At 71.4% G+C, this 113716-nt stretch carries 92 protein-coding genes (1 of these 92 cut by a window edge); 48 read left to right on the top strand and 44 right to left on the bottom strand.

The window, feature by feature from the left end:
- The first annotated feature begins 409 nt into the window (after positions 1-409).
- The 4 genes from AC3IF3_RS10420 to rnhA all read left to right on the top strand — a co-directional run bounded on the left by AC3IF3_RS10420 (position 410) and on the right by rnhA (position 4086).
- On the top strand, positions 410-1255 hold the full coding sequence (locus tag AC3IF3_RS10420) for a C40 family peptidase (protein WP_489228637.1): 846 nt from the start codon (positions 410-412) through the stop codon (positions 1253-1255).
- A gap of 130 nt (positions 1256-1385) precedes the next feature.
- The gene (ispH, locus tag AC3IF3_RS10415) at positions 1386-2387 is read left to right on the top strand and encodes a 4-hydroxy-3-methylbut-2-enyl diphosphate reductase (RefSeq protein ID WP_489215724.1); all 1002 of its coding nucleotides are present in this window, start codon (positions 1386-1388) and stop codon (positions 2385-2387) included.
- A 240-nt stretch (positions 2388-2627) separates the two neighbouring features.
- Positions 2628-3593: a homoserine kinase gene (locus AC3IF3_RS10410; protein ID WP_489228635.1), complete on the top strand. Its 966-nt coding sequence runs from the start codon at positions 2628-2630 to the stop codon at positions 3591-3593.
- Positions 3594-3600: 7 nt separating this feature from the next.
- Positions 3601-4086, top strand: a complete 486-nt coding sequence (gene rnhA, locus AC3IF3_RS10405; RefSeq protein ID WP_489228634.1) for a ribonuclease HI — start codon at positions 3601-3603, stop codon at positions 4084-4086.
- Between the two features lie 361 nt (positions 4087-4447).
- On the opposite strand, the gene zwf is transcribed toward rnhA, so the two are convergent.
- From zwf to AC3IF3_RS10375, 6 genes are all read right to left on the bottom strand, one after another.
- Complete coding sequence (zwf, locus tag AC3IF3_RS10400) at positions 4448-5974, bottom strand: glucose-6-phosphate dehydrogenase (protein WP_489228632.1); 1527 nt, start codon at positions 5972-5974, stop codon at positions 4448-4450.
- A 100-nt stretch (positions 5975-6074) separates the two neighbouring features.
- Entirely contained in the window at positions 6075-7625 is a 1551-nt protein-coding gene (locus AC3IF3_RS10395) for an efflux transporter outer membrane subunit (RefSeq protein WP_313900890.1), read from the bottom strand.
- 176 nt (positions 7626-7801) lie between these two features.
- On the bottom strand, positions 7802-11266 hold the full coding sequence (locus AC3IF3_RS10390; protein WP_243973060.1) for an efflux RND transporter permease subunit: 3465 nt from the start codon (positions 11264-11266) through the stop codon (positions 7802-7804).
- Positions 11263-14388: an MdtB/MuxB family multidrug efflux RND transporter permease subunit gene (locus tag AC3IF3_RS10385; RefSeq protein WP_489228630.1), complete on the bottom strand. Its 3126-nt coding sequence runs from the start codon at positions 14386-14388 to the stop codon at positions 11263-11265. The genes AC3IF3_RS10390 and AC3IF3_RS10385 overlap by 4 nt, the downstream gene beginning before the upstream one ends.
- Before the next feature lie 220 nt (positions 14389-14608).
- Positions 14609-15973 carry an MdtA/MuxA family multidrug efflux RND transporter periplasmic adaptor subunit gene (locus tag AC3IF3_RS10380; protein WP_489228628.1) on the bottom strand — a complete coding sequence of 455 codons (1365 nt, stop codon included), beginning with the start codon at positions 15971-15973 and terminating at the stop codon, positions 14609-14611.
- A gap of 324 nt (positions 15974-16297) precedes the next feature.
- Positions 16298-16456 (bottom strand): hypothetical protein, encoded by a 159-nt coding sequence (locus AC3IF3_RS10375; RefSeq protein ID WP_489228626.1) that lies wholly within the window; start codon positions 16454-16456, stop codon positions 16298-16300.
- 558 nt (positions 16457-17014) lie between these two features.
- On the opposite strand from AC3IF3_RS10375, the gene AC3IF3_RS10370 reads away from it, so the two are divergent.
- From AC3IF3_RS10370 to AC3IF3_RS10360, 3 genes are all read left to right on the top strand, one after another.
- A complete protein-coding gene (locus AC3IF3_RS10370) occupies positions 17015-17509 on the top strand; it encodes a DUF4112 domain-containing protein (protein ID WP_243973068.1) in 495 nt (164 codons plus the stop codon).
- Positions 17510-17618: 109 nt separating this feature from the next.
- Positions 17619-18830 (top strand): ABC transporter permease, encoded by a 1212-nt coding sequence (locus AC3IF3_RS10365; protein WP_489228625.1) that lies wholly within the window; start codon positions 17619-17621, stop codon positions 18828-18830.
- Positions 18831-19261: 431 nt separating this feature from the next.
- Complete coding sequence (locus tag AC3IF3_RS10360; protein ID WP_243973072.1) at positions 19262-19786, top strand: Ros/MucR family transcriptional regulator; 525 nt, start codon at positions 19262-19264, stop codon at positions 19784-19786.
- 66 nt (positions 19787-19852) lie between these two features.
- Here AC3IF3_RS10360 and AC3IF3_RS10355 read toward each other — a convergent pair whose 3' ends face one another.
- The gene (locus tag AC3IF3_RS10355; protein ID WP_489215704.1) at positions 19853-21286 is read right to left on the bottom strand and encodes an FAD-linked oxidase C-terminal domain-containing protein; all 1434 of its coding nucleotides are present in this window, start codon (positions 21284-21286) and stop codon (positions 19853-19855) included.
- 217 nt (positions 21287-21503) lie between these two features.
- On the opposite strand from AC3IF3_RS10355, the gene AC3IF3_RS10350 reads away from it, so the two are divergent.
- Positions 21504-22529: a KpsF/GutQ family sugar-phosphate isomerase gene (locus tag AC3IF3_RS10350; RefSeq protein WP_243973076.1), complete on the top strand. Its 1026-nt coding sequence runs from the start codon at positions 21504-21506 to the stop codon at positions 22527-22529.
- 82 nt (positions 22530-22611) lie between these two features.
- Here the strand turns inward: AC3IF3_RS10350 and AC3IF3_RS10345 are convergent, their stop codons facing one another.
- The 3 genes from AC3IF3_RS10345 to AC3IF3_RS10335 form a co-directional block, all read right to left on the bottom strand.
- Entirely contained in the window at positions 22612-23361 is a 750-nt protein-coding gene (locus AC3IF3_RS10345) for an SHOCT domain-containing protein (protein ID WP_489228623.1), read from the bottom strand.
- 101 nt (positions 23362-23462) lie between these two features.
- Positions 23463-24062 carry a nitroreductase family protein gene (locus tag AC3IF3_RS10340; protein ID WP_243973080.1) on the bottom strand — a complete coding sequence of 200 codons (600 nt, stop codon included), beginning with the start codon at positions 24060-24062 and terminating at the stop codon, positions 23463-23465.
- Positions 24063-24136: 74 nt separating this feature from the next.
- Positions 24137-25204 (bottom strand): GSCFA domain-containing protein, encoded by a 1068-nt coding sequence (locus AC3IF3_RS10335; protein ID WP_243973082.1) that lies wholly within the window; start codon positions 25202-25204, stop codon positions 24137-24139.
- Positions 25205-25277: 73 nt separating this feature from the next.
- Here AC3IF3_RS10335 and AC3IF3_RS10330 point away from each other — a divergent pair, with 73 nt between their 5' ends.
- A complete protein-coding gene (locus AC3IF3_RS10330; RefSeq protein WP_489215697.1) occupies positions 25278-26315 on the top strand; it encodes a WcbI family polysaccharide biosynthesis putative acetyltransferase in 1038 nt (345 codons plus the stop codon).
- A gap of 6 nt (positions 26316-26321) precedes the next feature.
- Here the strand turns inward: AC3IF3_RS10330 and AC3IF3_RS10325 are convergent, their stop codons facing one another.
- The gene (locus AC3IF3_RS10325; RefSeq protein ID WP_489228621.1) at positions 26322-26717 is read right to left on the bottom strand and encodes a response regulator; all 396 of its coding nucleotides are present in this window, start codon (positions 26715-26717) and stop codon (positions 26322-26324) included.
- A gap of 322 nt (positions 26718-27039) precedes the next feature.
- Here AC3IF3_RS10325 and pal point away from each other — a divergent pair, with 322 nt between their 5' ends.
- The 6 genes from pal (at position 27040) to glmM (ending at position 34386) form a co-directional block, all read left to right on the top strand.
- Positions 27040-27534: a peptidoglycan-associated lipoprotein Pal gene (gene pal, locus AC3IF3_RS10320; RefSeq protein WP_489215695.1), complete on the top strand. Its 495-nt coding sequence runs from the start codon at positions 27040-27042 to the stop codon at positions 27532-27534.
- Between the two features lie 257 nt (positions 27535-27791).
- Entirely contained in the window at positions 27792-28826 is a 1035-nt protein-coding gene (gene ybgF, locus AC3IF3_RS10315) for a tol-pal system protein YbgF (protein WP_489228620.1), read from the top strand.
- Between the two features lie 113 nt (positions 28827-28939).
- Positions 28940-29986 (top strand): tRNA lysidine(34) synthetase TilS, encoded by a 1047-nt coding sequence (tilS, locus tag AC3IF3_RS10310; RefSeq protein WP_489231272.1) that lies wholly within the window; start codon positions 28940-28942, stop codon positions 29984-29986.
- Between the two features lie 3 nt (positions 29987-29989).
- A complete protein-coding gene (ftsH, locus tag AC3IF3_RS10305; protein ID WP_243973094.1) occupies positions 29990-31912 on the top strand; it encodes an ATP-dependent zinc metalloprotease FtsH in 1923 nt (640 codons plus the stop codon).
- Between the two features lie 224 nt (positions 31913-32136).
- Positions 32137-32883 carry a sulfite exporter TauE/SafE family protein gene (locus AC3IF3_RS10300; RefSeq protein ID WP_489228619.1) on the top strand — a complete coding sequence of 249 codons (747 nt, stop codon included), beginning with the start codon at positions 32137-32139 and terminating at the stop codon, positions 32881-32883.
- A 162-nt stretch (positions 32884-33045) separates the two neighbouring features.
- The gene (gene glmM / locus AC3IF3_RS10295) at positions 33046-34386 is read left to right on the top strand and encodes a phosphoglucosamine mutase (protein WP_243973125.1); all 1341 of its coding nucleotides are present in this window, start codon (positions 33046-33048) and stop codon (positions 34384-34386) included.
- A 124-nt stretch (positions 34387-34510) separates the two neighbouring features.
- Here the strand turns inward: glmM and AC3IF3_RS10290 are convergent, their stop codons facing one another.
- Positions 34511-34843 carry an MmcQ/YjbR family DNA-binding protein gene (locus AC3IF3_RS10290; protein ID WP_489231271.1) on the bottom strand — a complete coding sequence of 111 codons (333 nt, stop codon included), beginning with the start codon at positions 34841-34843 and terminating at the stop codon, positions 34511-34513.
- Positions 34844-35131: 288 nt separating this feature from the next.
- On the opposite strand from AC3IF3_RS10290, the gene AC3IF3_RS10285 reads away from it, so the two are divergent.
- From AC3IF3_RS10285 to AC3IF3_RS10275, 3 genes are all read left to right on the top strand, one after another.
- Positions 35132-36118 carry an outer membrane protein gene (locus AC3IF3_RS10285; RefSeq protein ID WP_489228617.1) on the top strand — a complete coding sequence of 329 codons (987 nt, stop codon included), beginning with the start codon at positions 35132-35134 and terminating at the stop codon, positions 36116-36118.
- 265 nt (positions 36119-36383) lie between these two features.
- Positions 36384-37289, top strand: coding sequence for an outer membrane protein (locus AC3IF3_RS10280; protein ID WP_243973097.1), 906 nt, complete (start codon positions 36384-36386; stop codon positions 37287-37289).
- Between the two features lie 41 nt (positions 37290-37330).
- The gene (locus AC3IF3_RS10275) at positions 37331-37564 is read left to right on the top strand and encodes a hypothetical protein (RefSeq protein WP_243973098.1); all 234 of its coding nucleotides are present in this window, start codon (positions 37331-37333) and stop codon (positions 37562-37564) included.
- A 248-nt stretch (positions 37565-37812) separates the two neighbouring features.
- Here AC3IF3_RS10275 and AC3IF3_RS10270 read toward each other — a convergent pair whose 3' ends face one another.
- Positions 37813-38361: an HNH endonuclease gene (locus AC3IF3_RS10270; protein WP_489228615.1), complete on the bottom strand. Its 549-nt coding sequence runs from the start codon at positions 38359-38361 to the stop codon at positions 37813-37815.
- A 528-nt stretch (positions 38362-38889) separates the two neighbouring features.
- On the opposite strand from AC3IF3_RS10270, the gene AC3IF3_RS10265 reads away from it, so the two are divergent.
- Both AC3IF3_RS10265 and AC3IF3_RS10260 read left to right on the top strand, forming a co-directional pair.
- Complete coding sequence (locus tag AC3IF3_RS10265; RefSeq protein WP_489228614.1) at positions 38890-41667, top strand: DUF3772 domain-containing protein; 2778 nt, start codon at positions 38890-38892, stop codon at positions 41665-41667.
- A gap of 80 nt (positions 41668-41747) precedes the next feature.
- Complete coding sequence (locus AC3IF3_RS10260) at positions 41748-42257, top strand: CAP domain-containing protein (protein WP_489215679.1); 510 nt, start codon at positions 41748-41750, stop codon at positions 42255-42257.
- A gap of 13 nt (positions 42258-42270) precedes the next feature.
- Here the strand turns inward: AC3IF3_RS10260 and AC3IF3_RS10255 are convergent, their stop codons facing one another.
- Complete coding sequence (locus AC3IF3_RS10255; protein WP_243973112.1) at positions 42271-43104, bottom strand: OmpA/MotB family protein; 834 nt, start codon at positions 43102-43104, stop codon at positions 42271-42273.
- Between the two features lie 17 nt (positions 43105-43121).
- Complete coding sequence (locus AC3IF3_RS10250) at positions 43122-43895, bottom strand: motility protein A (protein ID WP_243973114.1); 774 nt, start codon at positions 43893-43895, stop codon at positions 43122-43124.
- Positions 43896-44171: 276 nt separating this feature from the next.
- Between AC3IF3_RS10250 and AC3IF3_RS10245 the strand changes: the two genes are divergently transcribed.
- Complete coding sequence (locus tag AC3IF3_RS10245; RefSeq protein WP_489228613.1) at positions 44172-45944, top strand: glucan ABC transporter ATP-binding protein/ permease; 1773 nt, start codon at positions 44172-44174, stop codon at positions 45942-45944.
- A gap of 78 nt (positions 45945-46022) precedes the next feature.
- Here AC3IF3_RS10245 and AC3IF3_RS10240 read toward each other — a convergent pair whose 3' ends face one another.
- Positions 46023-48695 (bottom strand): DNA translocase FtsK, encoded by a 2673-nt coding sequence (locus tag AC3IF3_RS10240; RefSeq protein ID WP_489228611.1) that lies wholly within the window; start codon positions 48693-48695, stop codon positions 46023-46025.
- 159 nt (positions 48696-48854) lie between these two features.
- Between AC3IF3_RS10240 and mtnA the strand changes: the two genes are divergently transcribed.
- Positions 48855-49952, top strand: a complete 1098-nt coding sequence (gene mtnA, locus AC3IF3_RS10235; RefSeq protein ID WP_243967184.1) for an S-methyl-5-thioribose-1-phosphate isomerase — start codon at positions 48855-48857, stop codon at positions 49950-49952.
- 204 nt (positions 49953-50156) lie between these two features.
- Positions 50157-50900 (top strand): dienelactone hydrolase family protein, encoded by a 744-nt coding sequence (locus tag AC3IF3_RS10230; protein ID WP_489228610.1) that lies wholly within the window; start codon positions 50157-50159, stop codon positions 50898-50900.
- A 112-nt stretch (positions 50901-51012) separates the two neighbouring features.
- Here the strand turns inward: AC3IF3_RS10230 and AC3IF3_RS10225 are convergent, their stop codons facing one another.
- The 10 genes from AC3IF3_RS10225 to pth form a co-directional block, all read right to left on the bottom strand.
- Positions 51013-52395, bottom strand: a complete 1383-nt coding sequence (locus AC3IF3_RS10225) for an SDR family NAD(P)-dependent oxidoreductase (protein ID WP_489228608.1) — start codon at positions 52393-52395, stop codon at positions 51013-51015.
- Positions 52396-52404: 9 nt separating this feature from the next.
- On the bottom strand, positions 52405-52689 hold the full coding sequence (locus tag AC3IF3_RS10220; protein ID WP_489215669.1) for an acyl carrier protein: 285 nt from the start codon (positions 52687-52689) through the stop codon (positions 52405-52407).
- Entirely contained in the window at positions 52686-53192 is a 507-nt protein-coding gene (locus tag AC3IF3_RS10215) for a hypothetical protein (protein WP_489228606.1), read from the bottom strand. The genes AC3IF3_RS10220 and AC3IF3_RS10215 overlap by 4 nt, the downstream gene beginning before the upstream one ends.
- Positions 53135-54610, bottom strand: a complete 1476-nt coding sequence (locus AC3IF3_RS10210; RefSeq protein ID WP_489228604.1) for an HAD-IIIC family phosphatase — start codon at positions 54608-54610, stop codon at positions 53135-53137. The genes AC3IF3_RS10215 and AC3IF3_RS10210 overlap by 58 nt, the downstream gene beginning before the upstream one ends.
- Before the next feature lie 16 nt (positions 54611-54626).
- Positions 54627-55454 (bottom strand): WcbI family polysaccharide biosynthesis putative acetyltransferase, encoded by an 828-nt coding sequence (locus tag AC3IF3_RS10205; RefSeq protein WP_489228603.1) that lies wholly within the window; start codon positions 55452-55454, stop codon positions 54627-54629.
- 306 nt (positions 55455-55760) lie between these two features.
- Complete coding sequence (locus tag AC3IF3_RS10200; RefSeq protein ID WP_489215663.1) at positions 55761-56750, bottom strand: MaoC/PaaZ C-terminal domain-containing protein; 990 nt, start codon at positions 56748-56750, stop codon at positions 55761-55763.
- A 21-nt stretch (positions 56751-56771) separates the two neighbouring features.
- Entirely contained in the window at positions 56772-57869 is a 1098-nt protein-coding gene (gene ychF / locus AC3IF3_RS10195) for a redox-regulated ATPase YchF (RefSeq protein ID WP_489215661.1), read from the bottom strand.
- Between the two features lie 4 nt (positions 57870-57873).
- The gene (locus AC3IF3_RS10190; protein ID WP_489215659.1) at positions 57874-58329 is read right to left on the bottom strand and encodes a PIN domain-containing protein; all 456 of its coding nucleotides are present in this window, start codon (positions 58327-58329) and stop codon (positions 57874-57876) included.
- Positions 58313-58540 carry a hypothetical protein gene (locus AC3IF3_RS10185; RefSeq protein ID WP_489215657.1) on the bottom strand — a complete coding sequence of 76 codons (228 nt, stop codon included), beginning with the start codon at positions 58538-58540 and terminating at the stop codon, positions 58313-58315. Before AC3IF3_RS10185 ends, AC3IF3_RS10190 begins: the two co-directional genes overlap by 17 nt.
- Before the next feature lie 45 nt (positions 58541-58585).
- Positions 58586-59194, bottom strand: a complete 609-nt coding sequence (pth, locus tag AC3IF3_RS10180) for an aminoacyl-tRNA hydrolase (RefSeq protein ID WP_243964606.1) — start codon at positions 59192-59194, stop codon at positions 58586-58588.
- 297 nt (positions 59195-59491) lie between these two features.
- Here pth and AC3IF3_RS10175 point away from each other — a divergent pair, with 297 nt between their 5' ends.
- Positions 59492-59719 carry a hypothetical protein gene (locus AC3IF3_RS10175; RefSeq protein ID WP_243964607.1) on the top strand — a complete coding sequence of 76 codons (228 nt, stop codon included), beginning with the start codon at positions 59492-59494 and terminating at the stop codon, positions 59717-59719.
- Between the two features lie 55 nt (positions 59720-59774).
- Here the strand turns inward: AC3IF3_RS10175 and AC3IF3_RS10170 are convergent, their stop codons facing one another.
- A complete protein-coding gene (locus AC3IF3_RS10170; RefSeq protein WP_489228602.1) occupies positions 59775-61931 on the bottom strand; it encodes an FUSC family protein in 2157 nt (718 codons plus the stop codon).
- Positions 61932-62378: 447 nt separating this feature from the next.
- On the opposite strand from AC3IF3_RS10170, the gene AC3IF3_RS10165 reads away from it, so the two are divergent.
- A complete protein-coding gene (locus AC3IF3_RS10165) occupies positions 62379-63143 on the top strand; it encodes a CDP-diacylglycerol diphosphatase (RefSeq protein WP_489215654.1) in 765 nt (254 codons plus the stop codon).
- Between the two features lie 19 nt (positions 63144-63162).
- On the opposite strand, the gene AC3IF3_RS10160 is transcribed toward AC3IF3_RS10165, so the two are convergent.
- The gene (locus AC3IF3_RS10160) at positions 63163-64068 is read right to left on the bottom strand and encodes a LysR family transcriptional regulator (protein ID WP_243964611.1); all 906 of its coding nucleotides are present in this window, start codon (positions 64066-64068) and stop codon (positions 63163-63165) included.
- 170 nt (positions 64069-64238) lie between these two features.
- On the opposite strand from AC3IF3_RS10160, the gene AC3IF3_RS10155 reads away from it, so the two are divergent.
- From AC3IF3_RS10155 to AC3IF3_RS10130, 6 genes are all read left to right on the top strand, one after another.
- Positions 64239-65771, top strand: coding sequence for an ABC transporter substrate-binding protein (locus tag AC3IF3_RS10155; RefSeq protein WP_489228601.1), 1533 nt, complete (start codon positions 64239-64241; stop codon positions 65769-65771).
- 233 nt (positions 65772-66004) lie between these two features.
- A complete protein-coding gene (locus tag AC3IF3_RS10150) occupies positions 66005-66922 on the top strand; it encodes an ABC transporter permease (protein WP_243967710.1) in 918 nt (305 codons plus the stop codon).
- Positions 66923-66929: 7 nt separating this feature from the next.
- On the top strand, positions 66930-67865 hold the full coding sequence (locus AC3IF3_RS10145) for an ABC transporter permease (RefSeq protein ID WP_243967709.1): 936 nt from the start codon (positions 66930-66932) through the stop codon (positions 67863-67865).
- 46 nt (positions 67866-67911) lie between these two features.
- On the top strand, positions 67912-69333 hold the full coding sequence (locus AC3IF3_RS10140) for a M20 family metallopeptidase (RefSeq protein WP_489228599.1): 1422 nt from the start codon (positions 67912-67914) through the stop codon (positions 69331-69333).
- Between the two features lie 3 nt (positions 69334-69336).
- Positions 69337-70941, top strand: coding sequence for an ABC transporter ATP-binding protein (locus AC3IF3_RS10135; protein WP_489228597.1), 1605 nt, complete (start codon positions 69337-69339; stop codon positions 70939-70941).
- A 189-nt stretch (positions 70942-71130) separates the two neighbouring features.
- Positions 71131-71499 (top strand): hypothetical protein, encoded by a 369-nt coding sequence (locus AC3IF3_RS10130; RefSeq protein WP_243967706.1) that lies wholly within the window; start codon positions 71131-71133, stop codon positions 71497-71499.
- On the opposite strand, the gene AC3IF3_RS10125 is transcribed toward AC3IF3_RS10130, so the two are convergent.
- From AC3IF3_RS10125 to AC3IF3_RS10115, 3 genes are all read right to left on the bottom strand, one after another.
- On the bottom strand, positions 71472-71921 hold the full coding sequence (locus AC3IF3_RS10125; protein ID WP_489215643.1) for a Ros/MucR family transcriptional regulator: 450 nt from the start codon (positions 71919-71921) through the stop codon (positions 71472-71474). The two genes, AC3IF3_RS10130 and AC3IF3_RS10125, sit on opposite strands and share 28 nt — an antisense overlap.
- Positions 71922-72358: 437 nt before the next feature.
- Complete coding sequence (locus AC3IF3_RS10120; protein ID WP_489215641.1) at positions 72359-73300, bottom strand: ABC transporter permease; 942 nt, start codon at positions 73298-73300, stop codon at positions 72359-72361.
- Entirely contained in the window at positions 73293-74063 is a 771-nt protein-coding gene (locus AC3IF3_RS10115) for an ABC transporter ATP-binding protein (RefSeq protein ID WP_489215639.1), read from the bottom strand. The genes AC3IF3_RS10120 and AC3IF3_RS10115 overlap by 8 nt, the downstream gene beginning before the upstream one ends.
- A gap of 405 nt (positions 74064-74468) precedes the next feature.
- Here AC3IF3_RS10115 and AC3IF3_RS10110 point away from each other — a divergent pair, with 405 nt between their 5' ends.
- The 3 genes from AC3IF3_RS10110 (at position 74469) to AC3IF3_RS10100 (ending at position 79086) form a co-directional block, all read left to right on the top strand.
- The gene (locus AC3IF3_RS10110; protein WP_489228595.1) at positions 74469-76160 is read left to right on the top strand and encodes a HAMP domain-containing methyl-accepting chemotaxis protein; all 1692 of its coding nucleotides are present in this window, start codon (positions 74469-74471) and stop codon (positions 76158-76160) included.
- 498 nt (positions 76161-76658) lie between these two features.
- Positions 76659-78695: a molybdopterin-dependent oxidoreductase gene (locus tag AC3IF3_RS10105; protein WP_489228593.1), complete on the top strand. Its 2037-nt coding sequence runs from the start codon at positions 76659-76661 to the stop codon at positions 78693-78695.
- A gap of 172 nt (positions 78696-78867) precedes the next feature.
- Positions 78868-79086 carry a hypothetical protein gene (locus AC3IF3_RS10100; RefSeq protein ID WP_489228591.1) on the top strand — a complete coding sequence of 73 codons (219 nt, stop codon included), beginning with the start codon at positions 78868-78870 and terminating at the stop codon, positions 79084-79086.
- A 38-nt stretch (positions 79087-79124) separates the two neighbouring features.
- On the opposite strand, the gene wrbA is transcribed toward AC3IF3_RS10100, so the two are convergent.
- The 3 genes from wrbA to AC3IF3_RS10085 form a co-directional block, all read right to left on the bottom strand.
- Positions 79125-79790 (bottom strand): NAD(P)H:quinone oxidoreductase, encoded by a 666-nt coding sequence (gene wrbA, locus AC3IF3_RS10095; protein ID WP_243965394.1) that lies wholly within the window; start codon positions 79788-79790, stop codon positions 79125-79127.
- 9 nt (positions 79791-79799) lie between these two features.
- Positions 79800-80093, bottom strand: coding sequence for a flagellar basal body-associated FliL family protein (locus tag AC3IF3_RS10090; protein WP_243965392.1), 294 nt, complete (start codon positions 80091-80093; stop codon positions 79800-79802).
- A gap of 96 nt (positions 80094-80189) precedes the next feature.
- On the bottom strand, positions 80190-81383 hold the full coding sequence (locus tag AC3IF3_RS10085; RefSeq protein ID WP_489228589.1) for an alpha/beta hydrolase: 1194 nt from the start codon (positions 81381-81383) through the stop codon (positions 80190-80192).
- A gap of 370 nt (positions 81384-81753) precedes the next feature.
- Here AC3IF3_RS10085 and AC3IF3_RS10080 point away from each other — a divergent pair, with 370 nt between their 5' ends.
- Positions 81754-81963: a cold-shock protein gene (locus AC3IF3_RS10080; protein WP_243965387.1), complete on the top strand. Its 210-nt coding sequence runs from the start codon at positions 81754-81756 to the stop codon at positions 81961-81963.
- A gap of 176 nt (positions 81964-82139) precedes the next feature.
- On the opposite strand, the gene AC3IF3_RS10075 is transcribed toward AC3IF3_RS10080, so the two are convergent.
- The 5 genes from AC3IF3_RS10075 to tauA form a co-directional block, all read right to left on the bottom strand.
- A complete protein-coding gene (locus tag AC3IF3_RS10075) occupies positions 82140-84548 on the bottom strand; it encodes a GAF domain-containing protein (RefSeq protein ID WP_489228587.1) in 2409 nt (802 codons plus the stop codon).
- Entirely contained in the window at positions 84548-85396 is an 849-nt protein-coding gene (locus AC3IF3_RS10070; RefSeq protein WP_409564769.1) for a Crp/Fnr family transcriptional regulator, read from the bottom strand. The genes AC3IF3_RS10075 and AC3IF3_RS10070 overlap by 1 nt, the downstream gene beginning before the upstream one ends.
- A 240-nt stretch (positions 85397-85636) precedes the next feature.
- Positions 85637-86437, bottom strand: coding sequence for an ABC transporter permease subunit (locus tag AC3IF3_RS10065; protein WP_243965385.1), 801 nt, complete (start codon positions 86435-86437; stop codon positions 85637-85639).
- Positions 86434-87225 carry a taurine ABC transporter ATP-binding protein gene (locus AC3IF3_RS10060; RefSeq protein WP_489228586.1) on the bottom strand — a complete coding sequence of 264 codons (792 nt, stop codon included), beginning with the start codon at positions 87223-87225 and terminating at the stop codon, positions 86434-86436. The genes AC3IF3_RS10065 and AC3IF3_RS10060 overlap by 4 nt, the downstream gene beginning before the upstream one ends.
- 44 nt (positions 87226-87269) lie before the next feature.
- Positions 87270-88292 carry a taurine ABC transporter substrate-binding protein gene (gene tauA / locus AC3IF3_RS10055; protein WP_243965381.1) on the bottom strand — a complete coding sequence of 341 codons (1023 nt, stop codon included), beginning with the start codon at positions 88290-88292 and terminating at the stop codon, positions 87270-87272.
- A gap of 631 nt (positions 88293-88923) precedes the next feature.
- On the opposite strand from tauA, the gene AC3IF3_RS10050 reads away from it, so the two are divergent.
- Complete coding sequence (locus AC3IF3_RS10050) at positions 88924-89928, top strand: DUF2891 domain-containing protein (RefSeq protein ID WP_489228584.1); 1005 nt, start codon at positions 88924-88926, stop codon at positions 89926-89928.
- Positions 89929-90643: 715 nt separating this feature from the next.
- Here AC3IF3_RS10050 and AC3IF3_RS10045 read toward each other — a convergent pair.
- Positions 90644-93436 (bottom strand): PAS domain-containing protein, encoded by a 2793-nt coding sequence (locus tag AC3IF3_RS10045; protein WP_489228582.1) that lies wholly within the window; start codon positions 93434-93436, stop codon positions 90644-90646.
- A 339-nt stretch (positions 93437-93775) separates the two neighbouring features.
- Between AC3IF3_RS10045 and AC3IF3_RS10040 the strand changes: the two genes are divergently transcribed.
- Both AC3IF3_RS10040 and AC3IF3_RS10035 read left to right on the top strand, forming a co-directional pair.
- Positions 93776-97069, top strand: a complete 3294-nt coding sequence (locus tag AC3IF3_RS10040; protein ID WP_489228580.1) for a DEAD/DEAH box helicase — start codon at positions 93776-93778, stop codon at positions 97067-97069.
- 64 nt (positions 97070-97133) lie between these two features.
- Complete coding sequence (locus AC3IF3_RS10035; RefSeq protein ID WP_489215616.1) at positions 97134-97568, top strand: GlcG/HbpS family heme-binding protein; 435 nt, start codon at positions 97134-97136, stop codon at positions 97566-97568.
- Between the two features lie 48 nt (positions 97569-97616).
- On the opposite strand, the gene AC3IF3_RS10030 is transcribed toward AC3IF3_RS10035, so the two are convergent.
- The gene (locus AC3IF3_RS10030; protein WP_489228579.1) at positions 97617-98168 is read right to left on the bottom strand and encodes a PAS domain-containing protein; all 552 of its coding nucleotides are present in this window, start codon (positions 98166-98168) and stop codon (positions 97617-97619) included.
- 350 nt (positions 98169-98518) lie between these two features.
- Between AC3IF3_RS10030 and AC3IF3_RS10025 the strand changes: the two genes are divergently transcribed.
- The 3 genes from AC3IF3_RS10025 (at position 98519) to AC3IF3_RS10015 (ending at position 100650) form a co-directional block, all read left to right on the top strand.
- Entirely contained in the window at positions 98519-99781 is a 1263-nt protein-coding gene (locus AC3IF3_RS10025) for an allantoate amidohydrolase (protein WP_489231270.1), read from the top strand.
- Between the two features lie 15 nt (positions 99782-99796).
- Positions 99797-100102 (top strand): hypothetical protein, encoded by a 306-nt coding sequence (locus tag AC3IF3_RS10020; protein WP_243968949.1) that lies wholly within the window; start codon positions 99797-99799, stop codon positions 100100-100102.
- A gap of 92 nt (positions 100103-100194) precedes the next feature.
- On the top strand, positions 100195-100650 hold the full coding sequence (locus AC3IF3_RS10015) for an SRPBCC family protein (protein WP_489228578.1): 456 nt from the start codon (positions 100195-100197) through the stop codon (positions 100648-100650).
- Between the two features lie 27 nt (positions 100651-100677).
- On the opposite strand, the gene AC3IF3_RS10010 is transcribed toward AC3IF3_RS10015, so the two are convergent.
- On the bottom strand, positions 100678-100929 hold the full coding sequence (locus AC3IF3_RS10010) for a hypothetical protein (RefSeq protein WP_243968946.1): 252 nt from the start codon (positions 100927-100929) through the stop codon (positions 100678-100680).
- A 225-nt stretch (positions 100930-101154) separates the two neighbouring features.
- Between AC3IF3_RS10010 and AC3IF3_RS10005 the strand changes: the two genes are divergently transcribed.
- From AC3IF3_RS10005 to AC3IF3_RS09985, 5 genes are all read left to right on the top strand, one after another.
- Positions 101155-101877, top strand: a complete 723-nt coding sequence (locus AC3IF3_RS10005; RefSeq protein WP_243968944.1) for a spermidine synthase — start codon at positions 101155-101157, stop codon at positions 101875-101877.
- Positions 101878-101944: 67 nt separating this feature from the next.
- Complete coding sequence (locus AC3IF3_RS10000) at positions 101945-102151, top strand: hypothetical protein (RefSeq protein ID WP_243968942.1); 207 nt, start codon at positions 101945-101947, stop codon at positions 102149-102151.
- A 93-nt stretch (positions 102152-102244) separates the two neighbouring features.
- Positions 102245-104590: an Orn/Lys/Arg family decarboxylase gene (locus AC3IF3_RS09995; protein WP_489228577.1), complete on the top strand. Its 2346-nt coding sequence runs from the start codon at positions 102245-102247 to the stop codon at positions 104588-104590.
- Positions 104590-105171, top strand: a complete 582-nt coding sequence (locus AC3IF3_RS09990; protein ID WP_243968938.1) for a GNAT family N-acetyltransferase — start codon at positions 104590-104592, stop codon at positions 105169-105171. Before AC3IF3_RS09995 ends, AC3IF3_RS09990 begins: the two co-directional genes overlap by 1 nt.
- Before the next feature lie 646 nt (positions 105172-105817).
- The gene (locus AC3IF3_RS09985; protein ID WP_489228576.1) at positions 105818-110734 is read left to right on the top strand and encodes a S8 family serine peptidase; all 4917 of its coding nucleotides are present in this window, start codon (positions 105818-105820) and stop codon (positions 110732-110734) included.
- 48 nt (positions 110735-110782) lie between these two features.
- Here the strand turns inward: AC3IF3_RS09985 and AC3IF3_RS09980 are convergent, their stop codons facing one another.
- Positions 110783-111391: a YceI family protein gene (locus AC3IF3_RS09980; protein ID WP_243968936.1), complete on the bottom strand. Its 609-nt coding sequence runs from the start codon at positions 111389-111391 to the stop codon at positions 110783-110785.
- A gap of 101 nt (positions 111392-111492) precedes the next feature.
- Here AC3IF3_RS09980 and AC3IF3_RS09975 point away from each other — a divergent pair, with 101 nt between their 5' ends.
- Entirely contained in the window at positions 111493-112479 is a 987-nt protein-coding gene (locus AC3IF3_RS09975) for a LysR family transcriptional regulator (RefSeq protein ID WP_243968934.1), read from the top strand.
- 143 nt (positions 112480-112622) lie between these two features.
- Positions 112623-112985, top strand: coding sequence for a cupredoxin domain-containing protein (locus AC3IF3_RS09970; RefSeq protein ID WP_243968931.1), 363 nt, complete (start codon positions 112623-112625; stop codon positions 112983-112985).
- A 476-nt stretch (positions 112986-113461) separates the two neighbouring features.
- On the opposite strand, the gene AC3IF3_RS09965 is transcribed toward AC3IF3_RS09970, so the two are convergent.
- Positions 113462-113716: the final stretch of a hydroxyacid dehydrogenase gene (locus AC3IF3_RS09965; RefSeq protein WP_243968929.1), read on the bottom strand. Its footprint extends 738 nt past the window's final position; 255 of the gene's 993 nt are visible here — the last part of the coding sequence; its start codon lies off the right edge, out of view; its stop codon occupies positions 113462-113464.

Here is a 113716-nt window from a genome sequence, read left to right as displayed (position 1 = left end):
GGCCGGTTGTGCAGTGCATCAAAAGCCCGTGACCGGCATTCCGGGCACATGGCTGACGGACCGTTGCCGCCGCGATGGGCACCGGGGTGCCGCCGCTGTCGAGCCCGTGGGCACGATCGCGCCGAATCGCCCCGGCGGAGGGCGGATGCGACATAGGAGCGCAGGGCGGGCGGCGCAACGGTTCCGCCCCGCGACGGCGATCTCCCCAGGGATCCCGAAGGCCCCCCGGGGGTCCGGTCTCCCGCCCGGACGAGGGCTATCGGCCTCCGGGACGAGACGATGCCCCGCGGAGATTGAGCGTGTCGTCCGGTTCCCGGGTCCGGAACGACGCCCGCGGCCGCCGGCCCGCATCGACTTTTTTTCCGGACGGTGGACACCAGCATTCAGGATGATGCCCTAGGATGGCCGCATGCCAGAGACCCTCGATCCCCGCCTGACGCCGGCCCGGGCCGACATCGCCGCCCTGCACCTGCGCGGCCGGGTCACCGCGGAGCGCTTCGTCGCCGGCACGCCGCGCCGGGTCATCGCCCCCGCGGCCCCCCTGCGGCGCGCCCCCGCCCCGGACGCCGGGCTGGACACCGAGGCGCTGCTCGGCGACGCCGTCGATCTCTACGCCGCGGCGGACGGCTTCGCCTTCGTGCAGCTCGCCCGCGACGGCTATGTCGGCTACCTGCCCGCCGACAGCCTCGGGCCGGCGGGGCCGGAGCCGACCCACCGGGTCACGGCGCTGCGCACCTTCCTGTACCCGGAACCGGACCTGAAGCGGCCGATCCGCGCCCATCTGAGCCTCGGGGCGCGGCTGGTGGTGACCGGCGAGGCGGGGGCGTATCTGGAGACCCCCGGCGGCTACGTGTTCGCCCGCCACTGCGCCCCGGTGGGGGAGCGCGCGTCCGACTACGCGGCCACGGCCCTGCGCCTCGTGGGGATCCCGTATCTCTGGGGCGGCCGGACGACGCTGGGGCTCGACTGTTCCGGCCTCGTGCAGCTCTGCCTCGACCAAGCAGGGCTCGCCTGCCCGCGCGACGCCGACCTGCAGGCGCGGGATCTCGGGCAGGCCCTGCCCCTCGACGGCGCGGCCCTGCGCCGGGGCGATCTCGTGTTCTGGCGCGGCCATGTCGGCCTGATGCTCGACCCCGAGACCCTGATCCATGCCAACGGCCACCACATGGCGGTGGCGGTGGAGCCCCTGGCCGAGGCGGTCGCCCGGATCCAGGCCCACAGCTTCGGCCCGGTGACCGGCCTCCGGCGCCTCTGAGGGGCCGGGTCCAAACCCGCGGCAAACGTGCTACAGGAGGGCCCCGCCGCGCCCGTCCGGCCCGGTTCCTGGACCTGTTCCGGGACTTGGCCTGTTGACAGGACGGCCCCGCCCTCGCCACATCCCCCGCATGACCGTCGAACCCGCGCCCCTCGAGCCCGCCCAGGGCAATGCCGGCAAGCCGCCGCTGGAGATCCTGCTCTGCGCCCCCCGGGGCTTCTGCGCCGGCGTGGTGCGGGCCATCGACGTGGTCGAGCGGGCGCTCGCCCTCTACGGACCGCCCGTCTACGTCCGTCACGAGATCGTGCACAACAAGTACGTAGTCGAGAGTCTGAAGCGGAAGGGCGCCGTGTTCGTGCGCGAGCTCGACGAGGTGCCCGACGGGGCCGCCCCGGTGATTTTCTCCGCCCACGGCGTCGCCAAGACGGTCCCGGCCAACGCCGATTCGCGCGGCCTCACCACCATCGACGCCACTTGCCCGCTGGTGACCAAGGTCCACCGCGAGGCCGAGATCCACCACAAGCGCGGCCGCCACGTGCTGCTGGTCGGCCATTCCGGCCATCCCGAGGTGGTCGGCACCATGGGCCAATTGCCCAAGGGCTCGATCACCCTGGTGGAGGATCTCGACCAGATCCAGGCCCTGACCCCCGAGAACCCCGACAACCTCGCCTGGGTCACCCAGACGACCCTGTCGGTGGACGACACCCGCCACATCGTCGAGGCACTCAAGAAGAAATTCCCGACCATCACCGGGCCGCACAAGGACGACATCTGCTACGCCACCACCAACCGCCAGGAGGCGGTGAAGCAGGTGGCGCCGCTGGTCGACGCCCTGATCGTGGTCGGCTCCTCCAACTCCTCGAACTCCCAGCGCCTGCGCGAGGTCGCCGAGCGGGTCGGCTGCCCGATCACCCGCCTCGTGCTGCGCGCCGAGGAGATCGACTGGCCGGCCTTCGAGGGGATCCGCAAGCTCGGACTCACCGCCGGCGCCTCGGCCCCCGAGGTGCTGGTCGAGGAGATCATCGAGGCCTTCGCGGCCCGCTACGACGTGATCGTCGACACGGTTTCGACGGTGGTGGAGGACATGGTCTTCCCGCTGCCGCGCGAATTGCGCAGCGAAGCCGCCGAGTAGGCCGCTCGGGATCCAGCCTCCGACGAGAGAGCCTCAATCCCGTCCAAACCCCTCATCCGGAGGGGCCGAAGCGCAGCGCAGGCCTCGAAGGCGCCCTCCGGGGACCGCTGCAATATCCGGAGGCCTCCCTCGCGGCCGCTGCGCAGCACCTCAGGATGAGGGGGTGGGTCGGAAGACCGGAACCGTCCGGCTCATCGGCGATCCCAAATCCCAGAAGAACCCCAACCCGAGCGCGAACACGTGGCCGTCTACACCGAGGTATCCGACGCGGCGCTCGCTGAGTTCCTGTCCGCCTACGCGATCGGCAGCCTGCTCTCCTACAAGGGCATCGCCGAGGGCGTCGAGAACTCGAACTTCTTCCTGCACACCACTCAGGGCTCCTACATCCTGACCCTCTACGAGAAGCGGGTCCGCGAGCAGGACCTGCCGTTCTTCATCGGGCTGATGGAGCACCTCTCGGCCCGCGGCCTCGCCTGCCCGCAGCCGGTGCGCGACCGGGCCGGCACGGCGCTGGGACGCCTGTGCGGCCGGCCCGCCGCGATCGTCAGCTTCCTGGAGGGCGTCTCGGTCAAGGCACCCGGCGTCGAGCATTGCCGGGAACTCGGCCGGGCCCTGGCCGAGCTCCACGCCGCCGGCCGGGATTTCGCGATGATGCGGGAGAACAGCCTCTCGGTGTCGTCCTGGCGCCCGCTCTTCGCCCAGGCCGAGGCCCAGGCCGATTCCGTCGCCCCGGGGCTGGCGGCGCGCACCCGTGCCGACCTCGCCTTCCTGGAGGCGCACTGGCCCCGGACGCTGCCGGGCGGGGTGATCCATGCCGATCTGTTCACCGACAACGTGTTCTTCATCGGCGACGCCCTGTCGGGCCTGATCGACTTCTACTTCGCCTGCACGGACGCCTTCGCGTACGACCTCGCGGTGTGCCTCAACGCGTGGTGCTTCGACCCGGACGGCACCGTCCACCGGGATATGGCGGCAGCCCTGATCGCCGGCTACGAGGCCGTGCGCCCCCTGGCGCCGGACGAGGTCGCGGCCCTGCCGATCCTGTGCCGGGGCGCCGCGCTCCGCTTCATGCTGACCCGGCTGGTCGACTGGCTGAACGTGCCCCCGGGGGCGCTGGTCAAGCCGAAGGACCCGCGGGAATTCGATCGCCGGCTCACCTTCCACCGGCAGGCGCGGGACGCCCGGGATTACGGGCGGCAGGGTTGAGGGCCGGATGAGCACCGACGTGACCGGCCCCGCCGGCGAGGCCGCAGCCGCGCCGATGCGGGTGAAGATCTATACGGACGGCGCCTGCTCGGGGAATCCCGGGCCGGGGGGCTGGGGGGCGATCCTGATCTTCGGCGAGACCCGGAAGGAGCTCTCGGGGGGCGAGGCGCATACCACCAACAACCGGATGGAGATCCTGGCGGCGATCGAGGCCCTGGAGGCGCTCACGCGCCCCTGCCGGGTCGATCTGTTCACGGACTCGCAGTATCTGCGCCAGGGCATCACCGCCTGGATCCACAATTGGAAGGCGCGGGGCTGGCGCACCGCCGACAAGAAGCCGGTGAAGAACGAGGACCTCTGGCGCCGCATCGACGCCGCCCGCGACCGCCACGAGGTCGCTTGGCACTGGGTCAAGGGCCATGCCAGCGACCCGCTCAACAACCGGGTCGACGCGCTGGCCGTAGCGGCGATGCTGCCGTTCAAGCGGCGCTGAGCGGGAATCCGTGACTGTGTGACCTCGGTTCCGCGCCGGTCGCACCGATCGGACAACCAACCCTGGCCCGCATCCTGAGGCGCCGAAGCGCAGCGGAGGCCTCGAAGGAGCCCTCCAGCCGGCCGCGCGATCCCGGGAGCCCGCCTTCGCGGCGGCTTCGCCGCACCTCAGGATGAGGAGGTGGATCGGGGCGATCGGGACCTCTCGGTCCTGAGCGTCGCGCCGCCGTCGTGTAGCGGTACGCTTGGCTGTAAACCGAGCCGCGACCACCTCCCTGCCGAGCAGGCGGCCGGCTCGCGCCCCGTCGCGTCCCGTTCAGGGTCCGGGATGAAACCGTCCGGTCGTTCGATCGCCCGGGCTCTCAATCCGTCTCGCCGTCGAGGCCCAGCCAGTGGCGGCCGTCCCGGGCCAGGAGATCGTCCGCCGCCTTCGGCCCGGCGCTTCCGGCCGGGTAGGGGGCCACGTCCTGCTGCGGCCAGCCCTGGAGCAGCAGGTCGACCGCGGCCCAGCCCGCCTCGATATTGTCGGCCCGCTGGAACAGGGTCGCGTCGCCGGTCATGCAATCGTAGAGCAGCGTCTCGTAGCCGACATTCGGCGTGTCGGCGAAGAAATCCTTGTAGCGGAAGCCCGAGCGGACCCGGCCGATCTTCATCTGCGGCCCCGGCACCTTCACGTTGAACTCGCTGCTGACCCCGTGATCTGGATCGATCAGGATCCGCATCACGGTCGGCCCGAGATCGGCGTTGGGCGTGTCCTCGAACATCTTGAACGGGGCCGGCTTGAACAGGACCGCGATCTCGGTGCGCCGCCCGGTCATGCGCTTGCCGGTGCGGATGTAGAACGGCACGCCGGCCCAGCGCCAGTTCTCGATATGGAGCTTCAGGGCGATGTAGGTTTCGGTGACCGAATCCTTGGCGACGTGCGGCTCGTCCCGGTAGGCCGGGACATCGCGGCCCTCCGAGGTGCCGGCCGTGTACTGGCCGCGCACCGCATCCTCCGGCGGGATTGGCCGCACCGCCTCGGCGAGCTTGGCCTTCTCGGTGCGCACGGCCTCCGCCGCGAAGGAGTTCGGCGGCTCCATGCCGACCATGCACAGGAGCTGGAACATGTGGTTCGGCACCATGTCGCGCAGCGCCCCGGTCGGCTCGTAGAACCCGCCGCGCTCCTCGACGCCGACCGTCTCGGCCGCCGTGATCTGGATGCTGTCGATGTATTCCCGCCGCCAGACCGGCTCCAGCAGCCCGTTGGCGAAGCGGAACGCCATGATCGACTGGACCGTGTCCTTCCCGAGGAAGTGATCGATCCGGTAGAACTGGCTCTCGTCGGCCTGTTTCAGGATCCGGGCGTTGAGTTCCCGGGCCGAGGCCAGGTCCGAGCCGAACGGCTTCTCGATCACGACCCGGCGGAAATCGCCGTTCTCCTGCTTGAGCAGGCCGGCCTGGCCGAGGCCGTCCACGATCGTCCCGAAGAACCGGGCCGCCACCGCACAGTAGAACACCGCGCTGCCGGTGATCCGGCTGCCGATCGCGGAAAACGTCTCGGGTTTCTCGAAATCGCCCTTCAGGTAGTGCAGCCGGTCGCGGATGAAGCCCCAGCTCTTGGCGTCGATATGGTCGGCGTGGAACTCCGAGGTCGGGTCCTTGCTGAACGCCTCCAGGGTCTTGGTGAGGGTGTCGCGCAGGGACTCGTCCGTGCCGTCGGAATGGTCGACGCCCAGGATCGAGAACCCTTCGGGCAGGAGCCCCGCCCCGGCGAGGTTGTAGAGGGAGGGCATCAGCAGGCGCTTGGTCAGGTCGCCCCCGGCGCCGAAGATCACCAGCGTGCAGGGCGGCGCCGGCTCGGTGCCGCAGGCGGCGTCGTCCTTGAGGGCTGTCTTCTGCTCGACCATTCCCGATTCCCGTCCGATTGCGGCGCAGCAAGCCGCCTGACAACCCGCCGCACCGGGGGGCCGTTCCGGCGCCCGCGCACGCGGCCGGGCGGCGCGCCTCCTACTCGTCCGGGCGGACCGCCTGGCCGCCCCGGTCGATCGGCAGGCTCGGGCCCTTCAGCTCGGAATCACTCGGCAGGGAGCGCACGTCCCAGCCGCCGCCCAGCGCCCGGATCAGCGTCACCGCCGCGGTGAAGCGGCTGAGCCGCACCTGGAGGGCATTGATCTCGTTGGTCACGAGCAGCCCCTGCGCGGTCACCACGGTGGTGAAGTTCTGGGTGCCGGCCCGGTACTCGTTCAAGGTGATCTCCACCGCCTTGCGCGACAGGTCGACCGCCTTGTCCTGGGCCCCCTGCTGCTGGGCGAGGATGCGCAAGGCCGCCATCTGGTTCTCGACCTCGGCGAAGGCGGCGAGAACCACCTGCCGGTAATTGGCCACCTGGGCGTCGTAGCCGGCCTCGGCCGAGCGGACGGCCGCCGTGCGGGCGCCGCCGTCGAACAGGGTCTCGCTGCCGGAGGCCGCCACCGACCAGACCTGGTTGGCCGCCGAGAACAGGCCGTTGCGGGTCAGCCCCGAGACGCCGCCCTGGGCCGAGATCGTGACCGTGGGGAAGAAGGCCGCCACCGCCACGCCGATGCGCTCGCTCTGCGCCTGGACGAGGCGCTCGGCCTGGGCCACGTCCGGCCGCCGTTCCAGCAGGTCGCCGGGGATCCCCACCGGCACGCCCGGGGGATTCTTGGCGATGCCGGAGACCGGGATCGACACCTCCGAGGGGGGGCGCCCGATCAGGGTGGCGATGGCGTTGACGTATTGCACCCGGGTCAGCCGCACCGCGATGGCCTGGGCCTCGATGGTCTGGACCTGCGTCTGCGCGGTGATGACGTCCGACCGGGCCGCGACGCCCGCGGCGTACTGGTTCTCGGTGATCGCCGCGGTCTTCTTGAAGTTCTCGATATTCTCGTCGAGCACCTTCTGGAGCGAATCGGCGTAGCGCACGGTCAGGTAATCGGCCGCGACCTCGGCCTGGATGGTCAGGCGGGTCAGCGCGATCGTGGCGGCGTCGGATTGGGCGAGCGCCGCCTCGCTCTCGATGGTCCGGCGGGTACCGCCGAACAGGTCGAGTTGCCAGCTGGCTTCGCCGAGGAGGGCCGCGCTGGTGCGCACGGTCCCGGTGCTGCCGCCGCCGCTGCCGGTGCGGGTGATGCTCGGCGCGCCGATCACCGTCGGGTACAGGGCGGCCTGCGCGGAGGCGACCAGCGCCCGGGCCTGCCGGTAATTGGCCACCGCCTGCCGGAGCGACTGGTTGTCGACATCGACGAGGCGGATCAGCCGGTCGAGGGTCGGGTCCTTGAACACCCGCCACCAGTCGCCGCGCTCGACGGCATCGTTGGGCCGGGCCTCGCGAAACCCCGTCTTCCGCGCGGCGACATAGGCCGGGCTGTCCTCCCGGACCCCGCCCTGCCGGTAGCCGAGCGGCGTTTCCACGGAGGGCCGGGAGTAATCGGGGCCGACCACGCAGCCGGTCATGAGGGGGGCGGCGAAGAGGAGGGCCGCGAGCGTGCGGGACGCTCTCCCGCCCCCCGCTGCGGGGGAGGGTGGCCCCCGCGTCACCAGGGGTCGGGAGAGGGGAGCGACGGTGCCGGAGAGGTCGCGACGATCGCTCCATCCGGAATCGTCGCGCTGACCCTCTCCCCCCCTGCTGCGCAGGGTACCCTCCCCCGCAGAGGGGGGAGGGCGTGTCGCGCGCACGACCGCGGCCGCCGATGTTTCACGTGAAACCTTAACCATCACTCTCCGGCCGGCAGCGCCGCTTCTCCGCCCCGCCCGGCGCGCCTGCGGCGGTCGAGCACCCTGTGCCGGAGGCGATCCAGGGTGAGGTAGACGACGGGGGTGGTGTAGAGGGTCAGGATCTGGCTCACGATCAATCCGCCCACGATGGCGATGCCCAGGGGCCGGCGCAGCTCCGCGCCCTCGCCGTTGGCGAGGATCAGCGGCACGGCGCCGAGCATCGCCGCCAGGGTCGTCATCATGATCGGCCGGAAGCGCAGGAGACAGGCCTCCCGGATCGCGTCCACGGGATTCGCACCCCGGGTCCGCTCCGCGTCGATCGCCACGTCGATCATCATGATGGCGTTCTTCTTCACGATGCCGATCAGCAGGAAGACCGCGATCAGCGCGATGATCGTGAAGTCGGTGCCGGTGACCAGCAGGGCCAGCACCGCGCCGACGCCGGCCGAGGGCAGGGTCGAGAGGATCGTCAGCGGGTGGACGAAGCTCTCGTACAGGATTCCCAGCACCGCGTAGACCGCCAGGATGGCGGCCAGGATCAGCAGCGGCTGGCGCGAGGCCGAGGCGACGTAGTTCTTGGCCGCCCCCGCATATTCGCCGTGAATCGTCGCCGGCAGGTGCAGGGACGCCATGGCCCGGTCGATGGCGTCGGTGGCGTCCGACAGGCTCTTGCCCGGGGCGAGGTTGAACGAGATCGTGGTGGCCACGAACAGGCCCTGATGGCTCACCTGGACCGGGGCGCTGCCGGGCTCGATCCGGGCGAAGGCTGAGAGCGGCACCATCGTTTCCTTGGCGGCCGAGACCGGGGCGCTCGACGAGGCGCCGCCCTTCGAGGCCGCGATGGCGTTGGACGAGGCGTTGCGGGCGGAATCGGACGCGATGGCGGCGGCGTTCGAGGCGGTGTCGGCCGTGCTGGCCGAGGCGGCGGCCGCCGAGACCGCGCCGGTGCTGCCCGTGCTGCCGCCCACCGCCCCGGTGCCGGCGGCGGCGCCGGTCGCGGTCGACGCGGCGGACGCGCTGCCCGGGCTGCTGGTGCCGGTCGCCGCGTTGGTGTTGACGCCCCCCGCCGCCGCCACGGTGCCGGCCACCGCGTTGGTGGTGGCCGAGCCGGCCGCGTTGCCCCCGGAGGTGGAGACGTAGATCTGCTTGAGCGTCTCCGGCGTCTCCAGGTAGCGCGGGGCGATCTCCATCACGACGTGGTACTGGTTCAGCGGGTTGTAGATGGTCGAGACCTGGCGCTGGCCGAAGGCGTCGTAGAGGGTGTTGTCGATCTTGTTCGGGGTGATGCCGTAGCGGAAGGCCGTGTTGCGGTCGATCACCACCCGGCTCTCCAGCCCGCCCTCCTGCTGGTCGGAGGTGACGTCCGCGAAGACCGGGTCCTTCTGCAGGGCCGTCACCAGCTTCGGCGCGGCGGAAAACAGCTCCTCGGCGGTGTCCCCCTGGAGGGTGTACTGGTACTGGGCGAAGCTCTGGCGGCCGCCCATCTGGAGGTCCTGCCGGGGGAAGACGTAGAGGCGCGCCCCCGCCACCTGGGCGAGCTTCGGCCGCAGCCGCGCCATCACGGCGGAGATCGGCGCCCGCGTGTTGAGCGGCTTCAGGCCGACGAACACGTTGGCCGAGTTGGTGCCGCGCCCCCCGGTGAAGCCGACGACGCTCTCCACCGCCGGATCGGCGCCGACGATCGCCGTCGCCTGCTTGAGCTTCTGCTCCATGGACTGGAACGAGATGCGCTGGTCGGCCTGGATGCCGCCCATCATCTGGCCGGTATCCTGCTCGGGGAAGAAGCCCTTCGGGACGATCACGTAGAGGTAGACGTTGAGCCCGACCGTGGCGAGGAGGCTCAGCAGCACGATCCGCGGATGGGCGAGCGCCACCGCCAGCGTCCGCGCGTAGGCGTCGAGCAGCCGGGAGAAGCCCCCCTCCAGGATCCGGATCACCCAGTTCGGCCGGCGCCCGGGGGCCGGTCCCCCGTCGGGGCCATGGCCCTCGGCCCGGAGCAGCCGGGCGCACATCATCGGCGTGGTCGTGAGCGACAACACCAGGGATATCAGGATCGACAGGGACAGGGTGACGGAGAATTCCTGGAAGATCCGGCCGACGAGGCCGCCCATCAGCAGGATCGGCAGGAACACCGCGATCAGCGACAGGCTCATCGAGATCACCGTGAACCCGACCTCCCGGGCGCCGATCAGCGCCGCCTGGAGCCGGGACTTGCCGTCCTCGATGTGCCGCTGGACGTTCTCCAGCACCACGATGGCGTCGTCGACCACGAAGCCGGTGCCGATGATCAGCGCGGTCAGCGACAGGATGTTGAGCGAGTAGTTCAGCAGGTACATCGCCGAGAAGGTGCCGATGATCGAGATCGGCACGGCGACCGCCGGGATCAGGGTGGCCCGCCAGGAGCGCAGGAAGCCGAACACCACCAGGATCACGAGGCCGACCGCCACCAGCAGCGTCTCCTCGGTGGCCTCCAGGGAGGCGCGGATCGTGGCGCTGCGGTCGCCGGTGAGCTTGATGTCGATGCCCCCGGGGAGCGCCGCGATGATCTGCGGCAGGGCGTCCTTCACGGCCTGGATGGTCTCGACCACGTTGGCGCCGGGCTGCTTGTAGACGAACAGCAGCACGCCAGACTGGCCGTTGACGATGCCGAGGTTGCGCTTGTCCTCGACGCCGTCGAGCACCTGGCCGACATCGGTGAGCTTCACCGCGGCGCCGTTGCGGTAGGCCACGATGATGTCGCGGTAATCGGCGGCCTTGTTGCCCTGGTCGTTGGCGTAGAGCTGGTAGCGGCGTCCCCCGGCGTCGATCTCGCCCTTGGGCGAGTTGGCGTTGGCCGAGGCCAAAGCCGCCCGGATGCCCTCCAGGCCGATGCCGTAGTTGAACAGGGCGGTGGGATCGAGCTCCACCCGCACCGCCGGCAGGGACGAGCCGCCGATATCGACATTGCCGACGCCCGGCAGCTGCGACAGCTTCTGCTGCACCACCGTGGCGGCGGAATCGTAGACCTGGCCGCGGGTGAGGGTGTCCGAGATCATGCCGAGGATGATGATCGGCGTGTCGGCGGGGTTGAACTTCCGGTAGGTCGGGTTCTGCCGGAGCGCGGTCGGCAGGTCGGCCCGGGCCGCGTTGATCGCCGCCTGGACGTCGCGGGCCGCGCCGTCGATGTCCCGGTTCAGGCCGAACAGCAGCACGATCCGGGTGGAGCCGAGCGCGTTCGTGGAGGTCATCTCGTTGACGTCCGCGATGGCGCCGAGCCGCCGTTCGAGGGGCGCCGCCACGGTGGTGGCCATGGTCTCCGGCGAGGCGCCGGGCATCTGCGCCTGGACCAGGATGACCGGGAAGTCGATCTGCGGCAGCGGCGCCACCGGCAGCCTCAGGAACGCGAACAGGCCGGCGAGCAGCACGCCGATCGTGAGCAGCGTGGTCGCGACCGGCCGCCGGATGAACGGCTCGGAGATGTTCACGGGAGCGCCTCGCCGCTCTCCAGCTCAGGTCCCCGCCGCCCCGCGATCCGCCGCTCCAGACGGTCGAACGCCAGGTAGATCACCGGGGTCGTGAACAGGGTCAGCACTTGGCTGACGATCAACCCGCCGGCGATGCAGATGCCCAGCGGCTGGCGCAGCTCCGACCCCTCGCCGGTGCCGAGGATCAGCGGCACCGCGGCGAAGAGCGCCGCCAGCGTCGTCATCAGGATCGGCCGGAAGCGCAGCAGGCAGGCCTGGAAGATCGCCTCCCGGGGCTCCAGCCCGTCCTCGCGCTCGGCCTGGAGCGCGAAGTCGATCATCATGATCGCGTTCTTCTTCACGATGCCGATCAGGAGCACGATGCCGATCACCGCGATGATGTCGAGCGACAGCCCGAACAGCATCAGGCCGAGCAGCGCCCCGATCCCCGCGGACGGCAACGTCGAGAGGATGGTGATCGGGTGGATGAAACTCTCGTAGAGCACGCCGAGCACGATGTAGACGGTGACGATCGCCGCCAGCACCAGGAACAGCTCGTTGCTGAGCGCCGCCTGGAAGGCGAAGACCGAGCCCTGCGGCACCACCCGGAACGAGGCCGGCAGGCCGATCTCGGCCTTGGCCTGGTCGATCGCCTCCACCGCCTGGCCCAGCGCCGCGCCGGGGGCGAGGTTGAACGACACGGTGGTGGCCGGGAACTGGCCGAGATGCGAGATCAGCAGCGGCGCCCGCCGCTCGCTGATCCGCGCCACCGCGGAGAGCGGCACCTGCCCATTGGTGGCCGTGGAGGAGGGCAGGTAGATCGTCTCCAGGCTGCGCAGGGTCGTGTGCAGGCTCGGGTCCGCCTCCAGGATCACCCGGTACTGGTTGGACTGGGTGAAGATCGTCGAGATGATCCGCTGGCCGAAGGCGTCGTAGAGGGCGTTGTCGATGGTGGCCGGGGTGATGCCGTAGCGGCCGGCGGTGGGCCGGTCGATGGTCACGTAGGCGGCGAGCCCCTGGCCCTGGTGATCGCTGGCCACGTCCCTGACCACGGGCGATTGGGCCAGCGCCTCGGTGAAGCGCGGCACCCAGGTCTCGAAATCGTCGATGTTCGGGCTCTCGAGGATGACCTGGTACTGGGTCGCCGAGACCGCGGTGTCGATGGTCAGGTCCTGGACCGGCTGCATGTAGAGCCGCGTGCCGGGCTCCCCCGCGGCCGCCGCCGAGATCCGCCGGATGATCGCGCTGGCGGAATCGGTCCGCGCCTCCCGGGGTTTCAGGTTGATCAGCATCCGGCCGGAATTGAGGGTGACGTTCTGGCCGTCGACCCCGATGAACGACGACAGGCTGGCGACATCCGGGTCCTTCAGGACGATCTCGGCCATCCGCTGCTGGCGTTCGGCCATGGCCGCGAAGGAGACCGACTGCTCGGCCTGGGTGATGCCCTGGATCACGCCGGTGTCCTGGACCGGGAAGAAGCCCTTGGGGATGACCACGAACAGGTAGGCGGTGAGCGCCAGCGTCCCCAGGGCCACCAGCAGGGTCAGGCCCTGATGGTCGAGGACGACCCGCAGGGCGCGGCCGTAGGCCTCGATCGTGCCGTCGATGGCGCGCCGGCCGAGGCGGGACAGGGCGCCCTCCCGGCGGCGGACCTGCGATTCCGGCACGTGCTTCAGGAGCCGGGCGCACAGCATCGGCACCAGGGTCAGCGACACCACCGCGGAGATCACGATCGTGGCCGCCAGCGTGATGGCGAATTCGTGGAACAGGCGCCCGACCACGTCGCCCATGAACAGGAGCGGGATCAGCACCGCGATAAGCGAGACGGTGAGCGAGATGATGGTGAAGCCGATCTCGCGGGAGCCCTTGAGCGCCGCCTCGAGGGGCGAATCGCCGGCCTCGACGTGCCGGGCGATGTTCTCGATCACCACGATGGCGTCGTCGACCACGAAGCCGGTGGCGATGGTCAGCGCCATCAGCGACAGGTTGTCGAGGGAGAAGCCGTAGAGGTCCATCACCGACAGGGCGCCGACCAGCGACAGGGGCACCGACAGGCTCGGGATCAGGGTCGCCGACAGGCTGCGCAGGAACAGGAAGATCACCAGCACCACCAGGGCGATGGCGAGGCCGAGCTCGAACTGCACGTCGTCCACGGAGGCGCGGATCGTGGTGGTGCGGTCGGTGAGCGGCGCCACCGCGACGGCGGCCGGCAGGCTCGCCTGGAGCTGCGGCAGCAGGGACTTGATCTTGTCGACGGTGGCGATGACGTTGGCGCCCGGCTGGCGCTGGATGTTGAGGATCACCGCCGGCGTCGTGTCGGCCCAGGCGCCGAGCTTGGTGTTCTCCGGCCCCTCGACCACGTCGGCCACCTCCGAGAGCATCACCGGGGCGCCGTTGCGATAGGCGATGATCGCCGCGTTGTAGGCCTTGGGATCGCGGATCTGGTCGTTGGCGTCGATCGCGTAGGACTGCTTCGGCCCGTCGATCGTGCCCTTGGGCGTGTTGACGTTCAGGTTGGTGATGGTCGTGCGCAGGTCATCGATGTTGAGCCCGTAGGCGGCGAGCGCCCGGGCGTTGAACCGCACCCGCACGGAGGGGCGCTGCCCCCCTGAGATGCTCACGAGGCCGACGCCCGCCACCTGGCTGATCTTCTGGGCCAGGCGCGACTCGGCGAGGTCGCGGACCTGGGTCAGCGGCAGGGTTTTCGATGTCAGCGCCAGGGTCAGGACCGGGGCATCGGCCGGGTTGACCTTGGCGTAGATCGGCGGCGCGGGCAGGTCCGAAGGCAACAGGTTGCCGGCGGCGTTGATCGCCGCCTGGACCTGCTGCTCGGCGATGTCCAGCGACAGGTCCAGGCTGAACTGCAGGGTGATGACCGAGGCCCCCGCGGAGGATTGCGAGGTCATCTGGTTGAGGTTGGCGAGCTGCCCGAATTGCCGCTCCAGGGGCGCGGTCACCGAGGAGGTCATCACCTCGGGGCTGGCGCCGGGGTAGAAGGTCTGGATCTGGATCGTCGGATAGTCGACGGCCGGGAGCGCCGAGACCGGCAGGTTCAGGTACGAGACGCCGCCGACGATCAGGATCGCCAGCATCAAGAGCGTCGTGGCGACCGGGCGCAGGATGAACAGGCGGGACGGGTTCATGACGCGCGCGCCTTCTCCCTCCCCCCTCTGCGGGGGAGGGTGGCCCTCGCGTCAGCGAGGGTCGGGAGAGGGGAGCGACGGGACAGAATGAAGCGCTGGCCCTCATGAAGGCCACGTCCCGTCCGGAAGCCGGGCTCCTCTTTCCCGACCCCCTCCGGGGGCCACCCTCCCCCGCAGAGGGGGGAGGGGGTGAAGCGGCTGTCGCCCGCCAACCCCGAACTCACTGCGCCTGACGGCGCCGGTGCCGACGACCGCCCTCCGCTGTCCCCTGGGCGTCCGCCGCCGCAGCCTCGGCCGGCTTCGCCTCCGCGGCCTTGCCGTCGCCCGCGGCCGCCTGCGCGCCCTCGGTGATCCGGACCGGGGCGCCGTCCTTCAGCCGGTCGGTGCCGTCGGTGACGACCCGGTCCCCCGGGTTCAGCCCGGAAGCCACGACGGTGTTGGTTCCGTCGGTCTCGCCGGTCTTGATCGGCCGGACCGTGACCTTGCCGTCCCCGTCCATCAGGTAGACGTAGGTGCCGGGCGTGCCCTGGAGCAGGCTGGCGTTCGGCACCAGGGTGGCGTTCCGCACCGTGTCGACGGTCAGCTTGGCGTTGACGAACTGGTTCGGGAACAGCTCCTCGTCGCCGTTGTCGAACAGGGCGCGCAGCTTCACCGTGCCGGTGGTCGTGTCGATCTGGTTGTCGACCGTGTCGAGGGTGCCGGTGGCGATCTGGTGGGCGTCGCCGCGGTCGTAGGCGCGCACGGCGAGCTTGGCGCCGGCGCGGACCTTGCGCATCACCCGGGCCACGTCGTCCTCCGGCAGGGTGAAGATCACCGAGATCGGGTGGAGCTGGGTCACCACCACGATCGCCGTGGAGGCGGCCGAGATGTAGTTGCCCTGGTCGACCTGCCGCAGGCCGACCCGTCCGTCCACGGGCGAGGTGATGTGGGTGTAGGCGATGTTGAGCTTCTGCTGGTCAACCAGCGCCTGGTCGGCCGCGACCGTGCCCTCATTCTGCTTCACCAGGGCCGCCTGGGTGTCGACGTTCTGCTTCGAGATCGAATCCTGCCGGTTCAGGGTCTGGTAGCGCTGCAGGTCGAGCTTCGAGTTCTGCAGCAGCGCCTGGTCGCGGGCGAGCTGGCCCTGGTACTGGGCCAGCAGCGCCTCGTAGGGGCGGGAATCGATCTCGGCGAGTTCGTCGCCCGCCTTCACGGCCTGGCCCTCGCGGAACTTCACCAGGGTGAGATAGCCGCTGATCTGCGATTTCACCGTCACGGTGGCCAGCGGCGTCACCGTGCCGAGGCCCTGGAGCACCACCGGCATGTCGCCGGTGATCGCGGTGGCGATGCCCACCGCCTGGGGCATGTCGCCGCCGCCGCCGCCGCCGTGCCGGCCGCCGCCCCGATGCGCCGTCGCGGGCTCGGCCGCCTTGTCGGTGCGCGCCTCGTACCAGCGATGGCCGATCGCCCCGGCGCCGGCGAGCAGCACCAGGATCACGAGCCAGCGGATCGGCCGGAACCGCCGCGTGCGGACCTCGCGTGCGGGCGCCTCGCCGGGCTGATAGGCGCGGGCAGTGTCGGTCCGGATCGGTGAACTCTCGTTCATGCCTGATTAGAGCCCATGCCGGCCGCCTGCGCGACCGCCGGTGCCCTATCCTTTCGCTGTCCAAACCCCCCGACCGGTCCCGGAGGTGCCGCATCCCGCCGCGCCCCGGAGACCGCCGCCGGAGATCGATGCCGTGCCGTGACACGGCGGCCTCGACTCCCGCATGCGCGAGCGTAAGCCCATAAAGCTCTCCGGGGCCAGAACGGCTCCTTGCCGCGGCGATAGGGTTCATCGCGGCGCCATGACGAGCGCGGCGACAGGGCCGTCGCGCCGGCAGGGCCTACAGGTGACCGGCCAATGCGCCGTCACTAGGGCGGCGACGTTTCATTCGTGTTGCTGGTCTTCCCCGGCACCGGGGCTCGGGATCGCGTAGGCCCGCAGGACGGTGTGGAACGCGGCATCCACGGGGGTGACCGGCAGGGCGCGGCGCAGGGTCAGGCCGAGGCCCGCGATCAGCAGGGCCAAGAGGAGGCAGCGCGTCATCGTCCGCATCGTCGCATCCGGGGTCGCCCGGTCCCAGACATGACGAAAGGGCCACCGACCCGCAAGTCGATGGCCCTTCGAGAGGACCGGAGCGGCACCCCGCTGACGGGGCGAGGGGGCAAAGCCCCGCCGGCGTGAGCGCCGCTCCAGCCGTGATGGCAACCTACGATACGAGTGATGAAAGTCAACATTCGTCAGTCGGTTGTTTCGAGCGCGGAACCGGGTCTGTGCGGCCGCGCACATTCCGCACCGGTCCGGAGCCGTGCTACAGGCGGACATGCCCCGACGCCCGCCCGCCAAAACCGCGGTCCGCCCCGCATGAACCCGGTCCTCGCCGCGCCGAGGCGACCGCATTCCTCGTCCGCGCGACCCGCGGCCTGGCGGCGACCCCGGTGAGCGCAGTCTGCCGCGACGCGTCCCGACGCCCCTGCTTCGCCGGGCCCGCCGGGATGGATCTCGCCGGGACGGCTGGCGTGAGACGCCCGGGCGCAAGGCCGTCCGGGATCCGGCCGGGGGGGCACGCCGTTGTGGAGGATGTCCTCCCCACGGATCCCGACCATGACTGTCACCCAGGCTTCCCCGGCCGGGCGCTTCGCCCGCGCCGAGACCTTTCCCGGCGGCGAGGCCCGTCCCGGCGGCCGGCCGCAATTCCTGTCGGCGGATCTCGGCCCCGAGGCGAGCCTCGCCCGGCTGGAGACGCTGGCCCACCTGATGGACACGGCCTTCGTGATCCCGGGGATCAACCGGCGGGTCGGGTTCGACGCGCTGATCGGCCTCGTCCCGGTGATCGGCGACGTGGCCGGCATGGTGATCTCCTCCTACATCGTCTACGAGGCCCGGCGCCTCGGGGCGCCGCGCTGGCTGGTGACCCGGATGGGGCTCAACGTCGCCTTCGACGGGCTGATCGGGGCGGTGCCGGTGGCGGGCGACCTGTTCGACGCCGCCTTCAAGGCCAATCGCCGGAACGTGCGCCTGCTGCGCCGCTGGATGGAGCGCAGCGGCGGCCTGCGCCCGGCCGAGATCGACGGCACCGCGACCCGGATCGACGGCTGAACGCCCCCGGGGCGGCCGGGCCCGGAAGCCGCCTGCGCGCCAGCCCCCTGGCGCGGCGGGCGGCGGGGCCGGGATCCCCACCGCCGGTCCGCCGCGGGAGGGGGCTGCGATGAACGAGGTCGCCCGTCCCGGCGAGAGCGAGGTCGTGCCCGCGCCGATGCCCGGCGCCCAGCCGATCGTCCTGCGGCCGGACGAGGGGGCGCCCCCGCCGCCCGTCCCGGCCCAGCGCCGGGGATTGTCGCCGCTCAACCGCCGCCGCCTCGACAATTTCCGCCGCAACCGCCTCGGCTACGGGTCGTTCCTGATCTTCACGATCCTGTTCGTCACCAGCCTCTTTGCCGAGTTCATCGCCAACGACCGGCCGATCCTCCTGTCCTACAAGGGGGATTGGCTGGTGCCGGTGCTGGTCGATTATCCAGAGGAGACGTTCGGGGGCTTCCTCGCCCAGACCGACTACCGCGCCCCCGAGATCCGCCGGGAGATCGCGCAGAACGGCTGGGCGCTCTGGCCGCCGATCCCGTTCTCCTACGACACGATCAACGAGGACCTGCCGACCCCCTCACCGTCGCCCCCGACCTGGATGCTGTCGGATGCCCAGTGCCGGCCGGTGGCGGAAAAGCTCGGCGGCACGACCTGCGCCGACATCCCCTGGCACTGGCTCGGCACCGACAACACCACCCGGGACGTGCTGGCGCGGGTGATCTACGGGTTCCGCATCTCGGTGCTGTTCGGCCTGATCCTGGCGGCGATCTCCTCGGCCATCGGCGTCGTGGCCGGGGCCGTGCAGGGTTATTTCGGCGGCTGGGTCGACCTCGCCTTCCAGCGCTTCATCGAGGTCTGGGGCGGCATCCCGACCCTCTACCTGATCATCATCATCTCGGCCTTCATCGCCCCCGGCTTCTTCGTGCTGCTCGGGATCATGCTGCTGTTCTCCTGGGTATCGCTGGTGAGCGTGGTCCGGGCCGAGTTCCTGCGCGCCCGGAACTTCGAATACGTCCGCGCCGCCCGGGCGCTGGGCCTGTCGAATATTCGGATCATGACCGTCCACCTGCTGCCGAACGCCATGGTGGCGACGCTGACCTTCCTGCCGTTCATCCTGAACGGTTCGATCACGACGCTGACCTCCCTGGACTTCCTCGGCTTCGGCCTGCCGCCGGGCTCGCCCTCGCTCGGCGAACTCCTCGCCCAGGGCAAGGACAACCTGACGGCGCCCTGGCTCGGGCTGACCGGCTTCCTGGTCATCGCCGTGATGCTGAGCCTGCTCGTCTTCGCCGGCGAGGCGGTGCGCGACGCGTTCGACCCGCGCAAGACCTTCGCCTGACGGGAACCTGAGGTTCTCAGGCGGCGCCTGAACCTCCGGAGCCGCGCCGCGGGGCCCGGACATCCGGCCGAGTCGCGAAATCTTGCGCAAACCGTGCGCGAATTTTTCGCAACGCCGACGAACGGGGATGAACCGCCGTCGAGGACGGTCCAAGACGGCCACTCATCTCGGGTGTAAAGGTCTCTGTTCTCTACGAAAACCCGTCTTGCGGATCGGCGCAGCATTCACAGGTCAGGGTGCGGTAAAGAGCTCCGCAAGTGCCCTCCAAATGCCGCCAATGCAACCTGACCCTGTAGCCATCACGGGTTGATGCATACTTAGACTTTTGGCTGATCACAGAGAACGAAGTCGATCGCCTTGCTTTTTTTGGCCGGTGTCTTAACTCGCGAACAGAGGAGACCTCATCAAGCTTCGAAGCAAGGAAAGAGAGAATGTCTGACGCTGCGCCGACATCGCAACTGGATTACATCGAACGGACCGTGGACGTCGTCGCGGCCTACGTCTCCAACAACTCGCTCCCGTCGGCTGAATTGCCGGCGCTGATCGCGAGCATCCACGATGCGCTGAACACGATCGGTTCCGGCCCGTCGGCGCCGGCCACCGAGACTGTCGAGCGGCCGACGCCGGCCCAGATCCGCAAGTCGATCCGCCCCGACGGCCTGGTCAGCTTCATCGACGGCAAGTCGTACAAGACGCTGAAGCGCCACCTGACCAAGCACGGGATGGATCCGCAGAGCTACCGCGAGCGCTACGGTCTGCCGGCCGATTACCCGACCACCTCGGCGAATTACTCCGCGCAGCGCTCGGCCCTCGCCAAGAGCCTGGGCCTCGGTCAGCCCGGCCGCGCCCAGCAGGCCGAGGCCGAGGCCGCCGAGGAGCCGGCCCCGAGCCGCGCCCAGGGTCGCCGCAAGGGGGCTGCCACCGCCGGCAAGGGCCGCAAGGTCGAAGCCGCCTGAACGGACCGGCCTCGACCGACCGGGGACGGTGGCGCACCGTTCCCGGTCAGGGGCTCGCGGCCCCGGTCAGGCCGCGAGCCGCCCGTCCAGGGGGAAGACCTTGGCGGGGTTCAGCATCCAGTCCGGATCGAACACCGCCTTGACCCGCATCTGCTGCTCGAGATCGACCTGATCGTACTGGAAGCGCATCAACTCGCGCTTCTCGATGCCGACCCCGTGCTCGCCGGTCAGGCAGCCGCCGACCTCGACGCAGAGCTTCAGGATCTCGTCGCCCGCCGCCTCGGCCTTCTGCAATTCGCCGGGCTTGTTGATGTCGAACAGGATCAGCGGGTGCAGGTTGCCGTCGCCGGCATGAAACACGTTGGCGACCCGCAGGCCCTGCTCGGCGCAGATCGCCCCGATCCGCTCCAGCACCGGGCCGAGCTGCCCGGTGGGGATCGTGCCGTCCATGCAGATGTAGTCGGAGATCCGGCCCGTGGCGCCGAAGGCCGATTTGCGGCCCTTCCAGATCGCGGCGGATTCCGCCTCCGAGCGCGAGACCCGCAGGCTGGTCGGCCGGAAGTCCCGGGCGATCGCCTCGATCCGCGCCAGCATCCCGTCGCACTCGGCGTCCGAGCCCTCGACCTCGATGATCAGCATCGCCTCGGCGTCGCGGGGATAGCCGGCTTTCGCGAAGTCCTCGGTGATCAGGATCGCCTCGCGGTCCATGTACTCGATCGCCACCGGGATGATGCCGGCCGCGATGATCGCCGCGACGCAGTCGCCCGCATCCTCGACCTTCGAGAAGCCGACCAGCACCGGGCGCGCGCCTTCGGCCGCCCGCAGGATCCGCACCGTCGCCTCGGTGACGATGCCGAGCTGCCCCTCCGAGCCGCAGACGAGGCCGAGCAGGTCGTAGCCGGGGCTGTCGAGGTGCTGGCCGCCGATCTCCACCACGGTGCCGTCGTTGAGCACCAGGGTGACGCCCAGGAGGTTGTTGGTGGTCACGCCGTATTTCAGGCAGTGCGCGCCGCCGGAATTCATCGCGATGTTGCCCGCGATGGTGCAGGCGAGCTGACTCGACGGGTCGGGGGCGTAGAAGAAGCCCTCGTGGGTCACCGCCCCGGAGATCGCCAGGTTGGTGATGCCGCTCTGGACCCGGGCGGTGCGGTTGGCGAAATCGAGGTCGAGCACCTTGGTCATCTTGCCGACGCCCAGGATGATCGCGTCGGCCTGCGCGATGGCGCCCCCGGCCAGCGAGGTCCCGGCGCCGCGCGGGACCACCCGGACGCCGTTGGCGTGGCAATAGGCCATCACGGCGGCCACCTCCGCGGTGGTGGAGGGCAGGACCACGGCGAGCGGCATCTGCCGGTAGGCGGTGAGCCCGTCGGTCTCGAAGGCCCGGCGCTCGTCCTCGCTCACCACCAGCGCCTCCGGCGCCACGAGCGGCGCGAGGCCGGCCAGGATTGCCTCGCGCCGGGCGAGGATGGCGGGATCGGGATCGGGGAAGCGGATGGTCATGGGGCTTAAGCCCTCCTTCGGACCCGCAGCGCGGGCTGGCGTGGGGCCAGCATGGACCCGCGCGGGCGCGGCTTCAACCGGGGCTGCCCCGACCACGCTGCGTCGCTGCGTCGTCCCCGTGTCACATTTCAACCATGACGGCTGCCTAGCGTCGCCGAACCTGCGCCGCGCCGCCGTCCGGCCCGCGGATCCGGCCGGACGGTCCAGAACGGAAACGATGAACGCTCCCGCCTCCAGCGCCCTGCGCGACGACCGCTACGACGCGCCGTCGGCGCACCTCGCAACCACCCGGGACCTCGGGATGCGCAGCCTGCAACTGGGCATCGCCGCCCTTCAGGAGACGAGCGCGGCGTTCCAGGGCCGGCTCGGCGCGGCCTTCGAGGAGGCGGTGCAGACGATCCTGCAGAGCAAGGGCCGGGTCATCGTCAGCGGCATCGGCAAGAGCGGCCATGTCGGGCGCAAGATCGCCGCGACCCTGGCCTCCACCGGCACCCACGCCTTCTTCGTCCATCCCACCGAGGCGAGCCACGGCGACCTCGGGATGATCGCCCGGGACGACGTGATCGTCGCCCTGTCGTGGTCGGGGGAGACCGCCGAGCTGTCCGACCTCGTCGGCTTCAGCCGCCGGTTCTCGATCCCCCTGGTGGCCATCACCCGCAACGGCGAGAGCACGCTCGGCCGCGCCGCCGACGTGCTGCTGGAGCTGCCCCGGGTGCGGGAATCCTGCCCGCACGACCTCGCGCCGACCTCCTCCAGCCTGATCCAGCTGGCGCTCGGCGATGCCCTGGCGGTGGCGCTGCTGGAGCGGCGCGGCTTCACCTCGGCCCGGTTCCACACTCTGCATCCCGGCGGCACGCTGGCCGCCCGGCTCAAGACCGTGCAGCAGGTGATGCACGGCCCCCAGGACATGCCGCTGGTCCACGAGACCGCGCTGATGTCCGAGGTGCTGATCGAGATCGCGGCCCGGCGCTACGGCTGCGTCGGCGTCACCGACGGGGCCGGGCGGCTGGTCGGCATCGTCACGGACGGCGACCTGCGCCGCCACATGGGCCCGGCGCTGCTCGACACGCCGGTCTCGGCGGTGATGACCCGGGACCCGGTCACCGTGGAGCCGCACAAGCTCGCCCAGGCCGCCCTGGAGGTGATGAACCGCCGGCTCATCACCGCGGTCTTCGCCGTCACGGACGGACGGCCCGTGGGCATCGTGCACGTCCACGACCTGCTGCGGGCCGGCATCGCCTGAGCGGCCAGGAGCCCGGTCGGCGGCGGGGAAAACCTCTCCCCCTCGCCCGCATCCCCTCAGGGAGGCCGGCAGCCCCGGAAAATCACAGCCGCGCCAGCAGCTCCGCCTTCTTGTCGGAGAATTCCCGCTCCGTGAGCACGCCCCGGGCGTGCAGCTCCGCCAGCCGCTCGATCGTCGCCAGCACGTCGGTCGCGGGTGAGGGCGCTGGTGCGGCCGGCGTTTCGGCCGGATCGGCCTGCCGTGGAGCCGCCGTCTCCGCCTCGATCCGGCGCAGGCGGTCGAGGGCGACGGCGCCCCGCGGGCCGGTGAAGTCGAGGCTGCCATTCGCCTGCGACACCCCGGAGATGTGGTGCTCGCCGGTGTCGTAGAGGGCGACGCCGGAGCCCGATTCGACGGCCAGCCGCCGCGTCTCCGGGAAATAGGCGTAGCGCAGCCCGTTCTGTGCGCCGGTGCTGGCCGGGGATCCGAGGCCGGCGGGCCACCACGCGCCGCCGCTCCCATGGGATACGGGTTCCGATCCGGAAAAACCCCCCGCCGGCAGCGCCGACGCCAGCTCGGTGCAGAGGCCGCCGACCCGCGCCTTCAGCGCGTCGTCGAACATCCGGCCGACCATCACCATGCCGCCGGAGAACCATTGGCCCATGCCGCCGAGATCGGGATGGTCGAACTGCGCCATGGTGCCGTGGCCGCGCTCCAGCGCCCGCATGAGGTGGCGCACCGCCTCGAGGCTGACCCCGTGGCGGTCGGCGACGCTCTGCAGCCCTGAGGCGTGGTCGAACCGTCCGTCATCGAGGAACCCGGCGGCCGCTTCGGCCTTGTCGGACGGATCCATGAGCCAGCTCCCGATTCGTCGCAGGGCGGACCGGATCGATCCGGGACCGGCGTTGCGCTGCGGACACAATCCCCGGTCGAAGGCGCCGGTTCCGCGTCGCCTCAACCTGCGGCGGCCGGGAACGGCCCCGCGAGGGTGAAGTCGGTGATCGGCCGGCGGCCGTTCGGCGTCTCGCGGGGCCGCTGCTCCTCGGCGAGTTCCGCCTCGGGTGTCTTGCGCCCCACCGCGAAGGCGGCCTCGATCCGGTGGTTCTCGGGCAGGCGCAGCACCTCCGGGGCCCGGACATGGTCGAACCCGACCATGCCGTGGGCGTGCCAGCCCTGGTGGATCGCCTGGAGCTGGAATGCGAGCGAGGCGCTGCCGGCATCGAAGGAGTGGCTGTAGGACGGTTTCAGCGCGTCGCCGACCTTCATGAGCCCGTTCGAGACCAGGAACAGGATCGCGCCGGTGCCCGAGGCCCAGGTCTGGTTGGCGGATACCAGCAGGCCAAGGAAGGTGTCCCAGTGGGCGTCGCCCCGGAGCGCGTAGAGGAAGCGCCAGGGCTGCGAGTTGTAGGCCGAGGGCGACCAGCGCGCCGCCTCGATCATCCGCATCAGCTCGGATTCGGGCACGGCCTCGCCCGTGAAGGCGCGGGGCGAGTGCCGCGCGACGAAGACCGGATCGATGGCGTGATCGGCGTGGCGGGGCGGGGGCAGGCTCAAGGGATTCGTCTCCGGAATAGCGCGTGTGGCCGAGCTTGCCCGAAACGCCCGCCCGAAGGCAAACCTGACCGGACCTACGCCACGCTGCGCTCGATCTCCTCCTCGTCGCAGATCACGCCGGCATTGCCCTCGAACTCCGCCGCGAGGTCCACGGGGGCGTGGGTCGGGGCCGCAGCGGCCCGGTCGCGGGCGAAGGTCGCCAGGAACAGGCGCATCACGTGGCGCACGCCCGCGTCGTTGATGGTGCGCTGGTCCTCGTTGTAGTAGCGCCCGGCATTCACATTGCTCGTGACGATGTCGTAGGCCGGGAAATACACCGCCCGCGGATCGCCCCGGCCGACCACCTCGCCGGCCGCCACCCGCAGCACCGACTTGGAATAGCTGTTCGATTCCATCACGTGCCGGTCCATGTAGGTGGCGATCATCGGCACCGGCGAGACCGTGAAGATCACCCGGGCCTTGGGGTTCACGCTCCAGAGGCGGTCGAGGAAGCCGTTGAGGTCGCCCAGCACCTCGCCGGCGCCGGCATTGACGCACTCATACAGATCCGGATCGAAGGTGCCGCCCGCGACCCCGGGGGCCAGCGGCAGGGCGGCACCGTCGGCCCGCCAGCGCCAGCCCTCGGTGAGGCCCAAGGTCAGCACGAACACGTCCAGGGTCTCGAACAGGCGGCGCACCTCGGCCAGATGCGCGTCGCGGGCCGCGATTACCTCGGCCTCGCTGGCGAATCCGGCCGGCTCGACGGTGGGGCGGAACGGATCGACGTAGCGGCCGTCGTCGCGCAGCCACGCCTTCAGCTCCGGCTCGAACCGGCCGTAGGCCCGGTCGAACAGCTGCACGAACTGGCGCGTGTAGTAGAGATTGCCGTACCGGGCCGAGAAGGTGCCGAACTGGCGGGCATTGGCCTCCTCGGCGCTCATCCCGGGGGTCGGCGGCTCGGTCAGGTAGTAGTTGAACCCGGCGCCGCGCACCGCCTCGGCCACCCGTTGCGCGAAGCAGGAGCCGCCGGTGGCGACCTTGTCGGTCGGCGCGATCACGAACGTGTCCTTCGGGTGCGGATTGACCGCGAAGGGCGGCACGTTGGTCACGACCTTGCGCCAGAATCGCTCGGCCGGTAGACCCGTATACGGATTCAACGCCATCCTCGAACCCTCTTCTTCACGACGGCGACCGCCCTCGGGGGCGTCGCGCCGTCCGCGGACACCGGCACGCGACGTGGCCCTGAACGACCTGCCCCGGCGCGCCCGCAGCGCGTTTTCCCTGTCGACGCCCAGTTGGGCGACACCATGGCGGAACCGGTCGCGCGCGGCCACCACCCGCGACGGGCCGTCCATCGCGGTGCTGGGCAATTGCCAGGCCCGGGGGGTCGCCCAGGCGATGCGCCTGCTCGCGCCGAAGAGTCCCGTGCGCTACCTGCCCATGGGCTCGCTGAAGCGCGACCACGGCCATGTCGACGGCCTGATCCGGACGCTGCGCACCCACGACCACGTCTTCTCGCAGACCTTCCCGGCCGGTCTGATCCCGGGGGGCGATGCCGCCACCCTGCGCGCCGCCGACCCCCGTCTCAGGCTGTTTCCGTCGATCGTGTTCTCGGCCTTCCATCCCGACATGATCTATGCCGGCCAGGCCTCGGACCTCGCCGCGCTGAAGCTCGCGCCCTCGCCCCTGGGGCAGTACCACTCGGCGATCGCGCTGACCGCCCACCGGCTCGGCCTCGCCATCGGGCACACCGCCGGCCTGTTCCGCGAGGACGTGTTCCGGCGGCTCGGCTATCTCGACCATTGGGATCCGGCCGTGCGCGAGCTGGTCTCGTCCGCCGAGGCCCTGGGCTTCGGCCTGGAGCGGGAGCTGACCCGCTGGGCGCGCCGCGGCGCCTTCATGCACCTGATGAACCACCCGAAGGTGCACGTCATCGGCGACATCGCCCGCCGCCTGCTCACGGAGAGCGGCCTCACCCCGGAGCCCGTGGCGATCGAGGATTACCTCGGCGACGCGCTGACCCAGGACGTGATCTGGCCGATCTACCCCCCGATCGCCGAGCTGTTCGGGCTGACCGGCTCGTACCTGTTCAAGAGCAAGGCGTTCAAGTCCAAGGTGCTGGGCGACGAGTTCCCGGTGCTCTACGACCTGCCGGGCTTCATCGCGGCGAGCTTTTCCCTCTACGACGCGATGCCCGCCGGTGACCTCACCGCGTCGCGGGTCGAATCCTGGCTCGCCGCCCCGGAGATCGCGGCCCTGTTCCGGGCGGGCTGAACCCCCTCAACCCGCCGCGCAGAGCGGCATCGCCGCGCCGGGGCCCTCGACCATCATCCGGACCAGCCGGTTGACCTCCTGCACCTGGAACGGCTTGCGCAGGAACAGGCTGCCGGGCACGCCGCCGCGCCGGTTCGCATCGGTCGAGGTGTAGACCACCGGCCGGTCGGCGTGGAGCGCCCGGTAGGCGTGCGCCACCGTCCAGCCGTCGATCAGCCCGGGCAGATGGATGTCGGTGAACAGCCAGTCGATCTCGCCGCCCCGGGCCCGCAGGAGCGTCAGCGCCGCCTCGCCGCTCGACGCCTCGATGACCCGGATGCCCTGCGCTTCGCACAGGCTCGCGATGATCTCGAGCAGCAGATAGCTGTCCTCGACGATGAGAACACACGGGGCGGGGCGCATGAACGATATCCGGTGGTCGGCACAACCATTCAAGGATCGATAGGGTTGACGATATCTTAAAGACCGGCCCGGGACGCACCCCTGTGGCATCGCCGCAACCGGCGCGGCGGAAATCGCCTGCTCGGACGGGCCGCCCCGCCGCCGCCGCATTCCGGGTGCGACAGCGCACGCCACCGCCCGGCACGGGCCGTCACCACGGCCCCGCCCCGCGCGGCGGAACCGTCGCTTAACCATCCGCGCCTACGAACGGCATCCAGGACGACGCGGACCCGCCTCGAAGACCCGCAGCCGGCCTTCGGCACCGCTCGAGGAGTTTGAACCCATGCCCCAGCGTTTCCGCGCCGCCGCCCTCGGCCTCGCATTCGTCGCCGCCCTCGGTCTCGGCGCCTGCAGCAACGACAAGGACCTCGCCGACGCCTCCGCGTTCGGTGCGGGCGCCGCGACCCCGGGCAGCGCGCAGGACTTCGTCGTTAATATCGGCGACCGGGTCTTCTTCGAGTCGGATTCCACCGACCTGACCCCCACCGCCACCGCGACCCTCGACAAGCAGGCCGCGTGGCTGCAGCGCTACCCGCGCTACACCTTCATCATCGAGGGCCATGCCGACGAGCGCGGCACCCGCGAGTACAACTTCTCCCTGGGCGCCCGCCGGGCTCAGTCGGTCAACGACTACCTGGCCACCCGGGGCATCGCGGCCAACCGGATGCGCACGGTCTCCTACGGCAAGGAGCGGCCGGTGGCGGTGTGCAACGACATCTCCTGCTGGTCGCAGAACCGCCGGGCGGTGATCGTGCTCGACCGCGGCGCCGGGGCGTAAGGCTCCGCCGGTCCGGGCGGCCGTTGCGGCCCGGGCGACGCGGAGTCACGCATCGCGTCCGGACACAGGCAATGGCCGGTCCCAGGCACGTCTCCCTCCCCCTCTGCGGGGGAGGGGGCGGGTATGGCAGGCCTCGGCTACCGTCGTGGAACGGCCGCGCAGCCCGCACGGGACGGGATCCGCCGCCCCGCCGCAGTTTTGCCGCGGACCGGCGCATCTGATAGGGGCTCGCGCCGCCACTGGACCGCAGCCGCCTCATGCCCGCCCGCCTTCGCACCCGCCTCGCGCTCGTCACCGCCCTGGCCACCGCGCTCCTCGGCCATCCGGCCGTGGCGCAGGATGCCTCCGAGCTGGTGGTGCGCCTCGGGCGCATCGAGAACCAGTCCCGGATGATGGCCGGGCAGATCGAGACCCTCCAGTACGAGAACCGCCAGCTCAAGGAGCAGCTGCGCAAGTTCCAGGAGGATGTCGAGTTCCGGCTGAGCGAGGGCAAAGGTGAGGGCAAGGGTGGCGGCAGGCCTGCGCCCGCGGCCGCGCCGCCCGCCGCGGGTCCGGCCGGCGGCGTCAACGGCGTCAATCCGGGCTCCGGACGGCCGGGCAAGCGCGGCGACGCCTTCGACCCCGGGCAGGCCCCCGGGGCACCGGGCGCGCCGATGCAGCTCGGCAGCACCCAGCCCTCCGCGCCGCTGCCGCCCCGGGAGGCCGTCGAGACGGCCGCGCCCCGGCCGCAGCGCCTGCCCCAAGGGGCGATCAACGGGGCGACCGAGGGGGCGACCGAGGACGAGGATGCGGACACCGCCGCCCCCGGCTCCGACGAGCCGGTGGACCTGCGACCGCCGGCCCGGACCGGCGCGATCCCGGCCCGGCCCTCCGAGAGCGAGAGCGTCGCCGCCACCCGGCCCGGCGACCCGGCGGCGGATTACGACGCCGCGGTGGAGCTGTTCCGCGCCAAGCAGTACGAGCAGGCCGAGATGGGCCTGCGCCAGTTCATCCAGTCCCATCCCCGCGACAACCGCGTCGCCGGCGCCACCTACTGGCTCGGGGAGAGCTACCTCGCCCGCGGCCGCAACCGCGAGGCCGCCGAGCAGTTCCTGAAGGTTTCCACCGACTACGCCCGCTCCGCCCAGGCCCCCGACGCCATGCTCAAGCTCGGCGTCACCCTCGCCGCCCTGGGCGCCCGCGAGCAGGCCTGCGCGACCCTGGCCGAGCTCGACCGGAAGTTCCCGAATGCCGGGACGGGCGTCCGCCAGGGCGTGGCGCGCGAGCAGAAGCGCGTCCGCTGCGGCGCTTGAGCGGATCGGACGACCCGGTCCGCGACGCCCTCGCGCCCTGGCTCGACCGCGCCGCGCGCGATGGCTGCGGCCTCCTCCTCGCCGTCTCGGGCGGACCCGATTCGACCACCCTGATGCACGCCACCGCGCACCTGCGCGCGGGGCGCGGCGCCCCGGCCGTGCAGATCGCCACGGTGGATCACGGCCTGCGCCCGGAGTCCCGCGCGGAGGCCGAGGCGGTCGGCCGCGCGGCCCGGGCCCTCGGCCTGCCGCACGCGATCCTCGCCTGGGCGGGGCCGAAGCCCGGGACCGGCCTGCAGGCGGCGGCCCGGGCCGCCCGCTACGGGCTGCTCACCGCCGAGGCCCGGCGGGTCGGCGCCGGCCTCGTGCTCACCGGCCATACCCGGGACGATCAGGCCGAGACGGTGCTGATGCGCCTCGCCGCCGGCAGCGGCCCCGCGGGGCTCGCCGGCATGCGGGCCGCGCGGGCGCTGGCGCCCGGGATCGAACTGGGGCGGCCGTTCCTGACCCTGCCGAAATCCGCCCTGGTGGCGTGGTGCGCGGCCCGCGGCATCCCCTATTTGCGCGACCCCGGCAACGCCGACCCGCGCTTCGCCCGCGGGCGCCTGCGCGCGGCCTGGCCGATCCTGGAGCGGGAGGGCCTGACCCCGGCGCGCCTCGCCCGCCTCGCCGCCCGCGCCGCCCGCGACGGGGCCGCGCTGCGAATCGCCGCCGCGCAGGCCCTCGACGCGGTGCGGCTGCCGGAGACGGAGGGACGCATCCGCCTCGACGGGACCGCGCTCGCTGCCCTGCCGGAGGCCGTGGCCCTGCGGTGCGTCGACCTCGCCCTGACCCGGGCGGGCGCGGCGCCCCGCCGCCTCGAACGCCTCGAAGCCCTCGTCCTCGAATCGCTGCTGCCAGCCCTGCGCGGCCGCTCGGCGATCCGGCGCACGCTGGCGGGGATTCTGGTCTCCACCGACGGGGCCGCCACCCTGTGTCTCGCCCCCGCACCCCCACGCCGGCGGGCGGCGGATCGGGCCCCGGATGCTGCCCTCGCCGCAGGGGGCCCCGAATTACTTGGCAAGGGAGAGCCCCCCGCCTACATTGGCGGGGTGTGCACGGATGGACCGGAACTGCCGAGGGACGCGTCCGTCTTGGGGGTCGCACACGCCAAGGATTGATCGATGAACCCGAATTTTCGCAACTTTGCCTTGTGGGTCGTCATCTTCCTGCTGGTGCTGGCCCTCGTCACCCTGTTCCAGAACCCCGGCCATCGGGGCGGCGGCAGCGAGATCGCCTACAGCCAACTCCTCAACGACGCCGATTCCGGCAAGATCCAGTCGGTGGTGATTTCCGGGCAGGACGTGTCCGGCACCTATGTCGGCGGCGGCAACTTCACGAGCTACGCCCCCAACGACCCGAGCCTGGTCTCCAAGCTCCAGGGCAAGGGCGTGCAGATCACCGCCCGTCCGCCGTCGGACAACACCCCCTGGTTCATCCAGCTGCTCGTGAGCTGGCTCCCGATCCTCGTCTTTATCGGCGCCTGGATCTTCCTGTCGCGCCAGATGCAGTCCGGTGCCGGCCGGGCCATGGGCTTCGGCAAGTCGAAGGCGAAGCTCCTGAACGAGGCCCACGGGCGCGTCTCCTTCGATGACGTCGCCGGCGTCGAGGAGGCCAAGGAAGACCTCCAGGAGATCGTGGAATTCCTCCGCGACCCGCAGAAATTCCAGCGGCTCGGCGGCCGGATCCCCCGCGGCGTGCTGCTCGTCGGCCCGCCCGGCACCGGTAAGACCCTGATCGCCCGGGCGGTCGCGGGCGAGGCCAACGTGCCGTTCTTCACCATCTCGGGCTCCGACTTCGTGGAGATGTTCGTGGGCGTCGGCGCCAGCCGCGTGCGCGACATGTTCGAGCAGGCCAAGAAGAACGCGCCCTGCATCATCTTCATCGACGAGATCGACGCGGTCGGTCGCCATCGCGGCGCCGGGCTCGGCGGCGGCAACGACGAGCGCGAGCAGACCCTCAACCAGCTCCTCGTCGAGATGGACGGGTTCGAGGCCAACGAGGGCGTCATCATCATCGCGGCGACCAACCGCCCCGACGTGCTCGACCCGGCGCTGCTGCGTCCGGGCCGGTTCGACCGCCAGATCATGGTGCCGAACCCGGACGTCACCGGCCGCGAGCGGATCCTGCGGGTCCACGTCCGCAAGGTGCCGCTGGCCCCCGATGTCGACCTCAAGGTGATCGCCCGCGGCACCCCCGGCTTCTCGGGCGCCGACCTGATGAACCTCGTGAACGAATCCGCGCTGCTGGCCGCCCGTCGCGGCAAGCGCATCGTGACGATGCACGAGTTCGAGGACGCCAAGGACAAGGTCATGATGGGCGCCGAGCGGCGCACCCTGGTGATGACCGAGGACGAGAAGCGGCTCACCGCCTATCACGAGGGCGGCCACGCCATCGTGGCGTTCAACGTCCCGGCCACCGACCCGGTGCACAAGGCGACCATCATCCCCCGCGGCCGGGCGCTCGGCATGGTCATGCAGCTGCCCGAGCGCGACAAGCTCTCCATGAGCTTCGAGCAGATGACCTCCCGGCTGGCGATCATGATGGGCGGCCGCATCGCCGAGGAAATGACCTTCGGCCAGGACAAGGTGACTTCGGGCGCGCAGTCGGACATCGAGCAGGCGACCCGTCTCGCCAAGATGATGGTGACCCGCTGGGGCTTCTCCCCCGAGCTCGGCACCGTGGCCTATGGCGAGAACAACGACGAGGTCTTCCTCGGCATGTCGATGGGCCGGCAGCAATCGGTCTCGGAATCGACCGCCCAGAAGATCGACGCTGAGGTCCGCCGCCTGGTCGAGACCGGCCTGGAGGAGGCCCGCCGCATCCTGGCCGAGCACAAGGACGACCTGGAGGCCCTGGCCCAGGGGCTCCTCGAATACGAGACCCTCTCGGGCGAGGAGATCCGCAACCTCCTGAAGGGCCAGCCGCCGATCCGCGACGGCGGCGACGTGCCCCCGACCCCGGCCCGGGGCTCCTCGGTCCCCTCGGCCGGCCGCGGCCGGCCGAAGGAGAGTGATGGCGGGCTGGAGCCGCAGCCGCAGGCGTGAGTTCAGGCAACGCAACGAGAAGGGCGCCGCGAGGCGCCCTTTTTTGTTGGGTTCTACGCGCTGGGCCTGTTTCGGAATGCATTGGCTAAGCCGAGCCTCCCGCTGGCCAGCATGACAATCCGCCCCGCCTGTCCGTGAACACCGCGCGAAAGCTCGGCCGCAGGCTCGGATCGGGCGAGCGAATTGGAAAGACCAGGGTTGGATCTGTTCGAGCCACGTCACTGATGCCGTTGTCCGTGTATCTCGTCGTCGGCCTCGGGGCCGCGGTCGCCGGGTTCGTGCAGGGACTGTCGGGCTTCGCCTTCGGCCTCGTGGCCCTGTCGTTCTGGGCCTGGGTGATCGACCCGCAACTGGCCGCGATCCTGGCGGTGGCCGGATCCCTGACCGGGCAGATCGTCGCCGCCGTTACGGTCCGGCGCGGCTTCGACCGGGCCCGCCTCGCCCCGTTCCTGCTGGGCGGGCTGGCCGGGGTCCCCCTGGGGGTGCTCCTGCTGCCGCATCTCAACGCCGATTGGTTCAAGCTGGTGCTGGGCGCCCTGCTGGTCCTGTGGTGCCCGGCCATGCTGCTGGCCAGGGACCTGCCGCGCATCGATGCGGGCGGGCGGCTGGCGGATGCCGCGGTCGGCCTGAGCGGCGGCCTGCTCGGCGGTCTCGGCGGCTTCACCGGCGCGCTGCCGACCCTGTGGTGCGTCCTGCGCGGCTACGAGCGCGACACGCAGCGCGCGATCATCCAGAACTTCAACCTCGCGATGCTGGCCGTCACGATGGCCGTCTATCTCGGCTCCGGCTTGGTCACCCGGGCCGCACTGCCGATGCTGGTCGTGGTGCTGCCCGCCATGCTGATCCCGGTCCTGCTGGGCACCCGGGCCTATGTCGGCCTGAGCGAGACGGGCTTCCGCCGGCTGGTCCTCGGCCTCCTGACCGTCTCGGGGATCACCCTGCTGGCGGCGGCACTGCCGCGGGTGCTGTAGGGCCCGGGCCGGACCGCGCCGCATTTCGACCGCCTTTGTCGCGGAGCACCCGGGTCACCCCGCCGGCGCGAGCCTCCGGCAACTGCCCAATCTGCTAAGTTCTGTCGGGCTAGACTGTCGGTATGTCGGCCGGCGGCGAGCCCGGCACCGGAGATCGTGATGGTGCGCAAGTATTTCGGAACCGACGGCATCCGCGGCCGGGCCAACGGGGTGATCACCCCGGAACTCGCCCTCAAGGTGGGCCAAGCGGCGGGTCTCGTGTTCCAGCGCGGCGACCACCGCCACCGGGTGGTGATCGGCAAGGACACCCGCCTCTCCGGCTACATGATCGAGACCGCCCTGGTGGCGGGCTTCACCTCGGTGGGCATGGACGTGCTGCTGCTCGGGCCGGTGCCGACGCCCGCGGTGGCGATGCTGACCCGGTCCATGCGGGCCGATCTCGGGGTGATGATCTCGGCCTCGCACAACCCGTTCGAGGATAATGGCATCAAGCTGTTCGGCCCCGACGGGTTCAAGCTCAACGACGCGATCGAGCACGAGATCGAGGGGCTGATCGACGCCGACATGCACAAGCGCCTGTCCGCCTCGAACGATCTCGGCCGGGCCAAGCGCATCGAGAGCGTGCATGCCCGCTACATCGAGTTCGCCAAGCGCACCCTGCCGCGGCACGTGACGCTCGACGGGCTGCGCGTGGTGGTCGACTGCGCCAACGGCGCCGCCTATCGGGTCGCCCCCGAGACCCTGTGGGAACTCGGCGCCGAGGTGATCGCCATCGGCACCGAGCCGGACGGGTTTAACATCAACCGCGATGTCGGCTCAACCGCCCCGGCGGCGCTGATCGCGAAGGTGCGCGAGCGCCGGGCCGATATCGGCATCGCGCTGGACGGCGACGCCGACCGGGTGCTGATCGTCGACGAGAAGGGCCACGTGGTCGACGGCGACCAGCTGATGGCGGTGGTGGCGCGGTCCTGGCAGGAGGACGAGCGCCTCACCCAGCCGGGGCTGGTCGCCACGATCATGTCGAATCTCGGCCTGGAGCGCTACCTCGGCGGCCTCGGGCTGACGCTCGCCCGCACCGCGGTGGGCGACCGCTACGTCCTCGAGCACATGCGCGAGCACGGCTACAATCTCGGCGGCGAGCAGTCCGGCCACATCATCATGTCGGACTACACCACCACCGGGGACGGCCTCGTGGCGGCGCTCCAGCTGCTCAGCGTCGTGCAGCGGCAGGAGCGGCCGGTGAGCGAGGTCTGCCACTGTTTCGAGCCGCTGCCGCAGATCCTCAAGAACGTCCGCTACAGGACCGGCGAGCCGCTCCGCCAGGACAGCGTGGTCAGCGCCATCGCGCATGCCCGCCAGCGGCTGGGCAATGGCGGCCGCCTGGTGATCCGCCCCTCCGGCACCGAGCCGGTGATCCGCGTGATGGCCGAGGGCGACGACCGCAGCCTCGTCAACGACGTGGTCGACGAGGTGGTCGACGCCGTCACCCGCGCCGCGGCCTAAAGTTCGGGATTCCAAAGGGCGAGCCCTTTGGCGGGGTTCGGGGGCGGAGCCCCTGATATCTCCACCAGGGCTCCGCCCTGGACCCGCGAAAGGTCTCGACCTTTCGAAACCAGGACCTGGGCGCTCAGTCGTAGGCGGCGCTCAGGTCCGGCGGCGCCGTCATCCGCCACGCCGCCAGGAGGGCGGTGCGAAGCACCTCCTCCTCGCAGGGGTCGAGGTCGAGATTGGTCCAACCGCGCCGGCCCCAGGCCCCGTCGAGGGGCGTGAACAGGTCCGGCTCGGCCGCGCACAGGTCGGCCTGATCCGCGGGGGCGAGCCGCAGCACGACCCGCGCCTCCTCGACCCACAGGGTCGCGAACACCCGGCTGCCGACGCGGAAATCAGGGTTGCCGCTATGGGCGCCCGAGACCGCCTCGGGCAGCATCAGCGCCAGGATGCGCACGTCCTCGGGCAGCATCGGCTCACGCCGCCGCGCCGGGCCGGAACCGGCCACGCGGGGATGCGCGGAGCGGGCGGCTCATGCAGTCTTCCTCACGTACGGTTCGATCCTCGGGGGCGTGGAGACGCTCCGCATTGGACAGGGACCAATATTTGCGGAGCAACGGTTTGCGCAGGCCAGGCGAAAACATGCAAGCCTAAGACTTAACGTTAAGCCGGATTTAAGACGTTGCCCGCATTCTTCACAGGGTAAACCAAGAGCACGCACGCCGAGCGTCGGGCTCACGAATCCAGTAAAGGAATTCTTATGGCCCGCTCCAAGCTCAACGCTTTGGTGCGTAGCCTGACGCTCGCGGCGAGCGTCGGCGCGCCCTGCCTCGCCGTTGCGGCGGATCTGCTGCCTCCGCCCCCGCCGCCGCCCGAACCGATCGAGGTCGGCGGCGGCTGGTACCTGCGCGGCGACGTGGGCGCCAGCGTCTACAACCGCCCGAAATACAGCACGGCCTACGACTACACCGGCTACCCGGACGCCAACCGCTCCTTCGGCAACGAGATCGGCGGCGGCGGCTTCGCGGGCGTCGGCGTCGGCTACCAGTTCACCCCGTTCTTCCGCGGCGACATCACCGGCGAGTACCGCTACGCCACCGGCCTGCGCGGCAGCGAATACTACCGCGGCCCGGATTACGACGACGGCCTCGGCTCCTACGGGGTCAACAAGTCGAGCGGCAACTTCGATTCCGCGGTGGTGCTTGCCAACGCGTATTTCGATCTCGGCACGTGGTACGGCATCACGCCGTTCATCGGCGGCGGCGTCGGCTACGCCTTCAACCACATCTCGTCCTACTCGACCAACCAGCAGTTCACCAGCCCGACCTACGGCTACGATTACGGCAACCCGAACTACGATTGCAGCTGCGGCCAGGCGTCCTACAACTACAAGCCGGTCTACGACTCGAACGGCAACCCGGTCTACAACACCAACAGCGGCAGCAAGTTCTACAAGGACAAGTCCTACGGCAGCTTCGCCTGGGCGGTCCATGCTGGTCTCGCCTACAACGTGACCGACGCGCTGAAGATCGAGCTGGCCTACCGCTACCTGAACCTCGGCAAGGCCGAGACCGGCGCCGGCTACGTGCCGTGCTGCACCGGCAGCCTGCAGGCGATCAAGGTGAAGGACATCGAGGCGCACGACGTGAAGATCGGCCTGCGCTACTACCTCGGCGGCGTCGTGTCGGCCCCCCTGCCGCCGCTGATGCCGGAGCCGGTCCCCGGCCCGCTGGTGCGCAAGTACTGATCGCACCCCGATCTCACCACCGGACGGCGACGGCGCGGATGACCTCCGCGCCGTTTCGCGTTCCGGGGCCGCCGCGCGAGCACCGGATGCAACCGGAGACCTCTTCGATCACGATCGATGTCATCCGAGCGAGGGTCGAAAACAGCGCTTGAGCAGCATTGCGACATGGAAATTCATATCGGGCAACGGATGATTAAGGTTACTCGACTATCACTGAGTCGAGGCTCGATCCGCCGTTCGTCACGTCAGTCCCAGGACGATCCCGATGCGTACCGTCACCTTTCCGCTGCTGGCGGTTCTCGGTCTCTGCGGCGCCAACACCGCCCGGGCCGCCGACCTGGACTACGATTATCTGCGCGGCGCCGAGTACGATCCGGTCCCGGCTTCGGTTCGGGTGATCGACTGGAGCGGCGTGTATGTCGGCGGTCACGGCGGCTACACCTCGGCGACGCTGGGCACCAAGGGTGCGCTGCAGCCCCTGATCTATCGGGACTCGCACGATACGACGGGCGAGTCCGACTTCAGGGCCTCGACCCTCCTCAACCCGTCGTCGAAGCGTGTCGGCGATGTGAGCTTCGGCGCCTTCGCGGGCTACAACGTCCAGTTCGACCAGTTCGTCTTCGGCGTCGAGGCCGATTACACCTATTTCGGCCGGATGGGTGTTTCGAGCGACGGGCTCGGCCGCAGCCAGACCAGTGCCGCCGGCACCTACGAAGTCGTGAGCCTGAACGGGTCCACCGCCACCCGGGTCAACGATTACGGCACGCTGCGCGCGCGGATCGGCTACGCGTTCGAGAACTTCATGCCCTACGTGACCGGCGGCGTGGCGATCGGGCGGGCGCGCATCGCCGATTCGACATCCTACCAGAATTACGGGTTCAACCTGACCGCCTACAACGCCAACTTGGGCGGGACGCCGACCTACGTGAACAATTTCGGCTATACGGCCTTCAACCCCAGCGCGCCCTATAACGGGACACCGTTCACCGCGCTCCAGGCGCAGTCGAAGACCAAGGTCGTCGCCGGCGCGGCGGCGGGGGCCGGCATCGAGTACGCGATCACCCCGAACATCCTGCTCCGCGCCGAATACCAATATGTCCTGTTCAGCGACTTCGACGGGCACAAGGTCAACCTGAACACCGTCCGCGCCGGCGCGGCGATCAAGTTCTGATGCGGCACGGTCCGATATTGCCTGCCGGCGGGAGCCTGTCCATGCGCGTTCGTCGCTGTCTCGCAGTCGCCGCGGCCCTGCTCGCCGCGGGGCCCGTCCTGGCGTCCCCCGCGCCCTGGCCCGGGGACCGGCCCGAGCCGCGCGTCATCCGCCACAGGGGTCTGGTGCGGATCGTCCCGTTCGTCCCGCCGCCCGTGCTGGTGCGGGACTACCTGCCGCGCAACCACAACGTCCCGATGTACAACGCGCCGCCGCGCTCCGCGCCGGCTTGGTGAGGATTCCACCCCATCCGGCCCTGCGCGTCGATCAGGTTCGCGGCCTCCGTGGTTGCCGCCGCGTGTCCCGGTAGAGATCGCCGACCCTGCACGAGCGGCCAGCCGACGGGATCTCCAGCGCGTCGTCGGGACCCGTCAAGGCTTGGACCACCGCACGCTGGACGCGAGGTCGCCGCGGTGCCGCGCCCACATACCGTCCTGGTGCGCGCGCTCCGGCTCAGAGATGCCCGGTATGCGATGCGCCGGCCTCAGCTCTCCAACTCGCTATCCCAGTACAGGTAGTCGAGCCAGGTGTGGTGATACTGCCGGTGGTCGAATTCGGGCTGCCGGTGGTGCAGCTCGTAGCGGGTCGGCCGGCGCGGCTCGGTCATGAGGGGCATGTCCGCCTCGGCCGGGGTCCGGTTGGCCTTGCGCAGGTTGCAGGGCGAGCAGGCCGCCACGACGTTCTCCCAGCTCGACAGGCCGCCCCGGGAGCGCGGCACCACGTGGTCGAAGGTCAGGCCGCCCGTGGGCAGCCGCAGGCCGCAATATTGGCAGCTGAACCCGTCGCGCAGGTAGATGTTGTAGCGGGTGAAGGCCGGGCTGCGGGCGAGGGCCACGTAGTTCTTCAGCGCCACGACGCTGGGCACCCGCAGGGAGCGCGAGGGCGAGCGCGCCTCGACGTCGTAGCTCGCCACCAGGGTGACCCGGTCGAGGAACAGGGCCGTGAAGGCGTCCTTCCAGGACCAGAGGGAGAGCGGATTATAGGAGAGCGGCCGATAATCCGCGTTGAGGACGAGGGTTTGAAGATCCATCATCGGCGCGACTCTTCAGACTGACTCTGACGCGGATAACGCGCGGGACCAGGCCGACGCCGCACGGGCCCGTCCGAACCGGCCCGGGGCCGATGCGGGCCGGGGCGCGGGGCGTCGGCCTGGGGGGAGAGGCGGAGGAACAACAGGGCTGCGGGCCGGCGCGCGGGGGCGCCAGTCGAGGCGGTCAGATCCGGAACGCGGCCGGGCCGGGCCGGCGCGATCACCGGCCATACCCTTCCGCGTGATGACGAAAAGGCCCTGTCCATAGGATGTTCATCTAATCCCAGCGGGACACCCTTGTGAAGCTTTTCCGGCCGGGCCCAGAGACGCACCCACAGGACGCACCCACAGGATGCCGCCCCGGGCGGAGGCCGCGCCGAATCCGGCACGGGATGGGCAGGAGCACGGTTTCGCCCCATTGCTCGCCCAGAGCGCCGGGTCTCCAGGAGGCCCGCCCGGTCCCCTGTCGCCGCCGATTCGCCGATGCCGGAGCCCGACCGCGCGTCCGGCACGCCCGACGAGAGGTCGCCCATGACTCGTGCGCAGATCCATGCGCCAGTGCGCAGCTGGAAGCCGGAGGGCGGCGCGCGCCGGTCGCGCCTCCCCGCCCTGCTCGCCGCGCTGATGCTCGGCCTCCCGGCGGCCGCGCCCCTGTCGGCCTTCGCCCAGGCGCCGGTCCAAGCCCCGGCCCAAGCTCCGGTCCAGGCGCCCGCGCAAAACCATGCCCCGGCCCCGGCCGGCAAACCCGCCGAGAGCAAGCCTGCGGAGACCAAGGCCGCGGAGACCAAGCCTGCGGAGTCCAAGCCCGCCCCGGCGCAGGCCGAGCTCCCCGAGCAGTTCAAGGCGGTGCGGGCCAAGCTCGACGCCGCCAAGGCCGAGCTCGACGCCCGCGAGAAGCAGCTCGGGCATACCGACCTGACGGTGACCGACCTCACCGCCATCCGCGACAGCGCCGCCACGGTCACCGACGAGATCCGCACCCTGGTGACGCGGCTCGACGCGCCCCTCGAGGCCGCCCGCGAGCGGCTGGCCCAGCTCGGGCCGAAGCCCAAGGACACCCAGGAGAGCGCCGACGTCGCCGAGCAGCGCGCCGAGCGCGAGGCCGCCGTCACCCGCATCGACGAGACCCAGCGCCTGGCCCGCTCCCTGGTGGTCCAGGGCGACCAGATCGTCGACCGGGTCTCGAACCGCCGGCGCGAATCCTTCACCCGCGACCTGTTCCAGCGCTCCCAGCCGCTGATCGGCCCGGGCCTCTGGGCCAAGGTGATGGCCGACATCCCCCGGGACACGCGCGCCCTGCAGAGCGCGGTCTCCGATATCGGCCTGCTGTTCTCCCGCAACGGCAGCCTCGCCAACCTGCTGTTCCTGGGGCTCGCCTTCGGGATCTCGATCGCGCTGTATTTCGGGCGGCGCAACATCGCCCCCCGGGGCGCCCGCCGGGATTCCGGCCGGACCGACCCGTCGCGGCGGGCCACGCTGCTCGCCGCCTGGCGGGTGATCCTGCTCGGGACGGTGCCGGCGGTGGCCGGCTCCTACGCGGTCTACTACGCGCTGGACGCCACCAACCTCCTGCCGTCCCGGCTCCTGCCGGTGGCCGCCGCGATCGCCGGGGGGCTCGCCTTCATCGCCTTCGTGGAGGCGCTCTGCGACGGGCTGCTCAGCCCCGAGAAGCCCGCCTGGCGCCCCGCCCCCGTCGGCGACGCCGCGGCCACGCGCCTGACCCGGCTGGCGGTCGGCATCGCCACGGTGATCACCGTGGTGAAGTCCGTGGAGGCGCTCAATTCCGGGATCTCGGCCGCCCTGCCGATCTCCATCGCCACCCGGGGGCTGGGCGCCGTGGCGACCGCCCTGATCCTGGCGGTCGGCCTGCACCGCTTCGCCGACACCGAGCAGGAGGAGGAGGCCTGCTTCGGCCCCTACGTGCCGACCAAGTCGACGACGGGCATCGGCGGGCCGGCCCGCCTCATCGGCTGGGCCGCCGTGGCGGTGATCGGGCTGGGGGCGCTGGTCGGCTACGTCGCCTTCGCGACCTTCCTGATCGACCAGTTGATCTGGGCCGGGGGCGTCCTGGTGCTGCTCTACCTGCTGGTCCAGAGCGTCGACATTTTCGTGGGCCGCGCGCTGAGCGACGAGACCCGGCTCGCCACCGCGCTTCAGGCCAATACCGGCCTGCGCAAGCGCTCGCTGAACCAGATCTCGGTCCTGGCGACCGGCGCCGCCCGGGTCGTCCTGTTCCTCGTGGCCGCGCTCCTGGTGCTGGCGCCCTGGGGGCTCGATTCCACCGACATCGTGTCGTCGGTCCGCCAGGCCTTCTTCGGCTTCAAGGTCGGCGACGTGACGATCTCGCTGTCGAGCATCGCGCTGGGGATCGGCATCCTGGTGCTCGGCGTGTTCATCACCCGCGGGGTGCAGCGCTGGCTGGAGAACACCTACCTGCCGGCCACCGACCTCGATGCCGGCCTGCGCAACTCGATCACCACGGTGGCGGGCTATTGCGGCTTCCTGCTCGCCCTGGCGCTGGCCTTCTCGTATCTGGGCTTGAGCCTCGAAAAACTCACCCTCGTGGCCGGCGCCCTGTCGGTGGGGATCGGGTTCGGCCTGCAATCGATCGTCAACAACTTCGTCTCCGGCCTGCTGCTCCTGTGGGAGCGCCCGATCCGGGTCGGCGACCAGGTGGTGATCGGCGATTCCGAGGGGATCGTGAAGCGGATCTCGGTGCGCTCCACGGAGATCCAGACCTTCGACCGCTCGGCCGTGATCGTGCCGAACTCGAACCTGATCTCCGGGGTGGTCAAGAACCGGGTGCGGGGCGACCGCACCGGCCGGGTGAGCATCACGGTCAGCGTCCTGCGCAACCAGGATCCGGTGCGGGCCGCCGAGATGATCACGGCCTGCGCGCAGGCCCATCCCGACGTGCTGAAGGAGCCGCCGCCCCGGGTGGTGTTCAGGAAGATCGGCGACCCGTTCCTCGAATTCGAGCTGCTCGTCTGGATCGTCGATGTCAGCCTCGGCCTCAAGGTGCAGACCGACCTGAACTTCTCCGTGTTCTCGACCCTGTCGGGGGCGGGGTTCATCCCGCCGCTCGGCCCCGGCGCCAGCATCGTCACCGTGCAGGGCCTCGATACGATGCAGAGCGCCATGGGCGAGATCGCCAGCCGCTTCGGGCTGTCGGCGCCGGCCCCCGAAGCCAAGGCCCCCGAAGCCAAGGCCCCGGAAGCCCAGGCCCCCGAAGCCCCGGCCTCCGCGGAGTCCGCGGCGCCCCCGGTCCAGCCGCAGCGCGACCGCGGCCTGCGCAGCGCGGGGGGGTGAGGCAGCCCATGCGAACCGGCCCGGCCGCACCTATATGCCGACGCATCCGAGCCGGGTGTCGCAGCAGGGACCTCAGAGACGTGGGCGGACGAAACGCGAGACGGGGTCTGCGGCTGGCAGGCACATTCCTGGTTCCGGCCCTGCTCGGCGCCTGCGCCGCCCAGGCGCCGGCCCCGACCGGGCTGCCGAGCATCTACCTGCCGCTGGCGAGCAACAACGCCCATATCGACGTCGATGCGGCCCGCGACATGATCTCGGCCTACCGCCGCAACCGCGGCGCGCCGCCGCTGGCGGTCGATCCGGAGCTGCAGCGGCTGGCGGAGGCCGAGGCCGCCGCGATGGCGCTGGCCGACCGGCCGAGCCAGGCGCAGACCGTCAAGGCCGCGGTCCAGCGGCTCGGCTACGCGGACGTGAACGCCAACCTCTCGGCCGGCTACCACACCCTGGCCGAGGCCTTCTCCGGCTGGCGCGAGAGCGCGCCGCACGATGCCGCGATGGTCGATCCCCGGGCGACCAAGATGGGCATCGCCACCGCCTACGCGCCGGGCTCGAAGTACAAGGTCTATTGGGCGCTGCTCACCGCGCGGTAGGGGCGCGGGGCCCCTACGGCAGCCCCTTCACGTTCGGCACCGGCGGCGCCTCCCTGAGCAGCGTGATGGTCACCCGGCGGTTGGCCGGCATGTAGGGGTTGTCGGGGAACATCGGCTGGGTGTCGGCCTTGCCGGTGACCGAGGCGAACCGGTCGTCCGGGATCCCCGAACGGGCCAGGATCTCCCGGACGCTGACGGCCCGGCCCGACGACAGCTCCCAGGGCGGCGCCGCCGGGCGCTGGCCGGGCCGGTCGGTGGCGGTGAAGCCGGTGACGGCGATGCGGTTCGGCATCTGGCGGAGCGCCGGACCGAGCCGCTCCAGGAGGCGCCGCGTGCGCTCGTTCGGGCGGGTCGAGCCCTCCGGGAACATCGAGCGCCCGTCCTGGTCGACGACCGACACGTCGAGGCCCTGCTCGGTCCGGGCGATGACGATGTTCTTCGACAGTTCGGCGAAGTCCGGCATGCTCTGCAGGGCCTGCCGCAGGGAGGCCGCCGCGAGGCCGAAATTCTCCGGCTCGCCCATGTCGGGCATGCCGAACGCGCTGCTCTTGTCGAGCTGCGGCGGCGTGGTCCGGTCGGTGGCCTCATCCGGGGGAATGTCGCGCCGGAACTTCACGTGGTCGGCGGCCGGCAGGCCCTCCGATTCGATGATGCCGGCGAACTTCGAGTCCTTGTTGACCCCGAAGGCGTCGCGCATGGAGCCCGCCACCAGCTGCATCTTCTTCTGGTCCTGCGTCGAATACGCCGCGACCATCACGAAGAAGCTCATCAGCAGGGCCATCAGGTCCGCGAAGGTCACGAACCAGCCGTGACCGCCATGGGCGCCGCCGCGCTTCCGCCGAGCCATCTCAAGATTTCGCCATCTCAGGCCGCCTGCTCCATCAGCGCGTCGCGATGGTTGTGCGGCAGGTAGGCGACCAGCATCTCGCGCACGAGGGTCGGGCTCTTCTGGTCGCGGATCATCAGGATGCCGTCGATGATCAGCGAGCGGGACACGTCCTCCTCCTCGAGCTTCACGTGCAGCTTGTCGGCGAGCGGCAGGGTGATCAGGTTGGCGATCACGGCGCCGTACAGGGTGGCGAGCAGCGCGGTCGCCATGGCCGGCCCGAGCTTCGAGGGATCGGACATGTTGGCGAACATCGCCACCATGCCGAGGATGGTGCCGATCATGCCCCAGGCCGGGGCGCAGTCGCCGTAGGCCCGGTAGACCTTCGAGCCCTCGTCGAGATGCATCAGGAAGTTGTCGCGGTCCCGCTCCATCGTGTCGCGGATGAACTCGCGGTCGTAGCCGTCGGCGATGTAGCGCGCGCCCTGCGCCAGGAACGGGTCGGAGATCTCCATGTTCTCCAGCGCGATCGGCCCGCTCTTGCGGACCACGTCGGCGATCTTGGTGATCTCCTCGATCAGTTCCTGGGGCTTCACCGAGCGCATCATGAAGGCGAAGCGCAGGCCCATGGGCAGGCCGTGCATGATCACCGAGAACGGGAAGCGGATCATCGTGGCCGCGGTGGCGCCGCCGAACACCACGACCAGGGCGTGCTCGGACAGGTAGGCGCCGAAATGGCCGCCATCGAGCATGATCAGCCCGATCACGACGCCGAGGCCCGAGAGCAGGCCGAGTGCGGTGGCGAGATCCATGAGGCGGGTGCCCGATGCCGAATCGTTCAGGGAACCCGGGGGCCGCAAACGGCTGGGTAGCCCACAGGGTTAGGAAACCCGGCTGAACGAACGGTAAAGACGCCCGTTTCCGGCCTGTGTCGGCCCGTCATCGCCCGTTCAGGCGGAGTCTGGCATAGCCCTGTCGTATGAGGGGTTTGCGGGGAATCGGCGAGGGCGCCGGCCGCGCCGGCCCCTGAGGTCGAGGCGCAGGACCCGGGTCACACGGGCCGCGCCAGGGGTGGCGGAGCGGTCGTGATGGTTCGTCTGTACGGGCGGGTCCTGGGTTTCCTGAAGGCGGAGCGGCGGCTGGCCATCGGCTTGGCGCTGACCAACGTCGTGCTAGCGGTGGCGGCCTTCGCCGAGCCCCTGCTGATGGGCCGGATCATCGACCAACTCACCCATCTCAAGCGCGGCGGCGACGCCATGACCACCATGCTGCCCCTGCTGGCGGCCTGGGTGGCGTTCGGCTTCTTCACCATCGCGGCGGGCGTGTTCATCGCGCTTCACGCCGATCGGCTGGCCCACCGCAACCGCCTGTCGTCGATGGCGAGCTACTTCGAGCACGTCCTCGACCTGCCGCTCGCCTTCCACTCGGCCAACCATTCCGGCCGCGTCCTGAAGGCGATGCTGGAGGGCACCAACGGCATGGCCTGGCTGTGGCTCGGCTTCTTCCGGGACCACCTCGTCGCCCTGGTCTCGCTGGTCGTGCTCCTGCCGATGACCCTGTTCATCAACTGGCAGCTCGGCTCGATCCTGGTGGTGCTGGTGCTCGCCTTCACGGTTCTGACCACCTTCGTGATGCGCCGGACCGAGGCGCTCCAGGGCCAGGTCGAGGAATTCAATTCGGGGCTGGCCGCCCACGCGTCCGACGCCCTCGGCAACGTCGCGGTGATCCAGTCCTTCACCCGCGCCAAGGCCGAGAAGGACGCGATGCGCGGCATCATCACCAACCTGCTCGCCGCGCAGATCCCGGTCCTGTCCTGGTGGGCGCTGGCCAACGTGGCGACCCGGGCCTCGGCGACCATCACCATGACGGCGATCTTCGTCACCGGCATCTGGCTCTACCAGGCCGGCACCACCACGGTGGGCGAGGTCGTGGCCTTCATGAGCCTGGCCACCGCCTTCGTGGCGCGGCTCGACCACGTGGTCGGCTTCGTCAACGGCCTGTTCCAGCAGGCGCCCAAGATCGCCGAGTTCTTCGAGATCTACGACACCGTGCCGTCGGTGGCCGACCGGCCGCACGCCCGTCAGGTCGCGCGGTTCGAAGGCGAGGTCACCTTCGAGGATGTCGCCTTCTCGTATGATGGCCGGCGCAAGGCGCTGGACGGTGTCTCGTTCTCGGCCCGTCCGGGCGAGACGATCGCCCTGGTCGGCACCACCGGCTCGGGCAAGTCCACGACGCTGGGCCTCCTGCACCGCAGCTTCGACCCGGCCTCCGGGTCGATCCGGATCGACGACATCGACGTGCGCGACATCGGCCTCTCCTCGCTGCGCCACAACATCGGCGTGGTGTTCCAGGAGCCGATGCTGTTCGCCCGCTCGATCCGCGAGAACCTCCAGGTCGGCCGCCCCGACGCCACCGATGCCGAGATGCTCGACGCCCTGGAGCGGGCCCAGGCCGGCGCCTTCATGGCGCGCCAGCCGGACGGTCTCGACACGGTGATCGGCGAGCGCGGCCGGTCCCTGTCGGGGGGCGAGCGCCAGCGGCTCTCGATCGCCCGGGCGCTCCTGAAGAACCCGCCGATCCTGATCCTCGACGAGGCGACCTCGGCGCTCGACGCCGCCACCGAGCGCAAGCTCCAGGGCGCCCTCGAAGCCGTCATGGAGGGGCGGACCACCTTCGTGATCGCCCACCGGCTCGCCACGATCCGCGACGCCGACCGCATCCTGGTCTTCCACGAGGGCCGGATCGTCGAGGCCGGCACCTTCGACGCGCTGGTCGCCCAGAACGGCCGCTTCGCCGAACTCGCCCGGGCCCAGTTCATGGCGGCCGAGGCCGACGACGAGGGGCTGGCGCTGGCGGCGTGAGGGGCTGCCGAGCGCATCCCACACGGTTCGGGAGGATGCGCGGGCCTCTGCGGGGGCGGGGACCCTGGAGAGCCCCCGTCAGCCGACCGCATCCTCCACCAGGATCTCGCGCTTGCCGGCGTGGTTGGCCGGGCCGACGATCCCCTCGACCTCCATCCGCTCCATGAGCGAGGCGGCGCGGTTGTAGCCGATCTGCAGGCGGCGCTGGATGTAGCTGGTCGACGCCTTCTGGTCGCGCAGGACCACCTGCACGGCCTGCTCGTAGAGGTCGCCGCCGGCCTCGCCGAAGGAGCCCTGGTCGAACACCGCGCCGTCGAGTTCCAGTTCCGCCGCGCCGGCCTTGCCCTTCCCGCCCTTCTCGGGCGCGCCCTCCTCGTCGTCCGCCGTGACGGCGTCGAGGTAGCTGGGGCGGCCCTGGCGCTTGAGATGGGCGACCACGGTCTCGACCTCGCTGTCCGAGCAGAACGGCCCGTGCACCCGGGTCGTGCGCCCGCCCCCGGCCATGAACAGCATGTCGCCCTGACCGAGCAGCTGCTCGGCGCCCATCTCGCCCAGGATCGTGCGCGAGTCGATCTTGCTGGTCACCTGGAAGCTGATCCGGGTCGGGAAGTTGGCCTTGATCGTGCCGGTGATCACGTCCACCGACGGGCGCTGTGTCGCCATGATCAGGTGGATGCCGGCCGCCCGGGCCATCTGGGCGAGCCGCTGGATCGCCCCCTCGATGTCCTTGCCGGCCACCATCATCAGGTCGGCCATCTCGTCGACCACGATCACGATGTAGGGGAGGGGGGCGAGGTCCATGGCCTCGTCCTCGTAGACCGCCTCGCCGGTGTGCCGGTCGAAGCCGGTCTGCACGGTCCGGGTCAGCACCTCGCCGCGGGCGGCGGCCTCGGCGACCCGGGCGTTGTAGCCGTCGATGTTGCGCACCGCGATCTTGGCCATCTTCTTGTAGCGCTCCTCCATCTCGCGCACGGCCCATTTGAGGGCGATCACCGCCTTCTTGGGGTCGGTGACCACGGGGGAGAGCAGGTGCGGGATGCCGTCATAGACCGACAGTTCCAGCATCTTCGGATCGACCATGATCAGGCGGCATTCTTCCGGCTTCAGCCGGTAGAGCAGGCTGAGGATCATGGTGTTGATCGCCACCGACTTGCCCGAGCCGGTGGTGCCGGCGACCAGCAGGTGCGGCATGCGCGCGAGGTCGGCGATGATCGGCTCACCGCCGATGTTCTTGCCCAGGCACAGGGCCAGCTTGTGCTTGCTCTCGACGAAGTCCGTGGAGGCCAGGAGCTCGCGCAGATACACGGTCTCGCGCTTCGCGTTCGGCAGTTCGATGCCGATGGCATTGCGGCCGGGCACCACGGCGACGCGGGCCGAGACCGCCGACATCGACCGGGCGATGTCGTCGGCGAGCGCGATCACGCGGCTCGATTTGGTGCCGGGGGCGGGCTCGAGCTCGTACAGGGTCACGACCGGACCGGGCCGTACCGCCAGGATGTCGCCGCGCACGCCGAAATCGCCGAGCGTCGCTTCGAGCATCGTGGCGTTCTGCTCCAGGGCGTCCGCCGAGACCAGGCTCGCCTGGGACGGCCCGCGGGGGGCCGCGAGCAGGTCGAGGGCCGGCAGGGCGTAATCCTCGGGGCGGATCGGGGCCGCCGGCGTCCGGCGGGCGGCCACGGGCGCGGCGGCCGGCGGGGCGACCCGGGACGCGGCCGGCTCGGGCTGCGCCGGCAGGGACCGCGGCGCCGGGGCGCGCGGGGGCAGGGGGGACTCGGGGACCTCGAATCCCTCGGCCGCGTCCTGCGGCATCCCCGGATGGGCGGGGGCGTCCTGGTCCGGGGCCTCGTCCTGCAGGTCGAAGACGGGCTCGCGCCGGCCCGGGCCCGGCTGGGCGCCCTCGGGCAGATGGTCGGCCCAGGGCAGGTCCGCATCCGTGAAGGCGCGCCGGGCCGCCAGGGCCGGCGAGGCGCCGTCGAAGGGCTCGGCCCGGCCCGACCGCCAGGAGGCCAGCCGGTCGGCCGCCGCGAGGCGGAGCCGCATCAGGCCCTGCGCCAGGGCGCCGACGCCCACGAGGCCCAGGCCCGGCTCGTCGGCATCCTCGCGCTCGTCGCGGCCGGACGCGTGCCCCCGCATCGGCGGGCGCCGGGCGGGATAGGGCTCGTCGTAGGCCGCCTCCTCCTCGACGGCGCCGAACCGGCAGGCCCCGGTGAGGCTGAGGATCGCCACGGCGGCGTAGACGAACCCAACCAGGTGGGCGGCGGCCGACGAGACCGCCCCGACGATCACCCGCGCCAGGGACAGGAGCCCGTCGCCGGCGACGCCGCCGAGCCCGGTGGGCAGCGGCCAGCGCGCCGTGGGCGGCAGGGCGCTCGCCACCGCGCTCGCCGCGCAGAAGCCGATGATCCAGAGGGCGATGCGCAGGCCGCCCTCGGGCAGGTCGCGCTCGCGCATCAGCCGCACCCCCCAGAGGGCCGGGGGCAGCACGAAGGCCAGGGATCCGAGCCCGAGGATCTGCATGGCGAGGTCGGCCACCACGGCGCCCGGCTGGCCGAGCACGTTGTGGGCCGGATGGTCGGTGGCGTGGTTCAGGCTCGGGTCGTCGATCGACCATGTGGCCAGGGCCACGGTCAGCGCCACGGCGCCGGTAAACAGCACGAACCCGCCGAGTTCCGTCAGGCGCTTGCCCAGGAACGGGCGGACGCTGTCGACGAAGGTGTCGTAGGGCGATGCGGGACGGCGAAGCGAGCGCATGCGGGACCGGACGCAGAACGGGGACTCTCGCCCGAGGCTAGGCATGGCGCCCTTAACGAGCCGCTAAGGTTGAGGAAGGCTCACCGCCGCCCGGCCGCTCCGCTCGGGGTCCCGCTCGGGAGGGTGCAAAATCCGCTCCGCTGTGGCACAGGACCGGCCATGAATATCGACGGCCAGCCCTACCGCACGATCTTCCCGGACCCGGACGGCGTCAGCGTCCAGGTGATCGACCAGACCCGCCTGCCCTTCGCCTTCGTGCTGACGCGTCTCGCCACGCTGGAGGACGCCGCCCTGGCGATCCGCACCATGATCGTGCGCGGGGCGCCGCTGATCGGCGTCACCGCGGCCTACGGGCTGGCGCTGGCCATGCGGGCGGATCCGTCGACGGCGGGGATCGACCGGGCGGTGGCCACCCTCGCCGCGACGCGGCCCACGGCGATCAACCTGCGCTGGGCGCTGGACCGGGTCGCCGCCAACCTGCGGCAGGTCCAGCCGGAGGAGCGCTTCGCCCGCGCCTACGCGGAGGCCGGCCGCATCGCCGAGGAGGACGTGGCGAGCTGCCGCGCCATCGGCGTCCATGGCGGCCGGATCATCGCCGACCGGCACGCCGCGACCGGGCGGCCGGTCACGGTGCTGACCCATTGCAACGCCGGGTGGCTCGCCACGGTGGATTGGGGCACGGCGCTGGCGCCGATCTACGCCGCCCACGCGCAGGGCGTGCCGGTGCATGTCCTGGTCGACGAGACCCGCCCGCGCAACCAGGGCGCGGCGCTCACCGCCTTCGAACTCCACGGCCACGGCGTGCCCCACACGGTGATCGCCGACAATGCCGGCGGGCACCTGATGCAGCACGGGACGGTCGACCTGTGCATCGTCGGCTCGGACCGGACCACGGCGCGCGGGGACGTGTGCAACAAGATCGGCACCTACCTGAAAGCGCTGGCGGCCCACGACAACCGCGTGCCGTTCTACGCGGCACTGCCGTTCTCGACCATCGACTGGACGCTGGACGACGGCGTGCGCGAGATCCCGATCGAGGAGCGCGACGGCCGCGAGGTCACCCACATGACCGGGCGGCTCGCCGACGGCGGCTTCGCCACGATCGAGGTGGTCTCCCCCGGCAGCCCGGTGGCCAACCCCGCCTTCGACGTGACCCCGGCCCGGCTGGTGACCGGCATCATCACCGAGCGCGGTGTCTGCACGGCGAGCGCCGAGGGGCTGTACGGGCTCTATCCGGAGCGCCGGACCGCGGCGTGAGGGCGCGCCGGGGAGCCCCTGCGCGAACCGGGCGAACGGTGGTCACCGGCTTTCGGACACGGACGCTGCGCGCCTGACGAGGACGGCCTGAACGCGATCGGCTGGACCGGGATCGGGTCCGAGACGGGTCGTTTGCGGTCGGTCCGCTGGCGGTCGTAAACGGTTCGACGCGGACACTGCGGATGTCCGGCCGAGGAGCATCGCATGCCGAACGAGCAAGTCAGGATCCGGACGCGCGATGGTGATTGCCCTTCGCACGTCGCGATCCCTGCGAGCGGCGGACCATGGCCCGCGGTGATTTTCTACATGGACGCCGGTGGTATCAGGCCGGCGATGCTCGACATGGCACAGCAGCTCGCTGACGCTGGCTACATCGTTCTGCTGCCGGATCTCTTCTACCGGTACGGACCCTACGGGCCATTCGTGCCCAAGGCGGTGTTCGCGGGTGACTTTCGCGCAATCCTTGGACCGCTGATGGCCACAACCAGCCCCTTGAAGGCCGCTGAGGATGCGGAGGCCATGCTCGCTTACCTCGACACGCGTGATGACGTCGGCGGTGGCAAGGTCGGGGTGGTGGGCTTCTGCATGGGCGGCGGCATGGCTCTGGCTACAGCGGGAACCTACCCCGAGCGGTTCGCGGCGGCCGCAAGCTTTCACGGGGGCAATCTCGCGACCGATGCGCCCACGAGCCCCCACCTATTCGCGCCGAAGCTGAAGGCGGAGGTCTACATTGGCGCGGCGGAGAACGATGGCAGCTATCCGCCTGCGATGGCTGAGCGCCTTGAGAGATCTCTGACGGAGGCCGGCGTGCGCTATACATCGCAAACGTATGCGGCCGCGCACGGTTGGATGATGCCGGACTTTCCTGTCTACGATCACGCCGCCGCCGAGCGGGGCTGGAGTGAAATGCTCGCGCTCTTCGGCCGGACCCTGCAGGTCGGCGCGTGATGACGCGGGCACTGATCCAGCGTCCGCTAACGGACAGGCCGTGAAATAGCCTGAACGGCGACGCCGGGTCGAAACCAGCCGCCTCACGCGCGCACTGATCGAGTCCACGCCCCTAGCGCAGCGTCCCGGGTCCGATATCCGGCGCAGTCGGCTGGACGCTGTGGATCGCCGCCAGCATCTCGTCGATCGCCGATCCGGTCTCCACCGGCTGCACGCTGGCCGTCTGGTCCGTCTGCAGGCGCGGCAGGCGCCGGACATGGGCCCGCACGCCCTTGAGCAGCCGCGGCAGGTCGGCGCACAGGACCTCGCCGGCGGCCTTGGCCATCGCGTACTCGGTGAGACCGGCCGGCCGCGCCGCGACGGCGACGCTCGACGGGTAGAACACGTCGATGGCGTGCGGCCCGGCATCGCGCAGGGCGGCGCAGGTCTCGTAGAAGGCGTGGACGTAGAACGCCGTCATCGTGTCGAGCAGGGCGGCGTCGAGCGCCCTGCCGCGCTTGCCGAAGATGGACGGCGTCGCGAAATAGTAGAGCTGGTCGAAGACCCGGCCCGCGGGCAAGTGTCCGGCGATGGGCCGCTGCCGCACGTCGAGCCTGAGAACCTCGCAGCGGCCGCCGGCCGCGCGGATCTCCTCGGCGACGCGGCCGGCCTCGCCATCGCCGACCGCGTAGGTGATCGTCACGGCGGCCCCGCCGAGCGCCAGCAGCTTCGCGGTCAGTTCCCCGAGGCCGCGCGAACCGCCGACCACCAGGGCCCGGCGCCCGGCGAACGACTCCGGCTGGACGCGCCCGCGCAGGGCGTCGATGCCGGGCTGAGCCGTCGGCGGCGGGCGCCGGAACGCGTCGACCTGCCCGCTCAGGCCGGTGCCGTCCACCCGCAGGCTGACGAGGTTGAAGCGCGCGTCGTCGCGCAGCACGGAAAACCGCATCTCGGCGCCGACCGCCGCCCCCGCCCTGCGGGCCACCGAGAAGCCGCGGAAGATCGAGTGCAGGCCCGGGCAGACCATCCCGACGAGCTTCGACAGCCCGGCGAGGTCGACCAGGGTGGCGAGGCCGAGCGCGGCCGCGGCGCGGGGGAACGCCGCCGCGACCTCGGCCCCGCGCGGCTCCAGGGCCAATGTCCGCGCGTCGGACGAAGCGGGCGGCGGCGGCCGGTCGGCTGCGGGCAGGAGGCCGATGCGGGTGACCGCGACATCGTCGACGACGATCTCCAGATGCGTGCCCTCGGCGCCCCGTCGGCCGCGCCGGAGCCGGCACAGGTCGCCAACATAGATCATCCGGTCGAACTGCACCGTCAGGGCCTCGGCCCCGGTCGGCAGTTCGGCGGCGGCCTCGATCGCCCACAGCACCGCATGGATTCCATGCACCACCGGCCGCCCGGCCTGCAGGCGCCGCGCCGCCTGGGCGTCCATGTGCATCGGGTTGTGGTCGCCCGACATCGCCGCGAAGGCGCGCTGGTCGTCGGGGGTGAAGCGGCGCTCGGCCAGGCTGTCCAAGGCGGCCCCTCAGCTCTGTGCGACCTTGGCCTGGGTCTTGGCTTGAGTCTTCGCCTGGGTTTTGGCCTGGATCAGGTCGGCGAGGGCGCCGACGCGCGTCAGCCTCTCGATCTCGGCGCTCGACATCCGGATGCCGAAATGCTCCTCGGCCGCCAGGAGGATGTTGATGTGGCTCGCGGAATCCCACCCCTCGACGTCGTCGGCGGTGGTCTCGGGGTGCAGCTCGATCCCGTCGTCGGCCAGGACGTCCCGGAAGATCTGCGTCAGCCCGGCATAGATGGCGTCCTGGGTCATCGGATGGTCTCCACAATCGTCAGGGGAAGCTCGGGCCGCCCGGGACCCGGCAGGTCGAGGCGCCAGCGCGTCGCGCCGCCCTCCCCGACGCCGTCCGGCATGAACCCGAGCTGCCGGTAATGGTCGGCGACCATCCCGTTCTTCGGGGTCGGCCGGTACGTGCCGACGAGGGCCCGGGCCCCCAGGCGGGCGGCCTCGGCGGCGAGCACGTCCAGCGTCGCCTCCTCGACCCGGCGCTTCAGGACCCGGCAGCTCATCAGCCAGGTGTCGATCACGAGGTCGGTGCCGCGCCGGAGACCGATGACGACCGCGATGAGGCCGTTGTCGCCGAAGCGGTCCCGGAGGCGCAGGTGCAGCCCGACCGCGCCCGGATCGGCCATGAGCGCGCGGATCTCGTCCTCGGCGTAGCGCGTCGTCGTCAGGTTGAACTGGTTGGTCTTGTTGATCAGCTGCACGATCCGCGGCAGGTTGGTCGCGTCGAACCGCGACCAGTCCAGGACCATCTGCAGGCCCGGAGATACGATCCCAGGTCGGTCGCGCCCGCGAGGGCGGCGTCCCGTTCCGCGTTCTGCCGGTACTGCGTGGCGCGGTTGCGATCGTCGGCGGTGAGGACGACCCCCTCGAAATAGCCCGCCTCCGCCAAGCTCTGCGGGACCAGCGCGGGATCCTCCGGCAGCTCCGGGACCGCGACCATCGGCAGCTCGGTCCGGACGAGGTCGCGCTCGAACGGGTTGTCGTCGACGAAGACGAGGCTGTCGAGGCCGATATTGAGCTGCCGGGCGATCGCCCGGAGGTTGGTGGCCTTGTCGTCCCAATTGGCGACGAAGCAGGCGATGTCCTTCGACCGCAGGAGCATGTCGGGGTGGCTCTCGAACGGCGCGCGGGCGTTGGCCGGGTCGTTCTTGGAGCAGACCGCCAGCAGGATGCCGCGCCGGGCCTGATCGAGCCCGAACTGCTGGACGGCCAGGAAGGCCTCGCCCTGGGCGTCGCCGTGGCCGAGGACGATGCCGTCGAGGCCGTCATCCCCGATCACGCCGCCCCAGAGGGTGTTGTCGAGGTCGAACACCAGGCCCTTGGCCGTCAGGCCCTGCCGGGCGGCCAGGACCCGGGCCACCAGCTCGCCGTAGAGCGGCGACACCGTCGGCGAGACCTCCTGCTTGGCGCGGTGCCACAGCACGGGGTTGTGCCAGGCGCCGATCCCGTGCCGTGCGGCGGCATCGTCGACGGCGACCAGGTCGACCCCGGCGGCGTCGGCACGCGCGCGGAGCCCCGCGTTCAGGCGCGCGACGAACCGGTGCCGGGAGCCGGGCATGCGGTGCTCGTTGCTGCCGAACAGGGCCGGAAAGACCGGCAGCACCGTCTGCTGCAGGACCCGGCAGCCGAGCCGCTCCTGCGCCGCCGTCCAGCAGCCCGCCAGCCGGTCCGCCAGCCGGTCGACGGCCGCGTCGGCTTCCTGGAGGTCGGCCAGGTCCCGCGCGCCCTGGGTGAGGTGGTGGGCGTCGAGGGCGAACAGGACGGTGTCGGCCCCGAACGCGCGCAGCTCCGGGCCCGGCGCTTCGAGTTCCTGCAGGTACTGGCCGTAGCCGGGCTCGTGCAGCGCCAGCCAGATGCCGCGGCGCAGGGCCGCGACCCGGAGGGCCGCGAACAGATGCGTCTGCGTCGCCGAGCCGAGCACGGCGAGGCGCACCGGCTTCGTCGTCAGGTGCGCGGGCGGCCCGTCGGGGAAGCGCCGGGACAGGCCGGCCTGGACGCGGGTGGTCTGCACGAAGTCGAGATTCGTCCGGGCCAGGGCGGTGAGGCTCGCCCAGGCGCCGGCCGGATCCGGATCGGCCAGGGCCCCCGCGAGGCGCTCGCGCCAGTCGTCGGGCGGCGCGGGGAGCCACGGGAGGCCGGGCGCCTTCGGGAGGTCCGGAGATGTCACGCCGCTCTCCTTCCGCTCAGCCGAGATGCCGGATGTAGGCCCGCGTGAACGCCTCCCAGGTGACCTGGCCCATCGGCGCGTAGTGGTATGTCCGACCGGGCTGGGCCCATTCCAGGCCGAGCTGCTCGGCCACCGCCGGATGCACCGGCACCTGCATGGTGCCCCAGGCATCGAGGGCGGAGGGGTCCGGGAGCTCGGGCGCGATGCCGAGCTTCCCGCAGCAATAGGCCATCAACTCCCGATAGAGGATGCCGCTCGGGTGGCCGAGCCAGTGGAAGAGCTGCCGCGTTCTGTCGTTGTCGCGGATGAACGCCCCGAGATCGCAGCGATAGGTCGCGTCGAGCGCGCCGAGGGTCTCGTTCTCCATCTCGAGGAAGCGGGCGAAGTTCTTGACGAGGCCGGGCACCGCGAGGTCGCGATAGGCGGCGAACCGCGCCTCGGGATCTGGAACGTCGTCGCGCAGCCTGGCCAGGAGGCCGTCCGGGAAGCGCACGAGGCCACCCTGGGCGGCATCCGCCTCGGCCAGCCTGTCCCGGCCGTAGATGAGGCCGTCGAACGGCCAGAACGCACGCCGCAGCAGGTTCGGATATCCGAGCCGGGCGACACCCGGCGGAACCGATTCCCGCTCGTACCGCTCGGCTTCGGCGATGCCCTGGATGAAGACGGCGTGGGCGCTGTCGACGATCGCCTGCACGTCAGGGGACGGGGTCGGGGTGATGTGGAGGGCGAGCGGGTGAAATTCGAAATCGTCCTTCAAGGACGTTATTTGAGAAAAGAACGAAACCAGATCGGTAGCATTGCAATTCCCGACGAATACAATATTTTTTATTTGAGATGCTGACATCAATATCTCGCGCCCCGCAACGCGTGCGGCACCCAGTCGATCGATCGGGTTGTCTTATATCGCGGCTACCGATCCGTCGATGGCTCCGGAACGCGAGCCCTATCCGCGGCTTCATCCGCAGAGTTTTCACGAGGGGCAAAATTGAAGAGCAATTAAATTTTTTCTGCTTATCAATATAAGATATATTTATAAATCCGGAAGAATTTGTCCTTCAAAGTCAGTATTCATCGATGTGGGGTGCCCACGTGCTGCGTTCTCCCGGATCCGTGGGCCCGGTCCGGGCAGCATCCTCTGGAGCCGCCGCGCTCACGGCTCCCAGCGGTGGAACACGGCGCTGTCGAAGGAAAAGACCGGCTCGCCGCGCTGGTTCACCCCCGTATTGCGGGCGAAGGCCAGCCCCCAGCCGGGGCGGGACGCGGAGGCGCGCTTGTCGGTGAGCCTGGCGCTGAACCGGACGATGTCGCCCGCGTAGACGGGCTTGAGCCAGCGCAGGTTCTTGAAGCCCGGCGAGGGGCCCGCCTCGGGGACCGGGCCGCGGGTCGCCGTGTAGGCGGCGTCGCGGGCGCGGGTCGTGAGCAGCCGGTTCATGTAGGCGGCGGCCGTGTGCCAGCCGGAGGCGCAGAGCCCGCCGAAATGGCTGCGCCGCGCCGCCTCGGGGTCGAGGTGGAAGGCCTGCGGATCGTAGGCGCGCGCGAAGGCGACGATCGCCTCGGCGCTGAACGCGTAGGCGCCCAGCTCGCGCACGGCACCGATCGCGGCGTCGCGCAGGAACGGCAGGATCTCGGCATCCTCCGGCTCGGCGACGGGCCCCGGCACGCCGGTCTCCACGGGCCGCGGGGGCAGGGGATCGGTGCCGCGCCGGGCCAGCATGAAGGTGAAGCGCTGGGTCAGCACCGTTTCGCCGCGCGGGTTGTCGAGGGCGACCTCGGCGGTGACGAAGCCGAGCCCCGGCTTGGACGCCGAATCCCGGATCCCGACCACCCGGAAGGTCAGCGTCAGGGCATCCCCCGGCAGGACCGGCACGAGCCAGCGCAATTCGTCGATCCCCGGCGCCCCGAGGGACGAGCCGCCCCGGAACGGCCCCTGCTGCAGCATCCGCATGCCCAGCGCCGCCGTGTGCCAGCCCGAGCCGATCAGCCGGCCCGCGAAGGTCGCCTCCGCCGCCGCCGCGTCGAGGTGGAAGGGCTGGAAGTCGAACTGCCTGGCGAAATCCACGATGGCGTCGCGGGTGACGACCAAAGGCGCGCCGACGATCACGTCGCCGACCGTGAAATCCTCGAGGGCGGGATCCGGCATGGCGGGCTCGTCCAGGGTCGATCAGTTGGCGAAGCGGAAATGCAGCACGTCGCCGTCCTGCACGACGTAGTCCTTGCCCTCCAGCCGCAGCTTGCCGGCGTCCCGGGCCCCGGCCTCGCCGTTGAGCGTGGTGTAGTCCGTGAACGCGATGGTCTCGGCCCGGATGAAGCCCTTCTCGAAATCCGAGTGGATCACGCCGGCGGCCCCCGGCGCGCGGGTGCCCTTGGTGATCGTCCAGGCCCGGGCCTCCTTGGGGCCGACCGTGAAGTAGGTGACGAGGCCCAGCAGGTCGTAGCCGGCGCGGATCACCCGGTTGAGGCCGGGCTCTGTGAGCCCCACGGCGTCCAGGAACTCGGCCTGGTCGGCGTCCGCCATCACGGCGATCTCGCTCTCGATCTTGGCCGAGACCACCACCGCGATGGCGCCCTCCGCCTTGGCCCGGGCGAAGACCGCCTCCGAATAGGCGTTGCCCTTGTCGGCATCGCTCTCGTCGACGTTGCAGACGTAGAGCACCGGCTTGGCGGTCATCAGCCCGAGGGACTGGAACAGTTTTTCTTCCTCGGGCTTGCGCTCGACCAGCCGCGCCGGCTTGCCCTCGCGCAGGAGCGGCAGGGCGCGGTTGACGAGGTCGAGGCTCTCCTTGGCCTCCTTGTCGGCGCCCTTGGCCTTCTTCTCCAGGGCCACGGCCCGGCGCTCCAGGCTGTCGAGATCGGCCAGCATCAGCTCGGTCTCGATGGTCTCGATGTCGGCCGCCGGATCGACCTTGCCCTCGACATGGGTGACGTCGCCGTCCGTGAAGCAGCGGACCACGTGGGCGATGGCGTCGACCTCGCGGATATTGGCCAGGAACTGGTTGCCCAGGCCCTCGCCCTTGGAGGCGCCGCGCACCAGCCCGGCGATGTCCACGAAGGTCAGCCGCGTCGGGATTTTTTCCTTCGAGCTCGCGATCCGGACGAGGTCGTCCAGGCGTGGATCCGGCACCGCCACCTCGCCGACATTCGGCTCGATGGTGCAGAACGGATAGTTCGCCGCCTGCGCGGCCGCCGTCTGCGTCAGCGCGTTGAACAGGGTCGACTTGCCGACGTTCGGCAGGCCGACGATGCCGCATTTGAAGCCCATGGACTCAGTTCCGTTGAAGCACGTCGCCGGGCGACGCGCGGAAAGGGTTGATGAGGGTCAGGCCCTCGAACACGGCGCCGTGTGCCATATCCTCGGTCAGGAAGTATCGGCATCCGGCGAGCTGGGCCGCGGCCACGAGGAGGCAGTCGAACCACTGATAGCCGAGATTCTTGCGGACGAGCCATGCCAGTTCGGTGTCATCTTGATCGATCGGGCGCGCTCCCCAGGCTCCGATCGTCTCGACTTCATCCTGAACGTCGCGCAGCGAGCGTCCCGACTCGTTCTTGAGGATCCAGCGCGTCAGTTCGTTGAGGACCTGCAGATTGGTGCGAGCGCAGTCCAAATCGGTGATGGCAGCCAGCCACGCACGTGCGCGCTCGCGCTTATCGGCGTTTCGTTCGTCGCGTGCGTAGATCAGCACATTCGTGTCGATGAAGATCGGCTCAATCGTAAAGTTCATCGCGCGACGGTGCTTTGCCGTTCTCGTCCGTCAGATTCATGAGAGGACCGGCCAGGAAGCGTTCGAGCGCCTCCCGCTGCGTCAGCGGCCGGCCGACGCGCTGCTCCACGGCTTCGGCGACGAAACGCGACAGGCTCTTGCCGTCGCGCGCGGCGGCGACGCGCGCCCGCTGCAGCAAAGTCTCGCTCATCGTCACAGTGACGTTCTTCATGGCGGCCTCCGAGGCCGATCTATATCGTGTCCTCGTGTTTTCGTGTCAATTTCGGGCGCCCAGCGTCTTCACGTCGTCCCAGCCGCGGCCCGCCATGGCGAGGTGGACCTTGTTCTGGAAGCTCGCATCCTCGCCCGCCGCCAGCAGCGCGGCGTGGTCGGCGACCGCGTGGCAGAGATCCTCGACCCAGGGCTGCTCGGCCTTGCCGAAATCGTTGAGCACGTAGGCGTGCACCAGGGCCTTGTCGCCGGGATGACCGATGCCGAGGCGGACCCGGCGATAGTCGTTGCCGCATTGGGCGGTGATCGAGCGCAGGCCGTTATGGCCGGCATTGCCGCCGCCGAGCTTCACCCGGAGCTTGGCCGGGGCGAGGTCGAGTTCGTCGTGGAGCACGATCACGTCGGCGAGCGGGATCTTGTAGAAGCGCTGCGCCTCCGCGACCGCGCGGCCGGACTCATTCATGAAGGTCGAGGGCTTGAGCAGGATCGCCCGCTCGGTGCCCAGCACCAATTCGGCGGCCTCGCCCTGGAACCGGTGCCGGAACGGGCTCGCCCGGTGTTGCCGGGCGATCGCGTCGACGGCCAGGAAGCCGATATTGTGCCGGTTGTTCGCGTAGCGCGAACCCGGGTTTCCGAGGCCGACGATCAGCCGCATGGTGGTGCATCCCTTTCAGGCCGCGGTCTGTGGCACGCTTCCGCGCGGGACGCATCCCCGCCCGCGCCGGAGCGTCCCGCCCGGGGCCGCGGCGTTCCGGGCCGCACCCCGTGCGCCAGCGCACGGCATCGGCCGAACCGGAGGCAGAGTATCCCGGTTGAGAGATCACATTCGGCCAAGCAAAGCCGGAGTGATCGAGACCGCCGACCCGTATACCGTGCCGACGATCGTCCTTACCCGACTCGGTTGACCGGATGACGTCCCGCCGACGTCATACGAAGACACCAGGAGATCATCATGACGATCCGTATCCTCGCCGCCGCCGCCCTCCTCGCCGCCGCCACGCCCGCCCTCGCCCAGGGCCTGGATTCGAAGCATTCGCCCTATCCGGCCTCGGCCTATTCGGGCTGGGTCGGCCACGGCCCGCTCCTGCGGCAGGACGATGTCCGCGCCGAGCGGGCGCCCGCCTATCGCTACAGCGGACCGCATGCCGGCGGCCCGGCGAACGCCCTGGCGCGGTTCTGACACGGCCCGGGGCCCCGGGCGATCCGGGGCCCCGCATCGACTCCGCTATCGCGCCTCAGGGCGCGGGGACGGACAGGCCGAGCCCGGGATCCACGTCCCCGGTCGACGGCACCGCCCGGATCTCCCCCGGGCGCAGGGTTCCGACTAGGAGATCGACCTGGCTCACGAGCCGGATGAGCGATTGCCCCCGGTCGAGGGCGGGCCGCTCCGGCAAGGGCCGGTCCTCGGCCAAAGCCGCCAGGGTGGCGGCGATCCAGCCCCGCCAGGTCTCGGCCCTCGGATCCACCGCCTCGGGGGCGTGGCGCAGCACCGTGAGCCGGGCGCTGATCCGGCGCAGGGTCGCGTCCGCCACCAGGGCGGATTCCACCTCGGGATGATGGCCGGCCCGGGGCTGCTGCAGGGCGCGCGACAAGGCCGCTTCCAGGTCGTTGAGGGCGAGGCCGGCGGCGCGGTTCTGCGCCAGGATCGCGGCCTCGCGGGCCTCGCCGGGGGGGCCGAGCAGCACCGCCTCGGCGAGGCCGGCATGGCCCTTGAGCGCGCGGCGCAACTCCTGGCGGACCTGATCCGGCTCCCAGATCGGCCACAGTACCAGGCAGCTCGCCACCGCGATCAGCCCGCCCAGCACCGTGAAGCCGCCGCGCATGGCGACGATCTCCCAGGAACTGTGGCCGGGCTCCAGCAGCTCGACCAGCAGCACCACGAGGGGCGTCAGGCAGGCGACGAAAAAGCCGTAGGAGATCTGGCGGGCCGCGAAGCCGACGATGCTGAGCACCAGGATCAGCCCGGCCTCGCTGAGCGGGGTCGTGGCGTAGTAGGCCAGCACCGCCCCCGCCAGGCCGCCCAGCACCGTCCCGCCGATCCGCTCCAGCGCCCGCTGCCAGGTCGCCGCGTAGAAGGGCTGCATGGTCAGCACCACGGTCATCACCAGCCAATGCGTGAAGGCGCCCGCATAGGTCAGGGTCGCGGCCAGCGCCGGGGCCGAGACCGCGCTCGCCCGCAGGGCGTGCCGCAGGTTCGGGGAGGCCAGGGTGAAGTTCTGCCGCAGCGGCCCGGCATAGCGGGTCCAGCGGTCGAGGCGGCCCCCCTCCGTGAGGGTGCCCCCGGGGCGGTAGCCCTCCGGGGTCGACAGCTTCGCGCCGATCCGCACGCGCCCGACGATCCGCTCGGCCAGGCGCGCCAGGGTCGGATCCTCCGCCAGGCCCTCAGCCGTCCGGGCGATCGAGTGCTCCAGACGGGCGAGGTCGAGGTCGACATCGTCGCGGATCGCCCGGGCGATGGTCACCAGCAGGGGGCGCAGGCGGCGCAGGAACAGTTTTGCGAGGGCGCGGCGGCGGGCGTCGGGCCGGCTGTCGATCAACTCACCGACCGCGATCAAAGCCGAAAAAATCTGCTCGGCGCTCTCCAGGCGCAGCAGCGCCTGGGCGGTGCGGTCCGAGACCCGCTCGCGGGAGCGGGCGAGGTCGAGGATCATGGTCCGGGCGGTCTCGATGCTCGCCCGCACGCCGCGCCGGTGACCCCTGGCATGGCCGTCGAAGGCCTCGGCGTCGGGCTCCGGCAGCGCGACGAGCCGCTCCAGGTCGCCGCAGAGCCGCGCGAGGTCGCGCCAGACCTCCGCCACCGCCCGGTGGGCCGGCCGGTAGGGATGCAGCCGCCAGATCACGAGGGCCAGGAAGGTCGCCCAGAGACCGCCCGCGGCGAACATCAGCACGGTGACGGCCGCCTGCTCGGGGCTCAGGGGCCGGTCGAGGGCGATGCACAGGACGACCACCAGCACGTTGCCGGCCGATTGCGCCTGCACGCTCCAGACCCGCGCGTAGGAGCAGGCGAAGATCAGCGCGCAGGCCACCGGGACGACCACCGGGAGCCCCAGGGGCTGGATCAGGCCGAGCCCGCCCCAGAGCAGGCCGCCGAGGATCGAGAAGGCGGTGAGCACCCGCAGGCGCGCCCGCATCGGGCCGCCATTGTCGCAGAAACAGGCGAGGTTGGCGGCGAGCGCCATGGTCAGCAGCGGCGGCCACTGCACCCAGAGGTTGATCAGGATGACGACGCCGAACGCGAAGGCGGCGCGCACGCCCTCCACGAGGCGCACGTTCCGGAGGTCGAGGCCGGTCGGCAGCCGCCGGAGATCCGCGCCGGGCCGGTTCAGGCTGCCCCGGCCCGCGGCGATGCGGCGGCGCGCGGGCGGCGGTGCTGTGGGACTCGGCGCGGGCAAGCTCGGTCTCCGGACGGGGCGCGGCGCCCCGGCATGAACCGGAACCCGGCCTGTCCGGATCCGCCCGGCTGCGCAAGTCCTTTTGGGTTCGCAAGTCCTTTCGGGTTCGCAAGTCCTTATCGGGTTCGCAAGTCCTGTCGGATTCGCGGGGGCGTTCCGCGCGCGGCTGCGCGGGGTGGTCCGGAGCGGTGCCGGCGACGCATCCGGTTGATCGCGTTCGGATCTTTCGCGCGGCGGTTCATGCCTCGGCTCTCGCGGTGGTGCGGGCACCCCCGCGCCGCGTCCGGAGATGCGGAACCATCGTCGCCCGCAGAGGGGGGGAGGGCGCGCCGGCGCTGGCGGGCGCCCGACCGGCCGTCAGGGGCGCCGGACCTTTGCCGGGGCGGGGGGCGATCGGCTATCGCGGAGGCGCGGGCCGCCACCCCGACGGCCCGACCGGGAGCCTCCATGCGCCGCACGTTGCTCGCCGCCCTCCTCGTCGCCGTCGCGATGCCGGCCCCGACGGGCGCCTCGGCCGCGTCCGATCCCAGCCGCGACGTCCTGTGGGCGGCGCTGAAGACCTGCGTCCTCGCCAAGCGGCTCGCCAACCGGACCTTCCCGTGCCTGTCGGTCGATCTGGGCGACGGGGAGCGGCCCGGCTCGGCGGTCCTGCGCGCGCCGGGTGAGCCGACCCACAGCGTGGTCATGCCCACCGACACCGTGGCGGGCCTCGAAGCGCCGATCCTGCGCGGCCCGCGCGGGGCCGCCTACTGGCGGGCGGCGCTCGCGGCGCGGCCCCTCGTGTCGGAGGCGCTGCAGGGGAAACTGCCGCCCGAGGCCGTGGGCTTGGCGGTGAACTCGGCCCGGGGCCGCAGCCAGGACCAGCTCCACATCCATCTCGACTGCCTCAAGCCGAGCGTGCTCGCGGCCCTGCGGGCCCATGGCCGCCAGATCCGCAGGACCTGGACCCGCTTCCCGCAGCCGCTCGCCGGCGACCGCTATTCCGCCCTGCGCGTGCCGGAGGCGGAGGCCGCGCGGTTCAACCCGTTCGCCGCCCTGCGCACCCTGCCGGGCGCCCGGCCGGACCTGCACCGGACGAGCTTCGCCGCGGTGGCGACGCCGCCGGGGGATCCCGAGCCGGGCTTCATCCTGCTGGCCTACCGGGCGCCGAGCGCCAGCGCCGAGGACGTTCTGGACCACAGCTGCGCCGCCGCGTCGGGCCGGGGCCTGTGAGCGGGCCCCGGGCGCGACCCTATCGGTCCGCCAGCGGCGGCGGCAGGGCGTCGAGCAGCCGGCGCAGGAACGCCCGCACCGCCCGGGGCAGGCGCCGGTCGCGCATGGCCTGGACCTGGATGCCGCGGGCGAGGCTCGCCCGGGAGCGGATCGGCAGGCTGACCAGCTCGTTCAGGCGCAGGGGCGTCGTCACCGAGAGCGCCGACATCAGCGCCAGCCCGCGCGAGCGCCGCACGAAGGGCAGGAGCGCCGAGAGCGTGTTGGCGGTCAGCACCGGCTCGACCGCGATGCCCTCCTGTGCGCAGGCGGCATCGAAGACGTGCCGCAGGGTCGTGTCCCGGGTCGGCAGGGCGACCGGGTAGGCGCGCAGGTCAACGAGGGTCAGGGCCGGCGCCCGGGCCAAGGGATGGTCGGGGGCGGCGAGCGCCAGCATGTCCACCTCCCCGGCGTACAAGGTCTCGACCTGCGTGGCCGGCGTCAGCGCGAAGGTGATGCCGAGATCGACATCCCCCACCGCCACCGTCTGGGTCACGAGGGCGGGGGGCAGCACCGTCACCTCGAAGCGGATCCCGGGATGATCGCCGTGGAAGGCCGCGATGGTGTTGGGGACGATGTCGAGGGCGAAACCCTCCGAACAGGCCACCCGGATCAGCCCCCGGGCCAGGCCTTCGAGCTCCCGGATCTCCGTCACCACCTGCTCGGAGCGGATCAGGACCTGCTGGGCGTGCTGGGCCAGCAGCTCCCCGGCCGGGCTCGGCACCATGCCCCGGGGGCGCCGCTCGAACAGCACGCAGTCGAGCTCGGCCTCTAGGTTGGCGATCTGCCGGCTGATCGCCGAGGCCGCCACGTTGAGCTGGGCCGAGGCCGCCGCGATCGAGCCGGTGCGGGCCACGGCTAGGAAGTAGCGCAGGCTCGTCGTCTGCAATATCGTGCCTCGGTCCGCTTATTCTGCGCTCTTCGTTGCCTAAACGACAAGGCACCGCTCGCCAAATTCTACTTGTTGCGATCCCAGATGCACAACATCATCGCAGGGTGAAAAAGGCGGCAGTCGCGGAACCATCCGCCGGGCTCGTCCGCCGCGCCGTCGGAGCCTGCATGCCGCTACGGACCCTGACCCTGGGCGCCACCTTGGCCGCCGCGTTCGCGACCCTGATCGCCGCGCCCCCGGCGCTCGCCGGCAAGGCCGACGACACCCTGGTCTACGCCTCGGACAGCGAGCCGGAGAACGTCAGCCCGTATCACAACAGCGCCCGCGAGGGCGTGATCCTGGCCCGGAACTGCTGGGACACGCTGCTGTACCGGGACCCCAAGGACGGCACCTACAAGCCGATGCTGGCAACCGCCTGGACCTGGGCGGACGACACGACCCTCGACCTGACGATCCGCGAGGGCGTGACCTTCCACAACGGCGATCCGCTCGGGCCCGAGGACGTGGCCTTCACCTTCAACTACGTGCTGACGCCGGAGGCCCGCACGGTCACCCGCCAGAACGTCGACTGGATGAAGTCGGTGGAGGTGACCGGCCCGCATAGCGTCCGCATCCACCTCAAGGCGCCGTTCCCGGCGGCGCTGGAATACCTCGCCGGCCCGACCCCGATCTTCCCGGCGGCCTACTTCAAAAAGGTCGGCCTCGATGGCTTCGCCCGGGCGCCGGTCGGCAGCGGACCGTACAAGATCACCAAGGTCGACAGCGGCCGCGGCGTCAGCATGGAGCGGTTCGAGAAGTACTGGGCGGGCAGCCCACTCGGAAAACCGAAGATCGGCAAGCTGCAATTCCGGGTCATCCCGGACGGCGAGAGCCGGATGGCCGAATTGATGACCGGCGGCGTCGACTGGATCTGGCGGGTGCCGAGCGACCAGGCCGACCAGCTGCGCGCCGCGCCCAATATCACGGTGCTCAACGCCGAGACGATGCGGGTCGGCTTCCTGCAGTTCGATACCCTGGGCCGGGCGAAGGAGAACTCGCCGCTCAAGGACGTGCGCGTCCGGCAGGCGATCAGCTACGCCATCGACCGCAAGGCGATGGTCGACAACCTCGTGCGCGGTGCCTCGCGGGTGATGAACGCGCTGTGCTTCGTCGACCAGTTCGGCTGCACCGACCAGGGGGTGATGCGCTACCCCTACGATCCGGCCAAGGCCAGGGCCCTGCTCAAGGAAGCCGGCTACGGAAACGGCTTCGAGATCGATCTCGGCGCCTATCGCGAGCGGGACTACGCCGAGGCGGTGATTGGCTATCTGGGTGCCGTCGGCATCAAGGTGCGGCTCAACTACCTGCGCTACGCGGCCTTCCGGGATTCCCTGCGGGCCGGCAAGATCTCGATCGGCTACCAGACCTGGGGCTCGTTCTCGGTCCTGGACGTCTCGGCCTTCGACGGGGTGTATTTCCGCGGCGGCGAGGAGGATCTGACCAAGGACCCGCAGGTGATCGCCGACCTCCAGGCGGGCGACGGCTCCACCGATCCGGAGACGCGCAAGGCCGCCTATGCCCGGGCGCTCCAGCGGATCGCGGCCCAGGCCTACGCCCTGCCGATGTTCTCCTACGCGACCAACTACGCCTTCACGGCGGACCTGAACTTCACCGCCCAGCCCGACGAGGTCGCGCGGTTCTATGCGGCGTCGTGGAAGTGAGGGTGATGGCCGCATCGCGACGGTCCCCCTCCCCCCTCTGCGGGGGAGGGTACCCTGCGAAGCAGGGGGGGAGAGGGGAGCGCCGCTTCAGGCATGATCTCGCCCGATGTGAAGGCCGAGCCGACTTCTGCACCGTCGCTCCCCTCTCCCGACCCCCTTCGGGGGCCACCCTCCCCCGCAGAGGGGGGAGGGAGAGCCGGCGCGATCTGCCTCGCCAGGAAGGAGCCTGACCCATGCTGACCTTCACCCTCCGGCGCGTCCTGGTCGCCCTGGCGGTGGCCTTCACGGTCTCGGTGGCGAGCTTCCTGCTCCTCCACCTCTCGGGCGACCTCGCCACCGCCATCGCCGGCCCCGAATCCACGGGCCCGCAGATCGAGGCGATCCGGCGGGAATACGGCCTGGACCAGCCCCTGCTCACCCAGTTCCTCACCTGGGCCTGGCGGGCGCTGCACCTCGATTTCGGCAATTCCTTCTACTTCCGCGAGCGGGTGATCGACCTGCTGGCCGCCCGCCTGCCGATCACGCTGTATCTCGGGTTCATCGCGCTCGGCGTGGCCCTGTTCGTGGCGATCCCGCTCGGCGTCATCGCCGCCGTGAAGCGCGACACCTGGATCGACCGGCTGGCGCTCGCCGTCTCGGTGCTCGGTCAGGCGATGCCGAGCTTCTGGTTCGGCCTGACCCTGATCCTGGTTTTTTCCGTCAACCTCCGCTGGCTGCCGGTCTCGGGCAACGCCACCTGGAAGAACTTCGTCCTGCCCGCGGTGGCGCTCGGCTACTACGCGATGCCCGCCGTGATGCGGCTGACCCGCAACGGCATGCTGGAGGTGCTGGCCTCCGACTACGTCCGCACCGCCCGGGCCAAGGGGCTGCCGCCCCGCAAGATCCTGGTGCGGCATGCCCTGCGCAACGCCGTCATCCCGGTGATCGCCCTGTCGGCGGTCCAGTTCGGCTTCATGCTCGGCGGCTCGATCGTCATCGAGGCGGTGTTCTCCCTCCAGGGCCTCGGCCAGCTCGCCTGGGAATCCATCGCCCGCAACGACTTCCCCGTCGTCCAGGCGATCGTGCTGGTGCTGGCCATGATCTATATCGGCCTGACGCTGGCGGCCGATCTGCTGAACGCCTTCCTCGATCCGCGCTTGCGCCAAGCCTGAGGTCGCGATGAGCCTGCCCCCCGACACGGCGGCGCTCGCCGCCCCCGCCCTCCCGCCGGACGCGCCGATCGCCCTGGCGCCGGTCCCGTCCCCCACAGGGATCGTCCTGCGGCGGGGCCTGCGCCACGGCGGGTTCCTGATCGGCGCCGGAATCCTCGGCCTGATCGTGCTGGCGTCCCTCGCCGCGCCGCTGATCGCCCCGCACGACCCCTACGCGCAGGACGTCTCCCGCCGCCTGATCCCGCCGATCTGGCAGGCCAAGGGGAGCTGGGACCATATCCTCGGCACCGACAAGCTCGGGCGCGACTACCTCAGCCGCCTGCTCTACGGCGGCCAGATCTCCCTGCTGATCGGGGTCTCGGCGGCGCTGATCTCCGGGTTGATCGGCACCGTTCTCGGATTGTGTGCCGGCTATTTCGGCGGCTGGGTCGACGCGGTGGTGAGCTACGTGGTGACCACCCGGCTGGCGATGCCGGTGGTGCTGGTGGCGCTGGCCATGGCGGCCCTGGTCGGCGGCTCCCTGAAGGTCGTGGTGCTGGTCCTGGGCTTCCTGCTCTGGGACCGCTTCGCCGTGGTGACCCGGGCCGCCACCCAGCAGATCCGCGACCGGGATTTCGTCAGTGCGGCCCGCGCCGCCGGGCTCACCGACCTGCGCATCGTCCTGCAGGAGATCCTGCCCAACATCATGAACGCGCTGATCGTGGTGGCGACCCTGGAGATGGCCCACGCGATCCTGCTGGAGGCGGCCCTGTCGTTCCTGGGGCTCGGGGTCCAGCCGCCCCTGCCGTCCTGGGGCCTGATGATCGCCGAGGGCAAGCAGTACATGTTCTTCCAGCCCTGGGTGATCACCATCCCGGGCGTGGCGCTGCTCCTCCTCGTGCTGGCGATCAATCTCCTAGGGGATGGCCTGCGGGACATCACCGCCCCCGAGGCGCGTCACTGACGTGGCCGGCCGGCACGGCACCAAAATGTTTCACGGGAAACACACCATGACGCGAGACGCCGCCATCGCGCGCGCCACTGAGGCCTTCGATTCGGGCGCGTTCCTCGCGCTCCTGCGGGAGGCGGTGGCGATGCCCACCGAGAGCCAGGCCCCCGGCCAGGAGGCGGCCCTGCGCGCCTATCTCGACGCCTTCGTCACGCCGCTGGTGGATCGTCTCGGCTTCGAGCCCCCGAAAACATTCGACAACCCGGACGGGGTCCACGGGCCGTTCCTGATCGCCGAGCGGCACGAGGGTTCGGGCCTGCCGACCGTCCTGATCTACGGCCACGGCGACACGGTGCGGGGCTATCCCGAGCAGTGGCGCGCGGGGCTCGGCCCCTGGGAGATCGTGGTCGAGGGTGACCGCTGGTACGGTCGCGGCACCGCCGACAACAAGGGCCAGCACGTCCTCAACCTCGCCGCCCTGGAGCAGGTGATCGCGGCCCGCGACGGCCGCCTCGGCTTCAACGTCAAGCTGCTGATCGAGATGGGCGAAGAATCCGGATCCCCGGGCCTGCGGCCGTTCTGCCGGGCGCAGGCCGAGGCCCTCCGCGCCGACGTGCTGATCGCCTCGGACGGGCCGCGGCTCAATGCCGAGCGTCCGACCCTGTTCCTGGGGTCCCGCGGCGCCTACAATTTCGAACTGTCGCTGAACCTGCGCGAGGGTCCCCACCATTCCGGCAATTGGGGCGGGCTGCTGCGCAACCCCGGCACGGTGCTGGCCTCGGCCATCGCCTCGATGGTGGATGCAAGCGGCAGCATCCGGGTGGAGGCCCTGCGGCCGCCGCCGATCCCCGAGGGCGTGCGCGCGGCGCTTCGTGACATCCGGGTCGGCGAGGACCCGAGCGCGCCGACGATCGATGCCGATTGGGGCGAGCCGGGGCTGACCCCGGCCGAGCGGGTCTTCGCCTGGAACACCCTCGAGGTGCTGGCCTTCAAGACCGGCGATCCGGACGGGCCGCTCAACGCCGTGCCGCCCCACGCCAAGGCGACCCTGCAGCTGCGCTTCGTGGTCGGCACCGACTGGCAGAACCTCATCGCGAACGTGCGCGCCCATCTCGACGCGCACGGCTTCCCGATGATCGCGGTCCGGCCGGCCCGCGCCGCGGAGGTCTTCCAGGCGACGCGGCTGCCCGTTGAGGATCCGTGGGTCGAGTGGGCCCTGGAGTCGATCGAGGCAAGTTCCGGAAAAAAGCCGGCGCTGCTGCCCAATCTCGGCGGCTCGCTGCCGAACGACGCCTTCTCGGAGATCCTGGGGCTGCCGACCCTCTGGGTGCCGCATTCCTACCCGGCCTGCCGCCAGCACGGGCCGGACGAGCACATGCTCGCCGCCAGCACCCGCGAGGGCCTGGCGATCATGGCCGGGCTGTTCTGGGATCTCGGCGAGGCCGGGCCCGACATCCTCCGCCGCCGCACCGCGAGGGCCTGAACCATGAGCGAGCCGGTCGTCCGCATCCGCGATCTGACGATCGCGCTCCCGAAAGGTGCCGACCGGCCCCACGCGGTCGAGGGCCTGAACCTCGACCTGGAAGCCGGAAAGATCCTCTGCGTGGTCGGGGAATCGGGCTCGGGCAAGTCGATGAGCGCCTACGCGCTCACCGGACTCCTGCCCCGGGCCCTGAAGCCGACCGCCGGTTCGATCCTGTTCGAGGGCCGGGACCTCCTGACCCTCGACGAGCCCGCCTGGCGGCGCCTACGGGGCCGGCGCATCGCCATGGTGTTCCAGGAGCCGATGACGGCCCTGAACCCGGTGATGCGGATCGGCGACCAGATCGCCGAGATGTTCGAGGCGCACAACCTGCTCACCCGGGCCGAGCGGCAGGCCAAGGCGGTGGCGCTCGCCACCGAGGTCGGGCTGCCCAACCCCGCGGAGGCGGTGCGGGCCTACCCGCACCAGCTCTCCGGCGGGCAGCGGCAGCGGGCGATGATCGCCATGGCGCTGGCCCTGGAGCCCTCCGTCCTGGTCGCCGACGAACCGACCACGGCGCTCGACGTCACCACCCAGGCCCAGATCCTCCGGCTGATCCGCGACCTGCAGCGCGAGCGTGGGATGAGCGTCCTGTTCATCACCCACGATTTCGGCGTGGTCGCCGAGATCGCCGACCACGTGGCGGTGCTCCAGCGCGGACGCCTCGTGGAATCGGGCCCCGCAGACTCGGTGCTGCGCGACCCGCAGGCGCCCTACACGCGGGCGCTGCTCGCTGCGGTCCCGAGCCTGACCCCGCCGCCGCGGCCGCCCCTGGGGGAGGCCCCCGTCGCCCTGTCGGTGCGCGGCCTCGCCAAGACCTATTCCACGAAGGGCCGCCTGTTCGGCAAGCCGCGGGTCGTGGCGGCGGTCAAAGATGTCACCTTCGACGTGCGCCGGGGCGAGACCCTGGGGCTGGTGGGGGAATCGGGCTCGGGCAAGTCGACCACCGCGCGGCTGGCGATCCGCCTGATCGAGCCCGATGGCGGCACGGTCCGGCTGGGGGCGCTCGACTACACGGCCCTCGGGAAGGCCGCGCTGCGGCACAAGCGCAGCCGCATCCAGATGATCTTCCAGGACCCGTTCGCGTCCCTGAACCCTCGGCGCACCGTCGAGCAGATCATCACGGCGGGCCCGATCGCCCACGGGGTGCCAGCCGCGGAGGCCCGGGCGCGGGCGCGAAACCTCCTCGACCTCGTCGGCCTCGATCCCAAGGCCGCCGCCCGCTACCCGAACGCCTTCTCGGGCGGCCAGCGCCAGCGCATCGGCATCGCCCGGGCGCTCGCCATGGAGCCGGACGTGCTGGTGGCCGACGAGGCGGTCTCGGCGCTCGACGTCTCGGTCCAGCGCCAGGTGCTGGACCTGCTGGAGGACCTGAAGCAGCGCCTGTCGCTCGCCATGCTGTTCATCACCCACGACCTGCGGGTGGCGGCCACGATCTGTGACCGGATCGCCGTGATGCACCGGGGGGCTGTCGTGGAGATCCGGGGCACCGCCGAGCTGTTCGCCGCGCCGGAGCACGCCTACACGCGCAGCCTGCTGGCGGCGGTGCCCGGCGCCGGCGTCGCCTGACGGCGGCCCGGGCCTGGATCGGGCGCATCTGGGACGCTGAGACAAGTTTTTTGGACGGACTTGCCCTGTCCCGCTTCGGACGTTTCGGTAGGATGCGCCGTGTCGAGGGTCGAGCACCCCGGCGGATCCACGGCTGAACCCGCTATCCGTCCTCGCTCGCAGCTCGAACGCGGACGGGAATATTGCAGCGTGTCGATCTCAGACCAGCCCGACGATATCCGGCGCAACGCCAAGCGCTCCGTGCCGACGGTGACGCCGGCGCAGCGCCGCGGGCCCGAGAAGCGGATCGCGCGCTGGATCGGCGCGGGCCAGCGCAAGCCGGGTCGGCCCGGCGCGGACGCCGCGTTCGGGGTCCCGGCGGGCGAGGGTCCGGCGGGCCAGGTGATCAAGCTGAGCTGGGCCGATACCTTCGGCCGGCCCGCACGCCCCGATCTCGGGCGCTCGCTCCGAACCGCGCCGGAGACCGCGCAGGTGCTGCCGTTCCAGGGCCCCGCGGACCGGACAGCGTCCGCGCCGCGCCGCGGCGGCGATCAGCCGTCCGTGCCGGTCCTGCGCTGATCGACCCGGCCGCCGGGGACGCCGAGGCCGATCGCCTTGGCGAGCGCCGAGCGTTGCGCGGCGTAGCCCGGGGCCGTCATCGGGTAATCCTCCGGTAGGCCGTAGCGCTCGCGATACTGATCCGGCGACAGGCCGTGGGCGGTGAGATGCCGCTTCAGGGTCTTGTAGGACCGGCCGTCGATGAAGCTGACGATGCCGTCCTGCTGGACCGACTTGCGGATCTGCGCCGGCGTCGGCTGCTCGACCGGCGGCGCGGCCTCGACCGGGGGCGTCCCGTCCAGATTGTTCAGCGCCGAATGGACGCCCGCCATCAGCTCCGGCAGGGCGGCCGGGGGGACGGAGTTGTTCGCGACGTAGGCAGCGACGATCTCTGCCGCCAGCTTGACGCGCTCGAGGGCGCGCTCTGGATTTTTTTCGGGCACTGGGCGAGTCCACTCAAAGCTTTCGAGGATGACGTCGTCGGTTCCAAAGCAAAAACCATCCAGGTGTCAAGATGGTTTTCGCGGCGCGGCGCGTCTGAAAAGCGCATTTTGATGCAGACTGGCCGAGGATCGGCTTCGGACGGGGCCGTTCACCTGCACACGAGCGCCGGTTTGCCGAGGTTTACAGGGTTCACAGGGTACAAGGTGCGGTCAATACCGCGCCGCGCGCCGCGCTGATCGATGCCGGAAGCGCGGGGATTGCCGGTGGCGCGCGCCGGTCGCAGGGCGGCGGGCCGGTGCGGCGAATCAGCGGCCGGTCGGTGCGGAGGGCGGCCGCGCCGGGATGCGCGCCGCGTCGGATCGGCTCCCCGGGCGCGCAGGATGCGGAGGATCACCGCCCGGAGCCGAGGGATCGCCGCCTAGCCCGGCCGACGGTGTCAGGTCTGCATGCCCCAGCGCTGGATGGTGCGGCGCTCGATGGTCTGGAAGATGAGATTCTCGACGACGAGGCCGATCAGGATGACGGTGAGCAGGCCGGCGAAGACGTTGGGGATGTCGAGCATGTTCTTGTTCTCGAAGATGAACCAGCCCAGGCCCCCCGAGCCCGACGACACCCCGAACACCAGCTCGGCCGCGATCAGGGTCCGCCACGCGAACGCCCAGCCGACCTTCAGGCCGGTCAGGATCGCCGGGAAGGCGGCCGGGATCAGGATCTGCGCGATCAGGCGCGGGCCCGACAGGCCGTAATTGCGCCCGACCATGGTCAGGGTGCGGCTCACCGACAGGAAGCCCGAATGGGTGTTGAGCGCGATCGCCCAGGTCACCGAGTGGACCAGCACGAAGATCAGGCTGCCGTTGCCCAGGCCGAACCAGATCAGCGCCAGCGGCAGGAGCGCGATCGCCGGCAGCGGGTTGAACATCGCGGTCAGCGTCTCGAGCACGTCCGTGCCCACCCGCGAGGCGATGGCCACGCCGGTGAGCAGGCTCGCCAGCCCGACCCCGGCGGCGTAGCCCATCAGCAGCACCTTCAGCGAGGCCCAGGCCCGGGCCGGCAGCGTGCCGTCGGCGATCCCGCGGGCGAAGGCCGCCACGGTGTCCGAGAAGGTCGGGAACAGCAGGTCGTTGTCGAGGTAGCGCCCGTAGGCCTCCCAGAGCCCGGCCAGCACCAGCAGGATCACGAGCTTGCGCAGCCAGGCCTGGTTGTAGAGCCGCTCGGCCACCGACAGCGGCTTCTCCACCACCGGAGCGGCCGCCGCGTCCCGGGCCCGGCCGGTGTCGTGCACGATCTCCGGGCGGCCCGGCGGGGCTTCCGCACGGGATGCGCCGACCGGCGGGTGGCCGCGCGTGGAGCTGTCGGTCAGGGCTGGGGCGCTAGACATTCTCGGCCTCCCGGATCTCTTCCGCGAACAGCATCTGCTGGATGCGGCTCTCCAGGCGCAGCGCCGCCTCCGGCGTGGCGGCGCTGTCGAGTTCGGCCTTGACCTCGCCCGGATGGGGCGAGAGCAGCAGGATGCGCGTGCCGACCTTGATCGCCTCGGGGATCGAGTGGGTGACGAACAGGACCGTGAAGTGCGTCTCCTCCCAGAGCATCAGCAGCTCGTCCTGCATGCGCCGGCGCGTCAGCGCGTCGAGCGCCGCGAACGGCTCGTCCATCAGCAGGATGTCGGGCTCCATGGCCATGCCGCGGGCGATGGCCACCCGCTGCTTCATGCCCCCCGAGAGCGTGTGCGGGTAGCTGTCGGCGAACCGCGTCAGGTTGACCTTGTCGATGTACAGGTCCGCCCGCTCGCGCGCCGCCCGGCCCTTGAGCCGGCCCGAGGCCTCCAGGGCGAAGACCACGTTCTGGCGGACCGTCTTCCAGGGCAGGAGCTGGTCGAACTCCTGGAACACCATCATCCGGTCCGGCCCCGGCTGGGTCACGGGCCGGCCCTTCAGGCGGATCTCCCCCTCGGTGGGGGCCATGTAGCCGCCCACCGCCTTCAGCAGCGTCGACTTCCCGCAGCCCGACGGGCCGAGCAGCACGAACCGGTCCCCCGGCCAGACCCGCAAGCTCACCCGGTAGGTCGCCGTCACCAGATGCGCCGGCGTCTTGTACCGGAGCGTGACGCCGTCCACCTCCAGCAGAGGCTGACCCGTATCCATCCATCCTCCCCGCGCCGCGGCTTGGGCCGCGTTCGCCGACGGCCCGGAGATGGTCCGGACTTCACGGGAAAGTGTAGGGCCGCCGCAGGGCGGCTGTAAAGAACCGTCTGGGCGGCGCTTCAGGATTTAAGTCCTTCCGACGATTGGCTATACAAGTGCGTATGGGGATATCGGTGCCGCAATACGATGGTTCCGGCTGTGATGTTCTGCGAATATAAATATCCGTATAAGAAGTCTGATACAGATCTCGATCGGCGAATAGTCAGATCCGAGGCTCGCGGAATCGTGTGAATTGAGGAATCGCTTCGGTGATTTCCTTAACCGCACCGAAACAAGACGCGGCGATGAGATATGGGCCGGTCATTTACTTGGCCGGTCGTGTCCCTGGCCTCCGGAGCTGTCCAAATGCGGTTGCCTCTTTCCATCAAGGCCGCGTTGATGGGCGCTTTCGGCTGCTTCGCCCTCATCGCCGCCGGGCAGGGCGCGCTGTCCCTGATCAAGCTCAAGGACATCCGGCACGCGGTCCATGAGGTCGCCACGAACTGGCTGCCCTCCGTGGTGATCCTCGACGCGATCCGGACCGACGTCGCCGACGTCCGCATCAAGCAGTTCCGCCTGGTCTCCCTGTCCGACACGCCGGAGCAGCACGCGGCCAACGCGGTGCAGTATGCCGCTGCCCGCGCCAAGGTCGCGGCGGACCGGAAGATCTACGAGCCGATGATCGCCTCCCCGGAGGAACAGGCGCTCTACGACGGGTTCGCCACGCTCTGGACCGCCTATGAGGCCTCCGGGAGCGAGGCCGCGCGGCTGGTCTCGGCCGGCCGGGCCTCGGAAGGCCTGGCCCTGATCGGCAGCCGGGACGAGCTCGCACTCTACACCCGGATGGGCGAAACCCTGGCGCGCGATGCAGACCTGAACAGTCGTTCCGCGCAGCAGGAGGCCGAGACCGCCCTGACCTTGGCGGATTCGGCCGTCCTCGCCACCGAGGCGGCGGTGCTCCTCGCCGTCGCGGCGGCGCTGGCCGCCTCCGTCTTCGGGTTCCTGCGGATCTCGCGGCCGATCCAGCGGATGACCGCGGCGATGGCGGTCCTGGCCGGCGGCGACGCCGGGGCGGAGGTGCCGTTCCGGGATCGCCGCGACGAGGTCGGCGCGATGGCGGCCGCCGTGCAGGTGTTCAAGGACAACCTGATCCGCAGCCGCGCGCTGGAGGCCGAAACGGCCCTCGCCCGCGCCTCGGCCGAGGCGCAGCGCCGCGCCGGCATGCAGCAGATGGCGGACCGGTTCGAGGCCGCGGTCGGCGGCATCGTCGGGCAGGTCTCGGCCTCCGCCACCGAATTGCAGGCCACGGCCGGGGCGATGTCGTCCATGGCCAGCCAGACCTCCGCCCAGTCCACCGCCGTGGCCGCTGCCGCCGAGGAGGCCTCCAGCAACGTCAACACGGTCGCGGCGGCGGCCGAGGAGCTCGGCTCCTCCGTCCAGGAGATCGGCCGGCAGGTGGACGGCTCGACCCGGCTCGCCCAGGCGGCGGTCGGCGAGGCCGACCAGACCGGCGCCCTGGTGCAAGAGTTGAACAGCGCGGTCAGCCGGATCGGCGACGTGGTCGGGCTGATCTCGTCGATCGCCGGGCAGACCAACCTGCTGGCGCTCAACGCCACGATCGAGGCGGCCCGCGCCGGCGCGGCGGGCCGGGGCTTCGCGGTGGTCGCCTCCGAGGTGAAGGCGCTGGCCGAGCAGACCGCCAAGGCCACCGAGGAGATCTCCGGTCAGATCGGCCGGGTCCAGGCGTCCACGGGTCAGGCGGTCACCGCGATCCGCACGATCACCGTGCGCATCCGCGAGATCGACACCGTGGCGACCTCGATCGCGGCGGCGGTGGAGGAGCAGGGCGCGGCCACGCAGGAGATCGTGCGCAACGTCAGCCAGGCCGCCCAGGGCACCGGCGCGGTGACCAGCAACATCGCGGGCGTGGCCGGAGCGGCGGAGGAAACCGGGGCGGCGGCGGGCCAGGTCCTCGACGCCGCCTCGGCGCTGTCGCGCCAGTCCGAGTACCTCACCGCCGAGATCGGCCGCTTCCTGGCCAACATCCGGGCCGCCTGAATAGACAGATCGCCGCCGCAGGAAGGCAATGGCCGGCCCCGGGCGTCTCCCCCCTCTGCGGGCTCCGATGTTCACGTATCGACTGCTGCAAGGGGCGACGCGCGCTCCTCCCCTGGCGATCCCGGGCTTGCCCGGGATCGCTCGCGCTTGCGGGGAGGGGAAAAGCGCCTTCCTCTCAAGATGTTGGGGTCAGCCTGAGACGTGTGGATCCCGTAGCCCCGCAGAGAGGGGAGGGAGGGCGTATGGCCGTTTCGGACGGCCTGCCCGTCAACCCGGCGACGATCTCGAACGCGATCTCTGAATCCGCGAGCCCGCACGGCAGGGGCGGCCCGGACCTCGTTCCGCGAAGCCGGCATCACCGTCGCGCGAGTCAGATCGGCGCGAACCGGGCCGATCGCACGATCCCCGGAAGCCTCCAGGACCCCGTCCGCCCGCGCCGGCGCCTCAAAAACGCACGGCCTTTGCATCATCCTGGCCGGCGCCACGGGAGTTCGTCGCTTGGTCCGCACCGTCTGCCCACACGATTGCCCCTCCGCCTGCAGCCTCGACGTGCAGGTGGCGGACGGCCGCGTCGTCTCGGTCCGCGGGGGCGACAACCCCTACACGGCGGGGGTGATCTGCGCGAAGGTCAGCCGCTACGGGGCGCGCGTCCACCACCCGGACCGGATCCTCCACCCGCTGGAGCGGGTCGGCCCGAAGGGCGGCGGACAGTGGCGGCGGATCGCCTGGGACGCGGCCCTCGACCGGGTGGCCGCGTCCTTCTCGGAGGCGGCGGAGCGCTGGGGCCCGGAGGCGGTCTGGCCGTACAATTCGGGCGGGACCATGGGCCTCGTCCAGCGCGACGGCATCCACCGCCTGACGCATGTGATGGGCTACTCCCGGCGCGCGCGCACCATCTGCACGGCGGTGGCGACCGCCGGCTGGAGCGCCGGGGTCGGCCGGATCGCCGGGCCGGATCCCCGCGAGATGGCGCTCTCCGACCTGATCGTGGTCTGGGGCGGCAACCCGGTGAGCACCCAGGTCAACGCGATGGGCCATATCAGCCGTGCCCGAAAGACGCGGGGCGCCAAGCTGGTGGTGATCGACCCCTACCGGACCGGCACCGCGGCGGCGGCCGACCTGCACCTCGCGCCCCGGCCGGGCACCGACGGGGCCCTGGCCTGCGCCGTCCTCCACGTCCTGTTCCGCGACGGCCACGCGGACCGGGCCTATCTCGCCGCACACGCCGAGGACACGGCGGCGCTGGAGGCCCATCTCGCGGCGCGCACCCCGGACTGGGCGGCGGCGATCACCGGCCTCGACCCCGCTTCGATCGAGGCCTTCGCGACCCTCTACGGCACGACGGCGCGCAGCTACATCCGCTGCGGCTTCGGCTTCACCCGCACCCGCAACGGCGCCGTCAATCTCCACGCGGTCACCTGCCTGCCGACCGTCACCGGCGCCTGGCAGCACGAGGGCGGCGGCGCCCTCTGGCAGCACGCGGCGATCTTCAACTGGGACAAGACCCTGACGGAGGGGCTCGACGCCAGGGCGCCGGGGGTGCGTGCCCTCGACATGAGCCGGATCGGCGCCGTGCTGGCCGACGATCCCGACGCCCTGCAGGGCGGTCCGCCGGTCCGCGCCATGCTGATCCAGTCGGCCAATCCCGCCGTCTCCGCCCCCGACAGCACCCGGGTGCGCGCCGGCCTGGCGCGGCCGGACGTGTTCGTGGCGGTCCACGAGCAGTTCATGACCGAGACCGCCGCCCTCGCCGATATCGTGCTGCCGGCCACCACCTTCCTGGAGCACGACGACATCTACGGGGCCGGCGGCCACAGCCACATCCAGGCGGGGCCCGCGATCCTGGAGCCGCCGGGGGAATGCCGGTCGAACCACGCGCTGCTCGGGGCCCTCGCCGGCCGCCTCGGCGCCGACCATGCGGGCTTCCGCCTGAGCGCCCGGGAACTGGCCGACGCCACCCTGGCCCGCTCGGGCTGGGGCGGCCTCGACCGGCTGGAGGCCGCTGGCTGGATCGACGCGCAGCCGGACTTCGCCGAGAGCCACTTCCTGAACGGGTTCGGCCATCCGGACGGACGCTTCCGCTTCGCCCCCGATTGGGCGTCGCTCGGCCCCCGCGCGGCCGGGATGCCGGGCCTGCCCGACCATTGGCCGGTGGCCGAGCCGGCTGCGGCGGAGCACCCGTTCCGCATGATCGCCCCGCCGGCCCGCCAGTTCCTGAACACGACCTTCAACAACCAGCCCGAGTCGCTCCGCCGCGAGGGGCGGCCGACCTGCCTGATTCATCCGGCGGACGGGGCCCGGCTCGGGATCGGCACCGGCGATGCGGTGGAGATCGGGAACGACCGCGGCCGGGTGCGGCTGCACGCCCACCTCGCCGAGGGGCAGCAGCGGGGCGTCGTCGTGGTCGAGGGGCTGTGGCCGAGCGCGGCGTTCAGCGGCGGCCAGGGGATCAACGCGCTGATCGGCGCCGCGCCGGCGGCGCCCAACGGTGGCGCCGCCTTCCACGACACCGCGGTGTGGGTGCGGGCCGCCTAGGACCCGCCCCTGCACCGGACCGCCGCACCGGGGGATGACACGCCGCCCGAATCGCGGCGGGCCTCCCCCGCCCGGCCGCGCGCGGTGCGGTCCCCCATTCGCGGGATGCGCCGCCGGCGGGCGGGCTCTAGCCTTCCCACCGGCGCCCCCCGCGCCGCTCGGGAGAACACCGATGGCCGCTGCCCTGCTCCCCGCGCTCCGGCGCAACCTCGGGCTTTTCGTTCTCGCCCTCGCCGCCGCCAGCCTGGCGTTCGGCACCGTCATGCTGACGGTGCCGCCGACCAGCCAGGCCGCCGGCCCGAGCCTCACGGATGACGGCATCCTCCCGCCGGTCACCGATTGCGAGGTCCTGCCGACCGGCGACGTCAACAGCTGCACCGTCTACCGGTGAGCGTGCGGCCCAGCCGCACCGAGCCGGGCCGCCGGGGGTCATCCCGCCACGGCCGCGGCCTTCCTCCGGCTCGGCATCTCGCCGGCCGCGATCAGGGCGCCGGCGATGGCCACCATCCGCCGGCCCTGATGGCGCGCCGCGTCGAGATCCTCCGTCCGCGGCGGCCGGTTCTCCGCCCCGACGATCGCGGACGCCCCATAGGGTGAGCCCGCTTCGAGCATCGCGGGATCGGTGTAGCCGGTCGGCAGGATCACCATGCCCAGATGCGCCATCGGGGCATACAGCGCGAGCGTGACAACCTCGGAACCGCCATGGGGCCAGGACGCCGTCGCGAAGGCGCCGCCGACCTTGCCCGCCAGGGCGCCCCGCTTCCACTGCGGACCGAGCTGGTCGACGAAGTTCTTCAGCTCGGTCGCCATGGCGCCGAAATAGCAGGGCGTGCCGAACAGGATCGCGTCGGCCCATTCCGCATCGTCGTGCGAGGGCGCCGCGTACAGGGCGTTCTGCCGGGCCGCGCCCTCGGTCCAGCCCTCGACCTTCGCCATGGCGGCGGCGTCGACGACCTCGCGGGGCCGGCGCATCCGGACCTCCGCGCCCGCCTCCCGGGCGGCCTCGGCGGCGGCACCCGCGAGGCGTTCGACGCTGCCGCTGCGCGAGTAGTAGACGATCAGCAGGCGGGTCGGATCGGATGTGCGGTCGGCCACGGCGTCCCCCTACGGATTGGCGCTGCGGGCCGCCGGCTGCGGATAGGATGGGTTGCCGCCCGGGACGGCGGTGCTGTTGGACGACGACGTCGCGCCGCCCTGACCGCTCTCGGTTCCCGTGATCTGCTTGCGCGATGCGGCCTGGCTCTGGCTCGCGTAATCGGGCGGCGCGCTTCCGCCCTGCCAGACCATCAGCCCGGCGAACGCGGCCAGCATCAGGCCGACGCTGACAATGAGGACGTAGAGCGCCGGCTTGCCGCGCTTGCCTTGCCGCCCGTCCTGCCCGGAGAGTTGTTCCGCCACCGCTAAACCTCGCTCGCCCGCGGGTGCGGACGTGAACCGGCAACGGGCTGTCGGTCCGATCGCTCCAGCCCTGTGGCGCTATGGCTCTCGGGTCCTTCACCGCGGCGCGGCGCGCGTCGTCGCTTCGATCCAGGCGATGATCGCATCGGCGACCTGAGCGTTGTTCGCCTCCAGCATCATCATGTGGCCGTTGCCGTGGATGCCGTGCTCGGCCAGCCTCAACCGGTCGGGCTTGGCCCCGGCCTGGTCCAGGAAGGCGCCGGTGCAATCGTCCATGGTGGCCCGGAACGAGGCCTCGCCGGTGACGATCACCGCGGGCACCCGGGCGAGGTTCGGGAGCTTGCGCGCCGGTTCGGCCTGAAGCCAGCAGCGGATCTGGCCCTCCCGCAGCGGCTTGTCGGCCCGGGCCACGGTCAGGTCGGCGGGCGTCGCCACCGGCGGCTCGAAATGCAGCGGCACCCGGGTGAGACCGTAGGGCCGGGCCCGCGCCTCGCCGACGCGCTCGTACCAGTCGGCGCCGCCCTTGAAGCGGATGTCGTAGAACGTCGGTCCGTTCGGCTCCACGGCGACATGGGCCTTCACGAGGTCGGGGCGCTGGTCCGACACCGCCCAGCCGAACACGCTGGCCTGCGAGTGCGTCAGCAGGATCGCGGGCCCGATCTTCTCCAGGAGGGCGATCAGCGCCGGGTCGACGAGTTCCTCGGTCCGGACCCCGCTGGCGATGTAGGGCACCTGCGAGAGGTAGAACTGATCGAAGGCGGCATTGCCGCGGACACCCGGTCCCCCGGGCCATTGCGTGTGCAGTTTCGCCTCGGGATAGAGCCCGGCGGTCTCCTGCCCCGTATAGACGGTCTCCAGCTCCCCCGGGGTGATCCGCGCGTAGGGGCCGTAGGCCTCCGGATCCGGCCCGGAGCGTCCCCGCCCGACCTGATCGACGACGTAGACGACGAAGCCCTTCTCGACGAAGCGGGCGGCCCAGCCCGGACGGCCGTCGGGGGTGCCGAGGAAGTTGGTGCCGGTCTGCGCGGTGCCGTGCACCATCACGACGGGATAGGGCTGGGTGACCGTGGCCGGGGCCCGATACGCGACGAACATCTGCCCGGCGGCGGCCTCCTTCCCGGCCACGGTCGCGTAGCCGCCGCCGACGAAGAAGTAGCCCTCGGGCCGCGCGGGCCTGAAGACGGCCGCCGCTTCGCTGGCGGCCGGGGGCGTTTCCCCGGCGGCCAGGGGCGCCGCGCCCGCGATCAGACACAGGAGCGCGCAAGCGCCGGTCCCGCCGAGCTTCGTCATGGTCGTCCTCCCGAACAGCGTCTGGTGCGCTTGATCGGGAGCGTAGCGCATCGTCCCAGGAACCGGAATCGGCACGCCGTCACGAGCGCACGGATGCGCATCGCCCTTTTTCGAAGGCCGGCCGCCCCCGTTCGGGACGATGCGCGCGACCGGATTGCGGATGCCCGCCCAGTCGGGGACATCCGCCTGCGCGGTGCCGGGGCCGTCCCCGGCGCCGGGCGCGCTGCATCCGAATCGGGCCGCGTCAGGCCCCTCCGGCCGACCGGCCCGAAGCGGCTTCAGCGGCTTTTTTGGAACAGCTGGCTGTGTTCCCCGTTCGAGCTGGGCGGCTCGCCGTTTCAGCGATGCCGGCTACGTTCGGGACATTCCTATGGCTACAGGTACTGTGAAGTGGTTCAACGAGACCAAGGGTTACGGCTTCATCCAGCCGGATGACGGCGGCAAGGACGTGTTCGTCCACATCTCGGCCGTCGAGCGCGCCGGGATGCGCAACCTCGTCGAGGGGCAGAAGATCTCCTACGACGTCGAGGCCGACCGCCGCAGCGGCAAGGAGAGCGCCGGCAATCTGAAGGGCGCCTGAGCCTCTTTCAGGGCCGAGGCGGGCGCACGTCGTCCTGCCTCGGCGCAGGGTACCGGCGCCCCGGCGTCGGCGCCCCTCCGCAGGGCAAAGGGCTGCCCCGGCCCGCCGGCGCGGCGGCCTTCGCCCGCCGGACCTCGCCGATCGCGACCATGGGTCGGGGTCGGCGGGACATGGTCCTACGCGGGAACCTCGAACCCTTTGAGGGGCGCGATCAGCTCGCAGACCGCCCCCTCGACCGGGTAGCCCAGCCGAACCGCGCCGCCGACCGCGCCGGCCAGGCCCCGTTCGATCAGGCGTGAGCCGAATCCCTTCCGGCTCGGCGCGGCCACCGGCGGTCCGCCGCTCTCGCGCCACCCCAATCGGACGGTCTCGGCCCCGGCGGCGCCCGTGATCGACCAATCGATCCGCACCGTCCCGTGCGGCGTGCTCAGGGCGCCGTACTTGATGGCGTTGGTCGCCAGCTCGTGCACCATCAGCGACAGCGACAGGGCCGCCTTCTCGTTGATGCGCAGGGGCGGACCGTCCAGGTGGAACCGCCGCTGCTGCTGATCCTCGTGCAGCTGCAGGGCCCCGTCCACGACGGCGCGCAGGTCGGCGCTCTCCCCCTGTCCGGTCAGCAGGATGTCGTGCGCCTTGCCGAGGGCGATCAGCCGCGCGCTGAGCGCCTCCTTGGCGGCCTCGATGTCGGGCGCGTTGCGCATGGTCTGCGTGGCGATGGCCTGGACGATCGCCAGGGTGTTCTTCATCCGGTGGCTGAGCTCCCGGTTGAGGATCGCCTGATGCTCGGCGGCCCGGACCCGCTCGGTGATGTTGTTGAGCAGGATGGCCACCTGTCGCCGCTCGACGGGCTCGACCCGGTTGGCGGTGACCTCGATGTATCCGCCCGCGCGGCCGAACGCGCGCTCCACGTGCACCGGCTGCCCCGTGCGCAGCACCTCCCCGTAGAGCGCCACCCAACCGTCCGCCTCGTCGGGGGCCACCGCGCGGATCGTCCGCCCGACGACGTCCGCGAGGCCGGTCTGGCGCGCGTAGGCCGGGTTGGCCTCGACGTGCCGATAGTCGCTGAGCGGACCCTCCGGCCCGTCGAAGAACTCGATGACGCAGAAGCCCTCGTCGATGGTCTCGAACAGGGAGCGGTAGCGCGCCTCGCTCTCGGCCAGCCGCTCGCCCGCCACGCGCTGCTCGGTGCGGTCGCGCAGGATCTTCACGAAGCCGATGACCCCGCCCGCATCCCCGCGCAGGGCCATCATCTCGCCGTTGGCCCAGAAGTGCTCGCCGCTCTTGCGCAGGTGCCAGCGCTCGTCGACCCCCCGCCCCGCGGTCAGGGCGCCGCGCATCTCCTGCGCCGGGATCGCCGCGGCGCGGTCCGCGGCCGTGAAGAACATGTCGGCCGGCTTGCCGATCACCTCGTCGGGCGTCCAGCCGAGGATGCGCGTGGCCCCCGCGTTCCAGTTCGTGATCAGGCCGCCGAGATCCATCACCACGATGGCGTAGTCGGTCGCGCTCTCGAAGATCGCCCGGTAGCGGATCTCGCTCGTCTGGATGGCGCGCTGGGCGGCGGCCTCGCGGGCCTCGGTCAGACCGGTCGAGGCGGCGCCCGCGAACAGGCGCGCCGCCTGCAGGTTCATCTCGGTGAACGCGCCGGGCCGGCTCGATTGCAGCTTCAGCACGCCGATGGTCCGGCGGCCGCGGAAGACCGGGACGGTCACGCATGCGCGCAGCTTCATCCGCGCGGCGAGGGCCTGGTTGACGCGCCTGTCGCCCCGCACGTCCGACACCATCATCGGCGCGCCGGACCGGAAGCACGCACCCGACAGGCTTCCCTTGAGGGCGACCCGCCGTCCGGCGAAGGCGTCCAGGGTGCCGGCGACCGCCCGGTATTCCAGCTCCCCGTCGGCGATCAGCTCGATGGCGCAGCCGTCCGCCTCCGGCGTCGCCTCCATGGCCCCGGCCACGATGGTGTTCAGGATGACGCCGAGGTCGCCCTGGGCTTCCGAGATCGCGCCCTGGACGCGGTGGAGCGCGTCGCGGGCGCGCTGCATCCCGTCCTGATCGGCCAGCAGCGCGTCGCGCCCGGCCAGGGCCCGCTTGAGTTCGAGCTGGCTCATCACCTGGCGGGCGAGCGCCCGCAGGTTGCCGGCCTGCTCGGCCGTCAGACCCTCGGGCCGCGGCACCAGATCGATGACGCACAGGCTGCCGATGACCTCCGCCCCGGACGTGCGCAGCGGCGCACCGGCATAGAAGCGGATATGGGGATCGCCCGTGACGAGCGGGTTCGCCCGGGTGCGGGGATCGGCCGTGAGATCCGGGATGACCAGCAGGTCCGGCGCCGACAGGGCGTGGGCGCAGACCGAGGCGTTCAGATCGGTCGCGCAGAGCGGAAACCCGATCCGCGCCTTGAACCACTGGCGGTCGGCGGTCACGAGGCTGATCAGCGCCACCGGCGCCCGGCACAGCTGGGACGCCAGCAGCACGATGTCGTCGAAGCCCTCTTCGGGGGGCGTATCGAGGATCCCGTAGCGCTCGAGGGCCGCGAGCCGGTGCGCGTCGGCCGCCGCGGCCGGGATGTCGGAGGGCTTGCGCATCACGGCTCGGGGATCTTGGGAGACGGCGCCGCCTTCAAGGACGCCGCGAGGGTGGGCGGCTGCAGGCTCCCCGGGCGCCCTGCGCCGAGCGCCACGATCTCGCCCGAGCGCCCGTAGACGGCCCCCAGCACCTCCTGGAAATGCCGCCGCACGCTGGCGTGGCACTCGCAGGCGGCCCGTTCGGCGCGGGTGCGATCGATGAACTTGAGCCGACCGCGGCCGATGCGGATCAGCCCGTCGCGCTGCATCTCGCCCAGCACCTTGGTCAGGTAGGCGCGGCGCACGCCCATCATCTCGGCGAGCATCTCGTGCGTGACCGGCAGATCGTCGGTTCCCAGGCGATCCTGCATCGTCAGCAGCCAGCGCAGGCAGCGCTGCTCGATCGGATGGACCGCGTTGCAGGCGACCGATTGCAGCAATTGCGCGATCAGGCAATCGGCATAGCGCACGAAGAGATCGTGGATCGCGGGCGACGCCTGCTTGGCCTCGTTCAGGCGCTCCGCCTCGATGCGCAGGACGGATCCGCCGACCTGGACCACCGCCTGGCTGAAGGCGGGCAGGTAGCCGTGGCTGACCACGCCGCCGATCGCGCCCTCGTGGCCGACGGTGGCGGTCTCGACCGATTTGCCCTCGCGCAGGGGCAGAACGAAGGTGATGACGGTCCGGCTCAGGGGAAAGGTGACGTGCGAGACGTCGTCGCCGACACGGAACAGGATGTCGCCGCGCAGGAACGCGGCGGGCTGGAGATACGGGGCGACGCGCGCGCGGTCGCTTTCGGTCAGGGCCTGGAGCAGCAGATTACTGGCGAACGGAACCTGCGCGGCCAGCGCAGGAGCTGGCATGGTCATCGCGGCCTCCTGACGGAAACTGCTTAGCCTACAGACCGGCGAATGTCAGTCCATTAGCTGACAGAGACGGCGATTTCTGCGGTTCTTGCAGCAGGTTGATGAGCGTGCGCCGGATCCTGGGTTTCCAGAGGGCTCGGCCCTTTGGCGGGGTCCGGGGGCGGCGCCCCTGAGACGCGGCAGGGGTCCATCCTGCACCCGCACACGGTCCCGGACCTTTTGAAGCACCGTCGATCAGTAACGCTACTGTTTGCCCTTCCAGGGCACCAGCGCGCGTTCGAGCCGGCGCAGGGCGAACTCGAACAGGGTCGCGAACAGGCCGATCAGCAGGATTCCCATCACCACCACGTCGGTGCGCAGGAAGTTGGAGGCGTTGAGGACGAGCTGGCCGAGCCCGGCCTGGGCCGCCACCATCTCGGCGGCCACCAGGGTGGTCCAGCCCACGCCCATGCCGATCCGCAGGCCGATCAGGATCTCCGGCAGTGCCGCCGGCAGAACCACGTAGCGGAGCACCTGCCCGCGGCTCGCCCCGAGGGCGCGGGCCGCGTTGATCTGGTCGGCGGAGGCCGAGAGCACCCCCGAGCGGGTCGCCAGCGCCACCGGGGCGAAGCAGGCGAGGACGATCAGCAGCACCTTCGACAGCTCGCCGATCCCGAACCAGATGATCATCAGCGGCAGGTAGGCCAAAGGCGGCAGCGGCCGGTAGAACTCGATCAGCGGGTCGAGGATGCCGCGGGCGATCCGGCTGGTCCCCATGGCGAGCCCCGCCGGGATCCCGGCGGCGGCGGCCAGGAGGAAGGCGCCCAGCACCCGCAGGAGGCTGTCGCGGACGTGGATGCCCAGGGGGGCGCCGTCGAGCTCGCCGGTCCAGGCCTGCCCGAAGGCGGTCAGGATTGCCTCGGGCGGCGGCAGGAACAGCGGCTTGATCCAGCCGCTCCGGGTCGCGGCCGCCCAGAGGCCGAGGCAGGCCAGGACGGTCGCGGCGCTGACGACCGGCACCAGGGCCCCGCCGCGGCGCGACCTGGCGCGGGGGCGGCCGCTCATCGGGGCGCCCCGGGGGCCGGTTCGGAGCGGTGATGGATCCGCCCGAGCACGCGCTCGCGCACGGCGATGAAGGCGGGATCCGACTTGACCGCGCGGGCCTCGCGCCCGGCCACGACCGCGCGCGAGAACGGCAGGTCGATCGCCTCGACGATGCGGCCCGGGCGCGGGCTCATGATCAGGAGCCGGGTGGCGAGGAACACCGCCTCCTCGACGTCGTGGGTGATGAAGAAGGCCATCTTGCCGGTCCGGTGCCAGATCCGGAGGATCAGCTCCTGGACCTGCGCGCGGGTGAAGGCGTCGAGGGCGCCCAGCGGCTCGTCCATCAGCAGGGCGCGCGGGTCGCCGGCCAGCGCCCGGGCGAGGCCGACCCGCTGCTGCATGCCGCCGGAGAGCTCGTAGACCTTCCGGTCGGCGAACTCGGCGAGGCCGACGAGGTCCAGCATGTCCAGGGCGATCCGGCGCCGCTCCGCCCGGGGGACGCCGCGCATCTTGGGACCGAAGGCCACGTTCTCGGCGACATCCAGCCAGGGCATCAGGGCGTGGCGCTGGAACACCACCCCCCTGTCGGCCCCCGGCCCCCGGACCGGCGCCCCGTCCAGCAGGATGCTGCCCTCGGTCGGTTCGAGGAAGCCCGCGATGGCCGAGAGCAGGGTGGTTTTGCCGCAGCCGGAGGCGCCGAGCGCCACCACGAACTCCCCGGGCCGGATCGTCAGGTTCACCTGCGACAGGGCGACGATCCCGGCCTCGCCCTCCCCGTAATGGACGCTGAGGTTGCGGATCTCGATCATGGGCCTCTCCGAAGGCGCCGCAGGCTTTTATCGCGCGCCGCCGGCTATTTCCGGGCCGCCGCCACGTAATCCCCGGTGACGAAGCGGCCGTAATCCGGCGCCAGCGCCTGCACCCGCCCCTGCGCCTTCAGGAAATCGGCGGTCTCGGTCAGGGCCTTGGCGGCGCCGCCGCCGAGCCAGGCCGGGGAGGCCTGCGCGTCGAGGGTCGGGAAGCGGTAGGCCGCCAGGCTCGCCGGCACCTCCGCGGGGGCCGAACCGGTGATCCGGGCCACCGCCGTCACCTCCGGCGCATCGGGCGCCCAGGGCCTGGCCGCGTAGGCGGCGTCCTGGGCGGCGATCAGCTTCACCAGCGTGACCAGGAAATCCCGGTTCTGCGCCGCCCAGGCCCGGTCCACCACGAGGCCGTCGAAGGTCGCCTTGCCCTGGCGGGCGATGTCGCCGGCCGAGATCACCACCGTGCCGGACTTCTTCACCCGGGCCAGCACCGGATCCCAGATGAAGGTCGCGTCGATGTCGCCGCGCTCCCAGGCGGCGGCGATCTCAGGCGGCCGCATGTTGAGGATGGTCACGTCCCTCTGGCTCAGCCCGGCCGCCGCCAGGGCGGCGATCAGCTGGTAATGCGACGTCGAGACGAACGGCACCGCCACGGTCTTGCCGCGCAGGTCGGCCACGCTTTTGATGCCGCTGCCGTTGCGGGCGACGAGCTGCTCGGCATCGGCGATCGCGTCCAGGATCCAGAACAGCTGGATGTCGAGCCCCTGCGAGGCCGCCGCGGCGATCGGGCTCGAGCCCGCCTCCCCGATCTGGACGTTGCCCGACGCCATGGCGCGGATCACATCGCCGCCGCCGCCGAACTTGCGCCAGGTCACCGTGTAGCCGGTGGCCTTCTCGATCGCCCCCGAGGCCATCAGCGCCCGGAACGGCACCACCATGTCCTGGTGGGCGAAGGTGACCGACCTCTCGGCGGCGCGGACCCGGCCGGGCGCGGGGATTCCGAGGACGAGCGGCGCCAGGGCGGCCAGCGTCGCCAGGGCGGTCCGCCGAGACCGTGATCGGGATCCTGTCATGATTCTCGTCCCCCTCCGGCATCCCGAATCGGTTCCGATCGGCCTGCCGGTGCCATGGTCCGATACGGCACGCGCCCTGCACAAGGGGGCAGGCCGGGACGAACCGGTCCGGCCGGCTCCGCTGGGATCCCGGGGGCTATGGCCGAAGGCAGGGGCGCGTCCCAGTAGAGACGACCATGTTCACCGATCTCCGGACGCAGCGCGGGTCCCGTCTGCCCGCAGGCGGAGCGAGGGGATGCCCGCATCAACGCACGAACCGAAGCCTAGCGCATCGTACCGGATACCGGGACCGGCACGATGCGCTCGCTGTCGGATCAGCCTCGTCTTTTTCCGAGAGCCGGAGGCCACGTTTCGGGACGAGGCCCTAGGCCGCCGCCCAGCAGGTCCGAAGGCGATCCGTGAATCCGCCGGCCCCTGCGGGGGAGGGCGCGTGGCCGCACTGGAGCGGGCCCCCTAGCCGAGGACGATCTGGAGATCGATGTGGGAATCCGGTAGCCCGCAGAGGGGGAGGGATGCGCTCGTCCCGGACAGTCCCGTCCCCTCACCCTCTCTTGAGGAGCGGGAATCCGAGCCACGTCCTGCGAAGCCGGCATCCGTGGCGTATCCTAGGTCTCGGAACCGGAGCCCCGCGATGGCGCCCGCACTCACCCCGGACATGGCCGCCCGCTTCGCGGCGGTCGCCCTTGGTCACGTCACCCGCCCATACCCGAACAAGCCGGGGCACGTGCTGGCGGGGCCGGAGGACGCCCGCACCCCCGTCGACCTGCATCCGGTCTTCCACGGCAGCTACGATTGGCATTCCTGCGTCCACGCCTACTGGCTGCTCGCCCGGATCCTGCGGTCGTTCCCGGACGGCCGGGAGGCCGGGGCGATCCGCGCCCGGTTCGACGCGCAGCTGACGCCCGGGAAGGTCGCGGGGGAATGCGCCTATTTCCGCCAGCCGACCGCCCGGGGCTTCGAGCGGCCCTACGGCTGGGGCTGGCTCCTGAAGCTCGCCGACGAACTCGCCCGCCTGCCGGAGCCCCGCTGGTCCGAGGCCCTGGCGCCGCTCGCCGGGATCGTGGTCCGGCGGTTCCGGGACTTCCTGCCCCTGGCCGCCTATCCGGTGCGGGTCGGGACCCATTTCAACACCGCCTTCGCGCTGCGGCTCGCGACCGACTACGCCGAGGGGGCGGGGGATGCGGCGCTCCGGGCCCTGCTGCAGCAGAAGGCGGAGCGCTGGTACGAGGCGGATGCGGATTGTCCCGCCTGGGGCGAGCCGGGCGGGGACGACTTCCTGTCCTCCACGCTGATCGAGGCCGAGTGCATGCGCCGCCTCCTGCCGCCGGAGCGGTTCCGGCCCTGGTTCGACCGGTTCCTGCCCGATCTCGCCGCGGGCCGGCCCGCCACCCTGTTCCGCCCCGCCGCGGTCACCGATCGCAGCGACGGCAAGATCGCCCATCTCGACGGCCTGAACCTCAGCCGCGCCTGGTGCTTCCGGGCGCTCGCCGCCGCCCTCGGTCCGGCCGACCCCCGCCGGCCGCTCCTCGTGGCGGCCGCGGAGGTCCACCTCGCCGCCGGGCTCCCGCACGTGACCGGCGACTACATGGGCGAGCACTGGCTCGCGACCTTCGCCCTGCTCGCCCTCGACGCGTGAGCCGGGTCTCGGCGTCCCAAGACGAATAAGCGTCTTCCGAGAACGTGCCGGCGCGGGCCGCGTTGACCGCGGCAGGCCAAAAAAAAGGACCGCCCTCAGGGAGCGGTCCGAAGTCTTGGGAGGAAACGCCCACGAAGGGCATGCCGCACAGCGACGCCGTCGCCGTGCTGCACTGCATCAACCCGAGCGGGTGGACCTTGTTCCGGGAACTCCACGGGGCGGCGGCGCGGTCATGCCGTGGGTGCAGAAGGCGAGCGGCGCCTGTCCCGGGCGGGCTTGCGGATGCACAGCTCGCGGTGTGATCCCTCGCCCGGCCGACGGGTCCGGCTGTCCAGAACGGCCATGCGCCCACCCGCCCCCCTCTGCGGGCTCCGATGTGCACACATCTCCTGCCGCACGGGGCGACGCGCGCTCCGCCCCTGGCGATCCCGGGCTTGCCCGGGATCGCTCGCGCTTGCGGGGCGGCGTTGCAGGTGGTGCAGGATCGAACGGTGCGGTGCGTTCTGCACCACCCCCACCCCTGACCCCTCCCCGCAAGGGGGAGGGGAAAAGCGCCTTCCTTTCAAGATGGGGGTGTCAGCCCGAGACGCGTGAATCCGGTAGCCGCTGCGGGGGAGGGGGACGCGCGCCCTCGCCGGAGGGGGCAGGCCGTCCAAAACAGCTCCGATCGGGATGCCGGCGGTCCGATCGAGGGCCGTCAATCCAGGACCGCACCCTAGTCCGGCCGGCCGCGCCGCTTGGCCGTCTCGTAGAGCACCTGGGCGAGCTGCTCGGCCGAGTAGGGCTTGCGCACCAGGGCGAATCCGTGCGCGTCGTCCGTGGCCAGGACGTGACTGTAGCCGGAGGTCAGCACCACCGGCAGGTCGGGGCGGGTGACCTGCAGGTGGCGCGCGAGGGCGAAGCCGCCCATGCCCGGCATGACCACGTCCGAGAAGACCACGTCGAACCGGTTCGGCGTGCTGTCGAGTTCGGCCAGCGCCTCCTCGGCGGATTTCGCCCACACGGGGGCATGGCCCAGATCCTCCAGGATCTGCGTGCAGAAGCGGCCGACCCCGAGATTGTCCTCCACGACCAGGATGCACAGGCCCCGCTGCGGCGCCGGTGCCCGCTGCGCGTCGCGGCCGGCCTCGGCCGCCGCGGCGGGCGCCGCGACCTGCGGCAGGTAGAGGGTGAAGGTGGTGCCGCCGCCCAGCGCGCTCGCCACGTCGATGTCGCCGCCCGATTGCTTGGCGAAGCCGATCACCTGGCTGAGGCCGAGCCCGGTCCCCTTGCCGACCTCCTTGGTGGTGAAGAACGGCTCGAAGATCCGCCCCAGGTCCGGGGCCGGGATGCCGGCGCCCGTGTCGGAGACACGCACGGCCACGAACGGCCCCCGCGCGCCGGCATGCCCGCGGATCGCGGGCATCGGGCTGTCGCCGTCGAGGCGCAGGGTCAGGCCGCCTTCCCCGTCCATCGCGTCCCGGGCGTTGACCGCCATGTTGATCAGCGCCGTCTCGAACTGGCTCTCGTCCGCGCGCACGAACCGGGGCGTGTCCGGCAGGTCGATGGCGACGCGGATCCGCGCGCCGGTGACCGAATCGAGCATGTCGGCGATGCTGCGCAGCCGCGCGCAGACGTCGAAGACCTGCGGCGTGAGCGCCTGGCGCCGGGCGAAGGCGAGGAGCTGTCCGGTGAGCTTGGCCGCGCGGTCGACCGTGTCGGAGACTGCGTCGAGGTAGCGCCGCCGGCGCTCCTCCGCGAGCTCGGGCCGGCGCAGGAACTCGACCGAGGAGCGGATGATCGTCAGCAGGTTGTTGAAGTCGTGCGCCACGCCGCCGGTGAGCTGGCCGATCGCCTCGAGCTTCTGCGATTGCCGCAGGGCCTCCTCGGCCTGGCGCTGCTCGGTGATGTCGCGCCCGAACCCGTAGAACATCCCGTCCTCCGGGACGACGGTCCAGAGCACGCGCCGCTGGTCGCCGGCACGGGTCACGCAGGACAGCTCTACATCCTCGACCCGCCGGTCCTCGCAGAGCGGCCGGAGGGCGGCCTGCGCCGCCGCGCGCTCCGGGGCCGCCACGAAATCCAGGGCGGTCCGGCCCAGGGTCTCCGCCTCGGACCAGCCGAGCGCCCGGCTCCAGGAGGGGTTCACCGCCTGGACCTGCCCGTCCCGGTCCGCGACGAGCTTCAGCACCGGCGAGAGCGTCCAGACCCGGTCGCGGTCCCGGGTCTGCGCGGCGACCTGCGCCTCCAGGTGCTCCGCCCGCGACCGGAGAAGTTCCTCGATCCGCTTCCGCTCGGAGATGTCGTGCGCGAAGACGTAGAACCCGTCGACCGCGCCGTCCGGCCCGCGCCGGGGCAGGTAGCGGGTGTCGGCGGTCCGGCTCTCGCCGTTGGGGAAGGTCCAGGTCCATTCGTGCCGGGCCTCCTCCCCGGCGAGCGTCCGCGCGATGGCGTGGCGCCGGGCCTCGAAGGCCTCGGGACCGAGGAGGTCGGCCACGGTCCGCCCCACGACATCGGCGGCGGAGAGGCCCGTCCAGGTCTCGTAGGCGGCGTTGGCGAACTGGTAGACGAGGTTCCGGTCGATGAAGGCGATCAGCACCGGCATCGCGTCCGCGACGAGGCGCAGCTCGGCCTCCCGCGCCAGGAGCGCCATCTCGCTCCGGCGGCGCTCGGTGATGTCGTTGAACAGGATGGCGACGCGGTTCCGCATCGGCCCGTCGACCCGGTAGGCGTGCACGTCGTACCAGCGCCCGAGGCCCGCGGCCGGCTGCTCGAACCGGACCGGCTCCCCGGTCCGCGCGACCTGGCCGTAGAGGTCGAACCAGCGCTGCTCGTGGTCGGGCACGAGTTCGCGCATCCGCCGTCCGACCACCTCCGTCAGGCCGGTCTGCCGCTCGAAGGCGGCGTTGACCTCCAGGAAGCGGTAATCGACCGCGCGCCCGCCCTCCGCAAAGATCGGCTCCACGAGGCAGAAACCGGCATCGATGAACGCGAACAGCGAGCGGCAGCGCTCCTCGTTCCGGCGCAGGGCGGCCTCGGTGCAGCGGGACTCGAGCTGCGTCATCACCGCCCGGGCGAGCGCCTCGAGGACGAAGACCTGCTGGTCGGTGAGCGTGCGCGGCGCTTGGTCGAGGACGCACAGGGTCCCGACGACCCAGCCGTCGGGCGTCACCAGGGCGACGCCCGCGTAGAAGCGCAGGTGCGGCGGCCCGCCGACGAGGGCGTTGGCGGCGCGGTCCGGCTCCGCCGCCAGGTCCGGCAGGATCAGGACGCCGTCCGCGCCCATGGCCTCGGTGCAGAACCCGAGATCGAGGGGCATCACCCGCGCCGTGTGGCCCACCGCGGCCTTGATCCATTGCCGGTCGGCGTCGATGAAGTTGATATGCGCCATCGGCGTGCCGCAGGCCTGGGCGGCCATCTCGGCGATCTCGTCGAAGGCGCGCTCCGGGGGCGTGTCGAGGATGGCGTAGGCGTGCAGGGCGGCCAGCCGCCGGGGATGCTCTGGCTCGAAACCCGACCGGCGGGGCATTGTCTGGTTCGGCGACACGGGGGCGTCATAGCCTACGCCTTCGACCCCCCCAAGGGGTTCAATGCGACGGCGCGCCCCCGACAGGGCCAACGACGGGTTGCCGGGACCGCCCGCTCGCGCGGCGGGCGGCTATCTGCAATTGCAGATTGCACGCTCAGGGCCGCATCGCCGGCCGGTCCTGCGGCGCTCGGGAGCCGATCACGAGTTCGTGTTCCGGTCCGTTCCGCGAGGGGTCGCGACGACGGGGCGGATCAGGGCTGTGGATTGGATCGCCGCGCCCGGGAGCCGCGGCGGCCCATGCCGCGTTGGCCAGCGCTGAGGACACGGATTCGGACGGGCATGGCCAATCGCAGGTTGAAGCCGGGTACACAGCCGGGCGTCGAGGACGCGCCGCTGATGCCCACGGGGGCGCTGGCGGTGGCACTCCTGGGCTTCGCCGCGGGCGCCGGCCCGGTGGTCCACGTCGCCCGGGACGGCCGCCGCCTGGAGGATCTCGCCGCGACCCTCCGGGCCCTCGACCCCGAGATCCGGGTCGCGGTCTTCCCGGAATGGGACTGCCTGCCCTTCGACCACGCCTCGCCGTCCCGGGCCACGATGGGGGCCCGGGCCGCCGTGATGCGCTGGCTGACCGACCGCGCCGCCCTGCCGGATTTCGTGCTGACCACGGCGCCGGCCCTGGTCCAGCGGGTGCCCCCGCCGGAGACCTGGGCCTCGGCCCGGGTGACCCTGCGGGTCGGCGATCCGCTCGACGTCGCCGCGGCGACCGCCGACCTCAAGCGCCTCGGCTACATCCTCGACGAGCGGGTCGACGAGCCCGGCGAGATCGCCGTCCGCGGGCGGACCGTGGAGGTGTTCCCCGCCGCCGCGCCGCGCCCCTGCCGGATCGAGCACGCGGAGGGGCGCGTCGCCGCGATCCGCTCCTACGATCCGATCTCGCAGCGCTCGGTGGCGGAGGCGGACGAACTGGTGATCGATCCCGCCACCGAGATCGTCCTGGAACCGGGCTCCGGACAGAGTTTCGAGCCCTTCACGGGCCAGGAGCACCGGCTGGACCGCTACTATCCGCGCCTCGTCACGCTCCTCGACTACCTGCCCGAGCCGCGCCTCGTGGTCGAGGACGGCACGGAGGCCCGGATCGACGCCTTCTTCGAGCAGATGGAGGAGGCGCGGGGCCGGTTGAAGGCCCGCGACGGAAGGGGCACGGCGGGGGCGGGCCTCTACCTCACCCCCGCAGGGTGGCGGGAGATCGTGGCCGAACGGGGCCGGCTCGCCGCCACCGAGGCCGCCGGCGAGCCGCTGACGCTCCCGTCCTTCGCCCGGGAGCGCCGGCCGGGGACCGCCTTCGCCAAGGCGCTGCGCGCGCGGCTGAAGGCCGGCGACATCGTCGTCCTGGCGGGCACCCGCCAGCCCCTGCGGCGCCTCGTGCGCCAGGCCGGCCGGACCGCCGAGCGCCCGATCCGCCTGATCGACGCCTGGTCCGACGTCGCCGCGGCGGCACCGGGCGACGTCCTGGCCCTGGAGGCGCCGCTGGCGGCCGGGTTCCGGGTGCTCGGCCAGGGCGCCACCGTGATCGCCGCCGCGGACCTGTTCGGACCGGAGGCCGCGGTGGCCGGGGGCGTCCGGGCGATCCTGCCGATGGGCGAGGTCGACCTGCGCCCGGGCGACGTCGCCGTCGACCGCGACCGCGGCCTGTGCGTGTTCGAGGGGCTCGAGCCCGTCGCCACGCCGGGCGGCGAGCCCTCCGAGGCCCTGCGCCTGCGCTTTGCCGGCGGCGCGATCCTGATGGTGCCGGTGGCCCAGGCGGACCGGATCTGGCGCTACGGGCCGGAGCCCGACGCGGTCACCCTGGACAAGCTCGACGGCGGCACCTGGCCCCGGCGCCGGCTGGAGGCCGAGGCCACAATGGCCCGGACCGCCCGGCTCATGCTGGAGGCCGCCCGGGCCCGCCGGGAGACCGAGGCGCCGCTGCTGGCGCCCCCGCCCCAGGACATGGAGCGCTTCGCCGCCGGCTTCGGCTTCGCGCCGACCCCGGATCAGGCCGCCGCCGTCGACGCGCTGATGGCCGATCTTGCCTCCGGCCGGCCGATGGACCGGCTCGTCTGCGGCGATGTCGGCTTCGGCAAGACCGAGGTGGCCCTGCGCGCCCTGGCGGCCGCGATCTTCTCGGGAAAGCAGGCCGCGCTGATCGCCCCCACCACCGTCCTGGCGCGCCAGCACGCCGAGACCCTGCGCCGCCGCTTCGGCCGCTTCGGCGTGGAGGTGGCGCAGCTCTCGCGCCTCGTGGCCCCGGCCGAGGCCCGGCGGGTCAAGGCGGGGCTCGCCGACGGCACGATCCGGCTCGTGGTCGGCACCCATGCGCTGGCCGGCAGCAGCGTGCGCTTCGCCGATCTCGGCCTGACGGTGATCGACGAGGAGCAGCGCTTCGGCGCCCGGATGAAGGCCGACCTGCGCCGCCTCTCGGCGGGCGGCCACGTGCTGACGCTCACCGCCACGCCGATCCCGCGCACCCTCCAGGCGGCCCTGGTCGGGCTCCAGAGCCTCAGCGTGCTGGCCACGCCCCCGGCGCTCCGCCAGCCGGTCCGGACCGTGGTGGCGCCCTTCGACGCCGAGGCGGTCCGCGAGGCCCTGATCCGCGAGCACCGGCGGGGCGGCCAGAGCTTCGTGGTCTGCCCGCGCATCGAGGACATCACCCCCATGGCCGAGCACCTGCGCGGCCTCGTGCCTGGCCTCGACGTGCTGGTGGCGCACGGGGACCTGAAGCCCGCGGCCATGGACGAGGTTATGGTCCGCTTCGCCGACGGGGACGGCGACATCCTGCTGGCCACCGCCATCGTGGAGAGCGGGCTCGACGTGCCCCGGGCCAACACCATGCTGGTCTGGGAGGCCGCCCGGTTCGGCCTGGCGCAGCTCCACCAGCTGCGCGGCCGGGTCGGCCGCGGCCAGCGGCGCGGCGTCGTCCACCTGCTCAGCGACCCGGCCGCGCCGCCCCCGCCGGCAGCCCTGCAGCGCCTGCGCGCCCTGGAGGCCCTGGACCGGCTCGGCGCCGGCTTCGCGGTCAGCGCCCGGGACCTGGACCTGCGCGGCGCCGGCGACCTCGTCGGCGAGGACCAGGCCGGCCACGCCAAGCTGGTCGGGCTCGGCCTCTACCAGCACCTGCTGCAACTGGCGCTGACCGCCGCCAAGGGCGGCCGCGCCGAGGATTGGAGCCCGGAGATCGAGCTCGGGCTTCCGAGCCGGATCCCCGAGGATTACGTGCCGGAGCCTGAGATCCGCCTGAGCCTCTACACGCGCCTCCTGCGCCTGCGTGAGGCCGAGGCGATCGAGGCGCTGGCCGGCGAGGTCGAGGACCGGTTCGGGGCGCCGCCGGCGCCGATGCTCGCCCTGTTCGATCTCGCGCGGCTGCGCGCGGCCTGCTGTGAGCTCGGCGTAGCCCGGCTCCGGGGCGGGCCGCAGGGCGTCGCGGCCGATCTGAGGCCGGACCGTCCGCTCGCCGCGATGGCGGTGGCGGACGGGATCGTCCTGCGCGAGGGCCGCGTCGTCTGGAAGCGGCCCTGTCCCGATGCGGCTGCCTGCGCGGCCCTGGCGGCCGACCTCCTCGACCGCGTCCGCGCCGCTCGGGAGCGGGCCGGCTGAGCTTGCGCCGGACGCTTCAAAGGGTCACAGGCGGTCGCGCAGGCAACGCGAGAGGGAATGTCCCATGCATGTCACGATTGAGCAGGCCGACCGCGCCATCGCCGCCGCCCGGGCGAAGGCGGTGGAACTCGGCACCCAGATGTGCATCGCGGTGGTCGATTCCGGTGGCAACCTGAAGGCGTTCCACCGCATGGACGACGCCTGGGTCGGCTCCATCGACATCGCCCAGAAGAAGGCCAAAACGTCGGTGTTCTTCGGCATGATGACCGGCCAGATCGGCCAGCTGTCGCAGCCCGGCGGCCCGCTCTATGGAATCGAGCACTCGAACGACGGGCTGATCACCTTCCCGGGCGGGATCCCGATCGTCGATGCCGAGGGCGTGATGTCGGGGGCGATCGGCGTCAGCGGCTCCACCGTGGAGAACGACCACACGGTCGCGGAGGCCGGCGCCAAGGCCATCGGCCGCACCGAATTGCCGGCCCATCCCTGGCGGACCTGAGCCGACGGCCTCGTCCCAGCGGGCGGCCGCCGCGCCGGGGACGGGGGCTCAGGAGGCGCGCCGCGCCAGGGCGCGGCCGATGCCGAGCAGCAGCATCCCCGAGAGCAGGTGCAGGGCGGCGTCGCCGTGGTGCCCCAGGGCGGTATGGACAACCATGCAATGATCGGCCGCCGCGTCGAGATGCTCCAGCGGCGCCGGACGGCCCTCCCGCCGCGGCGCCGACGCGCCGTGCAGGTCGGTGATGTCGATATAGGCGCCGCGCCCGTGCAGGTTGCCGGTCTCGTCGGGTGCCAGCAGACCCCGGTTGAGGATCCAGCGGGTCTCGCCCGCCCCGGTCAGGATGCGGAACTCGAGGGAGACCGGTCCGCCCGTCCGCCGGAGGTTCCGGATCGTATCGAAGACCCAGGCGCGATCCTCCGGATGGATCCGCCCGAGGGCCACGGCGAGGGGCACGGGCTTGCCCGCCAGCTCGGAATCGCCCGCGAGCAGGGATGCGGCGCCCCGGTCGAGCACGGATCGGCTGGCGGCGACATCCGTATCCCAAGTGCCGACGAACCCCGCGGCCTGCAGGGCCGTGGCTGTCGTGGAAGCCAGAAGCATCGGAACTCCTCAAACCCGCATTCGGCCGACGATCGCTCCGCGGTTCGAGCAACCATCCGACCGGCGGTCTGTGACGTCAATGTCCGGACACGGCAGGCGCAGCAGACCTTTCGAGGTACCGAACACGGTGTCACGAAATACTACATGAATCAACTTTCGATCCGATTCCGGAAATTGCGGGACCTGTCAGGACATCGGAAGATCCGGATCGGCCGAGGCGGTCGACTGTTCCAGCGATACGCCGGGGCGTGCGGCGGGTCGATGCCCGGGGCCGGATTCCGGGGCCGCCGCGTCCCTGGTGCGGATCCCGATCGCGGCCTAACCTCGTGCCTTCCGCAAAGGGGCATCGCATCGTGGATCGCACCAACCTCCCGCTCTCGCAGGATCGGCTCTGGGACAGCCTCATGGAACTCGCCCGGATCGGGGCGCTGCCCAACGGCGGCAACGATCGCCAGACCCTGACCGACCGCGACGCCGAGGGCCGCGCCCTGTTCCGGCGCTGGGGCGAGGCGGTGGGGCTGACCCTCACCGTGGACAGGATCGGCAACATGATCTTCCGCCGGCCCGGGCGGGATCCGGACGCGGCCCCCGTGGCCATCGGCAGCCACCTCGACACGCAGCCCACCGGGGGCAAGTTCGACGGGCCGCTCGGCGTGCTCGCAGGCCTGGAGATCATGCGCGCCCTGCACGAGGCCGGGATCGAGACCGAGGCGCCGCTCCTGCTGATCAACTGGTGCAACGAGGAGGGCGCGCGCTTCGCGCCGCCCATGAGCGGCAGCGGCGTCGCCATGGGCATCGTCCCGGAGGCCGACGTGATGGCGACCCGGGACCTCGCCGGCGCCGTCTTCGGCGACGAGCTCCGGCGGATCGGCTGGCAGGGCGCGGCGGATCCCGCGGCCCTGCGCGGGCTCGGCGCCTATTTCGAGCTGCATATCGAGCAGGGCAAGTGCCTGGAGGATGCGGGCCTGACCATCGGGGTGGTCGACCGGGCGCTGGCCCAGATCTGGTACGAGATCACCGTTTTGGGCGAGGAGGCCCATGCCGGCAGCCCCATGGCCGGGCGCCGCGACGCCATGATGGCCGCGGCGGCACTGATCGCGTCGCTCGAAGCGATCGCCCACGACGCGGTCGGCGAGGGCGGCGAGCGCGGCCGGGCCACCGTGGGGGTGCTGACCGCGGAGCCTTCGAGCCGCAACATCACCCCGGGCCGGGTCTGGTTCAGCCTCGACACGCGCCACGGCGACACGGCGCAGCTCGAAGCGATGCGGGCGCGGATCCTGGCCCGGGCCGACGCGCTGGCGGCGGAGCGCGGCGTGACGATCCGCGTCGCGGAGTTCTGGCGCGCACCGCCGACCGCCTTCGATCCGGTTCTGGTCGACCGGGTCCAGGCGGCCGCCGAGGCGCGGGGCCATGCCTGGACGCGCATGCCGACGGCGATCTACCACGACGCCGTCTATTGCGCCCGCGCGGTCCCCGCGGCCCTGGTGTTCTGCCCCTGCCACGGCGGCATCAGCCACAATGAGGCCGAGAGCATCACGCCGGCCTGGGCCGGAGCCGGGATGGAGGTTCTGGCCGACGCGGTTCTGGCCACCGCCCGGATCGTGCGCAGCTGAGGGAACGGTTCCGCCATGCCCGACGACAACGTCATCCGCCCGGCCTTCGGGGCCGTGCGCCGGCCCGCGCCGGCCGGCCAGGCCGAGGCCGACCCGCCGCCCCTGCGCGTCTTCGGCACGGGGGCCGGCCACCGGGTCGGCCTGATCCGGGACCGGGCGGCCGCGGAGGGCGACGTGTTCCGGATCGTGGTCGGGCCGGAGGACGCGCCGTTCGTCGAGACCGTGGCGCTGCTGCCGGCCACCGCCGAGGCGGAGGCCGAGGCCGAGCGGATCGGCTTCGCGATCCTCCGGACCCTGGAGGTGGTCGAGGGCGCGCCCTAGCCGCAGCCGGTCCCCGCGGCGGCGGTCTGCGCGGGGGGCAGGACGGGATGCCAGCCGGGCCCGGACGGGCACCGGCGCGCCGGGAGGGACGCATGCGTGAGGGCAGGGTCAGCAGCACGGAGATCGCGATCCCGGCCCGGGCCGGGATGGTCTGGTCGGTGCTGACCGACCTGGACGCCTACCCGGCCTGGAACCCGTTCATCCGCCGGGCGGAGGGCCCGCTGCGGGCGGGCGCGCGCTGGAGCCTGGAGCTGACCCTGAACGGCCGCACCTACCGGACGGTGCGGGTGCAGGTCACCGCTTGGGAGCCCGGCCGGCGGCTGACCTGGCGCGGCGGCATCCCGATGCCGCCGCTGATCACCGGCACGCACGATTTCCGGATCACCGAGACCCGGCAGGGCGTCGGCCTCGTCCAGGCGGAAACCTTCGCGGGCTGGCTCGCCCCCATCCTGTTCCCGCGGCTGCGGGCCCGCACGCAGGCCCGGTTCGCCGAGATGAACGCCGCCCTGCGGGACGAGGTCGCCCGCCGGCTGGCCGAGACCGCCTGACCGCGCCCCGTCCGGGGCGCGGTCCGGTCACTCGATCGGCTTGGGCTTGATCACGGGCGAACGGGTCAGGCTCTGGATCTCGCGGCCCGGCCGCCCGGACTTGCGGGCGATCTCCTCCTCCTGCTCGGCGATGAGCTGGCGGGCCGGCTCGTCACCGTCCAGGCCGCCCAGGATCTCGACCGGCACCCGCCGATTCGAGGCCCGGGAGCCGTCGGTGTAGACGATATCGAACAGAACAAAGCCCCGCTCCTGCGGTCTCGACTTGATGCGCTTGGCCATAGGTGCTGATACGCCGCCGGAATCGGTCGCGGCAAGCCGCAGCGGCGGGCGGGGGTTGCGCGGTGCGCACATGCCGCGCCCGGTGCGCCCTGGCCGATCCGCAGTGATCCCCCGCGTCGTCCCGCACGAAGGCCGCCGGCCTTCGGTTCGGGACGGCGCGGCCCAGAAAACCGGAATCCCGGCCCCGATCCGGGCCGGCCCCCAAGCCAACCGAGGACGCCGTCCGTGATACCCTGGGTTCATCTCGATACCGGATCCGTGCCCGGCGGCGGCACCGACCTGCGCCTGATGCGGCGCGGCGAGGAGTTCGCGATCCTGGCCGACACGATCGAGCTGATGAACAACCGCCGCAGCGGCTCCGAGGTGGCGCTCGCGGCGCTGACCTGCGCGCGGCTGGCGGACCGGCCCCGGGCCCGGATCCTGATCGGCGGCCTCGGCATGGGCTTCACCCTGCGGGCGGCCCTGGAGAATCTCGGCCCCGAGGCGCGGGTGGTGGTGGCCGAGCTGGTGCCGGCGGTGATCGCCTGGGCCCGGGGCCCGCTGGCCCACGTCTTCGCCGGCTGCCTGGACGATCCCCGGGTCGACCTGCAGGAGGCCGACGTGAACCGCCTGATCCAGGCGGCGCCGGCGCGCTACGACGCGATCCTGCTCGACGTCGACAACGGCCCGGAGGGCCTGATGCGCCGCTCCAACGACCGGCTCTACGACAGCTGGGGCCTCAAGCGGGCCCATTGGGCGCTGCGGCCGGGGGGCATCCTGGGGGTCTGGTCGGGGGCCCCGGACCGGAAATTCAAGAGCCGGATGCAGCGCTCCGGCTTCGACGTGGACGAGCGGCGCGTCCATGCCAGCGGCCGCGGCAGCGGTCCCAAGCACGTGGTCTGGCTCGGGACGCGGGGCGCGGCGCCGGGGGCTCCGGCCGTCCCCGGCCGGCCGGAGAAAACCCGCTGATCCGGCGCGCTGCCGCTCACGGTCGCACCCCCTATCCCGGCACCGCGAGGTTCCGCACATTCCCCCCATGGGTGCGAATGACGGGCCTCTCTACACGGTCGAGGTCAGGCCGAGCCGGCACGATCCGGGCCGCTTCACCTGGGCGATCCGCGACCGCGGCAAGCTGGTCCGGGGGTCGTACCGCCCGCACGCCTCCGAGCACGCCGCCCGCGCCGTCGCCCTGGCCGAAGTCGAGCGGCTGATCGGGCATGACGGGCGGTCGGGGAGCGCCTGACACCCCCGCGCGCGTCCCGGCCCGGGCGCTGTCATCCAATCGTCGCAGACGGGCCAGAAAGGCACTCGCTGCAGCCGAGGCAGAGAGGGCTCCATGGACTTCCACCGTCGCTTCACGGTCCTGATGTGCGCCCCGGCCTTCGATCCGGACGACCTAGAGGGCGCGCGCGTCGCCCAGATCGTGGCGGCGGTCGAGCATCGCGGGTTCGAGGTGGTGCGCGCCCGGCGGGTCGAGGACGCGGCCATCGCCGTGCAGACCGACGCGGCGGTGGGCTGCCTCGTGGTCGACTGGGGCAAGCGCGGCCTCGACGGCAAGGCCGCCGCCCTGATCGACATGATGCGCAAGCGCGGCCTGGAGATGCCGATCGTCATCATGGTCCGCCGCAAGCGGCTGGAGGACATCCCGGTCGAATTGCTCGACTTCATCGACGGCTACATCTTCCTGGCGGAAGAGACCCCCGAATTCATCGCCCGCGGCCTGGTCAGCCGGGTCACGCAATACGCCCAGACCCTGAAGACGCCGTTCTTCGGCGCGCTGGTCGACTATGCCGAGAAGGGCAACCAGCTCTGGACCTGCCCGGGCCACAACGGCGGCATTTTCTACAACCGGTCGCCGATCGGCCGGATCTTCGTCGAGCATCTCGGCGAGGCGATCTTTCGCGACGACCTCGACAATTCGGTGCTCGATCTCGGCGATCTGCTGACCCACGAGGGTCCGGCGCTCAAGGCCCAGAAGGAGGCCGCCAAGATCTTCGGGGCGGAGAAGACCTACTTCGTCCTCAACGGTACCTCGGCCTCCAACAAGATCGTGCTGTCCTCCCTGGTGGCCGAGGACGACCTGGTCCTGTTCGACCGCAACAACCACAAGGCGGCCCATCACGGCGCCCTGTTCCTCGGCGGCGGCATCCCGATTTTTTTGGAAACGGACCGGAACGCCTACGGCTTGATCGGTCCGATCTATCATGAGGCCCTGGACGAGACGCGTATCCGCGAGAAGATCCGCCGCAACCCGCTGGTGACCGACCCGGAGGCCTGGCGCCGGGAGCGGCCGTTCCGGGTCGCGGTGATCGAGCAATGCACCTACGACGGCACGATCTACGACGCGCAGGTGATCCTGGAGAAGATCGGCCACCTCTGCGACTACATCCTGTTCGACGAGGCCTGGGCGGGCTTCATGAAGTTCCACCCGCTCTACGCAAGGCGCTTCGCCATGGGGCTGACCGGCCTCGACGAGACCTCGCCGGGCATCGTCGCCACGCAATCGACCCACAAGCAAGTCGCGAGCTTCTCCCAGGCCTCGCAGATCCACACGCGGGACGGGCATATCCGCGGTCAGACACGGCGGGTCGAGCACAAGCGGCTCAACGAGAGTTTTCTGGTCCACGCCTCGACCTCGCCGTTCTACCCGCTCTTCGCCTCCCTCGATGTCGGCGCCCAGATGATGAAGGGGCGCTCGGGCATGATCCTGTGGGACGACACGATCCGGCTGGGGATCGAGTGGCGCAAGAAGGTCCGGGCGATCCGTCGGGAATTCGAGGAGCACGAGCGCGACCCGGCCCGGCGCTGGTTCTTCGACCCGTTCGTGCCGGACGTGACCGTGAACGCCGACGGGGCCGAGGTGCCCTGGGAGAGCGTGGCGACCGACGAACTCGCCGCCACCCCCCGGCACTGGGAGCTGAAGCCGGGCGCGCGCTGGCACGGCTTCACCCACGTGGCCCCGGGCTACGCCATCACCGACCCGAACAAGCTCACCGTGCTGACCCCGGGCTTCGACCGGAAGACCGGCGCCTATGCCGATCACGGCGTGCCGGCGCCGATCGTGGCCCAGTACCTGCGTGAGAACCGGATCGTCGCCGAGAAGAACGACCTGAACTCGCTGCTCTTCCTGCTGACCCCGGGGGTCGAATCCTCCAAGGCCGGCACGCTGATCTCGGGCCTCGTCGCCTTCAAGCGGCTCCACGACGACAACGTCCCGCTGGAGGAGGCCATGCCCGAATTCGTGGCGCGCCGGCCGAACCGCTACCGCGGGGTGCGCCTGCGCGAGCTCTGCGGCGAGTTCCACGCCTTCCACCGGGAGGCCGGCACCTCGGCGCTGCAGCGGCGCCAATTCGCCCCCGAGCACCTGCCCGAGATGGTGATGGCGCCCAAGCGCGCCGCCCAGATGCTGACCCGCAACAAGGTCGATTACGTGCCGATCGCCGAGGCCGAGGGGCGGATCGCCACCACCCTGATGCTGGTCTACCCCCCGGGCATCGGCACGATCCTGCCCGGCGAGCGGCTGGACGAGCGGGCCAAGCCGATGCTCGACTATTTCAAGATGTTCGAGGCCTCCGCCAACCTGTTCCCGGGCTTCGAGGCCGAGATCCAGGGCGTCTACCGGGAGGTCGACCCGGACGGGCGGATCCGCTTTCACACCTACGTGGTCCGAGAGGGCGCCTAATGGAGATCGAGGTCGAGACCCCCGGCCCGCCGGTCGCGCAACCCTGCCCGGACATCGTCATCCGCGCCTCCTCGGACGCCGATGTCGAGGCGATGGTGGCGATCTACGAGCACCACATCAGCAAGGGCGTGAGCGATGTCGGCGTCGCCGAGGAGGACCGCCTGCTCCCCGACGATCTGAAGCGGCGGCGCAAGACCATGCGCAAGAAGCGCCTGCCCCACCTCGTGGCCGAGCGCGCCGGCCAGGTCGCGGGCTACGCCTACGCGGTGCCGTTCCGGAAGCGCCCGGCCTACCGCTACACCCTCAAGCACTCGATCTACGTGCATCCCGACCACCTGCATGCCGGGATCGGGCGCCGCCTCCTGCCGGCCCTGATCGAGGCCTGCGCGGCCGGCGGCTACCGCCAGATGATCGGCTACATCGACGCCGAGAACGCCGCCTCCCTGCGCCTCCACGAGGCCTGCGGCTTCGTCCAGGCGGGCTATCTGCGGGCGGTGGCGTTCAAGTACGGCCACTGGTCGGACAGCGTGATGGTTCAGCGGGCGCTCGGCACGGGATCCGAGGACCGGCCCGGGGCGTAGGGCGTAGACCCGGCGGGCGCGCCACCACGCTCGGCCTGCCGATAAAACAGGCGCCGACTGCACGCCGTCCCCATCCGCCCGACCCGGCGATGTCTGGGCATCGGACGAACCCGTCCGTTCCGCTACCGCTGCCCCTTGCGACGGGGCCGTGCCGGTGCCCTGCGCGTGATCCGCATCCCATCCGGTGACAGCACATCGGGGGCCGCCTCAAACCCTGAGGCGACCGGCATTGGCGCCGAACCGACAGTCGTTTCGGGGGGCTTGCCGATCCCGGCCGCGTCCAGCCGGTCATTGTGACATTTCAATCACGGCCTGAGAGGAAAACCGCGTCCTCGGCGGGAACCACCCCATGACCTCCCGAAGGCTGGCGGGCGAAGACGCGCCCAAATCACGCCACTCAAGAATATAGTCGGCTGCCCATTACGAGACCGGCGGTCGGAATTTTAATATCGTACAAAATCTGTAAAATTTCCTATTTCATGATACGATCGTGTAATGATCGTAGGCGGTGGCTTGCGATTTGGCATTTTATTCCACCTAATCTCCGTCGTTTTAGGCGAATGCCTTCCCGATCGCCCGGATCTACCTCGATCACGGTGGGAAAAGCACGGTGTTGCATCGCTATCGACAGATTTTCAGGTGCTTCATGATGCGCGTACAGACTGGATTCCGAAACGGCACACCTGCTGAAACCAATCGGCGTCGATCGATTACGACCGCCCTGCGACGGTCGAGCTTCGGCTTGGCGGCCCTGAGCGCATCGATCTCGCACCACGCCCTGGCGCAGAGCCTGGCCGCCACCGACCCAGCGAGCTGGCGCACGAAGGAATACCAGGTCGATTGGGGCCTGGAGGCGATACACGCTGCCGATGCCTATGCGGCCGGCTATACCGGCCTCGGCGTCACGGTCGGCGTCGTCGATTCAGGCTTTTTCCAGTCTCATTCGGAATTCGCCGACGGCCGCGTCAAGCCGGTGTCGATCACCGGAACCTTCGGGTCGGACGGATTTTATTTCATGGATTGGTTTGGGAACCCGATTAATCGGTCTCCGCAACCAAGTTACTTTAAGAAAGGCGATTCTTATTCTGTCCCTGGGCCATATAACGGCGCCTATAACGATTCGCACGGAACACACGTGACCGGGACGATCGCGGCCTCCCGGGATGGCGACGGCATGCACGGCGTGGCGTTCAACGCCAATGTCTATGTCGCCAACACGCAGTCGACCGACAAGATGACCTATGGCGCCAATGCTGATTACGCCTACTTTAAGAATGCCTATGCCAGCGTCTCCGCGGCTGGCGCACGGGTGATCAACACATCCTGGGGCAACGCACCGCCTTCGGACGACTATAACAGCCTGTCGGGATTGAGGAGTTCCTACGCCAAGTTTCTCGGCAAGAAAACCTATTTTGATGCCCTCGATGAAGTCGCCAAGCAGTATGATACCATTTTGGTGTTTGCCGCAGGAAACACACGCAGCAGCAACCCAGATATTCGAGCCGTCCTTCCTTACTTTCGGCCCGACATCGAGCGGAATTGGGTTGCCGTCGGAGCGACCCGGAAAGGCGACAATGGTCAGTCCGATCCTGGCAGCGTCGTACTCGATCAATATTCTGTAAGGGCGGGATCCAGTAAATATTGGTATATCGCCGCTCCCGGCAGTGCGATCACCAGTACGGCGGCGCATTGGTCAACAGGCGACGCCTGGGATCCGAAGAGCTGGCACATCGATCCGGGCAACCAGACCGGCTACGCGACGATCAACGGCACGTCGATGGCGGCGCCGCATGCCACGGGGGCGCTGGCCGTGATCCTGCAGCGCTATCCGTACATGACCAACGAGCAGGCCCGGGACGTCCTGCTGACCACCGCCTATCACCGGGATGCCGTCCAGGGCACGCCCGACGCCAACCCGAATGCCCCCAACGCCGTCTGGGGCTGGGGCGTGATCGACCTCGCCAAGGCCATGCGGGGACCGGGACAGTTCCTCGGCCCCGTCGCGGCCAACCTCCCGGACGGCACGAACGACACCTGGTCCAACGCCATCTCCGAGGACGCCCTGGTCCAGCGCAAGCAGGAGACCGACGCCGAGGCCGCCTGGGCGACCCGCAAGGCCGCCCAGGACCCGAAGCTGAATCTCGCCGCACTGCAGGCCGCCCTCCCGGCGACCCGCGCCACCCTCGACGCCGTCGTCACGGCGCTGCGCAGCCGAAGCCAGGCCGCCTTCCTCGCATCCGTGACCGCAAACGACGCCGACCCCGTCGGCAGCAGGGTCCTGGCCGCGTTCCTCAATGCGCGGAGTTACTGGCCTTACTGGCCGTTCACCAATCTCTCGGGCAACACCCGCGCCGCCATCGGCAACCAGCTGGCCAGCTACCTCGCGGACCCGAACGGCGCCCAATACACCCAGATCGCCGCCGGCATCGCCGCCGCGTGGCAGACCGAGGTGCAGGTCGAGACCACCCGCATCGCCGCCTTCGCCGGCATCCCGACCCGGGGCAGCCTGATCAAGCTGGGCGCGGGCACGCTGACGCTGGCCGGGACCAACAGCTATTCCGGCGGCACGACCGTGGCGGGCGGGACCCTGTCGGTGTCGCGCGAGGCCAATCTCGGCGCCGCCGGGGCGCCCCTGACCTTCGACGGCGGCGTCCTCCAGATCACCGGCACCGGCTTCACCGCCACGGCGCGGCCGATCACCTGGGGCCGGAACGGCGGCGGCCTCGATATCGCCGACCCGGCCAACGGCTTCACCCTCGCCCAGGCGCTCGCCGGATCGGGCGGGCTGGCCAAGCTCGGGGCCGGCACCCTCACGCTCGCCGGCACCAACACCTACACGGGCGCCACCACCGTGGCGGCCGGGACCCTCCTGGCCCGCGGCGGCCAGGCGATCGGCGATCGCAGCGCCGTCACGGTCGCGTCCGGCGCGACCCTGGCGCTGGCCGACGCCGAGACCGTCGGCTCGCTCGCCGGGCAGGGCCGCGTCGCCCTCGGATCCGCCCGCCTCACCGCCGGCGGCGACGACAGCTCCACCACCTTCGCCGGCACGCTCGACGGCGCCGGCGGCCTGACCAAGGCCGGGGCCGGCACCCTGACGCTCGCCGGGGCCAACACCTATACCGGCGGCACCACCATCGCGGCCGGGACCCTCCAGATCGGGGCCGGCGGCACGACCGGCAACGGGCCGATCCGCAACGCCGGGCAAGTCGCCGTCACCGGGCCGGTCTCCTCCGATGCCGGCTTCCCCAACGCCGCCCAGGCCAGCCTGACCGTCACCGGCCGCTACGGCCTCGCCGGGGGGCTCGACAATGCCGGCACCGTCGCGGTCGCGGAGGGCGGCCGCCTCCTGGCCGGGCGCATCGCCAATGCCGGGCTGCTCACCGTCGCCGCCCAGGGCAGCGTCGTCGACGACCTCGTCAACACCGGCCGCCTGGTCAATGCCGGCGCCTACACGGCCGACGCCGTCAACGCCGCCGGGGCGACGCTCGTCAACACCGGCACGTTCGCCACCGTCTCGGCGCCCTTCGCCAACGCCGGCACCCTGGTCACCACCGGCAGCCTCACCGGCGGGCTGACCAATACCGGCTTCGTCCAGGCCGCGGGCGTGCTCGCCGGGCCGGTCGCCAACGCCCCGGGGGCGATGGTCGCGCTCACGGGCCCGACCGCCGGCCTCACCCGGCTGACCAACGACGGCGCGTTCGACCTCGGCGGCACCGCGCTCACCGTCGGCGCGCTCACCGGCACGACGGCGGCCGCGACCCTCGGCAACGGCCAGCTCACGGTCGGCACCGACGGCAGCTCGACCGGCTACGCCGGGCAGATCGTCGACGGCGCCGGCCCGACCAGCCTGACCAAGCTCGGCGCCGGCACCCTGACGCTCACGGGCGCCAACAGCCTCTCCGGCCCGGTCAGCGTGCGCGGCGGCGAACTCGCCGTCACCGGCGGCCTGCCCAACGCCGCCGTGTCGCTCGGCGCCGGCAGCCGGCTCACCGGCGCGGGCTGGTTCGGCAGCCTCGCCCTGGGCGCGGGCAGCACCCTCGCCCCGGGGGCCGGGCCGGGGGCGCTCGGCCGGATCGCCGTCGCCGGCAGCCTGACCCTGGCGCCGGGATCGGTCTACCGGGTCGACGCCACCCCGGACGGCCGCTCCGACCGGGTCGCGGTCGGCGGCACCGCCACGGTGGCGGGCGCCCGGGTCGAGGCGGTGGCCGGCACCGGGCTCTACGCGCCGCGCACGCGCTACACGATCCTGAGTGCCGCCGGCGGCGTGCAGGGCCGGTTCGCCGGGGTGTCGAGCACCTTCGCGTTCCTGACCCCGTTCCTGGCCTACGCCCCGGACGCGGTCGTCCTGACGCTGGCGCGCAACGACCTGGACTTCGCCGCGGTGGCGCGGACCCGCGACCAGCGCGCGGCCGCCGGGGCGGTTCAGGCCGGGGCGGTCGGCTCGGTCCTCTACGACGCGGTGGCGGTGCTGTCGGCGCCCCAGGCCCGGGCGGCGTTCGCGGCCCTGTCGGGGGACGGCCATGCCAGCCTGGCCGCGACCGCCTTCGCCGGGGCCGGGCTGGTGCGCGAGGCGGTGCTCGACCGGCTGCGCTGGGACGGCGCCCCGGCGGCGCGGGAGTACGGCAGCCTGCCGGCGACCGACGCGGCCGACCGGCCCGGGTCGCCGGCGCCGGGGGTGGTCCCGGTGCGGCGCGCGCAACCGGAGCCGGTGAACCTGTGGGGCCAGGGCCTGGGCAGCCTCGGCCACGCCCGGGCCGACGGCAACGCCGCCGGGCTGTCGCGCCAGAGCGCGGGCTTCGTGATCGGGATCGACGCCCGCCTGGACGGGCTGGGCGCCGAGGGGCTGGGCTCCGAGGGCCTGCGGCTGGGGGCGGTCGGGGGCCATGTCGAGACCAGCTTCGCCAGCCCCGGCCAGGTCCAGACCGGGACGCTGGCGAGCACGTTCGGGGGCGTCTACGGCAGCCTCGGGGCGGGCCCGGCGGTGCTGCGGTTCGGGGCGCTGGCGGCGGACGAGCCGGCGCGGCTGCGGCGGGTGGTGGCGTTCCCCGGCCTGACCGACACGCCGACCGCCCGCACCGGCGGGCGCAGCGTCCAGGGCTTCGGCGAGGCCGGCTACCGGATCGCGCTCGGCGCCGGGGCGGCGCTGGAGCCGTTCGTGGGCGCCGGCGCGGTGGCGCTGGGCCGCGACCGCTTCGCCGAGCAGGGCGGGGCGGCCGCGCTGACGGGGGCGGCACGCGGGAGCCTGCTGCCGACGGCGACCGCGGGCCTGCGCGCCGAGGCCCGGCTCGATCCGGAGGCGGCGCTGCCGGTGTCGGTGCACGCGCTGGCCGGCTACCGGCGGACCTTCGGCGACGGGGTTCCCGCGGCGGCGCTGGCGTTCCGGGGCACCGGCGCCCGGTTCGTGAGCGCCGGCCTGCCGATCGACCGCGACGCGCTGGTCGCCGAGGCCGGCCTGGCGGTGCTGATCTCCCCCGCCGCCTCGCTGGGCCTGTCCTACACCGGCCAGATCGGCGCCCGTGCCCAGGACCACGCCGCACAGGGCTCCTTCACGTACAGGTTCTGAACGGGCGCGGGCCGTACCGATCTCCCGGCACGGCCCGTACCGGTCCGGTCAGTCCCGGCGCTCGAAGGCGCCCGCGATGGTGAGGTGCAGGTCGTCGCCGATTAGCGGCTCGTAGGTCGTCACCCCGAACGCGGAGCGCTTGAGCGTGCCGGTGGCGTCGAAGCCGACCGTGACCTTCTTGCTCAGCGGGTTGACGCCGGCCCCGACCAGGGTGACGTCGAGCGTCACCGGCTTGGTCACGCCGTGGAACGTGAGGTTGCCGGTCACCTTCGCCCTGTCCTTGCCCTCGGGGGCGACCTTGGTCGAGACGAAGGTGATGTCGGGGAACTTGGCCGCGTCGAGCCATTGGTCGCCCTTCAGCTCGGCGGTGAGCTTGGCGCTGGTGGTGGCCACCGAGGCGACCGGGATCCTGATCGAGAGCTTGGCGGCCGTCAGGTCCTTCGGCTGCAGGTCGAGGGTGCCGGACACGTCCGAGAAGCCGCCGGCATAGTTCGAGAAGCCCATATGGGAGACCCGCCAGCCGACCTGGGTGTGGTCGGGATCGGCCACGTAGGCGCCGGCCTGGACCTGGGCCGGATCGCGGGTCGCGGGGGTCTGGGCCAGGGCCGGGTCGGCGACGAGGAGGGCCAGAAGGCCGGAGGCGAGAAGCGACTTCACTGCAAACTCCCATGGGCGCGGCGGTACGGGCCGATTCGGCACGCCGCAGGGCTCCTGTAGCGCCGTTCACGGCCACGGTTGAGCCTGCTATCCGGAACCCCATGGTTGCGAGAACGGAAACCTTCCGGGGCGGACTCGACGACGTGCGCGCCTTCTGCGCGGTCGTCGATCTCGGCACGGTCACGGCCGCCGCGGCGAGCCTGCGGCAGACGAAGGGCAGCGTCAGCCGGCGGGTCTCCCGCCTGGAGCGGGCGCTCGGCGCCCGGCTGATGGCGCGCACCTCGCGGGCCGTCTCGCCGACCGCGGAGGGGCTCGCCTTCTACGCCAAGGCGCAGGAGAGCCTGGCGCTCCTCGACGAGGCCGCCGAGACCGTCCGCGATGCGCAGACGGTGCCGGCCGGGCACCTGCGGATCACCACCTCCATCGATTTCGGCATCGAGGTGATGCCCGAGATCGTCGCGAGCTTCCGGACCGCCTATCCGCAGATCACCGTGGAGATGCTGAACACCGACGCGCGCCTCGACCTGGCGGCCAACCGGATCGACCTCGCCCTGCGGCTCGGCGGCGCCGAGGAGACCGGCTACCACGCCGCGGTCCTGGCGACCCTGGCGGTGGGCCTCTACGCCGCCCCGGCCTACCTGCGGCGGCGGCCGGCCCCGGCGACCGTCACCGCGCTGCGCGACCACGACCTGATCCTCGCCCGCGAGCGATTCGGTGCGGCGGCGCTGGCCCTGACCGACGGCAGGGGCCGCACCGAGCCCCTGTCGGTGACCCCGGCGATCCGGGTCAGCGACTTCGCGACCGCGCACCGGCTGACCCTGGCGGGGGCCGGGATCGGCCATCTTCCCACCCTGGTCGCCGCCCGGGCGGTGGAGTCGGGCCAGCTCCAGCGCGTGCTGGCGCCCTGGGCGACCCGCGGCGCGGCCCTGCGCGCCGTCACGCTGGCCGGGCGCGTGTTGCCGGCCCGGGTCCAGGTGTTCCGCGCGCATGTGCGCGACGCGCTGGCGGCCCGCGACGGTGCGCACGAGGCTGAGGATTTAGAGGCGAATACAGTTGAAATTCAGATGGTTGCAGTAGATCGATCGTAGATATTGCCAGATCGATAAAATTCTAACGCGCTGCTTATCGATCCGGTGAGGGGCCTCGGCCACGATGCGGTGCAGCAGATCCTGGACCGCCCGGCGACCGATCCCGGTGGTCCGGGACGCGTCGAACCCGTGTGGACGCCGTCATGCCCCCTCGCAGCAGGAGCCTGCGCTCCCTTCTCCTCATCGGGACGCTCGCGCTGGTCGGGTCGGGGGCCGCGCTGGAGACGGCCCGGGCGACGCTGTCGAGCGGGGCCCGGATCGTGCTGCAGAAGGGGCGCCAGTACCTGCCCACCGACCTGTACCTGCGCCGGGGCGACACGGTCACCCTGCGCAACGGCGACGAGAGCCTGACCCACCACGCCTTCATCGAGGCGGACCGGTTCGCGTTCGATGCCGGCGACCAGGAGCCCGGCACCGAGACGCGGCTGACGCTGGCCGAGCCGGGGGATTTCGTGATCCAGTGCGGCATTCACCCGAAGATGAAGCTGACCCTCCACGTCGAGTAGGCGCCGGGTCCCGACGGGAAAACCGGGGCGTCGACGCCGCGCCGCCGGCCCCACCGCCCGCGGCACCGCGAGATCGCGCGGTTCCGTGCAGGTCGGATCCGCCGCCGCGGCCATGCCGGACAGACAACCTACCGACAGAAAAAAGGCCACTCCCGAAGGAGCGGCCCGAAGTCTAGGGAGGAAACGCCCAAGAAGGGCAACGGGATCGCGACGCCATCGCCATCCCGCAACGCACAGATAGGATATCGCATTGCGGCACGCAACGGTCTCAAGGCCGTTCAGGCATGCATAGGTGGCGGAGCTATAGCCATAACCCATGTCTTCATCGCATGGCACTGCGGCCGTCCGCGGGATCGGCATCGGAACGTCCGGTACGCGGGCCGTGCTCCGGGCCGCGCCCTCTCCGACGGTGTCCGCTGCGGTGCAGCAGGACGGGCCGGTTGGTGTTCCGGGCCGTGGCCGTCCCGGTCCCGCGTTCATCGCGCGCCTGACGGCCCGCGCCGGTGCGGCCAGACCTCCGGATTGACCAGCCCGCCCGGCTGCCGGCCGGCCAGGACGTCGACGACGCGGCCCGCGGCGGTCTCGGCGGTGCGGATCAGGGCCGCCTCGGTGGAGCCGCCGACATGGGGCGTCAGGATCGCGCGCTCCTGGCGGGCCAGGGGATGGCCGGACGGCAGCGGCTCCTGCGCGAAGACGTCGAGCCCCGCCCCCGCGATCGTGCCGGCCTCCAG

The sequence above is a fragment of the Methylobacterium sp. J-118 genome (assembly GCF_057836565.1).
Note: the sequence above shows the minus strand (reverse complement) of the source record. Positions and strands in the feature narration are given on the sequence as shown.

What these genes read in the sequence shown, in the direction of transcription:
- pal (WP_489215695.1), top strand. Translation starts at nt 27,040, where the DNA reads ATGCCCCAGCGTTTCCGCGCCGCCGCCCTCGGCCTCGCATTCGTCGCC.
- AC3IF3_RS10040 (WP_489228580.1), top strand. Translation starts at nt 93,776, where the DNA reads ATGGCCAATCGCAGGTTGAAGCCGGGTACACAGCCGGGCGTCGAGGAC.
- AC3IF3_RS09975 (WP_243968934.1), top strand. Translation starts at nt 111,493, where the DNA reads ATGGTTGCGAGAACGGAAACCTTCCGGGGCGGACTCGACGACGTGCGC.
- AC3IF3_RS10325 (WP_489228621.1), bottom strand. Translation starts at nt 26,717, where the DNA reads ATGCGCCCCGCCCCGTGTGTTCTCATCGTCGAGGACAGCTATCTGCTG.
- AC3IF3_RS10420 (WP_489228637.1), top strand. Translation starts at nt 410, where the DNA reads ATGCCAGAGACCCTCGATCCCCGCCTGACGCCGGCCCGGGCCGACATC.
- AC3IF3_RS10265 (WP_489228614.1), top strand. Translation starts at nt 38,890, where the DNA reads ATGACTCGTGCGCAGATCCATGCGCCAGTGCGCAGCTGGAAGCCGGAG.
- AC3IF3_RS10335 (WP_243973082.1), bottom strand. Translation starts at nt 25,204, where the DNA reads ATGGCGTTGAATCCGTATACGGGTCTACCGGCCGAGCGATTCTGGCGC.
- AC3IF3_RS10000 (WP_243968942.1), top strand. Translation starts at nt 101,945, where the DNA reads ATGGGTGCGAATGACGGGCCTCTCTACACGGTCGAGGTCAGGCCGAGC.
- AC3IF3_RS10240 (WP_489228611.1), bottom strand. Translation starts at nt 48,695, where the DNA reads ATGCGCTCGCTTCGCCGTCCCGCATCGCCCTACGACACCTTCGTCGAC.
- AC3IF3_RS10080 (WP_243965387.1), top strand. Translation starts at nt 81,754, where the DNA reads ATGGCTACAGGTACTGTGAAGTGGTTCAACGAGACCAAGGGTTACGGC.
- AC3IF3_RS10115 (WP_489215639.1), bottom strand. Translation starts at nt 74,063, where the DNA reads ATGGATACGGGTCAGCCTCTGCTGGAGGTGGACGGCGTCACGCTCCGG.
- rnhA (WP_489228634.1), top strand. Translation starts at nt 3,601, where the DNA reads ATGAGCACCGACGTGACCGGCCCCGCCGGCGAGGCCGCAGCCGCGCCG.
- AC3IF3_RS10255 (WP_243973112.1), bottom strand. Translation starts at nt 43,104, where the DNA reads ATGGCTCGGCGGAAGCGCGGCGGCGCCCATGGCGGTCACGGCTGGTTC.
- AC3IF3_RS10270 (WP_489228615.1), bottom strand. Translation starts at nt 38,361, where the DNA reads ATGATGGATCTTCAAACCCTCGTCCTCAACGCGGATTATCGGCCGCTC.
- AC3IF3_RS09990 (WP_243968938.1), top strand. Translation starts at nt 104,590, where the DNA reads ATGGAGATCGAGGTCGAGACCCCCGGCCCGCCGGTCGCGCAACCCTGC.
- tilS (WP_489231272.1), top strand. Translation starts at nt 28,940, where the DNA reads ATGCACGCCACCGCGCACCTGCGCGCGGGGCGCGGCGCCCCGGCCGTG.
- ftsH (WP_243973094.1), top strand. Translation starts at nt 29,990, where the DNA reads ATGAACCCGAATTTTCGCAACTTTGCCTTGTGGGTCGTCATCTTCCTG.
- AC3IF3_RS10015 (WP_489228578.1), top strand. Translation starts at nt 100,195, where the DNA reads ATGCGTGAGGGCAGGGTCAGCAGCACGGAGATCGCGATCCCGGCCCGG.
- AC3IF3_RS10370 (WP_243973068.1), top strand. Translation starts at nt 17,015, where the DNA reads ATGACTGTCACCCAGGCTTCCCCGGCCGGGCGCTTCGCCCGCGCCGAG.
- AC3IF3_RS10135 (WP_489228597.1), top strand. Translation starts at nt 69,337, where the DNA reads ATGAGCGAGCCGGTCGTCCGCATCCGCGATCTGACGATCGCGCTCCCG.
- AC3IF3_RS10075 (WP_489228587.1), bottom strand. Translation starts at nt 84,548, where the DNA reads ATGCGCAAGCCCTCCGACATCCCGGCCGCGGCGGCCGACGCGCACCGG.
- AC3IF3_RS09995 (WP_489228577.1), top strand. Translation starts at nt 102,245, where the DNA reads ATGGACTTCCACCGTCGCTTCACGGTCCTGATGTGCGCCCCGGCCTTC.
- zwf (WP_489228632.1), bottom strand. Translation starts at nt 5,974, where the DNA reads ATGGTCGAGCAGAAGACAGCCCTCAAGGACGACGCCGCCTGCGGCACC.
- AC3IF3_RS10355 (WP_489215704.1), bottom strand. Translation starts at nt 21,286, where the DNA reads ATGACCATCCGCTTCCCCGATCCCGATCCCGCCATCCTCGCCCGGCGC.
- AC3IF3_RS10200 (WP_489215663.1), bottom strand. Translation starts at nt 56,750, where the DNA reads ATGCCGGATCCCGCCCTCGAGGATTTCACGGTCGGCGACGTGATCGTC.
- AC3IF3_RS10045 (WP_489228582.1), bottom strand. Translation starts at nt 93,436, where the DNA reads ATGCCCCGCCGGTCGGGTTTCGAGCCAGAGCATCCCCGGCGGCTGGCC.
- mtnA (WP_243967184.1), top strand. Translation starts at nt 48,855, where the DNA reads ATGAATATCGACGGCCAGCCCTACCGCACGATCTTCCCGGACCCGGAC.
- ychF (WP_489215661.1), bottom strand. Translation starts at nt 57,869, where the DNA reads ATGGGCTTCAAATGCGGCATCGTCGGCCTGCCGAACGTCGGCAAGTCG.
- tauA (WP_243965381.1), bottom strand. Translation starts at nt 88,292, where the DNA reads ATGACAGGATCCCGATCACGGTCTCGGCGGACCGCCCTGGCGACGCTG.
- AC3IF3_RS10275 (WP_243973098.1), top strand. Translation starts at nt 37,331, where the DNA reads ATGCGCGTTCGTCGCTGTCTCGCAGTCGCCGCGGCCCTGCTCGCCGCG.
- AC3IF3_RS10140 (WP_489228599.1), top strand. Translation starts at nt 67,912, where the DNA reads ATGACGCGAGACGCCGCCATCGCGCGCGCCACTGAGGCCTTCGATTCG.
- AC3IF3_RS10230 (WP_489228610.1), top strand. Translation starts at nt 50,157, where the DNA reads ATGCCGAACGAGCAAGTCAGGATCCGGACGCGCGATGGTGATTGCCCT.
- AC3IF3_RS10165 (WP_489215654.1), top strand. Translation starts at nt 62,379, where the DNA reads ATGCGCCGCACGTTGCTCGCCGCCCTCCTCGTCGCCGTCGCGATGCCG.
- AC3IF3_RS10385 (WP_489228630.1), bottom strand. Translation starts at nt 14,388, where the DNA reads ATGAACCCGTCCCGCCTGTTCATCCTGCGCCCGGTCGCCACGACGCTC.
- AC3IF3_RS10365 (WP_489228625.1), top strand. Translation starts at nt 17,619, where the DNA reads ATGAACGAGGTCGCCCGTCCCGGCGAGAGCGAGGTCGTGCCCGCGCCG.
- AC3IF3_RS10150 (WP_243967710.1), top strand. Translation starts at nt 66,005, where the DNA reads ATGCTGACCTTCACCCTCCGGCGCGTCCTGGTCGCCCTGGCGGTGGCC.
- AC3IF3_RS10250 (WP_243973114.1), bottom strand. Translation starts at nt 43,895, where the DNA reads ATGGATCTCGCCACCGCACTCGGCCTGCTCTCGGGCCTCGGCGTCGTG.
- AC3IF3_RS10190 (WP_489215659.1), bottom strand. Translation starts at nt 58,329, where the DNA reads ATGAACTTTACGATTGAGCCGATCTTCATCGACACGAATGTGCTGATC.
- AC3IF3_RS10215 (WP_489228606.1), bottom strand. Translation starts at nt 53,192, where the DNA reads ATGGTCCTGGACTGGTCGCGGTTCGACGCGACCAACCTGCCGCGGATC.
- AC3IF3_RS10360 (WP_243973072.1), top strand. Translation starts at nt 19,262, where the DNA reads ATGTCTGACGCTGCGCCGACATCGCAACTGGATTACATCGAACGGACC.
- AC3IF3_RS10345 (WP_489228623.1), bottom strand. Translation starts at nt 23,361, where the DNA reads ATGGATCCGTCCGACAAGGCCGAAGCGGCCGCCGGGTTCCTCGATGAC.
- AC3IF3_RS10070 (WP_409564769.1), bottom strand. Translation starts at nt 85,396, where the DNA reads ATGACCATGCCAGCTCCTGCGCTGGCCGCGCAGGTTCCGTTCGCCAGT.
- AC3IF3_RS10050 (WP_489228584.1), top strand. Translation starts at nt 88,924, where the DNA reads ATGGCGCCCGCACTCACCCCGGACATGGCCGCCCGCTTCGCGGCGGTC.
- AC3IF3_RS10060 (WP_489228586.1), bottom strand. Translation starts at nt 87,225, where the DNA reads ATGATCGAGATCCGCAACCTCAGCGTCCATTACGGGGAGGGCGAGGCC.
- AC3IF3_RS10175 (WP_243964607.1), top strand. Translation starts at nt 59,492, where the DNA reads ATGACGATCCGTATCCTCGCCGCCGCCGCCCTCCTCGCCGCCGCCACG.
- AC3IF3_RS10085 (WP_489228589.1), bottom strand. Translation starts at nt 81,383, where the DNA reads ATGACGAAGCTCGGCGGGACCGGCGCTTGCGCGCTCCTGTGTCTGATC.
- AC3IF3_RS10290 (WP_489231271.1), bottom strand. Translation starts at nt 34,843, where the DNA reads ATGCTGCCCGAGGACGTGCGCATCCTGGCGCTGATGCTGCCCGAGGCG.
- AC3IF3_RS10065 (WP_243965385.1), bottom strand. Translation starts at nt 86,437, where the DNA reads ATGAGCGGCCGCCCCCGCGCCAGGTCGCGCCGCGGCGGGGCCCTGGTG.
- AC3IF3_RS10155 (WP_489228601.1), top strand. Translation starts at nt 64,239, where the DNA reads ATGCCGCTACGGACCCTGACCCTGGGCGCCACCTTGGCCGCCGCGTTC.
- AC3IF3_RS10100 (WP_489228591.1), top strand. Translation starts at nt 78,868, where the DNA reads ATGGCCGCTGCCCTGCTCCCCGCGCTCCGGCGCAACCTCGGGCTTTTC.
- AC3IF3_RS10010 (WP_243968946.1), bottom strand. Translation starts at nt 100,929, where the DNA reads ATGGCCAAGCGCATCAAGTCGAGACCGCAGGAGCGGGGCTTTGTTCTG.
- AC3IF3_RS09985 (WP_489228576.1), top strand. Translation starts at nt 105,818, where the DNA reads ATGATGCGCGTACAGACTGGATTCCGAAACGGCACACCTGCTGAAACC.
- AC3IF3_RS10205 (WP_489228603.1), bottom strand. Translation starts at nt 55,454, where the DNA reads ATGTCAGCATCTCAAATAAAAAATATTGTATTCGTCGGGAATTGCAAT.
- ybgF (WP_489228620.1), top strand. Translation starts at nt 27,792, where the DNA reads ATGCCCGCCCGCCTTCGCACCCGCCTCGCGCTCGTCACCGCCCTGGCC.
- AC3IF3_RS10375 (WP_489228626.1), bottom strand. Translation starts at nt 16,456, where the DNA reads ATGACGCGCTGCCTCCTCTTGGCCCTGCTGATCGCGGGCCTCGGCCTG.
- AC3IF3_RS10185 (WP_489215657.1), bottom strand. Translation starts at nt 58,540, where the DNA reads ATGAAGAACGTCACTGTGACGATGAGCGAGACTTTGCTGCAGCGGGCG.
- AC3IF3_RS09970 (WP_243968931.1), top strand. Translation starts at nt 112,623, where the DNA reads ATGCCCCCTCGCAGCAGGAGCCTGCGCTCCCTTCTCCTCATCGGGACG.
- AC3IF3_RS10380 (WP_489228628.1), bottom strand. Translation starts at nt 15,973, where the DNA reads ATGAACGAGAGTTCACCGATCCGGACCGACACTGCCCGCGCCTATCAG.
- AC3IF3_RS10120 (WP_489215641.1), bottom strand. Translation starts at nt 73,300, where the DNA reads ATGTCTAGCGCCCCAGCCCTGACCGACAGCTCCACGCGCGGCCACCCG.
- AC3IF3_RS10220 (WP_489215669.1), bottom strand. Translation starts at nt 52,689, where the DNA reads ATGACCCAGGACGCCATCTATGCCGGGCTGACGCAGATCTTCCGGGAC.
- AC3IF3_RS10285 (WP_489228617.1), top strand. Translation starts at nt 35,132, where the DNA reads ATGGCCCGCTCCAAGCTCAACGCTTTGGTGCGTAGCCTGACGCTCGCG.
- AC3IF3_RS10300 (WP_489228619.1), top strand. Translation starts at nt 32,137, where the DNA reads ATGCCGTTGTCCGTGTATCTCGTCGTCGGCCTCGGGGCCGCGGTCGCC.
- AC3IF3_RS10350 (WP_243973076.1), top strand. Translation starts at nt 21,504, where the DNA reads ATGAACGCTCCCGCCTCCAGCGCCCTGCGCGACGACCGCTACGACGCG.
- AC3IF3_RS10145 (WP_243967709.1), top strand. Translation starts at nt 66,930, where the DNA reads ATGAGCCTGCCCCCCGACACGGCGGCGCTCGCCGCCCCCGCCCTCCCG.
- AC3IF3_RS10110 (WP_489228595.1), top strand. Translation starts at nt 74,469, where the DNA reads ATGCGGTTGCCTCTTTCCATCAAGGCCGCGTTGATGGGCGCTTTCGGC.
- AC3IF3_RS10030 (WP_489228579.1), bottom strand. Translation starts at nt 98,168, where the DNA reads ATGCTTCTGGCTTCCACGACAGCCACGGCCCTGCAGGCCGCGGGGTTC.
- AC3IF3_RS10280 (WP_243973097.1), top strand. Translation starts at nt 36,384, where the DNA reads ATGCGTACCGTCACCTTTCCGCTGCTGGCGGTTCTCGGTCTCTGCGGC.
- AC3IF3_RS10020 (WP_243968949.1), top strand. Translation starts at nt 99,797, where the DNA reads ATGCCCGACGACAACGTCATCCGCCCGGCCTTCGGGGCCGTGCGCCGG.
- AC3IF3_RS10035 (WP_489215616.1), top strand. Translation starts at nt 97,134, where the DNA reads ATGCATGTCACGATTGAGCAGGCCGACCGCGCCATCGCCGCCGCCCGG.
- pth (WP_243964606.1), bottom strand. Translation starts at nt 59,194, where the DNA reads ATGCGGCTGATCGTCGGCCTCGGAAACCCGGGTTCGCGCTACGCGAAC.
- ispH (WP_489215724.1), top strand. Translation starts at nt 1,386, where the DNA reads ATGACCGTCGAACCCGCGCCCCTCGAGCCCGCCCAGGGCAATGCCGGC.
- AC3IF3_RS10245 (WP_489228613.1), top strand. Translation starts at nt 44,172, where the DNA reads ATGGTTCGTCTGTACGGGCGGGTCCTGGGTTTCCTGAAGGCGGAGCGG.